The following is a 111,080-nucleotide window of genomic DNA, read 5'->3' on the forward strand; positions in this document are numbered from 1 at the left end:
AGTCCCCCCCCTCGCACCAATTATCTTATCTCCCTTCTGTAATACCTCTTATTTTCCCTGTTATTTCAAACTCATCATTATCACCAGAATTGCGCTGACTAATGCGACGCATGATGGCAGTAACACATAATGGCGTAGGTGCTTATGCCAGATCATGCCTGACGTCATCAGCAGCCCTGACACAATGATGGCCTTCCAGCTTTCGATGGAGAGATCGGCAAACATCAAACCGCCAAGGATTACGCCCGGCAGCAATACTCCCCATGCACTTCCCAGCGCCCTGTTCAACATACATCGCCCTTTCATAACGATAATGATAAACAATATCATATGATAAAAATTATCATTTGTCAGCGCGGTGAAGCAAAAAAAATCGCCCTTTCCCCTTATGTAGAATGACAGAAATTTCCTAAGGTGATAAATTGCTCACCTGTTAACTACACATAAAGTTTTTCTTATAATTACGCTTTGAGTTTTTTGCATAATTAAGTGCGAAACCACACCTATTCATCTGTTTTAATTAAGTTTTAATAAAAACGCACGACTATGACATCACAATCCTGGCGGTCTTTGGTTCAAAGAAAATATCAATTATCGTTACGTTTATTTTTATTTCTGAACGCAACGTCAGCCGTGTTCTCGGTAACAAACCCGCTCTATTCTGTACGCGTGTTTTCTGCCCCTCTGATTGCTATTTTCGCGATCAGTACTGGCCTGTTCATCTGGCACTGGAAAAAGCGCGCGCGGAAGATAAATATTCCTGCCGTTTCAGCAATCTTTGGTATTTTGTGGGCCTGGCAAATAGATTCGAAATTTTCGCTAATTACCCATGACCAGGCGATGTATTTGATAATAGCTTTACTCACGGTGCTTTTTATCGGAACGCTGGCCTTCGCCAGTAATATCAAAGCATTTACGCTGCACTCGCTCCCCGCCTTTATTGTCTGCCTGTGGTTAAGTGACCAGGATATATGGCTAAGAATGTCCTATTCTTTCGCACTTCCTGTGGTGGCTATTGCTATTCATAACATTTTGCAACGGCGCAACGATCGCTTCGCCCAGGAGCTGCTCTCTCGCCTGCTGGAAGAACGGGAAACTCTGACCGATCTCAGTATGATGGACCCGCTAACCGGGCTCTATAATCGTCGCGGCCTGCAGAGCCGTCTGGAGAACCTGCCGGCGGTAGAAAACGGCGAACATTTTGTTCTTTTGATGGATATCGACCACTTCAAAGCCTATAACGACCATTATGGCCATATGATGGGTGACCAGGCGCTGAAGCGCGTCTCTGCGGCAATTCGTGATGCCGTCAGATCGCGCGATATTGTGGCGCGTTTCGGTGGGGAAGAGTTCATGGTGCTGCTGACGAATATTTCACTTGAACACGCCCGCCATACGGCAGAGCGGATCCGTCAGAAAGTCTATGATTTGAAAATCCCCCATCTATTCAACGAAAGCGTCGCCACCAATGTCACCATCAGCATCGGTATTGCCATTTTCGAAAACGAGGACGTGGAAAGCGCTCTGGAGAGAGCGGACAGAGCCCTCTATGAAGCAAAGCATTTAGGTCGCAATAACATTCTGCTGAGTGAAGAGCTACAAACCGCTTAAGCGCGTCTTCGGTTAATCAGGACAAAAGTCTTGCCATTGGTATGAGCAATAGTTAGGATTGGCAATCATTATCATTTAGATTTCTATCTCAACTATGGCTACGCATACCGCACAAATCGTTGAACCACTCCTCTGGCGAGCGCCCCTCACCAGCGGGAATGCGTCGCTTGCGGATGCCATACGGGACAAGATTGCTAAGACGCGCGCCCACCTGCTGGACTTTATCAGGCTTGATGAAGCGCCCCCGCATCACGCCATGACGCTCGCTGAGTGGCAGCAGCCCTCTACGCTGCAGTCGCTGCTTGCAACCTATTCCGACCATATCTATCGCAATCAGCCGACCCTAACGCGGGAAAATAAACCTCTGCTTTCCCTGTGGGCACAGTGGTATATCGGGCTGATGGTTCCCCCACTCATGCTGGCGGTATTAACCCAAAAGAGCATGCTGGCGCTCTCCCCGGATCATTTTCACGTCGAGTTCCACGAAACTGGCCGAGCAGCCTGCTTCTGGATTGATCTGCACGAAGATCGCGGCGCAGAGCAGTTCTCTGCTCAGGAACGTCTGGAACAGCTTGTCATCCAGGCCCTGATCCCAGTGGTAGAGGCACTTGAAGCAACGGGCGAGATCAACGGGAAGCTTATCTGGAGTAATACCGGGTATTTAATTCACTGGTATTTAACAGAAATGAAGCCGCTGCTTGGCGATGAGAAAGTGGAGGCCCTGCGCCAGTCCTGCTTCTTTGCCAAACAGCTTTCCGATGGTCGCGATAACCCGTTATTCCGTACCGTTGTGCTCCGTGACGGGCTTCTGGTACGCCGTACCTGCTGCCAGCGCTATCGCCTGCCGGACGTTAAGCAGTGCGGGGATTGCACGCTGAAGTAGTGCAGTGAATTGCCCGGTGACGCTTCGCTTACCGGGCCTACAAAAACCTCGACTCGTAGGCCGGGTAAGGCGCATCCACCACCCGGCACAACGTCTTTAAGCCACCTGCTGATTGTCCTCTTCCCCATTACGCTGTGCTTCTTCCGCTTCCTGCTCCAGCAGCTGCTTCTCGTACACTTTGAAGAACGGGTAGTAGATGATTGCCGACACGCAGGCCAGAACCACAACCAGGATAGCCGCGCGGAAATCCCAGCCCAGAGCCCATGCTGCGCCTATCGGCGCCGGTGCCGTCCAGGGAACCACTGAAATAACACGACCAATCAGATCAAACGTCATCGCCGCCCAGGCCAGCACGGCGTTAACCATCGGGGCTAGCAGGAACGGAATAAAGAACACCGGGTTCATTACAATCGGCGTACCGAAGATAACGGGTTCGTTGATGTTGAAGAAGCTGGGCACCACGCTCAATCGGCCAATAGAGCGTAAATGCGCTGAACGGCTGTGCAGATAGCAAATCACCAGACCCATCGTTGCACCCGACCCGCCAATCACGATGAAGAACGTCCAGAAGGCTTCCATAAAAATATGTGGCAGAGGATGGCCGGCAGCCAGCGCGGTCTGGTTCGCTCCGAGGTTAGTCAGCCAGAACATCTGCAGCATCCCGGAGACAATAGCCGCCCCGTGGATCCCGGCGAACCACAGCAGGTGGCCAATCAACACCGCCAGCAGGATCGCGGGCAGTGAATCCGCCGCGGAAACCAGAGGCTTGAAGATGGACATAATTGCCTGCGGGATCAGCATGTCAAACTGAGACTGAATCACCAGGCTCAGCGGATAAAGCGTTAACACCACCACCAGCACCGGAATCAGCAGGTCAAAGGAGTTTTTGATCATCGGCGGCACCTGGTCCGGCAGGCGAATACCGATGTTATGCGCCTTCAGGAAACGCATCATTTCAACGCAGTAAATCGCCACCAGAATGGCGGTAAAAATACCCGTTCCACCCAGGCTATCGACGGGAAGCGTGCCTTTGGTTTTCGGGGCGGCAACCAGCAGAAACGCCATCAGCGACAGCATGGCGCACATGAACGGATCCAGCTGGTGCGTTTTGACATAATGTTTGCCAAGGTTATAGGCGATGGCCGCGCAGATATAAATGGACATAATGCCCATCGTCATATCAAACGGCGTCAGGATCTGGCCTTCAAACTGCTTCGCCATATCCAGCCAGGCGCGCGCGAAACCCCAGGTGGTATCAGGCGAAAACGGCGGGTAAGCAAACACTAATAAAAATGAACCCACAATCATGAACGGCATCGCGGAGATGAACCCATCACGAATAGCCATGACATGACGCTGGGACGAGATCCGCCCGGCGATCGGGCTCACGTAATTTTCAACGAAACGGAATATCAGATTAAACGCAGCATGGTTGGCAGACATGGTTGATCTCCTGTCAGACGTTTATTACAGGCGCGCTCGCGCCGCACGTTGTTCCATAAATCAGCTTCACAACCTTGCTGGCTTGCGTACCAGCGGTACTGCTCAGACGAAATGGTTTCATAATTGGCTCTTATTATTGGATACAGGGGACGTTACATACTCAGTATTAATCTACGCATCACGCTCTGCAACCGGTTACTGTAACCGGTTTCTGTGATTGTGAAGAGGATCCAGAAATCAGCCATCCTGGATATTTGTTACTTAAGAGATATTTACAGAGCATAAATTCTTATGACAGATTACGCAGGATATTTGTCAGGAGGAAACAATGAGTTTGCAGTCCGTACAGCAGTTTTTTGCCGACAACGCGCCGGAAATAGAGGTAATAGAACTTAGCCAGAGTACGGCTACCGTTGCGCTGGCTGCTGCCGCCCACCGTGTAGAGCCGGGACAAATCGCCAAAACCCTATCGTTGAAGGTTAAAAATGAGGTGATTCTGGTGGTGGCGAAGGGTGATGCGCGTCTGGATAACAAAAAACTGAAAGACACGTTTGGCGCGAAAGCACGCATGCTCAGCAGTGATGAAGTGGTTACCGTGACGGGTCATCCCGTTGGTGGCGTCTGCCCGTTTGGGCTTGAAAACCCACTTGCGGTTTACTGCGATATCTCTTTAAAACAATACGCTGAAGTGCTCCCCGCCGCTGGCGCTATCCATAGTGCCGTACGTATTTCTCCGGACAGAATGGCAGAGCTAACTTCAGCAAAGTGGGTTGATGTGTGCATCTGAATGACGCGCCAGAGCACATCTGGCGCGCAAAAGGCACAGGTTACAAAAATGTCGGTTTGCTTAGCCCCACAGTTCTCGGTTCTCTAACCGGAAGATGGGTAAGAATATCCGCTGCATCAAGCAATCCTACGTCAGAATTCACCCCTAGCTTCACCATCGCATTAAACTTATGCGCGCGAATAGTCTTGATATTGCGTTCAAGCTGCGCCGCGATTTCGGGAATGGAATATCCGCATGACATATAACGTAAAATTGCTCTTTCCGTTGGGCTTAACATCCGGTTCTGACTGCAGTACCAGTGGTTAAGCATATTGTCATTAATGCGCAGCGTTTCGCTCAACAATACCACTAACTCCTTCAGCAGGTGTTCAAGGGTCACCGATTTACTGACCACACCGTGAAGACGTGAAGGCGAAAGATGGCTAATCAACCTCGCCTCCATCTCATCCGAGACCAGGATAATGCGCTGAATATGGCTATGCGTAAACGCGAGATCCCGCAGATGCGCCAGGCAGTTACGTCGTTCTTCTCGCGCATCGGAAAGCGAATAGATCAGCGAGAAAAAATTCACGTGTTGCAGTGCTTTCTTAAAGCCATCAAAATCATTAAACAGGTGCAGTTGATATTGGCTGAGTTCAGGCTGCGTAAAAAGATGCTGCAGCCCGACCGCACTCATCGAGCAATTTTCGATGATGGCGATATGTCTTGTTGAATCGGTTTTTTCCATTCCTCGAACTCTCCATAGGCTGACATTAAACTCAGCTCTCTCATTCCCTGTGTACTATTGATCCAGGCGTACATATCGGCATTACTCCGCAATGAGAGCCTTCGCATCGCACTGTTTTTCTGCGCACTGATCGTTTTATTGCTCTTTTTAAGCAACGTAGCGATTTGGTTAATCCCCCACCCTTTGCCTAACAGGCGAAGCACCTTACGTTCTGAGTGCGTGAGCGCAATAAAGTGTTCGTCGTCATCCTCACTTTCCTCAGGTTCTGGGGTTAATAACGTCTGGCTTATCCGTTCTGCGCGTTCACTCCCTGCCCGGATAGCGTTAACGACACCTTCGATAGGTTCCATATCAGAAAGCAGCGTACTTTCCGGCCGCATAAGCAGCTCAACGGCAATAGGGTAAAACGGCCGGGAGACCAAAAAGATCCAGTGGATTTCCCGGTACTGGTTCAGTAAGCGGTAATACTCTTCGAGCGTACCCCGTGGGTTCCTGTATTCGCCTGAAACGTCGGCGATAATCACATCTGCGCGGCGCAACTGAAGCAGGGTTAACTCCTGCAGTGAGCGGCAGTAGGTCAATTCAAAATCGGGGAAATGACGTGCCATCACGTCCCCTAACCCATTCTGCATGACGGGTATCCGGCTAATGACAACGCCATGCTTACCAGGCAACGACAACATAGACCCTCCGTGTCCATTTTCCTTCGGTGCGTCATGTAAAACGCACCAAGGTATAAATATTTTCTTCCCTGAGTATAAAAAGATTAATACAAGCAGAAGATGAGATATGTTCTTAGTTTAGGAAATGCCTAAAACAGCGCTAATATCTCACAAAGCGCAAATCAATTTAATTGTGCAGACATTAAAATAACAACAAAATAAAATTAGAATTTCTAAATACAAATATTTTATTATTTCAAATTACTAATTCATCGTATTAATAAATTAATCCTGTAAGTCGTCGTGACGAGGGGGGGTAACTGTTTGCATAAACCTTGATCTGACCCACAGCAAGAGCCACTGCACTTTGTGCTAAAAGTAGGCATTACGGGCCAACCGGCAACTATTCACCTTATCTTCGGGATAATACATGCAGGCAGATCGGTCAACGCAGCGTGCTATCACGCGGCTCTGTATTCAGTGCGGTCTTTTTCTGCTCCAGCACGGCGCGGAAAGCGCGCTGGTCGAGGAGCTCTCAACCCGGCTGGGGCTGGCGCTGGGAATGGACAGCGTTGAGAGCGCTATCTCGTCCAACGCCATTGTGCTGACCACCATTAAAGACGGGCAGTGTCTTACGTCCACCCGTAAAAATCACGACCGCGGCATTAATATGCACGTTGTAACCGAGGTCCAGCACATCGTCATCCTGGCTGAGCATAAGCTTCTCGATCTCAAGGAGATTGAAAAACGTTTTAACCAAATCAAGCCATTACGTTATCCACGCTGGCTGGTCGTGCTCATGGTGGGGCTGTCATGCGCCTGTTTTTGTAAGCTCAATAAAGGTGGCTGGGACGGCGCGATCGTCACCTTTTTCGCCAGCAGCATCGCCATGTACGTGCGCCAGCTGCTGACGCACCGGCAGCTGCACCCGCAAATTAACTTCTGCATTACCGCGTTTGTTGCCACTACGGTGTCTGGCCTGCTGCTGCGCCTGCCGCAGTTTGCCGCTACCCCGACGATTGCGATGGCCGCCAGCGTGCTTCTGCTGGTGCCGGGCTTCCCGCTGATTAACGCCGTTGCCGACATGTTTAAAGGGCACATCAATACCGGGCTGGCACGCTGGGCTATCGCCAGCCTGCTGACGCTGGCGACCTGCATCGGCGTGGTGATGGCGATGACGCTGTGGGGGTTACGAGGATGGGCGTGATAGATTTTCTGCTGGCGCTGGCACAGGACATGGCCCTGGCGGCCATTCCTGCCGTCGGCTTTGCGATGGTATTTAACGTTCCGCAACGCGCTCTGCCGTGGTGTGCGCTGCTGGGCGCAATTGGCCACGGCTCGCGAATGGTGATGATGACGGCGGGCTTTAACATCGAATGGTCGACGTTTATCGCCTCTATGCTGGTCGGCAGCATCGGTATTCAGTGGTCGCGCTGGTATCTGGCGCATCCGAAAGTGTTCACCGTCGCCGCCGTTATCCCGATGTTCCCCGGCATATCTGCCTATACGGCGATGATTTCCGCGGTGAAAATCAGCCATTTTGGCTACACCGAGCCGCAGATGATCCTTCTCCTTAGCAACTTTCTTAAGGCGTCCTCCATCGTCGGTGCGCTCTCTATCGGGCTGTCGATACCCGGGCTATGGCTCTACCGCAAACGCCCGCGCGTTTGATATTTGTGTTATTTCGCTGCCGTGGAGATAATCTTTCTGGTCCGTTTGGTAAAAATAAGGAAAGGATGTGGCTAACTCTGGCAGCGAACACCCCGATCACAGTGAAGAATCGAGCCTGAAAGAGAAAATTTTTCAGAGCGCTATCGCGCTGTTTGCCGAATTTGGACTGAACGGCGCCCGCATGGAGCAGATCGCGGAGAAAGCAGGTACCACCAAACGCATGGTCGTTTACCATTTTAAAAACAAAGAAAATCTCTACCTGCTCGTCCTGGAGTACGTTTACACCCAAATTCGCGCCAGTGAAAAGGCGCTTAGCCTGGCGGATATGCCTCCCGTCGAAGCGCTGGTCCATCTGGTTGAAGCCACCTTTGACTATCATGCCGACCACCCGGATTACATCCGCATTATCTGCATGGAAAACATGCAGCGCGGCCGTTTTATGCAGCAGTCAAACTATCTGCGGCAGGTCAACCGCAGCGCGCTCGACCTGCTGGAAGGCATCCTGCGCCGGGGCAAAGAAAAACAGCTTTTCAGCCAGACGGTTGACGCCCGCGACCTTCACCGTCTGATCAGCAGCTTCAGCTTTCACTACGTTGCCAACAGCTACACCTTCACCCTGCTGTTTGAAGAGGGTGCAGACGAGCAGGCCCAGCGCCAGCACTACCGTAAAATGGCCGTTCAGGTGGCGCTGCGTTATACCTGCCCCTAAAATTGCTTGCAATTAAATCGTGCACAATCTATATTCATTTCATGAACGCAAAAACGAACGACACGACCGCTGCGCTCCTGCTGGATAACCAGCTCTGTTTTGCCCTCTATTCGGCAAATCTGGCGCTTAATAAGCTGTACCGGCAACTGCTGGCGCCGCTAAACCTGACTTACCCGCAATATCTGGTGATGCTGGTGCTATGGGAGCAGGATGACGTGACGGTGTCGGACATCGGTGAACGGCTGTTCCTTGACTCCGCAACGCTGACGCCGCTTCTGAAGCGTCTGGAAAGCGCAGGGCTAATCAACCGCCACCGCTCGCGTAAAGATGAACGTCAGGTCGCCGTCACGCTGACTGAAGCCGGACGTGAACTTCAGCAGCAGGCACTGGGTATCCCACACGCAGTGGGGTGCGCCGCACAGTGTGATACCGACACCATGCTGGCGCTCAAGCAGCAGTTGGAACTTTTGCGACAACAGATTCAACGCGCGTAAGGCTATACTTTACGCGTTTTAACTTACCCATATACATCGCACGCTATTTAATAGCACATACAAAAGTAAGATGAGGAACCTGCCATGTCTTTAGAAAAAGTTGTTTATACCGCCAAAGCAAAAGCAACCGGGGGCCGTGACGGCCGCGCGACCTCTTCCGATGGAGTTCTGGACGTTAAACTGGGCGTGCCCAAAGAGATGGGCGGTATGGGTGGAGAAGTCACGAACCCTGAGCAGCTGTTTGCTGCGGGTTACTCTGCCTGCTTCCTGGGCGCGATGAAGTTTGTGGCGGCTCGCGACAAATTTACCCTGCCAAAAGAGGCGTTTATTGAAGGCGAAGTGGGTATCGGCCCGCTGCCGACCGGTTTTGGTATCGAAGCAAAACTGAATATCCACGTTGAAGGTATGGATCCTGCGGAAGCCAAAAAGCTGGTCGATGCGGCGCATATCGTTTGCCCGTACTCTAACGCGACCCGTGGCAACATCGACGTGACCCTGAATATTATCGCGTGATAACTGCCTGATGGCGCTGCGCTTTTCAGGCCTACGACTGTAGCCCCGGTAAGCGCAGCGCCACCGGGGAAATCCCCTCCATCCCCTCCCCTCTCTGTGCTACCATAAGCCCATATCACGCCCGTAGTAATCAGTTGAGTAAGCGTTATGTCCTCCAGAATTCTGACCACCAGCATTGCTGGCATTGATGCCTTTATGCGCGACCCACGCGGTGTGTTGACCCACGCCGAAGGCGGCACGGTTGCGGTTTTTGCCGACAACGCGCCGGCGTTTTACGCAATCACGCCGGAACGTCTGGCGCAGCTTCTGGAGATCGAAGCGCAGATGTCACGTCCGGCAAGCGACGTCACGCTGGATAACCAGTTTTTTGAAGAACCGGTTAATACCCCGCTAACCATTCCGATGGGCAAATTTGTCCTGTACGCGGGCTGGCAGCCTGACGCAGATTTTCAGCGGCAGGCAGCATTGTGGGGCATTGCGTTAACCCAGCCAGCCACCGCGGAAGAGCTCGCCGCGTTTATCGCCTGGTGGCAGGCGGAAGGCAAAGTGTTCACCCACATTCAGTGGCAGCAAAAGCTCGCGCGTCATCTTCAAATTACCCGCGCCAGTAACAATGGCCAGCCTAAGCGCGATATCAACACTTTTTCAGAACCGGATAAACAGATCCCAAGTGGATTCCGAGGTGCGAAATGAAGAACGTCGGCGACCTGATGAAACGTCTGCAAAAGATGATGCCAGCCAACGTGAAGCCCGCCTTCACCACGGGTGAAGAGCTGCTGGCGTGGCAAAAGGAGCAAGGTAAAATTCGTGCCGCCGCGCTCGCCCGCGAAAACCGGGCAATGAAAATGCAGCGCACCTTTAACCGCTCCGGTATTCGTCCCCTGCATCAGAACTGCTCGTTTGATAACTATAAAATTGAGACCAGCGGGCAGATGAACGCGCTCGCCGCCGCGCGTCAGTACGTGGATGAATTTGACGGCAATATCGCCAGCTTCATTTTTAGCGGCAAGCCGGGCACAGGTAAAAACCACCTCGCGGCCGCCATCTGCAACGAACTGCTTCTGCGCGGTAAATCGGTCCTCATTATCACCGTGGCCGATATCATGTCCGCCATGAAAGACACCTTCAGCAACCGTGAAACCAGCGAAGAGCAGCTTCTTAACGATCTGAGCAATGTCGATCTACTGGTCATCGACGAGATTGGCGTTCAGACCGAATCCCGTTATGAAAAAGTCATCATTAACCAGATAGTCGATCGCCGCTCTTCGTCCAAACGTCCCACCGGGATGCTGACGAACCACAACATTGACGAGATGACCCGCTTACTGGGCGAACGCGTCATGGACCGCATGAAGCTGGGCAACAGTCTGTATGTCATCTTCGACTGGGACAGTTACCGAAGCCGCGTCACCGGCAAAGAGTATTAAGACAGTTCCAGGAATCGCCAGCAGGGCGCAGGTATATACTGGAACCCCTTCCGGCCCAAAACGGACCTTTTTGAGAAAGCCATGATGAAAAAACAGATTCTTATTAGCACCTTTTTAGGCGCGCTGCTGGTTACCGGCGCAGCACAAGCGGCTTCGTGGCAGGAGTCCCTGTCAAGCGCAGCGAATGAGCTGACCAAAGAGAGCAGCAGCGCCCAGGGCGGGCTCTCGGCCTCTTCTCTCACCAGCCTGCTGAGCAATAGTTCCCAGAGCCTGAGCGCGGGCACGATGAACAACGCGGCGGGGATTCTGGAATATTGCGCTAAGCAAAAGCTGGCCTCGGTGACCGACGCGCAAAACGTGAAAAACCAGGTGCTGGGTAAACTGGGTCTCGACACGCAGGAGCAAAAAGCGGATACCAGCTATATGGACGGCATTCAGGGCCTGCTTAACGCGCAAAACGGCCAACAGCTTAACCTAAGCACCCTTGGCAACTCCGCCCTGGCAAAACAGGTGAAAACCAAAGCCTGCGATCTGGTGCTGAAACAAGGCGTTAATTTCATCTCCTGATCCGCCCCATTTTCTGCCACAACACGCCGCGTTTAATGCGATAGGCTTGCATCGCGGCGTTAAACGAGCGTTTTTCCTACCTGCCACCGTCTCAGCGTCCGTTTGTCAGGATGCGACCATCCTCATAAAAACGATTTTATAAACCAAATCCTAACAACAGCACACTTTCGTGACACTAAAATTGCAGCTAAACGACATCGCCATTACATTGTCTTACCAAAAATAAACAGTTAGCCAGCGAAGCACCTGGCGTCATGAGGATATGCTGTTGTCAGAATTCATCTCTCTTATCCTTTTTCTGGCTTCCGTCGGCGTTTATGCCTGGAAAGCCGGCCGTAACACCTGGTGGTTTATCGCCACGCTGGTGGTGCTCGGCATTTTTATCGTTTTAAACATTACCTTATACGCCAGCGATTACTTCACCGGCGACGGCATTAACGATGCTGTGCTCTACACCCTGACGAACAGCCTGACGGGCGCGGGGGTAGGTAAATACATCCTTCCGGGGCTGGGACTGATCGTGGCGCTGGTGACGATTTTCGGCGCGCTCGCCTGGGTGCTGCGCCGCCGTCGCCATCTTCCTCACCATCATGGCTACAGCCTGCTGGCGCTTTTCCTGGCGCTGGCCTCCGTCGACGCCAGCCCCGCGTTTCATCAGATCACCGAGCTTGTAAAATCCCAGTCGCGCGACGGCGATCCGGACTTCGTGGCCTACTATAAAGAGCCGTCGAAAACGATCGCCAACCCGAAGCTCAATCTGGTCTACATCTACGGTGAAAGCCTGGAGCGCACCTACTTTGATAACGATGCGTTTCCGAACCTCACGCCGGAACTGGGCGCGCTGAAAAACGAAGGTCTCGATTTCAGCCACACCATGCAGTTACCCGGCACGGATTACACTATCGCCGGGATGGTGGCCTCTCAGTGCGGTATCCCGCTGTTCGCACCTTTTGAAGGCAACGCCTCCGCCTCGATGTCGACGTTCTTCCCGCAGAATATTTGCCTGGGCGATATCCTGAAAAACTCCGGCTATGAAAACTACTTTATGCAGGGAGCAAACCTGCGCTTTGCCGGAAAAGATGTGTTCCTGAAATCCCACGGTTTTGACCACCTGTATGGCTCAGAAGAGTTAAAAACGACGGTTGCCGATCCCACCTACCGCAACGACTGGGGCTTCTATGACGATACGGTGCTGGACGAAACCTGGAAGAAATTCGAGGAACTTTCCCGCGCCGGGAAGCGGTTTTCTCTCTTTGCGCTGACAGTAGATACGCACCATCCGGACGGGTTCGTCTCGCGCACCTGTAAGCGAAAAAGCTATGACGTGGACGGCAAAAACAACAAGTCTTTCAGCGCAGTGACCTGTAGCCAGGAGCACATCGCCGCGCTGGTCGAGAAAATCAAAGCCTCGCCCTGGTTTAAAAACACCGTCATCGTCGTATCGTCTGACCATCTGGCAATGAAAAACAGCGCGTGGGACCAGCTCAGCAAGCAGGATCGCAGCAACCTGTTCTTCGTGCTGCGCGGCGACCAGCCGCAGCAGGAGTTAATCGCCACCAAACGCAACTCCATGGATAACGGCGCAACCGTGCTGGACATTCTGGGGGGCGACAACTTTATTGGCCTCGGGCGCAGCACGCTCTCGGGGCAATCCCTGTCGGAAGTGTTCCTCAACATGAAGGAGAAAATCCTCGCCTGGAAGCCCGACATCATCCGCCTGTGGAATTTCCCGAAAGAGATGAAAGACTTCACCGTCGATCGGGATAAAAACACCGTTGCCTTCTCCGGCAGCAATTTCCGCCTGCCGCTGCTGGTGCGCGTGTCGGATAGTCGCGTCGAACCGCTGCCGGAAAGCGAGTATTCCGCGCCGCTGCGCTTCCAGCTGGCCGATTTCGCCCCTCGCGATAACTTCGTCTGGATTGACCGGTGTTACAAAATGGGTCAGCTCTGGTCGCAGCCGCTGGCACTCTCTACGGACTGGTGCGTCTCTCAGGGCCAGCTTGGCGGGGAGCAAACCGTGCAGCATGTCGACAAAGCCCAGTGGAAAGGCAAAACCGCCTTTAAAGATACGGTGATTGATACGGCTCGCTATCAGCACAACATCGACATGCTGAAAATCGTCGACAACGACATCCGCTATAAAGCGGACAGCTTTATCTTTAACGTGGCCGGCGCGCCCGAAGAGGTGAAGCAGTTTAGCGGCATCTCCCGTCCGGAGTCGTGGGGACGCTGGTCAAACGCGCAGCTGGGCAACGAGGTGAAAATTGAGTACACCCATCCGCTGCCGGAACAATTTGATCTGGTGATCACGGCCAGGGCGTACGGGCCTAACGCGAATAAACCTGTACCGGTGCGCGTGGGCGATCAAGAGCAGACGCTGACGCTTGGAAATGACGTAAGCACTCACACCCTGCATTTTGAGAATCCATCGCGCAGCAGTACCCTGGTGATTGTGCCGCCAGACCCGCAGTCCACCAATGAAGGAAATATTCTCGGCCATTCACCGCGCCAGCTCGGGATCGGCATGGTTGAAATTAAAATCGTGAGTCGCGCAGGCTAATGGTCGCCCTTAACCTCACCGTTCGGCCCACACATTCCGACGACGTTGCCGCCCTGCCCGCCATTGAGCGCGCGGCGGGCGAGCGTTTTCGTGACTACCCCAGCCTCGCCTGGCTTGCCGATGGCGAGGTCATTTCCGCTGAACAGCATCTCGACTATGCCGAACGGGGGCTAAGCTGGCTGGCGCTGGCGAACGACCGTCCCGTGGGGTTTATTCTCACTGAAGCGCACCCTTCGTCGCTGTTTATTGTGGAGCTCTCGGTCGATCTGGCCTGGCAGGGAAAAGGGATCGGTCGGCAGCTCATCGCCTGTGCAGCTGACCATGCCCGCCAAAAGGGGCTGAGATCGCTGACGTTGACGACGTTCCGGGACGTGCCGTGGAATGCGCCCTTCTATGCGCGGCTGGGGTTTGAAATGATGACGAGGCTGACGCCTGAATTGCGTGAAAAACGCGAAGAAGAGACGGCGCACGGTTTAGCGTATGACTCCCGCTGCGCCATGCGCCTGCCGCTTTGATATCGCCCGGTGGCGCTTCGCTTACCGGGCCTACAACAAGCTTCCGTTGGCCGGGTAAGGCGTAGCCGCCACCCGGCACAACGCGCTGGATCAGAACGTTTCCCAGTTATCGCCCGCGTCCGCCGTCGCGACTTTACGCGACATCACCGGCGCGACAACGCTTTTCGCGGCAGCGAACTCGCGCGCCTTCATCTGCTCCTGCTGAATGCGGAACACTGCCACGGCCTGCGTCAGACGGCTCGCCTGCTCTTCCAGCGCCGCCGCCGCTGCGGCTGACTCTTCTACCAGCGAGGCGTTCTGCTGGGTCACGCGGTCCATCTCTGCCACCGCCAGGCCCACCTGGTCGATACCGCGGCTCTGCTCGTCGGACGCAGAGGCAATCTCGCCCATGATATCGGTCACGCGGGTCACCGCGTTCACGATCTCACCCATGGTTTCACCGGCGCTTTCCACCAGCGTTGAACCCACTTCCACGCGTCCCACGGAGTCTTCAATCAGGCTCTTGATCTCACGTGCTGCCTGAGCGCTGCGCTGGGCCAGGTTACGCACTTCCCCTGCCACCACCGCAAATCCACGCCCCTGTTCGCCCGCACGCGCCGCTTCTACCGCCGCGTTCAGCGCCAGAATGTTGGTCTGGAAGGCAATGCCGTCGATCACGCTGATGATATCGGCAATTTTCTGCGAACTGCCCGCGATGTCACGCATGGTTTGCACCACGTTGTCCACCACCTTGCCGCCCTTCTGCGCGGTTTCAGACGCGCTTAGCGCCAGGTGGCTCGCCTGACGGGCGTTCTCGGCGTTCTGCTTAACGGTCGCCGTCAGCTGCTCCATGCTGGCAGCGGTCTCTTCCAGTGAAGCGGCCTGCTGTTCAGTACGGGAAGAGAGGTCGTTATTGCCCATCGCGATTTCGCTCGCGCCGCTATAGATAGCGTTCGCGCCGTTACGCACGTCGCCCACGGTACGCACCAGCTCGCCCTGCATATGACGCAGCGAGTCGGCCAGTTCGCCCATCTCGTTAGAGCCTTCCACGTCGATGCGCTTCACCAGGTCGCCGCTGGCGATGTGGCGGATATTGTCAATGAGACGCGTCAGCGGAGAGATCAGCGCCTGCTTGATACCCAGCCAGACGGCCACGATCACCACCAGCACGGCAACCAGCACGCTGATCAGCACCCAGATAGCCTGAGTGTAAGAGCTGTTGCTGTCTTCAACCGCCATCTGGTACAGCTTGTCGTTCTGCTGCAGGTAGCTCACGTACTGCTTCTCGAATCCATCCTGGTAGCTCTGGGTCGGCTGGTCGAAGAAGGCGTTGATTTTGCCCGCCCCCAGCAGCTGAATTAGCTCAGCCAGCGCACCGTGGTAGATATCGTAGTTACGTTTTATTTCCAGCGCAGCGGCGTCGCTCTGACGCGGGTCGCGCGGCAGGGCTTCATAGTCAGCCCAGTTTTTTTCCGCCTGTTTCAGCGAGGCAGACGCAATCTGCATCAGATCGTTAACGGTCGCGCCGCTGCCGATATTGTTCTGATCCATCATGTAGCGGATGCCCGCGCGGTTCAGGGTATTACGGGTTTGCAGCAGCGCAACCCAGCTCCCGTTAAGGGTGGATTGTTGCTGACGAATGGTTTGCAGGACGGTGAAATTCTCTTTGTCATTCTTCAGAGCATTAAAGAAAAGACCACCGGATGTGAGTTGTAAAAGGCCAAATATCGCTAAAACCAGCATTAAGCTGGTGACAATCTTGATACGGTTTAACATGTTTTCTCTTTCCATCAGACAGATAACAGAATTTTCGGCCTGATAAGGGAAAACTTTACAAAAAACGCACTCTTTTCGTGCAAAAAAGTCGCGCAATCGCGTTTCACACCCGCACAGTGAAGCCAATCACATTTCTTCTCCCCATTTTGCGACGCTGCGGGCCCCGCTTTTTCCTAACATATTGAAATATCTACCCTTCCGCCGACATCAATATAAAAACAATATCAATAACCCCGCCAATCATATTGGAACCCCAATCAACGGCACCCGAAAATGTAAGGAGATAACCCGTTAAGGAGTAGTTATGTCCCGTTCCGTCTTTACTGATTCCCCGTTTGAAGCCGCTGAAATCCTGCGCGCAGCTAAACCCGGTTTTACGCCCCGCATCGCGATGATCCTCGGCTCGGGTCTCGGCGCGTTAGCCGACAGGCTGGAAAATAAAACCGTTGTCTCATACGAAAAGCTGCCCGGTTTTCCGGTCAGTACGGTCATTGGCCATGCGGGCGAAGTGGTGATGGGGAGCCTGCACGGCGTCAACCTTATCTGCATGAAGGGCCGTGGGCATTTTTACGAAGGCGTCGGGATGGGCATCATGACCCACGCGGTACGCACCTTTAAGCTGCTGGGATGTGATTTCATGCTCTGCACCAACGCCGCCGGCTCCCTGAACACCGACATTCCAGCGGGTTCGCTGGTGGCGCTGAACGACCACATCAATACCATGCCGTCCACGCCAACGGTGGGTCCCAACGACGAACGCTTTGGCCCACGCTTTTTCAGCCTGGCGAATGCCTACGACAAGACGCTTCGCGAACGCCTGCACGCCACGGCAAAAACTCTCGGCCTGACGCTGCATGAAGGGGTGTTTGTCTCCTACCCTGGCCCCAACTTCGAAACGGCAGCAGAGATCCGCATGATGCAAAGAATAGGCGGTGACGTCGTCGGTATGTCAGTGGTGCCGGAAGTGATCGTTGCCCGCCACTGCGGCCTGCGCGTGCTGGCCGTCTCCGCGATTACCAACATGGCGGAAGGTCTGAGCGACGTTGAACTTTCCCATGAGCAGACCCTGAAATGCGCTGCCATGGTCACAGATGATTTTATTCGTCTCATCAGCGAGTTTGTGAAGCACTACCGCTGATCGTTATCCACAGACGGGCATCCGTGCCCGTCAGGAGAATACACATGTCTGATAACAACTATTCTCGCGGCAGTTTGAACGCCGTATCCTACCTCAGCTACTACTTTGTCGGCGCGCTGGTATCGACGCTCGGGATTGTCCTCGGCCCGCTGTGCGCGGCCTTCAACAAAGATCCGAGCTTTATCGGCCAGGTATTTACCCTGATGAACATCGGCATGTTTGTGCCCATTATGCTCGGCGGCCTGCTGATGAAAAAATGGGGGCTGCAAAAACCGCTGACCATCGCCGCCGCGCTCACCCTCGTCGTGAGCATCGTGCTGTTTACGCACCCGACCCTGACCCTGTTCAGCGTGGCGGTCGCCCTGATGGGGGCCTGCGGCGGGATCTTCATGACTATCGGCAGCTATCTGGTGGTGCGCATTAATCCCGATGAAAAAAGCCGTTCTGCCAGCCTGATTTTCACCGATTTCTTCTTTAGCCTTGCCGGGGCAACGCTCTCCTTCCTGTTGGCGTGGCTTTTTAAGCTTGGCGCAAGCTGGATGGCGATGTATGCCATCATGGGGGCGCTGGGTGCGCTGATGCTGGTTCTGGTGCTGCGCGCTCGCTTTCCGACGACAGAAGCGGCAACACCCGTTGAAGCGTCTTCGCCGGTGGCTGAACCCTGGGGAATGTCGGTATGGCTGATTTGCCTTTCGCTGTTTCTGTTCCTGCTGGCCGAGCCCATCTTCACCATGTGGACGCCGGGCTATCTGCAATGGCGCTTCGTCATGCAGCCTGAGCAGGCAGCGCTGTTTACAACCGTTTACTGGGTCACCAAAGCAACCGGGCTGTTCATCAACCAGTTCACCGTCAAGCTTATGAAGCTGCGTACCTTCCTGCTGATCTGCACGGTTGTCGGGATGATCTCCATTGCGCTTATCGCCAACAGTGGCAGCACTACGGCGATCCTGATTGCCTGCGGCTGCTTTGGCTTCTTTAACTCTGGCCTGTTCTCAGGGCTCATGAGCTACGGTTCGCTGCAGGTGAGCCGCAGCTCGCCAACGCTGATCTCCGCTCTGCTGACCTGCGGCACCGTCGGCACGCTGCTGTTCGCCACCGTATCGTCGCTGGTGAACAGCCGCTTTGGCCTGCACGGTGCGGTGAATGCCGCGACCGTCGCCTACGCTGCCCTGCTTCTGGTGCTGCTGTGCGCGGTTATGCGCAGCCGGGCCGAGCGTTTGCATCACTCAACCGCCAGCGCGGTTTGACAGACCAGGGAGAGGATGGCAACAATGGCGGCAACCTCTCCCTTACCAGCCATCCTCATGAACGATTCTGCTCTCCTCAGCCGCGTGCGCATGCGCATGCTACGCTACTTCCAGGTTCTGGCCGATGAACTGCACTTTGGCCGCGCAGCGGCCAGGCTGAATATCTCCCAGCCGCCGCTAAGCATGCAGATTAAAGAGCTTGAAACCCTGCTCGAGGTTGAGCTTTTCGAGCGGACGAGCCGTAAGGTCGTGTTAACCCACGCGGGAAAAATATTGAAGGCCGAGGTCGACCGGCTGCTGAGCGCTGCCGAACAGTCCCTCAACTACGTTCAGCAGATTGGCCGCAGTGAAAAACAGCATATCAACATCGGCATTATTGGCAGCGCCATCTGGGGAACGCTGCTTACCCGGCTTAAGACGCTGCACGAGCAGTACCCCAACGTCCACTGGACGCTGACAGAGCTCTCTCAGCAGCAGCAAATAGAGGCGTTGCGCGCCCGCACGATTGATATCGCCATCAACCGCAACGTCATCCCCAACGCCGAGGTCAACATCCGCTGCCAGCTCATTTCGCGGGAAACCATGCGCCTGGCGGTGCATGAAAACGACCCGCTGGCGAAACGCAGCCGCGTATCGCTGGCGGAGCTGGCGCAGCGCCCCTTTATCTCACTCTCCTTTAACCGGGGCGACTTCGCGCGTCAGGTATACGACGCCTGCGCGGAACATGGCTTTCAGCCGCTGATTGCCCAGCAGGTCTTTGAGCCGCAAACGGTGCTGGCGCTGGTCAGCGCGGCCACGGGAGTGGCGCTGCTGCCGGAAACCTGCGCGCTGATCCACTGGCCCGGCGTCACCTTTGTCACGCTTGAAGAACAGATTCCCGCCGACCTGTACGCCCTGTGGTACGACGCCCCTCTCCCCGAGCTGTTCAGCAACGTCCTCGCGGCATTACGCGGATGAGCTACTCCTCATCCCCGCGCGCGGCAATGTGACGATTGCCGAGGGTAATGAACTCTTCCAGTAGCGCCGTCAGCTGCTTCATCTTCTCCGGCGTGTATTCCGCCTCAATCTGCTGATACGCCTCTTCCACCTGCGCCTGGGCGTGCTCGTACAGCGCATTTCCCTCTTTGGTCAGCGACACGTACAGCTTGCGCTGGTCGTTCACCGGCTTTAAGCGCAGCACCAGGCCGTCGCGCTCCATGCGCGTCAGAATGCCGGTCAGGCTCGGGCGCAGAATACAGGTGCGAAACGCCAGATCGTGAAAATCCATCGACGGATGTTCAGCCAGCACGCGCACGATGCGCCACTGCTGCTCGGTGAGGTTATGCCGCTTCACAATCGGACGGAAGTACGACATCGCCGCTTCCCGCGCCTGCAAAAGCGCGATGGTTAATGAATCATGCATAGCCTCTCCCCTTCACATCATTAACAAGTAAACGATTCATAAAAGATGTTTTTATAAACAACACGTTTCCTGCCAGAAAGTCTAACAGAAACCGTTCGTTTTTATTAATCAACTGATTTACATAGGATTAAAATCCATAATGTAAATTTATTGTTATTCATATCACAAATTCTTCACTTCTGATTGCGAAATAAACAGCAAAAGCATAAAAACAGATCATTAACATATTAATGAAATCATAACCCGGACCGTCGGGATGAGGAGTTGGTGAATGAAAGGTACCGTATTTGCCGTCGCGCTGAACCACCAGAGTCAGCAAGAAGCCTGGGCTGAGGCGTTTGAAAAAGCCCCTTACAACACGCCGCCAAAAACGCCGGTGTGGTTTATCAAACCGCACAACACGGTGATTCGCGCAGGCGAGCCCATTCCTTTCCCGCAGGGGGAAACGGTGTTAAGCGGCGCGACGGTGGCGCTGGTTGTGGGTAAAACCGCCAGCAGGGTGCGCGTAGAGGACGCCGCGGCCTACATCGCGGGGTACGCGCTGGCCAACGAGGTGAGCCTGCCGGAAGAGAGCTTCTACCGTCCGGCCATTAAGGCCAAATGCCGGGACGGCTTTTGCCCGCTTGGCGAGCTGGCCGCCGTTGATAACGTCGACAACCTGACCATCATCACCGAGATCAACGGCCGCGAAGCGGACCACTGGAACACCGCCGATCTGCAGCGCAGCGCCGCCGAACTGCTGAGCGCCCTGAGCGAATTCGCCACCCTCAATCCCGGCGATGCGATCCTGCTCGGCACACCGCAAAGCCGCGTGGAGATCCGCCCGTGCGATCGCGTGCGGATTCTGGCGGAAGGTTTCCCACCGCTGGAAAACCCGGTGGTGAACGAGCGCGACGTCGCCCTTGCCCACCGCACGCCTGAACACGCCACGCTGTTCGCCCTCGGTCTTAACTACGCCGATCATGCCAGCGAGCTGGACTTCAAGCCGCCCACCGAGCCGCTGGTGTTTATCAAAGCGCCGAACACCTTCAATGGCGACAACCAGACCTCGGTGCGCCCGAACAATATCGAATACATGCACTACGAGGCGGAGCTGGTGGTGGTCATCGGTAAAACCGCGCGTAAGGTGAGCGAAGCCGAGGCGATGGAGTATGTCGCGGGCTACACGGTCTGCAACGACTACGCCATCCGCGACTACCTGGAAAATTACTACCGCCCGAACCTGCGGGTCAAAAGCCGCGACGGATTAACCCCCATCAGCCCGAACATCGTGCCGAAAGAAGCCATTCCTGATCCGCATAACTTAACCCTGCGCACCTTCGTCAACGGCGAACTGCGTCAGGAAGGCACCACCGCCGATCTCATTTTCAGCATTCCTTACCTGATTGCGTATCTGAGCGATTTTATGACCCTACAGCCGGGCGACATGATCGCCACCGGCACGCCGAAGGGGCTGTCCGACGTGGTGCCGGGCGATGAAGTGGTGGTGGAAGTGGAAGGCGTGGGCCGCCTGGTCAACCGGATTGTCAGCGAGGAGACTGCAAAATGAAAAAGATTAACCACTGGATCAACGGTAAAAACGTCGCCGGAAGCGAGTACTTCCATACCACTAACCCGGCCTCCGGCGAGGTATTAGCGGAAGTCGCCTCCGGCGGTGAAGCGGAAATTCATCAGGCCGTTGCCGCCGCTAAAGAGGCGTTCCCGAAATGGGCCAACCTGCCGATGAAGGAGCGCGCGCGCCTGATGCGTCGCCTGGGGGATCTGATCGACCAGAACGTGCCCGAGATCGCCGCCATGGAAACCGCCGACACCGGCCTGCCGATCCACCAGACCAAAAATGTGCTCATCCCGCGCGCCTCGCACAACTTCGAGTTCTTCGCCGAGGTGTGCCAGCAGATGAACGGCAAAACCTACCCGGTCGACGACAAAATGCTCAACTACACGCTGGTGCAGCCGGTGGGCGTCTGCGCGCTGGTGTCTCCATGGAACGTGCCGTTTATGACCGCCACCTGGAAGGTCGCGCCGTGCCTGGCGTTGGGCAACACCGCGGTGCTGAAGATGTCTGAACTCTCGCCGCTGACCGCCGACCGACTGGGCGAGCTGGCGCTGGAGGCGGGCATTCCGGCGGGCGTGCTGAACGTGGTGCAGGGCTACGGGGCGACGGCAGGCGACGCGCTGGTGCGCCACCACGACGTGCGCGCCGTCTCCTTCACCGGCGGCACCGCCACCGGGCGCAACATCATGAAAAACGCCGGGCTGAAGAAATATTCCATGGAGCTGGGCGGCAAATCCCCGGTGCTGATTTTTGAAGATGCGGACATCGAGCGCGCGCTGGACGCCGCGCTGTTCACCATCTTCTCCATCAACGGCGAGCGCTGCACCGCGGGCTCGCGCATCTTCATCCAGCAGAGCATTTACCCGGAGTTCGTCAAGCGCTTCGCCGAACGTGCCAATCGCCTGCGCGTGGGCGATCCGACCGATCCGAACACCCAGATTGGCGCGCTCATCAGCCAGCAGCACTGGGAGAAAGTCTCCGGCTATATCCGCCTCGGCATCGAGGAAGGCGCCACCCTGCTGGCGGGCGGCCCGGACAAACCGACCGATCTGCCTGCACACCTGAAAGGCGGCAACTTCCTGCGCCCGACGGTGCTGGCGGACGTCGACAACCGCATGCGCGTGGCGCAGGAGGAGATCTTCGGGCCGGTGGCCTGCCTGCTGCCGTTTAAGGACGAAGCGGAAGGGCTGCGTCTGGCGAACGACGTGGAGTACGGCCTGGCGTCATACATCTGGACCCAGGACGTCAGCAAGGTGCTCCGTCTGGCGCGCAGCATTGAAGCGGGCATGGTGTTCGTGAACACCCAGAACGTGCGCGACCTGCGCCAGCCGTTTGGCGGCGTGAAGGCCTCCGGCACCGGGCGCGAAGGCGGCGAATACAGCTTTGAAGTGTTCGCGGAGATGAAGAACGTCTGCATCTCCATGGGCGACCATCCGATTCCAAAATGGGGGATCTGACAATGGGCAAGCTAGCGTTAGCGGCAAAAATCACCCACGTGCCGTCGATGTACCTTTCCGAGCTGCCGGGGAAAAACCACGGCTGCCGCCAGTCCGCCATCGACGGGCATAAAGAGATCAGCAAGCGCTGCCGTGAACTGGGCGTGGACACCATCATCGTGTTCGACACCCACTGGCTGGTGAACAGCGCGTACCACATCAACTGTGCGGATCATTTTTCAGGCGTCTACACCAGCAACGAGCTGCCGCATTTTATCCGCGACATGACCTACGACTACGACGGCAACCCGGAGCTCGGGCAGCTGATCGCCGACGAAGCGGTGAAGCTCGGCGTGCGTGCCAAGGCGCACAACATCCCGAGCCTCAAGCTGGAGTACGGCACCCTGGTGCCGATGCGCTACATGAACGCGGATAAGCACTTCAAAGTGATCTCCATCTCGGCGTTCTGCACGGTTCACGATTTCGCCGACAGCCGCAGGCTGGGCGAGGCCATCGTCAGCGCCATCGAAAAGTACGACGGCACCGTGGCGGTGCTCGCCAGCGGCTCGCTGTCGCACCGCTTTATCGACGACCAGCGTGCGGAAGAAGGGATGAACAGCTACACCCGCGAGTTCGACCGTCAGATGGACGAGCGGGTGGTGAAGCTGTGGCGGGAGGGCCAGTTTAAAGAGTTTTGCAGCATGCTGCCGGAGTACGCCGACTACTGCTACGGCGAGGGCAACATGCACGACACGGTGATGCTGCTGGGGATGCTGGGCTGGGATAAATACGACGGCAAGGTGGAGTTCCTCACCGAGCTGTTCGCCAGCTCCGGCACCGGCCAGGTCAACGCCGTTTTCCCGCTGCCCGCATAAGGAGTCGTTATGCCGCACTTTATTGCTGAATGTACCGACAACATCCGCGCGCAGGCCGACCTGCCGGGGCTGTTCGCCAAAGTGAACGAGGCGCTGGCCGCCACGGAGATCTTCCCGCTCGGCGGCATCCGCAGCCGCGCCCACTGGCTGGACACCTGGCAGATGGCGGACGGTAAGCATGATTACGCCTTTGTGCATATGACGCTGAAGATCGGCGCCGGGCGAAGCCTGGAGAGCCGGGAAGCCGTGGGGGAGATGCTGTTTGGGCTGATCAAAACGCATTTCGCGGAGCTGATGGCAAGCCGATATCTGGCGCTGTCGTTGGAGATAGACGAACTGCATCCGACGCTCAATTACAAACAAAACAACGTGCACGCGCTCTTTCGCTGAGGTCTTTTATGCTGGACAAACACACCCATACCCTGATCGCCCACCGCCTGCATCAGGCGGAACAGTCCCGGGAGCAGATCCGCGCGATCTCGCTGGAGTACCCGGAGATCACCATCGAAGACGCCTACGCCGTACAGCGCGAATGGGTGAGCCTGAAAATTGCCGAAGGCCGCGTGCTGAAAGGCCATAAGATTGGCCTCACCTCGAAGGCGATGCAGGCCAGCTCGCAGATTAGCGAGCCGGACTACGGCGCGCTGCTGGACGACATGTTCTTCCACGACGGCAGCGACATCCCCGTCGATCGCTTTATCGTCCCGCGCATTGAAGTGGAGCTGGCCTTCGTGCTGGCAAAACCGCTGCGCGGCCCGAACTGCACGATCTTCGACGTCTACAACGCCACGGATTACGTCATTCCCGCCCTGGAGCTGATCGACGCCCGCTGCCACAACGTTGACCCGGAGACCCAGCGCCCGCGCAAGGTGTTCGACACCATCTCCGATAACGCCGCCAACGCCGGGGTGATCCTCGGCGGTCGTCCGATTAAGCCCGACGCGCTGGATCTGCGCTGGATCTCCGCCCTGCTCTACCGCAACGGCGTGATCGAAGAGACCGGCGTCGCCGCTGGCGTGCTTAACCACCCGGCGAACGGCGTGGCGTGGCTGGCGAACAAGCTCGCGCCGTACGACGTGCAGCTTGAGCCCGGACAAATCATCCTCGGCGGCTCGTTTACCCGTCCGGTTGCCGCCAGCAGAGGCGACACCTTCCATGTTGACTACGGCAACATGGGCTCCATCAGCTGTCGCTTTGTATAAGGAGGCGACCATGCAAAACGCATTCAAAGCGGCGCTGAAGGCGGGCCGCCCGCAAATCGGTTTATGGCTGGGGCTGACCAGCAGCTATAGCGCAGAGCTGCTGGCCGGGGCCGGTTTTGACTGGCTGCTGATCGACGGCGAGCACGCGCCGAACAGCGTGCAGACCGTCCTGACTCAGCTCCAGGCCATCGCCCCTTATCCCAGCCAGCCGGTAGTGCGCCCGTCGTGGAACGATCCGGTGCAGATCAAGCAGCTGCTGGACATAGGCGCGCAAACTCTGCTGGTGCCGATGGTGCAAAACGCTGACGAGGCGCGGCTGGCGGTAAGCGCCACCCGCTACCCGCCTGCGGGCATTCGCGGCGTCGGCAGCGCCCTGGCACGCGCGTCGCGCTGGAACCGCATCCCGGACTATCTGCATCAGGCTAACGACGCCATGTGCGTGCTGGTGCAAATCGAAACCCGCGAGGCGCTGAAAAACCTGCCGCAGATCCTGGACGTGGAAGGCGTCGACGGCGTGTTTATCGGCCCGGCGGATCTGAGCGCCGATATGGGCTTTGCCGGCAACCCACAGCACCCGGAGGTGCAGGCCGCCATTGAGCAGGCGATCGCGCAGATCCTCAGCGCGGGCAAAGCGCCCGGCATCCTGATGGCGAATGAACAGCTGGCGAAACGCTATCTCGGCCTCGGCGCATTGTTTGTGGCGGTCGGTGTGGATACCACCCTGCTCGCCCGCAGCGCCGAAGCGCTGGCGGCCCGCTTTACCGACGTCATCACAGCAGTTGATAACAATAAATCCGTCTACTAAACGTACGATGTGGAGCGCAACATGACGACCTCAACCCTGCATAATAAAGATGTAGAACATCGCGCAATAAATAAGCTGTTCCGTCGTTTGATCGTGTTTCTCTTTATCCTGTTTGTTTTCTCGTTTCTCGATCGCATCAACATCGGCTTTGCCGGGCTGACGATGGGCAAAGATCTGGGCCTCACGTCGACCATGTTTGGCCTGGCCGCGACGCTGTTTTACGTCACCTACGTGCTGTGCGGGATCCCCAGCAACATCATGCTGGCGAAGGTCGGCGCACGCCGCTGGATCGCCGGGATCATGGTGGTGTGGGGCATTGCCTCCACCTGCACCATGTTCGCTACCAGCCCCGAAACGCTTTACGTCCTGCGCATGCTGGTGGGCATTGCGGAAGCCGGTTTCCTGCCGGGGATTTTGGTCTATCTCACCTGGTGGTTCCCGGCCTATCACCGCGCCCGCGCCAACGCGCTGTTTATGATCGCCATGCCGGTGACCATGATGCTTGGCTCGATCCTCTCCGGGTATATTCTGGCGATGGACGGGCTGTGGAACCTGAAGGGCTGGCAGTGGCTGTTTCTGCTGGAGGGGCTGCCGTCGGTGGTGCTCGGCGTGGTGACCTGGTTTTACCTCAACGACACGCCGGATCAGGCCACCTGGCTGGATGAAGACGAAAAGCAGGCGCTGAAAACGATGATCGCGCGCGAGCAGGAGGTCGCCATCGCCCAATCCGTCACGCCGCGCTCGACGCTGCGCGAGGTGCTTACGCCCGCCGTGCTGCTCTACACGCTGGCCTACTTCTGTCTGACCAATACGCTGAGCGCGATCAACATCTGGACGCCGCAGATTCTGCAAAGCTTCAACACCGGCAGCAGTAATATCGTGATTGGCCTGCTGGCGGCGATCCCGCAGTTTTGTACCATCCTCGGGATGATCTGGTGGAGTCGCCGCTCCGACAGGCTGAAAGAGCGAAAAAAGCACACCATCCTGCCGTACCTGTTTGCAGCGGCGGGATGGATGCTGGCCTCAGCGACCGATCACAGCCTGATCCAGCTGCTTGGCATCATCATGGCCTCAACCGGATCGTTTACCGCCATGGCGATATTCTGGACCACGCCGGACCAGGTTATTAGCCTGCAGTCACGCGCGGTGGCGCTGGCGGTGATCAACGCCATCGGTAACGTCGGATCCGCCGTCAGCCCGCTGCTGATTGGGATCCTGCGCGACGCGACCGGCAGCTTCAGCTCCGGGCTATGGTTCGTGGCGGGTCTGCTGGTGGTCGGCGCGCTGGTGCTGACGCGCATCCCGATGACGCAGCGGGTTCAACAGAGGAACGATCATGTGCCAGAGCCCTATCGCCAACATTGATATCAGCAAGGAGTACGACGAAAGCCTGGGCACCGACGACGTGCACTATCAGTCGTTCGCCCGCATGGCGGCCTTTTTTGGCCGCGACATGCAGGCGCACCGTCACGACCAGTATTTTCAGATGCACTTTCTCGACACCGGGCAGATTGAGCTCCAGCTCGACGACCACCGCTATTCGGTGCAGGCGCCGCTGTTCGTGCTGACGCCGCCGTCGGTGCCGCACGCGTTTATCACCGAATCCGACAGCGACGGGCACGTGCTGACGGTGCGCGAGGATCTCATCTGGCCGCTGCTGGAGGTGCTCTACCCCGGCACGCGGGAAGCGTTCGGCCTGCCGGGGATCTGTCTGTCGCTTGCCGACAAACCTGACGAACTGGCGGCGCTGAAGCACTACTGGCAGCTCATCGCCCGGGAATCCACGGCGCAGCTGCCGGGCCGTGAGCATACGCTGGTCCTGCTGGCGCAGGCGGTATTTACCCTGCTGCTGCGCAACGCGAAGCTCGACGACCACGCGGCCAGCGGGATGCGCGGCGAGCTGAAGCTGTTCCAGCGCTTTACCCAGCTGATCGACACCCATTACCACCAGCACTGGACGGTGCCGGAATACGCCAGCGAGCTGCACCTGACCGAATCCCGCCTGACCGATATCTGTCGCCGCTTCGCCAACCGCCCGCCAAAACGCCTGATTTTCGACCGCCAGCTGCGGGAGGCCCGACGCCTGCTGCTCTTCTCCGACAGCGCGGTCAGCGAGATTGCCTGGCAGTTGGGATTTAAAGATCCGGCCTATTTCGCCCGGTTTTTCAATCGCCTGACGGGCTGCTCGCCCAGCGCGTATCGGGCGCAGAAAGTACCGGTTTCCTGAGCGCATCGCGGTATGTAGGGCGGGTAAGCGCAGCACCACCCGCCAAAAACCCGCACAGATCACAAATCCCTTCTACGCCCGAAAAGTACCCGCCGTTGTCCCAAACGTCCCTTCACGTTCCGCCCCTCTCACGCTTCAATTAAACAACAAAAACAAAACATAAATTTAACAACCTTCTTCCGATACGAGGTCCCTATGAAGCCTGAAGAATTCCGCGCTGATGCCAAACGTCCGTTAACCGGCGAAGAGTATTTAAAAAGCCTGCAGGATGGACGCGAGATTTATATCTACGGCGAGCGCGTTAAGGACGTCACTACCCACCCGGCATTTCGCAATGCGGCGGCGTCTATCGCCCAGATGTACGACGCCCTGCACAAGCCGGACATGCAGGATACGCTGTGCTGGGGCACCGACACTGGCAGCGGCGGCTACACCCACAAATTCTTCCGCGTGGCGAAAAGCGCCGACGACCTGCGCCAGCAGCTCGATGCCATCGCCGAGTGGTCGCGCCTGAGCTACGGCTGGATGGGCCGCACGCCGGACTACAAAGCGGCGTTCGGCTGCGCCCTCGGCGCGAACCCAGCCTTTTACGGCCAGTTCGAGCAGAACGCCCGCAGCTGGTACACCCGCATTCAGGAAACCGGCCTGTACTTTAACCACGCCATCGTCAACCCGCCGATCGACCGCCACAAGCCGGCGGACGAGGTGAAGGACGTCTACATCAAGCTGGAGAAAGAGACCGATGCCGGGATTATCGTCAGCGGTGCGAAAGTCGTCGCAACCAACTCGGCGTTGACCCACTACAACATGATCGGTTTTGGCTCCGCGCAGGTGATGGGCGAAAACCCGGACTTCGCGCTGATGTTCGTCGCGCCGATGGATGCCGAAGGCGTGAAGCTGATCTCCCGCGCCTCGTACGAGATGGTGGCAGGCGCAACCGGCTCCCCGTACGACTACCCGCTCTCCAGCCGCTTCGACGAGAACGACGCGATCCTGGTGATGGATAACGTGCTGATCCCGTGGGAAAACGTGCTGATCTACCGCGATTTCGACCGCTGCCGTCGCTGGACGATGGAGGGCGGCTTCGCCCGCATGTACCCGCTTCAGGCCTGCGTGCGTCTGGCGGTGAAGCTCGACTTCATCACCGCCCTGCTGAAGAAATCCCTGGAGTGCACCGGTACCCTTGAGTTCCGCGGCGTGCAGGCGGATCTCGGTGAAGTAGTGGCCTGGCGCAATATGTTCTGGGCGCTGAGCGACTCCATGTGCTCCGAAGCGACGCCGTGGATGAACGGCGCGTACCTGCCGGACCACGCGGCGCTGCAAACCTACCGCGTGATGGCCCCGATGGCCTACGCGAAGATCAAGAACATCATCGAACGTAACGTGACCTCCGGGCTGATTTATCTGCCGTCCAGCGCGCGGGACCTTAACAACCCGCAGATCGACCAGTATCTGGCGAAGTACGTACGCGGCTCCAACGGAATGGATCACGTCGAACGCATCAAGATTTTGAAACTGATGTGGGACGCCATCGGCAGCGAGTTTGGGGGTCGTCACGAGTTGTACGAAATCAACTACTCCGGCAGCCAGGATGAGATCCGCCTGCAGTGTCTGCGTCAGGCGCAAAGCTCCGGGAATATGGACAAGATGATGGCAATGGTCGACCGCTGCATGTCCGAGTACGACCAGCACGGCTGGACCGTGCCGCACCTGCACAACAACAGCGATATCAACATGCTCGACAAGCTGCTGAAATAGCGCAGCGGGAGGTTACAATGCATTCAGATGAACAACGCCTGCGTTTTCGCGACGCAATGAGCAGCCTGTCGGCGGCGGTCAATGTGGTCACCACCGAGGGCGACGCCGGACGCTGCGGCATTACCGCCACCGCCGTCTGCTCGGTGACGGATACCCCGCCGTCGGTCATGGTCTGCATTAACGCCAACAGCGCCATGAACCCGGTCTTTCAGGGCAACGGCAGGCTGTGCGTCAACGTGCTGAACCACGAGCAGGAGATCATGGCCCGCCACTTCGCCGGGATGACGGGGATGGCAATGGAGGAGCGCTTTGCCCTCTCCTGCTGGCAGAAAGGCCCGCTGGGGCTGCCGGTGCTGAAAGGCGCGCTGGCGAGCCTGGAAGGCGAGATTACCCAGGTGCAAACCATCGGCACGCATCTGGTTTATCTTGTCGAAGTGAAAAACATCATCCTGAGTGACGCGGGACACGGCCTGATCTACTTTAAGCGCCGTTTCCACCCGGTGATGATGGAGATGGAAGCCGTCGTGTGATCCCCCTCGCGCTGGCCTTTTTTCGGGCCAGCGCCGCTTTCTACAAAAATTCCTAAGGTTTCCGCTAAATCACGCCGTTATATATCCATAAGAAAAATTTTCTGTGCCTGAATACTGACATCTCCGGTCAGTGCTTTTGCATTGTTCAGCGCATACCCAATATACAGGAAGACCTTATGGCTAAAACGACGCGGAGCCGCTCGGCTGAACGTCTGGTCGATATTCTCCTTGAGCTACATTTACACGGGGTGGTAAACCGCAGTGCGCTAATGGAGAAATTTAAAATTACCGAGCGTACCGTCTACCGGGATTTAAATGCGCTCTCGCCCATTGTTGAACATACCGGTAACGGGCTATATCGACTGATCCACTCCGCCCAATCTCCCGGCGGGCAGGGATTACATCATGCTCTGGCTAACTTCCTGAATGCCGATAACTTTTTCCCTGAGAGAAATACGGACTTCTGGCAAAAGCTGGAGGCGCGCGTCGACGAAAACCATATTCTTATCCTCGGTAATGACGCAGAGCACACGGTGCAGCGTGATATCCGCCGCCATTTAGCGAAAATCGAGAAATCGATTAAGAACCATAATGTCTGTCAGATCGTTTATAAGGGTAAAACCCGTCTGATTAATCCCTATAAACTCATTAACAAAAAAAATATATGGTATTTACAAGCTACCGAAAATAGCCGGTTGAAATCCTTTTCATTAAGCCAGATTAGCTGGTTTGATGTTCAAAAAACCTTTTTTACCCCTGATGAAAATGTCCGGGAACTGCTGGAAAAAAGCCTCGACCCGTGGGTGTCCGAAACTACTTTCACCGTGAAAATATTCATTAAGGATAATATTTCACATTACTTCCTGCGCCGCGATCTCCTGCCGGAACAGGAGCTGCTGGAGGAGCGGCGCGGCGGCGTCACGCTGCGCTGCCAGGCGGCACACGAAAACCAGATCCTGCCGCTGCTGTTCTACTGGCTGCCGAATATTCAGATCCTGGAGCCAAGCTGGCTGAAGGAGAAGCTCATCAAGACGCTGGAAAGCTACCTGTCGATGGAGCGCAGCCCGGAAAACCACGTGATCTCAATCACATAATTTCCCCGACCAGCGGCGAGCCTGAACCACTCGCCGCGTCCTTTGACCGCTCACCCATCACTTTCAACCACTCACTCATTTACCGTCCTTTACGCGCGCGCGGATCTGGCACGATCGCTCCAGCATTAATCAATACCTCCTCACAACGAACCCTGACCCTTTTTTCTTTACATAAAAAACCAGGTCTTACTATGGATACTAAAAAACTACTTAAGCACGTGCCCTGGGCCTTACTCGGGATCCTCGGCGCTTTTTGTCTGGCGGTTGTCGCATTACGCCGGGGCGAACACGTCAGCGCCCTGTGGATCGTGGTCGCGTCGGTCTCCGTCTACCTTGTGGCCTATCGCTACTACAGCTTGTACATCGCGCAGAAGGTCATGAAGCTCGACCCGACGCGCGCCACCCCGGCGGTCATTAACAACGACGGCCTGAACTACGTGCCAACCAACCGCTACGTGCTGTTTGGTCACCACTTTGCCGCCATTGCAGGCGCTGGCCCGCTGGTCGGCCCGGTGCTGGCCGCGCAAATGGGCTACCTGCCGGGTACGCTCTGGCTGCTGGCGGGCGTGGTGCTGGCGGGGGCGGTGCAGGACTTTATGGTGCTGTTTATCTCCTCGCGCCGTAACGGCTCGTCGCTGGGTGAGATGATCAAAGAAGAGATGGGCCGCGTGCCGGGCACTATCGCCCTCTTCGGCTGCTTCCTGATCATGATCATCATCCTCGCGGTGCTGGCGCTGATCGTGGTGAAAGCGCTGGCCGAAAGTCCGTGGGGCGTCTTCACCGTCTGTTCTACCGTACCGATTGCGCTGTTCATGGGCATCTATATGCGCTTCCTGCGCCCTGGCCGCGTGGGTGAAGTGTCGGTCATTGGTATCGTGCTGCTGGTCGCCTCCATCTACTTCGGCGGCGTGATTGCGCACGACCCGTACTGGGGCCCGGCGCTGACCTTTAAAGACACCACCATCACCTTCGCGCTGATCGGTTACGCGTTCGTTTCCGCCCTGCTGCCGGTGTGGCTGATTCTGGCTCCGCGCGACTACCTGGCGACCTTCCTGAAAATCGGTGTCATCGTCGGGCTGGCGATCGGGATTGTGATCATCAACCCTGAGCTGAAAATGCCGGCGGTGACCCAGTACATTGACGGCACCGGTCCGCTGTGGAAAGGCGCCCTGTTCCCGTTCCTGTTTATCACCATCGCCTGCGGCGCCGTGTCTGGCTTCCACGCGCTGATCGCTTCCGGCACCACGCCGAAGCTGATGGCTAACGAAACCGACGCGCGCTTTATCGGTTACGGCGCGATGCTGATGGAGTCCTTCGTGGCGATTATGGCGCTGGTTGCAGCCTCGATTATCGAGCCAGGCCTGTACTTCGCGATGAACACTCCACCGGCGGGTCTGGGCATCACCATGCCAAACCTGCATGAGATGGGCGGGGAAAATACCGCGCTGATCATGGCGCAGCTGAAAGAGGCCAGCGCACACGCGGCGGCGACCGTCAGCTCCTGGGGCTTCGTGATCTCGCCTGAGCAGATCATGCAGACCGCGAAGGACATTGGCGAACCGTCCGTGCTGAACCGCGCAGGTGGCGCGCCGACGCTGGCCGTGGGTATCGCACACGTGTTCCACAAAGTGCTGCCGTGGGCGGACATGGGCTTCTGGTATCACTTCGGTATTCTGTTCGAAGCGCTGTTCATCCTCACCGCGCTGGATGCCGGTACCCGTGCGGGCCGCTTCATGCTGCAGGATCTGCTGGGCAACTTCGTGCCGTTCCTGAAGAAAACCGACTCTCTGGTAGCGGGTGTTCTGGGTACTGCCGGGTGCGTAGGGCTGTGGGGCTACCTGCTGTATCAGGGCGTTGTCGACCCGCTCGGCGGCGTGAAGAGCCTGTGGCCTCTGTTCGGTATCTCTAACCAGATGCTGGCAGCCGTTGCCCTGGTGCTCGGTACCGTCGTCCTCGTGAAGATGAAACGCACCAAATACATCTGGGTGACCGTGGTTCCTGCGCTGTGGCTGCTGCTCTGCACCACCTGGGCGCTGGGCCTGAAGCTGTTCAGCACCAACCCGCAGCTGGAAGGCTTCTTCTTCATGGCTAACCAGTACAAAGAGAAGATTGCCGCAGGCGGCGCGGATCTGACCGCGCAGCAGATTGCTAACATGAACCATATCGTGGTGAACAACTACACCAACGCGGGTCTGAGCATTCTGTTCCTGGTGGTGGTGTACAGCATTATCTTCTACGGCATCAAAACCTGGATGAAAGTGCGCAACACCGATGGCCGTACGGATAAAGAGACCCCGTACGTGCCGGTGCCGGAAGGCGGCGTGAAGACCTCTTCACACCATTAATCTGGTTGTATTCAGCCCCGCTCCGGCGGGGCTTTGTTCTTATCAGGATGGACTATGTTTGGTAACTTAGGCGAAGCAAAAAAATACCTCGGTCAGGCGGCGAAGATGCTGATTGGCATTCCGGACTATGACAACTACGTTGAGCATATGAAGACCAACCATCCGGATAAGCCGTATATGACCTACACCGAATTCTTCCGCGAGCGTCAGGAAGCGCGCTACGGCGGAAGTGGAGAAGGCGGCGTCCGCTGCTGCTAAAGGAGAGACCATGACCCCGATTGCCGTTACCCTGCTGACCGGTTTCCTCGGCGCCGGTAAAACCACCCTGCTGCGCCACATCCTGAATGAACAGCACGGCTTCAAAATCGCCGTCATCGAAAACGAATTTGGTGAAGTCTCCGTTGACGATCAATTAATCGGAGACCGCGCCACGCAAATCAAAACCCTGACCAACGGCTGCATCTGCTGCACCCGCTCTAACGAGCTGGAAGACGCCCTGCTGGACCTGCTCGACAGCCGCGATCGCGGTGACATCGACTTTGACCGTCTGGTGATCGAGTGCACCGGCATGGCCGACCCCGGCCCGATTATTCAGACCTTTTTCTCGCACGATATTCTTTGCCAGCGCTACCTGCTGGACGGGGTGATTGCCCTGGTAGACGCGGTCCACGCCGACGAGCAGATGAACCAGTTCACCATTGCCCAGTCTCAGGTGGGCTACGCCGACCGCATTCTGCTGACTAAAACCGACGTGGCAGGCGACAGCGAAAAACTCCGCGAGCGCCTGACGCGCATCAACTCGCGCGCGCCGATTTATACGGTGACGCATGGCGATATCGATCTATCCCAGCTGTTTAACACCAACGGCTTTATGCTGGAGGAGAACGTCACCACGAAACCGCGCTTCCACTTTATGGGAGACAAGCAAAACGACGTGGCGTCGATTGTGGTGGAGCTGGACTACCCGGTGGACATCAGCGAGGTCTCCCGCGTGATGGAGAACCTGCTGCTTTCGTTTGCCGACAAGCTGCTGCGCTACAAAGGCATGCTGTGGATCGACGGCGAGCCGAACCGCCTGCTGTTTCAGGGCGTACAGCGCCTGTACAGCGCCGACTGGGACCGCCCGTGGGGCGATGAAGCGCCGCACAGCGTGATGGTGTTTATTGGTATCCAGCTGCCGGAAGAAGAAATCCGAGCAGCGTTTGCAGGTCTGAAGAAATAACCGCCTTGCTTCCCCTCTCCCCTTTGGGGAGAGGGTTAGGATGAGGGATATAATTATTTCAACGCCTCCGGCAGCGTCACAATCCACAGCTCGCTCTCTGACTCCGGCTTCTTCAGCGGCTTCACGCTGAGCGTGGTTTCCACCGGTTTATCATCCAGCGTCAGCTTGCCTTCCTCGTTAACCCGATAGTCCTTGAGCTTTTTGCCCTCGACCGGATGCTGCATCGCCACCTTCACGCCAAAGTCGTTATCGTTCGCCACCGCAAGCCGTTTGCCGTCGATCAGCGCCAGCCCTTCGGCCTTCTCCTGCTTCCAGCCCAGCGCGCGCAGATCGACGACCTGCGTTTTTGCAGCAAGGGTGATGCCGCGCTGTGCCAGGGTTTTCTCATCATCAAACTCCGGGTACTCGCCCGGCTTGTCGAAAGCGGTCAGGTCGCTCGCCTTGCTGAGATCCACCTTGTAGATAAGGTTACGCATCGCGTCATTTTTATCCTCACCCTGTTCAATTAGCAGGATGTGCTGGTCGTCCAGCGCCACGATGTCGCCGATTTTGGCGTCGCTGTTTTTGCTGTAGGCCGCGCTGTCGATGGGGTAGCCGTACATCGCCGTTTTCCCGGTCGCCGGGTCGAAGCTGACCAGACGCGTAAACAGCGCCTGCTTTTTGCTCTTACCGTCGATATCCAGCGTGCTTTGCACGGCGGCGATAATCCGTCCGTCCGGCATCCGGGTCAGGCCTTCAAAGCCCCGGTTCGGCTGGCGCCATTTGATAACATTTGGCAGACCGCCCGCGATGGATTTTTCCCCTTCCGCCGCCTGCGGCCCGTGGATCGCCAGAATTTTCCCTTTGCTGTCGACGTTAATCAGGAACGGGCCATACTCGTCGCACAGCCAGAAGCCGCCCTTGCCGTCCGGGGTGATGCCTTCCGTGTCCAGCCCGCGGTTGTCACCCTTCAGAATTTTAAGGGTATCGCTGAACGCCACCTCATTGGTAGATCCGATCACGCCGCTTTGCAGCGGCAGGCCGTTAATCTCGCCTTTATCATCATGCAGCGGGCGGGCATCCGTTGCCTCCGCTTTGCCGTTCTGAACGCGAATTGTCATCAGCAGCGGCGCGAAATCCGGCGTGACAAAAATTTTGGCTTCGTTTTTACCCATTTTGGGCGCATCGGCGTTAGGACCGCGATCGGTCACGGTCGCGAAGGTCAGAGCATCGCCCTGCTTGCCCGTAAACAGCAGGCCGGAGCCAATCCCTACCGGGAGTCCATTCGGAAACGCACCGGCAAACGCGCCGCTGTATTTCACGTGTGAGCCGTCAGGGAAGCTGACAACATAGCGCTCAGCCGTGGGCTGCGCCGCCAGGCCAGAGAAAGAGAGCGTACAGCCGATAAGCACAGGAATGATTTTTCTTTTCATATTGTTAGCATCCGGAAAGTGAAGCCCACAACGTAATGAACAAACGTGTCAGAAAAATGACATGGAAAGGAAACGTGGCCGGACATCTGAACGAATAATGACCATAAAAATGTAAAAATTTGTTTTTTTATGTGATTTTAGAAATGGAATTGGAAATTATTAGAAGCGCAATTAATGCATATCAAATCACTATCCCTGCCTCGTTCAGATTTCGTTTAGTCAAAAAATTAAACTGTTCCTCAACACCTGAAATTTGCGCGTTGACACGCCGACAACCCAACTTAAGCGTTACAAATAAAGATAAAAGAATTAACAATTACAGCATGAAAAGTCGATTTGCATCACATTTGCAGTCATAAACATCGCTTGTTAAGGTGCCCCCAGATTAATTTGATGATGAGGCACGAAACATGAAAAAACTGAACATTCTTCTTCTTTCTGCACTGACCGCCATCTCGGGTTCCGCACTGGCAATGGGCGGCAGCATTGAGCAGGGTAAAAACTTTACCAACCTCAACCTGGAAATGGGCAAATCCTCATCCGGTGTTTATCTCGAAAGTAACTGGCTGAAAAACACCGACGACGGTACCCAGACCGGTGGCGTGGGCGCAGGCTACAACCTGGAAGTGGGCCCGGTGATGCTGAATGCAGGCGCAAAAGCCATCTACATCGGCCCGAAAAAAGGCGATAACGGCGTGGCCTTCCCGATTGGCGGCGGCGTAAACGTTGCGCTGACCGACAGCATCCACGTCTATGGCGAAGGCTACGCGGCACCAGAAGGCCTGAACAACAGCGTGAAAAACTACGTTGAAGCTAACGGCGGCGTAAGCTGGACCCCAATCAAACCGGTTACGCTGAAAGTGGGCTACCGCCACGTGAGCGTTGACGGTAAAGATGGTCGTCCAAACCACACCCTGATTGATGGCGCATATGTCGGCGGTGGAGTTAGCTTCTGATGAAACACCGCATTACCGCGCTTTGCGTTCTGAGCCTCACGCTGATGCTCACCGGCTGCGTCCAGTACAAATGGGTAAAACCGGGCGTGAGCGACGCTGAGATGAATAAAAAGCTTACGGAATGCGAAGCGCAGGCCCTGATCGATCTGCCTCCGGATAACGTGGTGACCGGTTCGAGCTCGGAAAAAACGGACAAAAAGAACAAGAAAAAGGATATTTCCACGAGCTACACGGTTGAAGACGCGAATGAATATCGCCGGGATACGTTAGTCGACAGCTGCATGTTCAAAAGCGGCTGGGACAAGATCGAAGTACAGTAATCAACTGAAAAAACCTGCCAACCGGCAGGTTTTTTTATTACCTCTTACTTACGCACCACCACCAGCTTCTGGTTCACAAACTCTTTGATCCCCAGATCCGACAGCTCGCGTCCGTAGCCGGAACGCTTCACGCCGCCGAACGGCAGCTCTGCTGCGGTATCGGTGAGCCAGTTGATGTACACCATCCCGGTCTCGATCCGCGACGCCATTTTCTTCGCGCGCTCGATGTCCTGGCTGAACACCGCCCCGCCCAGGCCGTAGTGGGAGTCGTTCGCCAGCGCGACCGCTTCGTCGTCGTTTTTCACCACGTACATCTGCGCCACCGGGCCGAAAAACTCTTCGAAGTACGCCGGGTTATCGCGGGAGATATTCGTCAGGATCGTCGGTTCGAAGAAGCTTCCGTCGCGCTGCACCGGCTTGCCGCCAAAGTGCAGCGTTGCACCGTTTTTCACCGCCTCGTTAACCTGTTTGGTCAGCGTTTCCAGCGCATCTTTGGAAGAGAGCGGCCCCAGCGTGGTGCTCTCGTCCAGCGGATCGCCAATCTTCACCTGCTTAAACGCCTCGGTAAATTTGCTGAGGAACGCGTCGGCAATTTTCTCGTGCAGGATAAAGCGCTTCGCCGCGGTACAAACCTGCCCTGCGTTGTTGAGCCGCGCATTCACGCCAATCTTAACCGCTTTATCCAGGTCCGCGTCGTCCAGCACCACGAAGACGTCGTTACCGCCCAGTTCGAGGGTCGATTTCTTAATGTGCTTCGCCGCTTGCGCGGCCACCACGCTGCCCGCCTTTTCGGAGCCGGTTAGCGCTGCGCCCTGCACGCGATCGTCTGCGATGATATTCGCCACCTGTTCGGACGAGATAAACAGGTTCGTCCACGCCCCTTCCGGCGCACCCGCCTCGCGCACCAGATGCGCAAAGGTCTCGGCGCAGTGCGGCACGATGCTGGCATGCTTGGCGATAACGGGGTTACCCGCCGCCAGGTTTGGTGCCAGGACACGCATCAGCTGGTAGTACGGGAAGTTCCACGGCTCGACGGCCATCAGCACGCCGATGGGGTGATGCTCCACCCACGCTTCCCCAAGTTCAGAGTCGTACTTCACCGGGGCGAGGAACTGCTTCGCGTTGTCGGCGTAGTAGCGGGCGATCTGCGCGCAAAGCTTCACCTCGCCGCGGCTCTGTTCGATGAGCTTACCCATCTCCTGGCTGGCGATTTTGGCCAGATCCTCCACGCGCTCGTCGATCAGGTCGGCAAGCTTATGCAGCACCGGCAGGCGCTGGCTGATGTCGCCTTTCGCCCATTCCGAATGGTAAAGCGCATCGGCCGCCTTCAGCGCCGCTTCGATATCCGCGTCGGTATGTGAGGGGTATTCTTTGATGAGCTGGTTAGTGGCAGGATTTACTGTCTGATAAGCCATATCGAATCTCCATGTTTTACCGCTTAGGGTATTAAGGGTAGTCAACATGACTGGCTGTGGACGTAAAGTTGGGTATATCCGGAAGGTTCTTAATGAAGCGCAGAACGTCATCACGTAAGCAGACGGTTCAGCGCTGCTTAATCCGAAGAATGCGCTGTTCTGTCTGGCACAGGGGTCGCGGATGGGGTTTGGCGGATGGGTGCTGTGGCGACTATGAGTTAATGCTATTTAACCCAACTCCATCATTTATTTTGAAAAACACATTCATGATATCCATGTTTTAATCCAACCCATAATCATAACATACTGATTTAGATCAGTTTTTAGTGATCAGTACTTTTAACCATGATAAAAAGAGGGTTTTAATCATCATTAAAAATGCCTGAAATATGGGCAAGGATGCTTTTATGACTTCCCTGAACTTTTCCCAAACGGCAGCCTTTATCTGGTCTGTCGCCGATCTCCTGCGCGGTGATTTTAAGCAATCTCAATATGGCCGCATTATTCTTCCGTTTACCCTGCTGCGCCGCCTGGAATGCGTGCTTGAAGAGACGAAAGAGGCCGTCGTTATTGAGGCTCAAAAAGTCCGCACGTCTCCCCTACCGGAAGAAGCAAAAGAAAAGTTAATTCTGCGCGCCACCAGCGGGCTGACGTTCTTTAACGCCTCGCCGCTGGACCTGAGCAAAATGGGGCAAAACGACATCAAGGCCAACCTGGAAAACTACATCCAGTATTTTTCCAGAGACGCGCGGGAGATTTTCGAGCACTTCAAATTCAGCGAATTCATCGGGTTACTGGATGATGCTAATCTCCTCTACAAAGTGGTGCAGAAATTTGCCACCACCGATCTCAGCCCGCAGGCCATCTCCAACCACGACATGGGGCTGGTCTTCGAGGAGCTGATCCGTCGTTTCGCCGAAAGCTCGAATGAAACCGCCGGTGAACACTTCACGCCGCGCGATATCGTGCGCCTCACCACTTCGCTGGTGTTTATGGAGGATGACGAAGCGCTCACCAGAGAGGGCGTTATTCGAACTCTTTACGACCCAACGGCGGGTACGGGAGGCTTTCTCTCGGCCGGGATGGAGTATGTTCACGAGCTGAATCCAAAAGCGGTAATGCGCGCGTTTGGGCAGGAGCTGAACCCGGAATCCTACGCCATCTGCAAGGCCGACATGCTGATAAAGGGTCAGGACGTCAGCCGCATCAAGCTGGGTAACACCCTTTCTAACGATCAGCTTCCTGCCGACCGCTTTGATTACATGCTGTCGAACCCGCCGTTTGGCGTGGACTGGAAGAAGATCGAAGCCGACGTTAACAACGAGCATCGCAAAGGATTTGATGGCCGTTTCGGGCCTGGCCTGCCGCGCGTTTCCGATGGCTCACTGCTGTTCCTGCTGCATTTAATCAGCAAAATGCGCGATGCCGATACCGGCGGGCGCATCGGGATCATCCTCAACGGTTCGCCACTGTTCACGGGCGGCGCGGGCAGCGGCGAAAGCGAGATCCGCCGCTACATCCTTGAAGCCGATCTACTGGAAGGGATCGTCGCCCTGCCCACCGACATGTTCTACAACACCGGGATCGCCACCTACGTGTGGATCCTGTCGAACAAAAAGGCGGCGGAGCGTAAGGGCAAGATCCAGCTGATCGACGCCAGCAAGCTGTGCAGCAAAATGCGTAAGTCACTGGGCGCGAAGCGCAACATGATGAGCGAGGAGGATATTCGGCTCATCACCCGCACCTTTGGCGAATTCGAGGTCGTAGATCTTAAAGAAGCCGATGACAAACGCACATTCGCCTGCAAAATATTCAACAGCACCGACTTTGGCTTCCGCCGCCTGACCATTGAGCGCCCGCTGCGTTTAACGGCACAGGTCACGGATGAATCCATCGCCGTACTGCGCTTTGCCCCAAAACCGCTCAACGCGCCGATGGCGTGCCTGTACGACGCGTTCGGTGCCTTCTGGCAGGACGAGAACTACGGTAGTTTTGCCGAGTTCGAGGTGGAAGCACGCGCCGTTATCAAGGCCGAATTCCCCGAGCTTAAAGAGAAGCAGATTAAAGATCTGCTCGACGCCACGCTGTGGCAACAACAGCGTGCGCTGATGTTAAAAGCGCAAAAAATCCAGACGGCACTGGACGGTAAAGCGGGTGGTCGCGCTGAGCCGAGCGATGATTTCAATCAGTTCCAGCTGACGCTCAAAGAGGTGTTCAAAGCCGCCGCCGTTAAGCTGGATGCTAAAGAACATAAGCAGTTTATCGAGGCCATTACCCGCAAAAACCCGGACGCGGAGCCGGTCGTTAAAAAGGTGCTCAAGGAGGATGCGCAGCCGCTGTACGGCGCGTTTGCGTACCGCGGTCAGGTGGTGGAGTTTGAGCAGGACGCCGACCTGCGCGACAATGAGAACGTAGCGCTCGATCCGTCTGTTTCGACCAGCGATTTGATTGAAGGCTATGTGAAGGCGGAAGTGCTGCCGCACGTGCCGGACGCCTGGATTAATGCCGATAAGCGCGACGCCCGCGACGGCGAGGTTGGCGTTGTCGGGTATGAGATTCCGTTTAACCGGCATTTTTATGTCTATAAGCCACCGCGCCCGCTGGAAGAGATTGATGCGGAACTGGATGCGCTGAGCGCGGAGATTATGAAGCTGCTGCAGGAGGTACACTCCTGATGGCTAAGTATAAGGCGTATCCAGAATATAAGGATTCCGGGGTTGAATGGTTGGGGGAGATACCCATCCATTGGAATCGTACAGCGTTAAAACGTTTGTGTTCACTCACTACAGGCTTAACACCACCTACTCATAGAGAAGATTACTATGCAGAAGAAGGACATCCTTGGATTAGGCCTGAAGATCTAAATGAACATGGACTTTATACATATGCAACTAAATATGTTAGCGATACTGGTTGGAATCTACTAAGACATATTAAGCCTAATTCGACATTAGTTTGTTGTATAGGAACGATTGGTAAATGTGGTTATGTAGAACAAACCGTATCAACTAATCAGCAAGTTACAGCTGCCACTTTTCATAATTCAGGAAGATATTATTTTTATGTTTTTAAGGCTTCAAGAACACAGCTTGAGGAGTTAGCTACTGGTAATGTTTTAAAAATATTGAACTGTGAAAGACTTGGATCATTGAGCGTTGTCAAAGTAGATCATAAAGAAGCAGATTCAATTGCAAAATTCCTAGATTACGAAACTATAAAAATTGATAATCTGATCGAAAAACAACTACAGCTCAACGAACTACTAAAAGAAAAACGTCAGGCAATGATTAGCCATGCCGTAACCAAAGGGCTAGACCCTGATGTACCGATGAAAGATTCTGGGGTTGAGTGGTTGGGGCAAGTTCCCACGCATTGGTCAATAAGCAAAGTTCGATATTGCTTCTTATTTGACAAAGGCCTTACTATTACTAAAGAGAATCTTCAGGATGAGGGTATACCTTGTATCAACTATGGAGAAATACACTCCAAGCACGGTTTTGAGATCAATCCAAACATCCATAAGTTGAAGTATGTTAATGAAACACATTTAAAAAATGACAAAAACTCATTACTTATAAAAGGTGACATTATTTTCGCTGATACATCAGAAGATGTTGATGGGTCAGGAAATTTCTCACAACTCACTACTGACTCTAGTATCTTCGCTGGTTACCATACAATTATCGCTCGCCCTATAGATCGGCAAAACTATCGATTCCTTGCTTATCTATTCGATTGCCAAGAATTAAGATCGCAAATAAAACATGCTGTTAAGGGCGTAAAAGTATTTAGCATCACTCAAGCTATCTTACGCGGATTATCTATTTGGCTTCCACCGACGAATGAGCAAGAGTCTATTTCAAAACTACTTGATTATCAGACCGCAAAAATCGACACCCTAATCCAAAAACAACGCCAACAAATCGACCTCCTAAAAGAACGTCGCACCGCCCTGATCGCCGCCGCCGTTACCGGCAAAATCGATCTCCGCGACTGGACGCCTCCTGCCAGCAGCACCGAAGCATCCTTCACAACAGAGGAGGCCACCGCATGATCGCCGACGTCACCAAAGAAGCCAATCTACAGGCCGATATCATCAACCAGATGTGTCAGAACGGCTGGGTTCCCGGCACTGGCAGCAAGTACGATCGCGAACGCGCGCTCTATCCGCAGGATGCGCTGACGTTTGTCCAGATCACCCAGCCGCAAGAGTGGGAAAAATTCACCCGCATCTACCCCAACGACACCGAGCGTCATTTTCTCGATGCGCTGGTCGCGCAGCTTAAAAAAGCCGATGCCAACGCCACCGATCTCCAGTCCCGGACCTACGGTACTCTGGGGGTGCTGCGCCACGGCATCAAAAGCCATAATGCGCGCTTCTCATTATGCCAGTTCAAGCCGGATCACAACCTCAACCCGGACACCCTTGCGCGCTATCGGCAGAACATCTGTCGAATCGTCCCGGAACTGGTTTATAGCCCCCACGCGAGCGGCACCGACACAGAGGCGAAAGCCAAACGCTGGCGCATCGATCTGGTGCTGTTTATCAACGGCCTTCCCGTTGCCACTCTCGAATTGAAATCCGAGTTCAAGCAGACGGTCAACAGCGCCATCAATCAGTACAAAAAAACGCGCCTGCCGAAAGATCCGGCGACCAACAAGCCTGAGCCGCTGCTGACCTTCAAGCGCGGTGCGCTGGTGCATTTCGCCGTCAGCCAGTATGAGGTCTACATGACCACCCGGCTTGCTGGCGATGACACGTTCTTTCTGCCATTCAACAAAGGCACTAAAGAGGGAGGTACGGGTAACGATATCCCGGAGGATAACCATGAATACGCCACCAGCTATCTCTGGAATGAAGTATTACTCCCTGACAACCTGCTAAAAATTCTTGCCTGCTTTGTCCATCTGCAAATCGAGGAGAAAGAGGACTGGGACGGTAAAAAGGTCAAAAAAGAGAGCCTGATCTTCCCGCGTTATCATCAGTGGGACGTGGTGAACAAGCTTATTGCCGCCGCAGACGAAGAAGGCACCGGCAACAAATACCTTATCCAGCACAGCGCCGGATCCGGGAAATCGAACTCCATCGCCTGGACGGCGCATCAGCTCTCCTGCCTGCATAACGAAAAGGGTGAAAAACGCTTCCACTCGGTGATCGTTGTGACTGACCGCACCGTGCTGGATGACCAGCTGCAGGACACCATCTATCAGTTTGAACATGCGGACGGCGTGGTCGGACGAATCAACAACCGCGAGGGCGAAGGGTCGAAATCGGAGAAGCTCGCCAGCGCGCTGGAGCACTCACAGCCCATCATCATCGTTACTATCCAGACCTTCCCGTTCGTACTTAAAGCAATTGAAAACAGCACCAGCCTAAAAGAGCGAACCTACGCGATCATCGCAGATGAAGCGCATTCTTCCCAGAGCGGCTCCACGGCGCGCCAGCTGAAAGAAGTGCTGATGAGCGAAGGGGCCGACGACGATGTGGTCCTGACCTCTGAAGATATCCTCGACGCCACTCTTGCCGCGCGCAGCGGGAGCAGTAACCTTAATTTCTACGCCTTCACCGCGACGCCGAAGGCGAAGACCCTGGAGCTTTTTGGCCGCAGACCCAACCCGCACGAACCCGCGTCCAGAACCAACAAACCTGCGGCGTTCCATGTTTACTCCATGCGCCAGGCCATCGAGGAGGGCTTTATCCTCGACGTGCTGAAGAACTACACCAATTACAAAGTCGCCTATAAGTTGCTGCAAAAAATGGGTGATAAAGACCAGGAAGTGGACAGCAATCGGGCGAAGATCAGGCTCAACCAGTGGGTGACGTTGCATGAACACAATGTCGCGCAAAAGGTAAAAGTCATCGTTGAGCACTACCGTCAGCATGTGATGCATCTGCTCGGCGGGCAGGCGAAGGCGATGGTGGTGACCAGCTCGCGCAAGGCTGCAGTGCGCTACAAGCTGGCTTTCGATAAATACATCGCTGAAATGGGCTACGGAAAAATCGCCGCAATGGTGGCATTCTCAGGCGAAGTCGAATTCCAGGAAAATGACATGAACGACCTCGCGCTGTTGCACCAGAAATTTACTGAAATCAGTATGAACCCGGCGCTTAAAGGCCGCGATATGCGTAAGGCGTTTGATACTGATGACTATCAGGTGATGCTGGTGGCCAACAAATTCCAGACCGGCTTCGACCAGCCGAAGCTGTGCGCCATGTACGTGGATAAAGCGCTTGGCGGCGTGGAGTGCGTACAGACGCTGTCACGGCTGAACCGAACCTACCCCGGTAAAAAGGAATCCGGCACTTTTGTACTCGATTTTTATAACGAGCCTGACGATATCCTCGCGGCCTTTCAGCCCTACTACCAGACGGCAGAATTGACCGATGTCAGCAATCCAGATCAGGTGTTCGATCTGTATGAGAAACTTCGCGCCATGGGCATATTTTTATGGCATGAAGTCGAACAACTCTGCGAGGCGTTTTACAGCAAGAAAAAATCGAATGCGAAGATCAGCAATATCTGCCTGCCCGCAGTAAACCGCTGGGCAATGCGGTATACCTCCGCGAAAGAGGCGTATATCAGCGCCAGGCAGATCTATGAGTTAACGAAAAGGGATTCCCCTAATCCCATTTTGCTCGCCAACGCGGAAAACAGTTTTAAAGTCTGCAAGCAGGAAAAAGATCGTCTGGAGATCTTCAAAAAAGATCTCGGCAGCTTTGTACGCTTTTACGAATTTATGTCTCAGATCGTCGCCTACGATGACAAGTCGCTGGAGAAGTTAAGCCTTTATTGTCGTCACCTTCACCCCTTGCTGCGCGAAGAGGCAATTGATGAAGATGATGTCGATCTTTCCAGTGTTGAAATGAGCCACTATCGGCTTTCAAAGATCCAGGAGCAGCATATTAAGCTTCAGGAGGATGCAGCAGAGTATAAGCTCAACCCGGTTAATGGCGTCGGCACCGCAAAAGCAAAAGATAAGAAAGAGGAGTTTATGTCGCAGGTGCTGGCGCAGCTCAACGAGTTGTTTATCACCGAAAACCTGACCGACAAAGATATGCTCAACTACGCCTTTGTGGTTTACGATAAGCTCGCAGAAAACAAACTTGTCATGACCCAACTCGACAACAACACCCGTGAGCAGGCCATGCTGGGCGACTTTACGAAAGCCATTGATGATGCCGTGATGGACAGCAACGAAGCGCACAAGGAGATGATGATGCAGTACTTATCGTCTCCGGAAGTTGCCAAAGGGTTTGCTCACCTGATGTATGACATCGCAAAAATGCGCAGGGAATCAATTCATGAGTGATATCCAGCTCTTCCGTTACAGTGCTAGCGGCGTAAAAGAACTTTCCGGTAAAGCAGCAACCATCGAAAAAGAGCTGCAATCCTTGATTGAATCCCGAATGGAGACTTTTCTCGGGGTTCGTTTTCTCGACAGTGAATACAGCACCGGTAAGACTCACCGTGGACGTATTGATTCACTGGGGTTGGACGAAAATAACTGTCCGGTCATTATCGAATACAAACGTCACAGCAACGAAAATGTGATCAACCAGGGGCTGTTTTATCTGGACTGGCTCCTCGATCATAAGGCTGAATTTAAGTGGCTGGTAATGGAGAAGCTCGGCAAAGAGACGGCGGAGGCTATCGACTGGTCAGGTACGCGCCTGCTTTGTATTGCCGCTGATTTCAATAAGTATGACGAACATGCCGTACAGCAGATTAACCGCAATATCAGCCTGATTCGTTACAAGCTTTTTTCTGACGACCTGCTAATGTTCGAACTGGTCAATGCCGTGGTTGAAAACGCGTTCTCGGAAGCAGCAAACGATACGCTAACCTCAACCGCAGGCAAGCGTAACACACGAACGCATAGCGAACAGCTCGCCAGCGCGTCCACAAAATTAGCCACCTTATTCGAGCAGCTAAAAAGCTACGTCCTGTCTCTTGGCGATGAAGTGCAATACAAAGAGCTGAAGCTATACGGCGCATTCCGTCGTCTGAGGAATTTTGTTTGCGCCGGCGTTTACCCCGTCACCGATCCCCATATCCGCTTATGGCTGAAACTGGATCCTGAGCATATTCAGCTGGAAGAGGGATTTAGCCGGGATGTAACGCATATTGGGCACTGGGGAACGGGCAACGTTGAGCTGGTCGTTCGCAATGAAAATGACCTGATGAAAGCGAAACTGCTCATCGAAAAGGCTTATCAGGAGAACTGATACTCATTTGTTCCAGGATCAAAAGCGTTACATTCTGTTCGTCAGAATGCGTTCATGCTCCGGGGATAATTTTCTCCCGGAGCTGGCTAATCAAGCCCCTAACCGGTAATCCCAGTCATCCGAATGAATAACGTTACCGTCACGGTAATGCCAGGTAATCTTTTCATAACGAAGCAAAACGAGCTCAAGATGCCCCTGCTTTTCATGGTAAGTCTCTTTCACGTCATGCATTAATGAAAACACCGTGACGACCTTCACCGCTTCCAGCGTTATTGTGAAATAAATTTCTTCCTGACCGGCATCATTGATTCTGTAAAGGTCGATAGTTGCTTTCCTGAGCGTACCGCCCGTGCTGAGTGCTTTATAGAGAAAAACGCTGGAGGCATCTATTTCTTTCTCAATAAGAAAGGGACGATGCTGGCGTTTACTCAACGCTCTGCCATTATGCAGGTCAGAGTTATAGCATACGTTATGATAGAGCCCTAATACCTCAATTTGGTTTTCACGGTCTTTAACTTTCACGCTCCCTTTTATGATATTACCCGCATCGTCAGTTAATGACATATATCCCGGAATGGCCATTTAAATATCCTTATCGAATGGAACAGAGTGTTCAAGGTTGGCGATCATAACGCCGAGACATCTTTTACCCTGCGGGCTTTTTATTTTGAACATCTCCCTGATTGAATCCACAAAAAGCTTGTTACTTTCTGCCTCCGTTTCGGGGAAATTCGCAAACGCGCAAATTTGTTCAACAGTGAGTAACGGTTTATCGTCATTTAAGATTGCTAAAACACCCTCAGGGTTATGCGGGATGGCTTCAGAAAGCGATGCCTTTAAATCTTCAGCCGTACTGGCGTCCACTCCGGACTCAAGGGCACTCGCCACGGCTAACCATGCCTGAGTTCCTTTACCTATCTCTGGAATGACATGATTCCACCATTCCGACTCACCGCTATCATTAGCATATAACTCTGCTACAACACTTCTTGCACCTTTATCGTTTATCATCTGGATAATCTGCGCAGAAGTGTGGTTTTTGGCAAAGAGAGCCATCGGAGCACATAAGAAGAGCAGTGCAATCATATATTTCATTATCGCACCACCAGTATTGTGTCACCTGAATCATAAATAATATGACGCTTGTCCTGGCCGTTCATAATGATGCAGCCTGCTGATGCAGAACCTGGCGGCTGACCTTTTTTATCACCATGAATTTGAAAATGATCTCTACCAAAGGTATTGGTCCCCGCTATAGGCTCAAGGATAATCGCCTCAGCACTTTTATGATTATTCCAACCGGCAATAAAATAAATACCTCTGGGAATGGGTCCTCTGTTTCGTTGACTTTCACACTCTGGCTTATCTTTCGATTCACCCGCACCGCTGTAGCAGTTAGCGACAAACACACCATTATGACTCAATATCCCTGTCGAAACTTTATACTCCCATGTCATCAATACCGTCTCCTTTCATGAATAGTCCTTTATCTTATGGCTAATAAGAGCGTTAAAATGACTACGATGGTCACAAAACATCACGTCCAAAATAAATAAGCACAAAAAATATAGAAAAATTAATAATAGATAATTTTGATGTATATAATTTTTATATAAAAGCCATGTGTTCAGGCAGAGATTGCGTCTCCTCCTTACACCAGCTTTGCACTTTTGGTTCACTTGCCTCTATCCTTAACCCATGGAAAAAATCGCTGAACTCAAACGCGCCAAGCTGCTGGCGCTGTCGCTGCTGCTGATTGCCGCCGCGGCCTTTGTCACCACCCTCTTCCTGCCGCAAACCTTCTGGGTGCGCGGCGTCAAAGCCATTGCCGAGGCGGCGATGGTCGGCGCGCTGGCGGACTGGTTTGCCGTCGTCGCGCTGTTCCGCCGGGTTCCCATTCCGTTTATTTCGCGCCATACGGCGATTATCCCGCGCAATAAGGACCGAATCGGCGACAATCTTGGCCAGTTCGTGCAGGAGAAGTTTCTTGATACTCAGTCGCTTGTGGCGCTGATCCGCCGCTATGAGCCAGCGCAGATGATTGGCGCTTGGTTCAGCAAGCCCGACAACGCCCAGCGCGTCGGGCTGCATCTGATGCAGGTGATGAGCGGTTTTCTTGAGTTAACCGACGACGGGCGCATTCAGCGCCTGCTCAAACGCGCGGTGCATAAAGCTATCGACAAGGTCGATTTCACCGAAACCAGCGCCGTCATGCTGGAGAGCATGACCAAAAACAACCGCCATCAGGTACTGCTGGACGCCATCATCAACCGCCTGATTACCCTGATTCAGCGGGAAAGCACGCGGGAGTTTATTGCCGATCAGATCGTCCACTGGCTCAAAACCGAGCATCCCCGCAAGGCGATGGTGCTCCCCACGGAGTGGCTGGGCGATCAAAGCGCGGAGATGGTGTCGAACGCGGTGAACACGCTGCTGGACGATATCAGCCACGACCGCACGCACCAGATCCGTCAGGCGTTCGACCGCGCCACGCTGAAGCTTATCGACAACCTGAAAAACGATCCGGAAATGGCGGCGAAAGCCGACAACATCAAGCACTACCTGAAGAACGATGAGGCGTTTAACCGCTATCTGGGCGAGATGTGGGCTGACCTGCGCCAGTGGCTGAAGGCGGATATGCAGAGCGAGGATTCGCGCGTGAAGCAGCGCATCGCCAACGCCGGGCTGTGGTTTGGCGAAACGCTAACAAACGACGCCAGCCTGCGCGCGTCGCTGAACGAGCATCTGGAGCAGGCCGCGCACCGCGTCGCGCCAGATTTCGCCGCGTTCCTGACCCGCCACATCAGCGACACGGTCAAAAGCTGGGACGCCAAAGATATGTCACGTCAGATCGAGCTTAACATTGGCAAAGACCTACAGTTTATCCGCGTCAACGGCACGCTGGTGGGCGGGACGATAGGCCTCATCCTGTTCTTACTCTCGCAAGTCCCAACGCTTATCCATTCAGCGTCCTGAGGATCAGCGCCTTCATGCTGGTAATAGCTGCATCGGGGGAGGCGCTCCCCTGATGCAGGGCGATACCCAGCTCTCCTGCATCTGGCAGCAGGTGGTTGTCGATCCGTAACGTCCCGGGCAGACCAATACGCGTGCGGAGCGTAATACCCAGCCCCGCGCTAACTCCCGCCCACAGCCCGCTCAGGCTATAGCTGGTATAAGCGATACGCCAGGGAATACCTGCGGCATCCAGTGCCGCGATGGCCCGGCTTCGCAGGAGGCAGGGCGCGTCAAACATCACCAGCGGCAGCGGCTCACCTCGTTGCAGAAGGACCTCAATGTCCACGCGGGACCGGCAAATCCATGCCAGCGGTTCGCTTCGCACGTAGTCGCCTTCTCGACCTTCCTGCCAGACCAGCGCCAGATCGAGTTCATTCGCCGCCACGCCGCGCAGCAGCGGCGGGTTGCGATCGACACGTGCCGTCATGCGAAGCTCAGGGTGTTGTCTGTGAAAATCGCCGAGGACCTTCGGCATCACGGACTCGCCAAAGTCCTCCTGCATACCCAGCCGTACCTCGCCCTGAAGCAACTCACCTCTGATAGCCCGGAGCGCTTCATCATTTAATACCAGCATGCGTCGGGCGTAGCTCAGCAGAATTTCACCCTCTCGGGTCAGTGCCAGCGTACGCCCCTGCTTAACGGTCAGAGCCACGCCACACTGCTGCTCCAGCTTTTTTAACTGGGCACTGACCGCAGAGGTGGACCGACACAGCCTGTCCGCTGCCTCGGCAAAACTGGCGGACTGGATCCCCTCCACAAAGCTGCGCAGCGCGTCCAGGTCTAATGCTGAAAAGCGTTTATCCATATCATCCTCATTTTCAGGACATTCAGTCCTGAACATTGCGATTTTATTTATGGTGGCAGCCTGCGAGAGTGATTTCCAGACGACAGGAGGAATAAAAATGAGCACAACACTGAATCGCGACACGCTTGCGCAGGTTTCCCCTAAGCTGGCTGAACTGAGCCAGCAGGTACTTTTTGGCGATATCTGGCAGCGTCCGCAGCTAGCCCCGCGGGATCGCAGTCTGATCACGCTTGCCGCGCTGGCAGCCCTGGGGCGCACCGCGCAGCTTCCCTGGCATATCGGCTTCGCCCGGCAAAACGGCGTGACGGACGACGAAATAGCCGAAGCGTTTACCCATCTGGCGTTTTACGCAGGCTGGCCGGCCGCCGTCAGCGCGCTGAGCAGCCTTGCAGAGGAGAAACAATAATGCCGTTTGTTCGTATCATGACGGGTGACCGCTATAGCGAGATGCAGCAAAAGCAGATCTCGGACATTCTGCACCAGGCGCTGACGGAAACCTTCGCCGTTCCCGCACAGGACAGATTCCATTTTTTTGAATGCTTCGCAGCCGGGGATCGATACATTGATCGGCACTATCTCAGCACGGGCAGAACGGAGGGGGCGATACTGTTTAATATCGTTGCTGGTAAGCCGAGGAGCACTGAACAGAAATCTGCCCTCTACCACCAGCTGGCTGCGCAACTGAATGAGAAGATGGGCATTGAAGGTGGAGACGTGATGGTCGTTATCCAGTTTACGGCCGCTGAGGACTGGAGCTTCAGCGGCGGCAAACGCTATCAGCCCTGAATGACGTAGCGCGTGGCGGCGAAACGGTTCAGGATCAAATGCACCAGAAAGACCATCGTCAGCGTCGCCACCAGCGAAAAGGTCACGGAGGTGATGCGATAGAGATCGCTGAACACCAGGTCGCTGTCCGGGTGCATGTTCTGCCCGAACATAATGCCGATGGTCGTGATGCTGGAAAACCCCACGCCCGCGCCCACTTTCTCCATCACGTGCAGCCGCGCGCCAAACGCCAGGCCGAGGCCAATCAGCGGCATCATCAGCAGCATATGGCTGCTGTGATCGTAGAGGATAAGCTGCACCACCAGAATGTAGAGGCAGCCCAGCACTACCCCGACCACGCGCCAGATGGAGCTCATCACCGCGCCGCGGTAGTGCATAGGGAACAAGATCAGAATTCCTGCCATCAGCGCCGAGAGCGAATCGCTTAAGTCGCTAATCTGAAACACCACGAAAATCATCGTCGCGACGCTGCCGGAGAGCAGCGACTCGTGGCGCACGCGGGCGTCGTCTTTCTCAATCAGCGGCGGCGGCTTGCGGGGCTCCACGTCCGGCAGCAGGTAGTTCATCAGCGCGCTCAGGCACACCGCCATCACGCTCGCTTCAATGTTGGAAAACAGCAGCGTGTGCCAGTTTGTGGTGGGGTAGCTCATAAAGTTGAGCATTACGCTCTGGCACACAACGCCCATCGAGCCGAAGAGGAACAGCGGCCCTTTGCTCATAAAGCGAAAACGCATCACGTAAAGGGCAAATACCACCAGCGTCATGATGACCGGCCATTGGGAAAGATAGCCGATGATAATCACCATTTCGACGCAGTTCAGCGATGCGCTGAAGATAAACTGCTTCGCCACGTGGCGGTTAAAAACTGGCACCAGCGAGAGGAGCATGATCGGATAGACCACGAAAAACACGCCGTAGCTGGTGTTGTAGAAGCTCGATATGCTCAAGGCAATCATCCCGGCAAAAACGATGCGCAGGGTCTGGCGAAAGTCGTTTGCCGTGTAGACGATGTTGCCGTGCGGGGTAAAGACCCGTGCCAGCGTATTAATAGACATAGTGAAGCAGGCTCACCAGGTGGATCTGCATTCCGGAGAAGAAGCGCGCAAACGGCCCTTCGCTGTTGTAGAGCTGCACGGTCGCCCGCGCGCCGGTTGGCAGCGGCTTCGGCAGCGGCTCATCCAGCGTGACGTGAATGCGCATGCGCTGAGCGTCTCGTACCCAGCGGTTAGAGGTCTCCGGCTGGGAGAGCTGGCCGTTAACCGCCTCCTGGCCTGCGAGGATCCCCGCGTCGCTGCTGGCCACGTGGGCGCGGAACACCTGCCCCGGGAAGGCGTCAAACACTACGGCGGCATCGGTGCCCTGACGGGTATGGCGCAGGCTCTTCTCGCGGAAATCGGCCACGATATCGGTCTGGTTGTTTACCAACGCCAGCGCGGCGGAGCCGGATGAGGCGTAAAAACCGGGGCTTAACTGCAGGTTACTGACCGTGCCGTCCGCCTGGGCGTAGACCTTTGTCCAGCCGAGGTTCAGCTCTGCTTCATCCAGCGCGTTGCGGTATTTTTGCAGCGTCACGTTGCGGTGTTCTTCGCGCTCGCCGCGCTGGATGCGCAGGTTCCGGATGTTGGCCTGAATCGTGCTGACGGACTGCTCGCTGCTCTGCCAGGCGGTGCGGACCTTATCCAGATCCGCCTGCGAGACGTTCTGTAACGTGCTCAGCTTCTGATAGCGTTCGAAGGTCACCTTGTCGTTACGCGCGGTCAGCACCGCGGTTTTCAGGCTGGCCTGCGCGGCGGCGATCTGCGCGTCCAGCTGTTCGTTAGAGAGACGCGCCTGCTCCAGCGCGATTTGCGCCGCTTCCACTTTATTGCGAAACGGCGTGTCGTCGAGCTCAAACAGCAGATCGCCTTTCTTCACCTGGCTGTTGTTGTGGACATGTACCGCCGCCACGTAGCCGGAGACGCGCGGAGAAACCGGCGTCACCACGCGCATGACGGTGGAGTCTGGCGTCAGCGGGATCCAGATATCCGCGACGACAAAATAGATAAACATCAGCAGGAAAGAGGCAATACTCACCCTTACCCAGCGGGCAAATTTTTGTTCAGGGGTCATTATTTTTCGGTCTTGTTGTCTTCTTCGCGGATTGTCCGCAAATTGCAGGCGATTTGATTTAACGTGGCGCTGAAAATCTCGATATGCTCCGGCGCGATGTGTTGCGACACGCGCGCCTGATAGGTCTCAATCACCTGAGTGAGCCTTTTTAAAATGGCTTTTCCCTCAGGCGTCAGCGTCAGAAGCCGGATGCGCTTGTCATAAGGCGATGTGGTGCGCAGCAGGTAACCCTGTTTTTCCAGCTGTGTCAGGGTGCGCATCAGCGGCGGCAGTTCAATACCCTGCACCTCCGCCAGCTCACTCATTGAGACGTTATCCCCGAGCTGATGAAGCTGCATCATCACCGTCCAGCTCGACTGGGTTAAGCCGGTATCGAGAATGGCATCATCGATCACCGCACGCCACTGGCGCACGATCATTGCCATCCGCATGCCCATCGGCCTGCGGCAGAACAGTTCTTCTTCACTCATGGGGAAACCTCTCGTCACACGCGGTCAAGATAATAGTTATCAGGGTAAGTATCAAGAAACGCGAGACGAAAGAGCAGGAATTGCGAAAACGATGTCTCCCACTCCCTGTGGGAGAGGGTCGGGGTGAGGGCACCAGCCCGCAGTGGAGTTTAGCGGCTAAAATGCCTCCTGACGGCACTTTTTCCCGAAGCCGTCACCACCACCTCCCGATACCCCGCCACCCGCTGGATCCACCCTTTGCTTTCCAGATGAATAAGCAGCGCCGCGCCAGCTTCGCCTCCGAGGTGAAACCGCCGCTCGCTCCAGTCCAGACAGGCGCAGCAGGCCTTGCGGCGCGGATGAGCGCTTAACGACACGCCGAGCTTCAGAAACTGCTCCCGGCCATACAGCGTGAGCGCTGAACCGTCTGCCTCAAGCCAGCCTTCCGCCTGCATGAAATCGTAGATCTTTACCGCCACCGCGCCCGCCAGATGATCGTAGCAGGTGCGCGCCTCCCGCATGGCCTTCGGCGCGGTGGTTTCCGGCGGCGCAATGCGGCTCCAGGAGAGCCCCATCATCTGTTCGACCAGCTCCGCCACGTCGTGCCCCGCCAGACGATAGTAGCGATGCCGCCCCTGAGACAGACAGGTAATCAACTTTCCCTCCACCAGCCGGGCGAGATGCCCGCTGGCGGTCGAGGGGGCGACGTCTGCCGCGGTGCTCAGTTCGGTGGCGGTCCACGCCCGCCCGTCCATCAGCGCACACAGCATCTTCACGCGCGACGGATCGGCCATTGCCGCCGCCACCGCCGCAATGGCCTGCTCCAGCGCCGCGCCGTTATCAGTCGGTAAGCTTGTCTTTAACATGTGCTGCCCAGGGTTCGGTGATCTCTGCGGCCAGCTTATCATCATCCGTCAGCAGAATAAGGTGATTCGCATGGTCGCTGTACTGGGTAAGAACAGACACGCCGCGTGCCGCCAGCGCCGCCGCAATTTCACCCAGCTCCCCGGGGCGCGCCTGCCTGAGTTTTCTGATCACCGGCTTTCGCACCGCCTGCACGGTAAACCCGGCGTCGAGCAGCACGCGTCGCGCTTTTTCACCATCTTCCACCAGGAAATGGGCCTCCGTACCGAATACGCCACCGCCTTCCAGCCCTACGCCGTTGCGCCCCAACAGCTGTCCAAAGCGCGCCAGCTCGCCGGGCCCGTCGCGGAAAATCACGTGAACGTCATACATCCGCGCGCCCTCCCGTTTCGGAACTGTACTCCCGCACCAGCTGCGCCACGCGAATACGGTAGAAAGAGAAAATCGACTCCCGCCCTTCGGCCTGCGCCGCCTGATGGAAGACGTTCTGCTTCCAGCGGCGGACGGCCTCTTCATCCCGCCACCAGGAAAGGGAAAGAATTTTGCCGTCGGTCGTCAGGCTCTGGAACCGTTCGATGTCGATAAAGCCGTCGATGTCGGCCAGCAAAGGCTTAAGCTCTGCGGCAAGTTGGAGGTAGCGCGCCTGATGGGCAGGCGCGGCTTTGGCTTCGAAAAGGACTGCGATCATGATGGTCTCTCCGCTGTGATGTTGAGGAGAGAATGCAGGATGGAAAAGCACAATGCTTCGGTAAAGAGCGAAGCTTTAGCCCAGAATCGACCTCGGCTCCATAAACGCCCGGATCCCCCACTCGCCCATCTCGCGCCCCACGCCGGAGTGCTTAAACCCGCCAAACGGCGCTTTCGGTTCATGGGCCAGAGTGTTCACCAGCACGCGACCGGAAACAATCTGCTGCGCCACGCGGCGCGCGCGGTCCGCACCGCCCAGCACCACCGCGCTCAGGCCGTAGTCCGTGTCGTTGGCAATGGCAATCGCCTCCGCCTCGTCACGATAGGGAATTACGCACAGCACCGGGCCAAAAATCTCGTCGCGGGCAATCGTCATTTGGTTGTTCACGTCGGCAAACAGCGTCGGGCGCACAAACCAGCCGTCCTGCGTGCCTTCCGGCCGCCCCTCGCCGCCCGCCAGCAGGCGCGCCCCCTCTTCGACACCTTTGCGGATATAGCCCTGCACCCGCTGCCACTGCTTTGCGCTGACCATCGGGCCGACGTCCGTTGATTTATCGCGCGGGTTGCCGGAGTTCACCGCCGCCACGGCCTGCGCCAGCGCGGTTTCGATCTCCGCCTTACGCGAGTAAGGCACCAGAATGCGCGTTCCGGCCACGCACGCCTGCCCGCTGTTCATAAACCCGGCCTGAATCACCAGCGGGATCGCCTGCGCCAGATCCACGTCATCCAGCAGGATCGTCGGCGATTTCCCGCCTAACTCCAGCGTCACACGCTTAAAGCTTTCCGCCGCGTTGCGCAGGATAGCCTTGCCGGTATGCGTCGAACCGGTAAACGAGATTTTTGCCACGTCCGGATGGCGGCTGATTGTGTCACCGACCGTCTCGCCGCGCCCGGTGACGATGTTAAACACGCCCGGCGGCAGAGCCGCATCGCGCAGCGCTTCGGTGACAATCTGCGTTTGCAGGGCGCTCATTTCGCTCGGCTTAATCACCGCCGTACAGCCCGCGGCCAGCGCGGCCGCCAGCTTGCCGCAGATAAATCCTGCGTCGCTGTTCCACGGCGTAATCAGCCCGGCCACGCCAAGCGGCGTCATCTGCACCGTGGCTGCGCCCGCGGGGGTGACGAATTCAAACGCCTCCAGCGCCTCAATCGCCTGAGCAATCACCTCCGCCGGATAGCTGGCCATCCACGCCGAGCGCGAAGCGGGCGCGCCGTACTCTTCGATGACCGCTTCCAGCAGATCGTCGTGACGAGCGGCCACGGCGGCGTGCATACGTTTTAGCGCGGCAATGCGCTCCTGCTTTGTCGTCTGCGACCACGCCGGGAACGCCGCTTTTGCCGCCGCAACGGCGCGCGCTGCGTCAACCTCATCCGCCAGGCGTACCTGCCCGATGACCTGCGCCGTCGCCGGGTTGTATAAATCAAACCGTTCGGTGCCGTGCGGGGTAACAAATTCGCCGTTAATAAAGATCTGTTCGATAGTGTGCATATAAACCTCCTCAGACTGTGTGAGCACAGTCTGGCACGGCTTCTCCGTTGCGATAATCCACGCTATGCTGCAAGGGTTGTTTCGATTTTCAGGATAATCTATGCATCGTTCAGGTCTGACAGAGCTGGAAGTGGTCATGGCGGTGGTGCGGCGCGGCAGCTTTCGCGGCGCGGCGCAGGAGCTCGGCATGTCCGCCACGGCGGTCAGTAACGCCATCGCCGGGCTGGAGAGCCGCCTGGATACTCGCCTCTTTAACCGCACTACCCGCAGCGTGGCGCTCACCGACGCCGGACAGCGCTACGTGGCGCGCGTTGGCCCGGCGCTGCAGGAAATCCGCCTCGCCAGCGAGGAGATCCACAGCGACACCGGGGAACCCGCCGGCACGCTGCGTCTGAACGTGCCGAACCATATCGGCACCCTGTTTCTGGACCAGCTGCTGATCGACTTTATGATCCGCTACCCGAAGATGCGCGTGGAAACCGTCAGCGAAGCGCGCATGATCGACATCGTTGCGGAAGGCTACGACGCGGGGATCCGCCTTGAGGAGTCCGTGCCGCAGGACATGATCGCCGTGCCGCTGACCGGGAAGATCCGCCAGCTGGTGACCGCCACGCCGGACTATTTTGCCCGTCACGGTACTCCGCAGACGCCGGACGATCTGCTTTCGCATCAGGGGATCGGCATGCGCATGGCCCACGGCGGGATCTACCGCTGGGAGCTGGCGCGTCGGGGGGAAACGTACGCCCTTGCCGTACCGCCGCGCTTTGCGACATCCGATCTTTTCGCCTCGATCCGCGCCGTAAAGGCGGGATTAGGGGTAGGATTTTTGCCGGAACTGTATATCCGGGAAGAGCTTGAGCGTGGAGAACTGGTGAGCGTTTTAAACGACTGGGCGCAGCCCTTTGCCGGGCTGCGCCTGTATTACCCCGGCCATCGCCACGTCCCGCCGGGACTGCGGGCGCTGGTGGCGATGATCCGCGAGCGCGGGATTATTCCAGGTTAGCCTTATTCAGCCCGTAAGCCGCGTCCAGCGAGCCGGGCGCCATGCGGGAGGTGATCCCCAGACGGTTCCAGGCGTTGATCGCCACGATGGCGAAGTTCAGCTCTGAAATCTCCACGTCCGAGAAGTGCTCCGCCACGCTGCGGTACAGCGCGTCGCTCACCCCGTGAACGCCAATCTGGGTCAGCGCTTCGGTGAAGGCCAGCGCCGCTTTCTCGCGGGCGCTGAACAACGGGGACTCGCGCCAGGCCGCCAGATGGTACAGGCGCAGCTCGCGTTCCCCGGCGATTTTGGCCTCTTTAGAGTGCATATCCAGACAGAACGTACAGCCGTTCAGCTGCGACACGCGAATGTCGATCAGGTGCTTCAGCGCCGGGTCGATGGAGGTTTTTGCCACCTCCATGCTCAGGGCAGACAGCGCGTTGGCGAGGGCAGGTGTAACTTTATGGTGGTTAACGCGAGTGCTCATTGTCTTTCCTCTTTTTGTGCGGCATGTGCCGTGCGATGAGGCAAATCTACGCCGTTCATGACATAGTAAAAAGATACAAAAAGCGTGAAATGAGGTAGGACATAAAGCCGGGCTATCACGACATTTATTCCCGCTATCGCGACAACATCACGCGCGGCGTGCTGAAGCCGGGCGATAAGGTGCCTGCCATCCGCGTGCTGGCGGAAGAGCTGAAGGTGGCGCGCAAAACCGTCGAAACGGCGTACGCCATTCTGACGGGTGAAGGGTATCTGGTGAGCCAGGGCGCGCGCGGCACGCGGGTCAACCCGGATTTACTGCTGCCGGATAACAATGCCCCTGCGGAACAGCCTACCGGCACGCTTCCGGCCTCGCTTATCAGTCAGCGCGAGCGGGCCGGTTTTCTGCGCCCCGGCATCCCCGCCCTCGACAGCTTCCCGTATAAAAAATGGCTGCTGCTGGCGGGCCAGGCGACGCGCGCCATGCGTCAGGAGGAGATGCTCAACCCGCCCGTCCTGGGCTGGTATCCGCTGCGCCAGGCCATCGCCAGCTATCTCAATATCTCGCGCGGCTTGTCCTGCACCGCCGAACAGGTGCTGATCACCAGCGGCTACAGCGGCAGCCTGCGGCTGATCCTCGACACCCTCGCCAGCCGCAGCGACAAGGTAGTGTTTGAAGATCCGGGCTACTTTATGGGCCAGCAGCTGCTGAAGCGGATCGTGCCGCGCCTGCACACGGTGCCGGTCGATCGCTGCGGCATTGATACGGAATACCTGCTTCGTCACCATCGTGACGCGCGTTTTGCCATCGTCACCCCCTCGCACCAGAGCCCGCTGGCGGTGACGCTCTCCCTGCCGCGCAAGCAGCAATTGCTCGACTGGGCCAGCCAGAACGAGGCGTGGATCATCGAAGACGATTACGACGGGGAGTTTCACTACACCCGCAAGGTGCTGCCGTCGCTGAAAAGCCTCGACCAGCACGACCGGGTGATCTTTATGGGCACCTTCAGTAAAACCATCATGCCGTCGCTGCGCATGGGCTACGTGGTGATGCCCGCCAGCACCGTCGGAGCCTTTACCGACTGCGCGGATATCACCACCAGCGGCCAGCCGGTGCTGATGCAGAAGATCCTCACCGCGTTTCTCAACGAAGGGCATTTTTTCCGCCATCTCAAAAAGATGCGTGCGCTGTACCAGACCCGCCGCGACTGGATGATTGCCGCCCTGCGCGAGGTGTATGGCGATCTGTTTTTCACCGAGCAAAACGACGGCGGGATGCATATCGTGGCGTTTCTCACCAAAGGGAGCTGCGACCGGGAAGTGGCCCGCTGCTGGCAAGAACAGCAGCTGCAGGTCAATGCACTCTCGGAGTGGTATCGCGGGTCGGGCAAACGCTACGGGCTGGTAATGGGCTATAACAACGTGCGCTCGTATCAGGAGGCGCTGGATTTGCTGGAAAGGCCGAAACGGCAGACGCTCGCGCTGTTGAGCTGAAAAACGCCGGGTGGCGGTTGCGCCCTACCCGGCCACGGTTTAAATATCATTGCGGGATAACCCGACGTCCTTGAGCTGCTCGTCGCTCATCTGGCTCAGGATGCGGCGGGTACGGTTGATGCGATACCAGTTGCGGATCGTTTTGCCGATCCAGACAAATACGACGAACGGACGTTTTGAACGGTTCTCGTAGAATTCCATAATGCTCTCCTCACTGTGCCAGTGGGGTTATCATCCTGGAAATCGACCTGCGCAATACAGATGCAAAAACAACTTTTATTTAACATACAGATCCGCTAAAACGGTATCTGCATGCCGTTTTTTGCGGCAATCTGTACTGGTTTAATAAACTGTATGGTGAAAATAAAGGATACAGCATGACACGCTATCAACACCTGGCCAACCTTCTGGCAGAACGCATTGAACAAGGGCTGTATCGCAGCGGCGAGCGTCTGCCGTCGGTGCGCGCCCTGAGCCAGGAGCATGGCGTGAGCATCAGCACCATACAGCAGGCCTACCAGATCCTCGAAAACCTTCAGCTGATCACCCCCCAGCCGCGCTCCGGCTATTTTGTCTCGAAACGCAAAGCCCAGCCGCCCGTCCCGGCGATGACGCGCCCGGTGCAGCGCCCGGTGGACGTCACCCAGTGGGATGAGGTGATGATGCTGCTGGACGCCCGCGCCGACAAAGAGATGATCTCCTTTGGCGGCGGTTCGCCGGACATTAACCAGCCGAGCCTGAAGCCCCTGTGGCGCGAGATGAGCCGCCTTGCGCAGCATAACCCGAGCGAGATGCTGAGCTATGACGTGCTCGACGGGCGGCTGGAGCTGCGCGAGCAGATCGCCCGCCTGATGCTGGACGGCGGCTCTACCGTCTCGGCAAGCGACATTGTGATCACCAACGGCTGCCACGGCGCGCTGTCGATCGCCCTGCTCTCGGTGTGTAAACCGGGGGACATCGTGGCGGTGGAGTCGCCATCTTTTCACGGCACCATGCAGATGCTGCGCGGGTTTGACATCAAGGCGATTGAAATTCCCACCGACTCTGAAACCGGGATCAGCATTGAGGCGTTAGAGCTGGCAATGGAGCAGTGGCCGATCAAGGCGGTGATCCTGGTGCCCAACTGCAATAACCCGCTCGGGTTTATCATGCCGGAAGCGCGGAAAAAACAGGTTTTAGCCCTCGCCCAGCGGCACGATATCGTAATTGTGGAGGATGATATCTACGGTGAGCTGGCGGCGGAGTACCCGCGCCCGCGCACCATTCACTCGATGGACATCGATGGCCGCGTGATCCTCTGCAGCTCGTTTACCAAAACCGTGGCGCCGGGCCTGCGCGTCGGCTGGATTGTGCCGGGGCGCTATTACGACCGGGTGATGCACATGAAATACGCCGCGGGCGGGTTTAACGTGCCGGGCACCCAGATGGCGGTGGCGGCGTTTATTCGCGACGGCCATTACCATCGCCACGTGCGCCGTATGCGCCAGATTTATCAGCAGAATATGGAAACCTACACCTGCTGGGTGCGGCAGTATTTTCCGGCGGAGATTTGCGTCACGCGCCCGCAGGGGAGCTTCCTGCTGTGGGTTGAGCTGCCAGAGAAGGTGGATATGGTGTGCGTCAGCAAGCAGCTGTGTCGACTGAAGATCCAGGCGGCGGCCGGATCGTTATTTTCCGCGTCAGGGAAGTACCGCAACTGCCTGCGGATCAACGTGGCGCTGCCGCCAACGGATAAACATCGCGAGGCGTTGAAGAAGATGGGCGAGGCGATTGTGATTGCGATGGAGGAGTAGTACGTTTTTTAGCGCCGGTGGCGCTACGGAATAGAGTAGGCCGGGTAAGGCGAAGCCGCCACCCGGCAAAATCAACGACTCAGAACTTCCACGAAACGCTGCCCACAATGCTGCGTTCCGCACCGAAGTAGCAGTAAGAGAGCGAGTTACACGCCGCAACGTAGCTTTTGTCCGTCAGGTTATTGACGTTCAGCTGCGCACTCACGCCCGTAAGCCCCACTTTTGACAGGTCATACCCCACGACCATGTCCACCAGCGTGTACGACGGAAGCGTATGGGTGTTCTGGCGATCGCTGGCGATCCCGTTGACATAGCGCACGCCGGAGCCGACGGTCAGGCCGTCCAGCGGGCCGGTTTTGACGTCGTAGCTCAGCCAGGCGCTGGCCATGTTACGCGGGGCATAGACGGCGCGCTTGCCCTCCTCTTCCGGGCTGCTCTTCTTATAGCGAATATCCGTGTAGGTATACGCCGCCTGCATACGCAGGCTGTCGGTCAGCTGACCAATCGCCTCCAGCTCAACGCCTTCGGATTCGATTTCACCGATGGAACGGTACGGATCGGTCGGCTCCTCTTTGGTGGCAATGTTCTTCTGGTTGATGCGGAACACCGAGGCGCTGAACTGGCTGTTCATCCCTTCTGGCTCATACTTCACGCCCGCTTCCCACTGCTTGCCCTTCATCGGATCCAGGATATTGCCCTGCTCGTCGGCAAAGCTGGTCGGCGTAAAGGCGGTGGAGTAGCTGACGTACGGCGCAACGCCGTTATCAAACAGATACAGCAGCGCCGCGCGGCTGCTGAAGTTGTTTTTATCCAGATCGCTGCGGGTGTGGTTGAAGTTGTCGACGTTCGACACGCTCACCTGGTCGTAACGCCCGCCGAGCGTCAGGCGCCAGCGGTCAACGGACATCTGATCCTGTAGGTAGTAACCGGTCTGGCGAAGCTTATGCTTTTCCCTGCTGTACTGGGTGATGTAGTCCGGCTTCGCACCGTAAACCGGGTGGAAGGCGTCAATCGGCGGGAAGCCGCCATAGTAGCCGGTCACGTTGTTGGTGCGGTCCTGATAGTCCATGCCGATCAGCACGCGGTGGTTCACCGCCCCGGTGTCGAAGCTGCCGTCGACCTGGTTATCCAGGGTGATGGCGTTCATCTTCTCGTCGGAGCCGGAATAGCCGCGGTTCAGCTCGGTGTCATTCAGCCAGCCTGCGGCATACACCTGGTTCAACTCCACTTTGGTGTGCAGGTAGCGCAGCTTCTGGCGCACGGACCAGCCGCTGTCAAACAGGTGCTCAAGGTTATAGCCGACCATGTTTTCCCGACGATCGTACTTGTCGTAATCGTCTTCGCCTTCAAAGAACGTGTTGGAGATTTTCTTCCCGCTGTGCGGCACAACGGTGCCCTCGTACGGCAGGCCGGAGTGGCTGCCGCCTTCCGGATCGCGGTGCAGGTAGGCCATCAGATCCAGACGGGTGTTATCGGTGATACGCCAGGTCAGGCTCGGCATCAGCGCGTAACGCTCTTCCTTCAGCGGATCGAACTGGGAATCGGCATAGCGGGTCATCCCGCTGAGGCGCACCGCCACGCGGTCATTATCATCAACCGGGCCGGTGACGTCGAACATCGCCCCACGCTGGCTATTATTCCCGGCGAAGAGCTTGATCTCCCCGCCCGGATCGAACGACGGCTTACGGGAGGTAAGCGCCACAATCCCGCCCGGCGATGAACGGCCATAGAGCACGGAGGCCGGACCGCGCACGACTTCGATACTGTCCAGGAACCACGGATCAACCACCAGCGAGCTGTGGGAGTTGGTGTCGCCCATCATCTTCAGGCCGTCCAGGTAGACGTTGTCCAGGCTGCCGTCAGAGAAGCCGCGCAGCACCATGTAGTCAAAGCGGTTAGACGCCCCAATCTGGTTGCTGTAGACCCCCGGCGTGTAGCTCACGGCCTGCCGCACGCTGGTTGCGCCCTGCTCTTCGAACTGCTCGCGCGTGACGATAGAGACCGACTGCGGAGTTTCAATATCCGGCGTTTCAAGCTTGGTGGCCGCAGACTGCATCTGCGAGGTCACCACCACGGTGTCAGTTTTTTGCGCATCCTGCGCCAGTAAAGGAAAAGCGACGCTACCGGTAACCCATCCCACCAGCAGTGCCAGACGCGATTTAGCAAACATAACCCTCTCCAGAGATATTTCTTATTGTTAATAAGAATTATTACCTTTTTGAGAGTGCAAACGGCTATGCGCGCCGCCAGGTTACGTATGCGTGATGCTAAACCGCACGGGATGCGTTCGCGCGATGGGCGAAATTACGTTAGCGGAGTTTGCGCACGTCGCCCGGTGAAATTCCGTAATGACGACGAAATGCGGTGGCGAAGTTGGTGGCATGCTGATACCCACACATCCAGGCCGCCTGCTGCACGCTGTGGCCTTCCAGCAGATAGCGGCGCGCCAGCGCAAGGCGACAGTCGCGAAGATAATCGAAGAGGGTGCAGCCGTAGCGCTGACGGAACTTGCTGCGCAGGCTGCTTGGGCTCATTGCAGCCAGGGCTGCCAGCTGCGCGAGAGTATGATCCCGTTCAGGAGACTGTTCCAGCATGCTCCGTACGCGTTCCAGGCGCGCATGATCAGGGCGGCTCGGGCAGGGCTGCTGGCGCTGGTTTAGGCCGTGGCCGAGCAGCTGGTACATCAGCCCCTCCAGCAACAGCTTACGCGCGAGCACGCTTCCCCTCTGCTGCTGCGCATGCTGAATGCCTGACATAACAAACTCGGGAACGTGCCAGACAAACGTGGGTGTATTCAGGTTTTGCCATTCCAGCAGCAGCGACTCAAGCAGGGCTTCACGCCCGGCTTCATGCGGGTACACGCCAAACGAGAGCGTTTTCAGCGCGCTGTCGGCGTCGTGACGCGCACTCATCACCTGTTCCTCACTCAGACGGGCGCTGAACGCCATGCCGGGACGAACGTGATAGTCGATGCCATTGAGCGCGATCGTAACGCACCCTTCCAGGACTACCAGCATATAGAGCGGGCTGCTGTGGCGAGATGTGGTTTCGTAGGGTTGTAATACATGCACATCGGAGTGAGTCAGCGAAATGCCGGACGAGAGCGTCATCTCTTCCACATTCCCCTGCAACACCGGGCTGCCGCTGATCTGCTCCCCTTTTAACAGCGGGAAACGGTAGTCGATGCCGTAGCGCTCGCCGAATACCTGAAAATCCTCAACAAAAAATATGCGTTTCGCTGATCTATTTTCACTCTGGAGCATAATTCGGGGCCTGCATCGGGAAAAGGACAGGCAAAACAGTACCATCCATTTGCCATGTCAGCAATCACCGGGCGCAGACACTATTACGCTCCGGACAAAGCCGGAGCGAAGAAATATATTTCTTTACGAGAAATATATTTATGCTTCCTGCCACTCAGCAAAAACCTCTTTATGGTTTTTGGTCAGGATAACTTTATTATCTTCGACCTTATCGACCCAGCCGAGAGGAATAAAGTGGTGCTTGCCGCCTGATTCAGGGTCACTCTTAGCAAGCTTGATACGCTCGCCGTCTAAATGGTCCACAACCCCGACGTGCGTTCCGCAGCTGGCGACAACCTGAGTGTGATCCTTAATTGCGCTTTTATCTACCATAATCTTTCTCCTGTTTCGGTTATTTGCCTGTTGCACGAAAAATAACTGTAGCGCATAAATTCAGGCTTAAAAGGCTTATTAGCATTTTGAAACATCATTGACAGAATGGAATATGATGTCTATTTAACGCCGAAATGAAAAAATAAGAATGAGATGAATTATTTCCGACTGATTATTTCCCGATCATAATTAAATTATCGCAACCAACGAGGAGGTATTTATGACGATTCGCAACAATAATCGGGCAGAAATTTCGCTGGCTCTTGGTGAAGCGGTCCTGGACATCGTGCAAAAAGGCCATGAGTTATCGCGAGAGAATCTCGCCCAGGCGATGAAAATCAAAGCGGAGAAAGAGCGCGACGACGAGCGGCTTTTGAACTACTGGAAGGCGTGTAATATGCTGGTTTGAACGTAGCGGCGTTTAGGCTGACTAAACGCCGCCTCCTGTTACTACTCGTCGAAGTACCAGTACCCCTGGTTAATCAGCCCGGTGAGTTCGTCAACAAACGCCGGGTTTTTCAGCGCATCGCCCAGCTCGGCCTGGCCGAGTTCGGTGTAGCGGCACAGCGCATCCGCGCCCTTCGCGTCTACCGTCTCCAGCTGTTCGCTGTTGATGAAGAAGCTGCCGTTAACGTTCAGCACGCGCAGGCCGCTCAGGCGCGACAGCGTTTCGCCGCCCTGCAGCGCGTCCAGCACCTCGTCTGCCGAATACGGCGGCTCGGCGGCGGCGATATCCAGCTCGTGGCGCGGCGTGGAGACGAAGCTGCCAAACCATTTCGTGAAATCGTCCGGCTTGCTAATCATGTCGATCATCATCTGATGAATGCGATCGAGCTCGTACTGCTCCACGCGGCCCGGGTGTTCGCGGCAGGTCAGATCCGGATCGCTGTAGTGCTCGCCGCCCAGATCGTTTTCCAGCGCGTAGTCGGCAAAGCTGCTGATCAGATCGCGGCCGTTCGGCCCGCGGAAGCCGACGGAGTAGTTGAGCGCGGTTTCATGGGTGAAGCCGTCGTGCGGGAATCCAGGCGGAATGTAGAGAATATCGCCCGGGGCCAGATCTTCGTCGATGATCGGCTCAAACGGATCCACGTGCAGCAGCGCCGGATGCGGGCAGAACTGACGCATCGGCAGCTTGTCGCCCACGCGCCAGCGGCGGCTGCCCATCCCCTGAATGATAAACACGTCGTACTGATCGATATGCGGACCCACGCCGCCGCCCGGCACGGAGAAGGAGATCATCAGATCGTCCAGACGCCAGTCCGGCAGGACGCGGAACGGACGCACCAGCTCCGCGGCGGGCATATGCCAGTGGTTCACCGCCTGCGCCAGCAGCGACCAGCCGGTTTCGCCCAGACCGTCAAAGTGCTCAAACGGACCATTGCTGGCCTGCCATTTGCCGTTAGCGTGGCTCACCAGACGGCTATCGACTTCCGGCTCCATCGCCAGGCCTGCCAGCTCGTCCGGGGTAATCGGGTCGACAAAATTCGGGAAGGCATTTTTCAGCACTACGGGTTGTTTTTGCCAGTATTTCTCAAGAAATTCCGGCCAGTTCAGGTTCAATTGATACGCCATGGGTAGCACCAGTGAGAGGGGAAACAGGCGCGATTATAGGCAAGAAGGCAGAGGGGGAACTTGTCATGGGTCAAACGAGCGCGCGTAGGTCGGGTAAGGCGAAGCCGCTACCCGACACGTACACGGCGGTAAAACTTAATCCAGGTTCAGCTCGTCGTAATGGGTAATCAGTTTGCCCACGATGCCGTAGTCCAGCGCTTCTGCCGGAGACATCCAGTAGTTGCGGTCGGTGTCTTTTTTCACTTTTTCCAGCGGCTGGCCGGTGGCGTCAGCGATCAGCTTGTTGACGCGATCCAGCATGCGGATGATCTCACGCGCTTCGATCTCAATATCCGTCGCCTGACCGCGCACACCGCCCAGCGGCTGGTGGATCATAAAGCGGGTATTCGGCAGCGAGTAGCGGTGCTCTTTTTTCGCTGCCAGGAAGATGGTGATCCCGGCGCTCGCCACCCAGCCGGTGCCAATAACGTGCACTTCCGGGCGGATGAACTTGATGAAGTCGTGAATGGTGTCACCCGCTTCCACGTGGCCGCCCTGGCTGTTGATGTACAGCTTGATCGGATCGTTGCTGACGCTTTGCAGCAGGATCATCTGGGTAATGACCTTCTGCGCCAGCTCCTGGTTGATCTCGCCGGAGATGACAATCGAACGGGACTCCAGCAGTTTTTGCTGCAGAGCGCCCGCGCCGCTTGACCCTTCCGCTTTGTCCTTGTCGCTTTCTTTCAGTGTGTAGTGCATTGTTGTTTCCTCAGCTTGTCGCGCTCAAAACCAGAGTGTAGCCTGTTTTATCGGTGAAAGTCCTCACAGACAAATAACGAGGGATCTTATGAATATTGCACATGTCGCACTCTGGACCCGCAGCCTTGAAGCCCAGGTTCAGTTCTGGGAAACGGTGTTTAATGGCCGCAGTAACGAACGCTACGTCAGCAAAAACCGTCCGGGGTTTGAATCCCATTTTATTATCCTGGATGACGGGCCGACCCTCGAGCTGATGACGCTGCCCGACCTGCCCGACGCCCCGTCGCACCCGGAGTTTATCGGCTGGGCGCATATCGCCATTAACGTCGGCAGCAAGGCAAAAGTGGACAGCATGGCCGAGCGGGCGCAGGCAAACGGCACGCTGCTCAGCGCCCCGCGCATGACCGGGGACGGCTTTTATGAAGCGGTAATTGCGGACCCGGACGGCAACCGCATTGAGCTTGTCGGTGCATAAAAACAGCGTTTCATTCCTTCACCGCCCCCGCCCCGGCTCGCTATACTTCATATGGTTATCATATTGTTAAATGATAATGATATTTAATGTGTTAAGATGAAAGTCAGCATAAACAGTCTCTTACGCCACCGTTGAGACTGTTTGCATCCTCGACATTTAAATCAGCACCGGGGCGGTGAATGGAACACATTGTGTATGTGGTTGATGACGATGACGCGGTCAGGCAGTCCGTAATCGGGCTGCTGGAATCGGCAGACTTAAACGCCATCGGCTTTTCATCAGCAGAAACGTTTCTTCAACACCGGTTTGAGGATCTGCCGTCGTGCGTGATCCTCGACATGCAGATGCCCGCCATCTCTGGCTTCGAGGTGGCGGACGCGCTCAAAGACAGCGGGCGCGAGATCCCGATTATTTTTCTCACCGGCCACGGCACTATCCCGATGTCAGTGCGCGCCATAAAAGGCGGCGCGTACGAATTTCTCACCAAGCCCGTTGAATCCGCCGCGCTGATCGACGCCATTGAGTCCGCGCTGCAGCTGGCGGAAAACAACGCCGTGCGCAATAAAGAGCACTACGCCCTGAAGCAGCGCCATTTGTCCCTCACGCCGCGCGAGCACGAGGTGCTTGAGCTTGCCATCACCGGCAAGCTCAACAAGCAGATTGCCGCCGAGCTGGGCGTCAGCGAGATCACGGTGAAGGTGCACCGCCGCCGCGTGATGGAGAAAATGCAGGTGCGCTCCGTGGCCGAGCTGGTCAGGGCCGTTGAGCGCCTGACCAAAAGCCAGCCCGCGGAGTAACGTTTACCCTTCCTGCGCGGCCAGCGGCAGCGCGAAGGTAAACACCGTGCCGTGCGGCTCCCGGCGGCGCGCGCTCAGCTTTCCACAGTGGCGCTCGATGATGCTGGCGCTGATGGTCAGCCCCATCCCCATCCCCTGCGGCTTGGTGGAGTAGAACGAGTCAAAAATCTGCTCCAGCCGTTCGGGCTCAATGCCGCTCCCGGTATCGGCGATCTCAACGATCACTTTCCCTTCCGCGTTGGCGGTGCTGAGGATGATGGTGCTGGCGCGATCCCTCACCTCGGCCATCGCTTCTACCGCATTCATCACCAGATTCAGCAGCACCTGCTGGATCTGCACGCTGTCCCCGGTGATAAAGCTGTCGCTGGCGTTCAACAGATAATCAACGCTAATGTGTCTCTGCTCCAGCTCGCTGCGCGAAAGCGTGATGATATGGTGGATCAGGTAGTGCATATCGATGCGCGAGAAGGTGGGATCCTGCTTGCGCGTCAGGGACTGGATGCTGCGAATGATCTCCCCCGCACGCGCGCCTTCCGCGGCAATCTCCTCCAGCCCTTCGCGCACTTTATCCAGGCGGGCGGGCTCGCGGCTGAGCCAGCGCAGGCTCGCCCCGGCATTCGAGACGATGGACATCAGCGGCTGGTTGATCTCGTGGGCGATGGAGGAGGTCAGCTGCCCGACGGTGGTGGCGCGGGAAACGCGCGCCAGATCCGCCTGCGCCACCCGCATGGCATCCTCCGCGGCGCGCTGGCTGGTGATATCGGTAATGATGCCGTAGTACTCGTTCACCTCGCTGCCCACCCCCACCGGATCGCCAATTCCGAGGATGTAGCGCGTTGAGCCGTCGGTGCGCTTTATACGAAACTCCGCGCGCATGGAGAGCCCGTCGCGCACGCTCTGGGTGACGATGGCGCTGATGCGGGCGTAATCGTCCTCGTGGACGAAGGTTAAAAACTCCGCCATGGAGATCATCTTTTGCTGGTCGGGCAGGCCGAGAATGCGGGCGTACTCTTCCGAGACAAACATCAGATCCTGCTCCAGCTCCCAGCGCCAGCTGCCGGTGTGGCTGATCTGCTCGCCCAGCATCAGCGAGGTCTGGCTGGCGCGCAGCTCTTTTTCCACCCGGCGGCGCTGAATGTTCTCCGCCAGCAGCTCGGCGTAGAGCCGCGCCGTCTCCAGGGATACCGCTGCCTGCGCGCCCAGCAGGCTGACCACGCGCGAGTGCTCGGCGGTGAAGACCTCCGGCATCAGGCGGTTTTCCAGGTAGAGCACGCCCACCAGCCGCGCCTGTTTGAACATCGGGACGCACATCACCGCCGCCCCCGAGGTCACCAGATAAGGGTCCTGGCTGAAGGGATGAAACTCCTCCGGCTTGCCGGTGCGGATCTCCTGCCCGGTGCGGATCACCGCAGCCAGCACCGACAGCGGCATGTCGGTCGCCATCGGCACGTCTTTCAGGATCCGCACCCGCACGCCGTCGGTGCTGGTCCAGGCGCTGGCCTCGATCTCAGGGATCAGGTTATCGCTCACGCGAAGCAGCAGGCCGCGCTGCGCCCCGGCGCGTTCGAGCAGGATGGTCATCAGGTTTTCAATCAGGCGCTCAAGATTGATCTCTTCCGACAGCGCGCGGGAAGCCTTGATCACGCTCTGCAGATCGCGGATCGTCTCGTTCTGGGCAAACGCCACCGTGTCGTAGGCGCTGGCCTGCCCGGAGGCCAGCAGGTGCGGGAAATCCTGCTCCAGCTGGCGCACCTTGGCCTGCGCGCCCGCGCGGCCCCAGGCGGCAATCGAGCCGCGGAAGTGCGCGTCTGATGCGGTCGGGTAGCCGCAGGCCAGCGCAAAGCGGCCCGCCAGCTCGTGGGCCAGGGCGTTAATCGGGTTAAAGCCACCCTCGCGGGAGAGCCGGACCGCCTTCTCATACTGCTCAAGCGCAATGCTGTTCATCCCGTCCAGACGGACAATTTCGGCGTAGATCAGCGCCTCTTTATCCGCGAACGTGCCGGGATTAATGCGCGCCCAGAGGGCGATTTTGTCGTAGTGAGCGTGAATGCTGCGGCGGTGATTTGCCGAAAACGTCTCCGGCGTCAGCTGACGTGAGAGCGCCAGCGCGCTGTAGAGATGGTAATCCAGCAGATGGATATGGCCCGGCGCAGACCACGCGTACCAGCCCGCCATCTCAAGATCCGCCTGCGCGTCGGTATACTCGCCGCAGGTAAAGTGCGCCATGCCACGGTAGAGCCAGTACCAGAACAGCATGGTGGAGGTCTGCTCCGGGGCCTGCTCCGGCGACGCGGGAAGCAGCGCCTCGGGCAGCGCCTGCGACGCGGTCCAGGTGCCGATCGTCGGCGTGCGCAAAAACTCCACGAAGGTGCGCTGGAGCATCAATATGGTCTCCACGTCCTGGAAGTGGGTTTTACGTACAAACGCCAGGCCGCGATCGATGCTGGTCAATACCCCGTCCAGGTGATCGCCCCGTGAGAGGAAGTTAATGACCTGATGGCAGGCCGCAAAGCAGGCCACCGTCATATCGCCGTGGGTAACGGCGGCGGTGAAGCAGGCTTTTGCGCACTCGATGGTGAATGACAGCGGCTGGGTCCAGACGCTGAGCTGGTCGAGGGGCAGCAGGGTTTTGGCTTCGAACGCGTCGTAGCCGTGGCGGTTCACCAGCTCGCGGGCCAGGGTGCCGTACTGGAACCCAAGGCGGTACTCGGCGTAGCGCTGGCCAATCAGCACGCCAAACCAGGCCATCGCCGTGGTGGAGGCGCCAGTGATGCCGTGGTCGAGGGTCAGGTGCATCATGCGGCAGAGCAGCAAAAAATGCAGGCGCGGGCAGATGAAGCTGGCGCAAATGCTGGCGCTGTAGAGCAGGTTCATCACCGCTTCGGTTTCCGGGTTATCCATCCGCGACAGCTGGGCAAAAAGGCTTTGCGGCGCGTCGGCCGTGCGGTTGCAGAAGTGTTCCCAGGCCTCGTCGCAGTCGGCATCTTCCGGGTGGCGGCCAATCTGAATACCAAAAATCCCCAGCCAGCAGAGCGCCGCCTCCAGCGCCAGACGGCTGTCCGACTGGCGAATGTACACTTCCACCAGCAGGTTGGCCGCCAGCGCCTTTTCGGTCAGCCCGCCGGGGCAGCCGAGGATGGCGTCACACAACTCGCGGGTGCGCTCCAGGTGTCCCAGAGCAAACTCGCAGCCCGCCTCTTCGATATCAAGCATAAAGTCTGACACCGTCCCGGCGTTGCCCAGCGCTCTGGCGGTCTGGATATAGCTGAGCGCCGATGGATAATCCCCCGAACGCTTTGCCCGTCGTGCGGCCAGCAGGCTCAGCTCGCGGAACATCTGGCGCTGCGGCGCGGGCTGGATGCAGTCCAGCGCGGCCGTGACGTGGTGAACGGCGCGGAACAGCAGTTCGTTCCCCGCGGCCTGACGCGCGGCGTCGGCCAGCAGGCTGGCGGTGGTCAGGTGAAGATGGCTTTTCTCATGCTGATCCAGCATCGCAAAGGCCGCCTCCTGCACCCGGTCGTGGGTGAAGGCGTACTCTTTTTCCGTCAGCACAATGAGCTGGGCCATCACCGCCGGATGCAGCGCATAGCGCATTTCCGCCATCGACATGCTGACCACCCGGCAGATCATCTCCATCTCGCCCGTGCCGCCGAGGCAGGCGAGGCTGCCCAGCAGGCGGCGCGTCTCGTCGGGCAGCTCTTCGAGCTGCTCCAGCACCAGGGTAACGACGTTTTCGGTGTAGTGCCGGGCGCGGATCGCCTGCAGATCGTAGTGCCACTTATCCTGATATTTGTTGTGCACCACCAGCCCGTCATCCACGATGCGGCGGAAAAATTCGTGCACAAAGAGCGGGTTGCCCCCGGTTTTCTCGTGGATCAGCGTGGCGAGGTCGGTCGTCGCCGCGCTGCGGGCACGAAATATCGTCGCCAGCCAGCGCGCCACCGCCTTCACGGACAGCGCCTGCGGGACAATTTCAGTCGCGTTTTGCGCCGCCTCCGGCAGGCTCGCCAGCTGCTGTTGCAGCGTTGGTTCAGACAACGAACCGATATCGCGGTGGGCGACCACCAGCAGCAGCGGGATAGCGCCGCAGGTCACCAGCAGATGTTTCAGCGTATGCAGGCTGGCCGCGTCGCTCCACTGGAGATCGTCGAGCACCAGCACCAGCGGGCAGCCCTGAGAAGCAAAGGTTTTTACCTGCGCCAGCACCATATGGCTGAAGCGCGCCCGGGCATCAATGGAAAACGTATCCGCCGAGTAGCGCGGCTTGCTCTCAAGGAGCAGCCCCAGCTCGGGCACCAGGCTGACGGCCAGCGCTTCGTATCCCTCCAGGGCGCGCGACAGGCGGATTTTCCACTTCGCTACCTCTTCCGCGGGCAGCCCCAGCAGGTGCAGCGTCAGGGTGCGGAACGCGGAGCTTAATACGCCGTAGGGTAAAGACGGCGAGAACTGATCGACTTTCCCCACCGCCAGCAATACCTGACGCTGCTGCAGCGTTTTGAGCGCCGTCGCGATGATGGACGATTTGCCAATCCCCGACGGCCCGCCGATTGTCACCAGTTCCGGCACCAGGTTCTGCCCCACCCGCTCAAACGCGGCAATGACGTCATTCGCCTGCGGATGCGTCGCGAACAGGGAGTCCGCCAGATGGATCGCGGGAGTGCGGTCCTGCTGGCCGGGCGTAAAGGCGACGATCTCGCCCTCGCAGGTCAGCGTCGCCTGGCAGCGGCGGAGGTCGGCAATCAGCCCGTCGACCGTCTGGTAGCGGTTATCGGGGTGCTTCTCCAGCAGCTTGAGGATGATGGTCGACAGCATTCCCGGCACGTCCGGGCGAATCACGTCCGGGGCCAGCGGCTCCGAGGCAATATGGTAGTGCGCCCAGTTGGTTTGATCGTCCTCCCCCAACTCAAACGGCAGGCGTCCGGTCAGGAGTTCATACAGCACCATGCCGAGGCTGTAGAGATCGCTGCGGCCGTCAACGGGACGCCGGGTGCGGGTGGTGTGCTCCGGCGACATATACGCGGGCGTACCGCCTGAAACGGCAAGCCGGGTCTGGGAGAAGGCACCGGAGAGGCTACAGGAGAGGCCAAAGCTGCCCAGACGGCAGGTGGCATCGTGATGAACAAAAATCGCGCCGGGCTTGATATCGCCGTGGATCAGGTTTTGCAGGTGCATCTGGCGCAGGGGAACGCAGATCTGGATCGCCATCTCAATAAAGCGCGAGATCCCCGAGATCGCCCTGCCCGCGCGCCGCGCCAGCAGCTCAAACGCAAACGGCGCATACACCAGCGCGAAACGTCCCCGGTACTGGGTGGAGGCAACGGCGCGGATGGCCCAGCTGTCCTGCAGCACGTCACGCAGCGCAAATTCGTTTTTCAGCAGCCGCGTGGCCCGCTCTTCCTCTTCGTCGCTCACCGCGGTGGCAATGATGAACGAACCGCCTGAATGGGGATGACGCGCGTGCATCCAGGCGATACCGCCCTCCTGCGCCAGCACGGTAAAAATCACATCCTCTTTAAGGACAAAAACCCGCCCCTGGTGAAGATTCCCCTGGGCGGGCCAGAATGCAGGCTGCTCGTGTTCGTTCATCCGCGATCCTTATCGTCGGCGGGCCAGCTCCCGCTGTATATGATCCAGCAGAATATCGATGTTAATGGGTTTACGCAAAAATGCAGCGGCGCCCAGGCTAAGAGCGTACCGCTGCATATTTTCATCAGCATGACCGGAGATAAAGATCACGGGCGGCGGGGGAACGGCCAGCAGCCGCAGCTTGTCAAACAGCTCCAGGCCGCTCATGCCCCGCAGCTTGATATCGGCGATCACCAGCGCCGCGCCGGACAGGGCGAGCGGATGGCTCAGAAATACCTCTGCCGAATCAAACGTATCGGCGGCATACCCTTCCGACTCCAGGAGATTACTCAGCCCGCTGCGGACGGAACGTTCGTCATCAATGATGGCAATGCGCCACGGCAGCGTCATGCTGTCTTTCCTCAAAAAAATCATTAAACGTCGCGATCGTCCTTCGCGGGCGCGGGGGGCGCCGTGCCGCTGATTTTCGGCACGCATTCGTGACGAAACCAGGCGAGGGTAAACGGTTCGCGACTCAGTAAACGCCGTCCCACCGGGATGAGCTGTTCACCCACCAGCATGCCAAACAGGCCAAGCAGGGCGACAACCGGCGGTGCCGGGGAATGAACGTCGAGCAGGGCGTAAATTACCCCAGCAACCACGCCGCACACCAGCGAAATTATCCATGCTCTCATGACGTCGCTCCCGTCTGCGATTTCACCTGCGGAACCGTTACCTGAGGAGGCGGCGCGCCGTCACGGGATAACAGATGGCGCGTCGCCTGTTCACCCGCCAGCATCCCCAGCAGGCCAATCAGCGCCAGCGCGGGCGGCGCGGGGGAGCGCACCTTCAGCACGGCATACATCAGGCCAATCAACACGCCTGCGGCAAGGGATATCAGCCCAGTACTCATTGTAAACTCCAGAGAAAGAGGCAGCGGCGAGCCGGATGAGGGACCAGCCCGCCAGCGGAACTTAGCGAGCCGGGACCGGCGCTAAGGTGCGGTGCTCGCTCTTCTGGCGAGACGGTGCTTTGTGCACCATGGTGTAGGCGTAATCCACGCCCATGCCGTACGCGCCGGAGTGTTCGCGCACGATATCCATCACTGCGGTGTAGGTCTCTTTACGCGCCCAGTCGCGCTGCCACTCCAGCATCACCTGCTGCCAGGTCACCGGGATCACGCCTGCCTGGATCATGCGCTGCATCGCGAAGTCGTGGGCTTCTTTGGAGGTGCCGCCGGACGCGTCCGCCACCATATAAATTTCGTAGTCGCCTTCCAGCATCGCGCACAGGGCAAAGCTGTTGTTGCACACTTCGGTCCACAGGCCGGCAACCACCACCTTCTTCTTGCCGTTAGCCTTCAGCGCGTCGCGCACCTTCTGGTCGTCCCAGGAGTTCATGGAGGTACGCTCCAGAATGTCCTGGCCCGGGAAGACGTCCAACAGCTCCGGATAGGTATTGCCGGAGAAGCTTTCTGTCTCAACGGTGGTGATGATGGTCGGGATGTTGAACACTTTGGCCGCTTTCGCCAGCGCCACGGTGTTGTTTTTCAGCACCTGGCGGTCAATAGACTGCACGCCAAACGCCATCTGTGGCTGGTGATCGATAAAGATGATCTGACAGTTCGCAGGGGTTAACACTTCGAGCTTTGAAGAGGTCATAGCATTTTCCAGTGGTTAAGGGTAGAAATCGCCGCGAGCGCCGCGACGATAAAGTCACCCTCATCCTGCGGTTTTCCGTCGCCGCGCGTAATTATCTCTTCGTATAGTTAACCTTAGGTATAGTTATACTTTGGTATACCTATCCTATTGTATAACTGGATCTTTGCCGAAACCGGTTCCCATAATCCTGACCATTCCCCCTCTCAGTCAGGAGCAGTTATGGTTACCCTCGGTAAAGCCGATCTTATTCTGGTTAACGGCCAGTTTCACACCGTCGATCGCGAGAACCCTGTCGCGGAAGCCGTTGCCGTGCGCGATGGAAAATTTCTGGAAGTGGGTACCGTCGCCGAGGTGATGCAGCACCATTGCGACGGCACTAAGGTGGTGGATTTGAAAGGCCACACCGCGATCCCCGGCCTGAACGACTCGCACCTGCACCTGATCCGCGGCGGGCTGAACTACAACCTCGAGCTGCGCTGGGAAGGCGTGCCGTCGCTGGCTGATGCCCTGCGGATGCTGAAAGAACAGGCCCTGCGCACGCCGTCGCCCCAGTGGGTGCGCGTGGTGGGCGGCTGGAGCGAGTTCCAGTTTGCCGAGCGCCGCATGCCGACGCTGGATGAGATTAACGACGCCGCGCCGGACACCCCGGTCTTCATTCTGCACCTGTACGACCGCGCCCTGCTCAACCGCGCCGCGCTGAAGGTGGTCGGCTACACCAAAGAGACGCCGAACCCGCCGGGCGGCGAGATCCAGCGCGACGCCAACGGCAACCCGACCGGGATGCTGATCGCCCGCCCGAACGCCATGATCCTGTACTCAACCCTCGCCAAAGGGCCGAAGCTGCCGCTGGAGCAGCAGGTTAACTCCACCCGTCAGTTTATGCGCGAGCTGAACCGCCTGGGGCTGACCAGCGCCATCGACGCGGGCGGCGGCTTCCAGAACTACCCGGAAGATTACGAGGTGATTGCCGAGCTGCACGAGAAAAAGCAGATGACCATCCGCATCGCCTATAACCTGTTTACCCAGCGTCCGGGCCACGAGCTGGAAGACTTTGAAAAATGGACCGACATGCTCACGCCGGGCCAGGGCAGCGACTTCTTCCGCCACAACGGCGCGGGCGAGATGCTGGTCTTCTCCGCCGCCGATTTTGAAGACTTCCTCGAGCCGCGCCCGGACCTCGCGCCGGGCATGGAGGACGAGCTGGAGCGCGTGGTACGCCATCTGGTGGAGCACCGCTGGCCGTTCCGCCTGCACGCCACCTATAACGAATCCATCAGCCGCATGCTGGACGTGTTCGAGAAGGTGAACCGCGACATTCCGTTCAACGGCCTGCACTGGTTCTTCGACCATGCGGAAACCGTTACCCAGGCCAATATCGACCGCATCAAAGCGCTCGGCGGCGGCATTGCCGTCCAGCACCGCATGGCCTTCCAGGGGGAGTACTTTGCCGAGCGCTATGGCATCGAAGCCACCCGCCACACGCCGCCGGTGGCAAAAATGCTCGAGACCGGCGTACCGGTGGGCTTAGGGACGGACGCCACCCGCGTGGCGAGCTACAACCCGTGGACCGCGCTCTACTGGCTGGTCTCCGGCCGCACCGTCGGCGGGATGCAGATGTACGATCATAGCGCCCGCCTGGACCGCGATACCGCCCTGATGCTCTGGACCCAGGGCAGCGCGTGGTTCTCCAGCGAGCAGAACCAGAAGGGGCAGATCAAGGTCGGCCAGCTCGCGGATCTGGCGGTGCTGAGCAAAGACTACTTCCGCGTGCCGGAAGAGGAGATCAAGGGCATCGAGTCCGTCCTCACCGTGGTGAACGGCGATATCGTCTATGCCGCAGGCAGCTTTGGCCCGCTCGCGCCACCGGCCATTCCGGTTCTGCCCGAGTGGTCCCCGGTGGTGAAAGTGCCGGGCCACTACCGCAGCGCGCCGCCGCAGGCTACGCGCGTCGGCTTGAGTGTGGCCCACCACTGCAGCGGCCCGTGCGGGGTTCACAGCCACCAGCATGATTTCGCCCGCACGTCAGAGATGCCGGTGTCCGACGATAACGCTTTCTGGGGGGCGCTGGGCTGCAGCTGCTTTGCATTCTGATGAAAAACACTACTACGCCGCCCCGGGTCGACCTGGGGCTGTTCTTCCTGCGCCTCACCGGCAGCCTGCTGCTGCTCTACGTGCACGGCCTGCCGAAGGTGCTGCACTTCAGCGCAGAGCTGACGCGCATTGAAGATCCGTTCGGCTTCGGGCCTTACGCGAGCCTGATCCCGGCGATCGTCGCCGAGGTCATCTGCCCGCTGTTGATCATTGCGGGCGTCTACACCCGCCTGGCGTGCCTGCCGATTATCGCCGTGCTGCTGGTGGCGATGCTGGCGGTCCACCCGGACTGGTCGATTGCCGAAGGGCAGTTTGGCTGGCTGCTGCTGATTATCTTCACCACTCTCGCCCTCACCGGGCCGGGCCAGTGGCGGCTGCAGCGCAAGGCAACGGAGAGGTTCGCATGACCCAGGTTAACGACGTTCGCGACGCACACGTTGAGACGACGCCCGCGCGGGCGGTTTCGCCCTGGCAGCCGCTGAGCCAGCCGGTGTTCCGCATGCTGTGGATCGCCACGGTGGTCTCTAACGTCGGCTCATGGATGAGCGACGTCGGCATCAACTGGAGCATGCTGACCCTGAGTGCCGATCCGCTGGATATCGCGCTGGTGCAGGCCGCCAGCAGCCTGCCGATGTTCCTCTTCGCCCTGCCGTCCGGGGTGATGGCGGACATCGTTGACCGGCGTAAATACCTGCTCTTCTCCCAGCTGTGGGTGTTCATCGCCGCCGCCGGGCTGACGGTGCTCTCCTTCACCGGACACGTCACCCCTACCGTTCTGCTGGTGGCGACGTTCCTGCTGAGCGTGGGCGCGGCGATGAGCTCGCCGCCGTTCCAGGCCGTGGTGCCCGATCTGGTGAGCAAGCCGGAGCTGGGTGCCGCCGTGGCGCTGAACTCGCTCGGGGTGAATATCAGCCGGGCGATTGGCCCCGCGCTGGGCGGTTTTCTGCTTTCGCTCGCCGGGCCGTGGATGGTGTTTGCCCTGAACGCGCTGTCCGTGGTGGGCGTGGCGTGGGTGCTGTGGCGCTGGCGTCCGGCGCCGTCCGTGCAGCGCCTGCCGCCGGAGCACTTCTTCTCCGCGGTGCGCTCCGGCATTCGCTACGTGCACGCCGCGCCGGTGCTGCGCAACGTGCTGATGCGCACCGTGGCCTTCTTCGTTTTCGGCAGCGCGGGCTGGGCGCTGCTGCCGCTGGTGGCGCGCCGCGAGCTGGGCTTAGGCCCGGCGGGCTACGGCGTGATGCTGGCGTGCATTGGCCTGGGGGCGATTGCCGGGGCGATCCTGCTGCCGCGCCTACGCCAGCGGCTGAACGCCGATCGGCTGATGGTGGCCGCGAGCCTGGTTTTTGCCCTCACCATGCTGGCGCTGGCGTTCGTGCGCCACGTCTGGCTGCTGAACCTGTTTGAGTTCTTCACCGGCTTCGCGTGGATTGCGGTGCTCTCGACGCTGAACCTCGGCGCGCAGCGCAGCGCCGCCCGCTGGGTGAAGGCCCGCGCGCTGGCGGTCTACCTGACGGTGTTCTTCGGTTCGATGACCACGGGCAGCGCCATCTGGGGGCAGATCGCCTCGCAGTTTGGCACCCCGACCTCGCTGGTTGTCGCCACGCTGGGGATGGTGCTGGCAAGCGCAACGGTGTTCCGCTGGAAGCTGGAGAAAGATCCTGATTTGAACCTCGACCTGAGCGGCCAGCCGCTGGACGGCGTGGAGATTGAGCTGCCGAACGAGCGCGGCCCGGTGCTGGTGTCGCACGAGTACATCATAGACCCGCAGAACGCGAAAGCCTTCCTGGAGGCGGTACACGAGCTGCGCCGGGTGCGCCGCCGCGCCGGGGCGATGAGCTGGGCGGTGTACGAGGATATTGAGCGCCCCGGCCTGTTTATTGAGACCTTCCTGATGGGCTCGTGGATTGAGCATCTGCGCCAGCAGGAGCGCCACACCATGAATGACCTCCTGCTGCAGAGCCGAGTTCTGGCTTTTCATCAGGGCACAACATCACCGGCAATTCGCTATCTGGTCGCGCCGGTATAACCATAACCATCACCTGTACAGGAACACACTATGGCAACCTTTAAGGCAAAAGACGGCACGCAGATTTACTACAAAGACTGCGGCGCGGGTAAACCGGTTCTCTTCAGCCACGGCTGGCCGCTGGACGGCGACATGTGGGACAGCCAGCTGAACTACCTGGCCGAACGCGGCTTCCGCGCCATCGCCTTTGACCGTCGCGGCTTTGGCCGCTCGGATCAGCCGTGGAACGGCTACGACTACGATACCTTTGCGTCCGACATTAACGACCTGATCACCACCCTGGACCTTCAGGACGTGACGCTGGTGGGCTTCTCCATGGGCGGCGGCGACGTGACCCGCTACATCAACAACTACGGCAGCGCGCGCGTGGCCGGTCTGGCGCTGCTGGGCGCGGTCACGCCGATCTTCGGTAAATCCGACTCCTTCCCGCAGGGTGTGGATCAGAGCGTGTTCGACGGCATTCGCGACGGACTGCGTAAAGATCGCGCCCAGTTCATCAGCGACTTCGCGACGCCGTTCTACGGCATCAACGCCGGGCAGACCGTCTCTGCCGGTGCCCTGACGCAGACGCTGAACATCGCTCTGCTGGCGTCACTGAAGGGCACCATCGACTGCGTGACCGCGTTCGGCGAAACCGACTTCCGCCCGGATATGGCGAAAATAGACGTGCCAACGCTGGTGATCCACGGCAGCAATGACCAGATCGTACCGTTTGAAACCACCGGCAAGCTGGCGGCGGAGATGATCAAAAACGCCACGCTGAAGGTGTACGACAACGCGCCGCACGGCTTCGCGCTGACCCACCAGGATCAGCTCAACGAAGATCTGCTGGCGTTTGTGAAGTCGCTGTAACGTCGTGCAGGGGCATGTTGATCCGGCATGCCCTTATAGATCACTGTTTTAGGTAGTTATTCACTCAGGCTTGCAATCCCGTAAAATTCATTCGCCAGGTTACTGAAGCCTGTAATTTTACTGGAGAGCATATGGACGCAGTTGAGCAAGACGTCAGATTCGAATGGGCAGACTTTTATCAGGCTTTTGCCTCTCAGCTACTGACCTGGCGAAATCGAAGAGAGGAGTTGGTGGCGGGTATTCACCGCATTGCTGCTGAGATTGGTAGTATGTCACACCTACAGGACAAGCCCGCTAATGGCGTCCCCCATCCTTTGAAAGACATTTGTCCTTTCACCACTATGGGGTTGTTTAATCGCTCGCTTACCGTTACCAACCGAAGAAATATCGCAGCCAGCCTGGCAAAACTGATAGGCGTACGCGAAAAGGTTCCTGAATCGTTCGACGGTATTCCGCTACTTAACAATCAGAAATCATGGTTCTTTGGCTATGAGAAATCACGTAAGCCTGAAGACATCGATACGCTGTGGGAAATGTTTTCTCAGGCAATCTCCTTCGCCGACACCCCAAACGCCGATCCCGCTGACTTCCTCTTTTCTTATGACGCCGCATCTAACGTGCGCAATGTGGGCTGGAACCTGACAATGGGATTGTACTGGCTACGCCCCTGGTTCTACCCTACGCTGGATAGCCAGTCTCAGTACTACATCCAGAAAGTCCTGAACATTAAAATCATTAAAAAAGGTGCCAAAGGGCGCTGTAGCGGACACAACTATCAGACCGTAGCCCTGGCGCTCAAAAAGGCTTTTACCCAGCCAAACTATCCGGTTCACTCCTTCCCTGAACTCTCTCTGGCGGCATGGAATATCGATTTGCAACAATCAAATGATGAAGTCGAGCGGCTGACATGGAAAGCGTATTTGCTCAATAAGATCAAGGTGCTGTGCCTACGAAAAGACAGCCCATTTTTCTCTTTGAGGGAGTTAAAAGAGGCCTATCTGGATGAGATTAAGGCGGATTATCCCAATAACAATACTATTGAATCATCCATTTCATATTATCTGCAAAAACTACGTGATGATGATGAACTGGAGTTTCAGACCCCCGGCAATTATGAATACCTCAACTTCGATAAAGGTGAATTGCAGAGCATCACCGAGGAAACGGTTGAAGAGAACGTGCCCGCAGAAATCCCCCACAAGCCTTACGCGATAAGCAATTTGATCGATGAGGGCTGCTTTTTAGAAGAGGAAAAAATCCAATTCATCCTTCAGCGGTTACAGGCCAAAAAAAACCTGATCCTTCAGGGCCCGCCGGGAACCGGTAAAACCTGGCTTGCGCGCCGTCTGGCGTATTGTCTGATGGGCGAGGAAACCTCTAAGCGCATCAGCGCGGTGCAGTTCCACCCTACCCTCTCCTACGAAGACTTTATTCGCGGCTGGCGTCCTAACAATGAAGGACGTTTAGCACTGGTAGACGGGCCTTTTCTCCATGCAATCGACAAAGCAGTAAACGATCCGACAACTAAGTACGTGGTCATTATTGAGGAGATTAACCGGGGCAATCCTGCGCAAATTTTTGGCGAAACGCTGACGCTGATGGAGGCGGATAAACGTACGCCGAATGAGGCGCTTGAGCTCTCATATCGATCTGATATGGATGAAAAAACCTACATTCCTGAAAACCTGTATATCATCGGGACGATGAATATCGCTGACCGCTCGCTTGCCCTGCTAGACCTGGCATTACGGCGCCGCTTTGCGTTTATTGATCTAAAGCCCGAGTTTAACGACGCGTGGAAAAAATGGGTTAACCAACGGTTTAATGTGAGCCTGGACACATTAGCCCTTATCGAATCCAAATTAACCGCTTTAAATGAAAAATTGTCCAGGGATGCGGCCCTGGGACCTCAATTTTGTATCGGGCATAGCTATGTAACCCCACCTGCGGGGTTGAAAATTGACGACGGGATGACCTGGTACGAGCAGATTGTCGAAACCGAAATCTGCCCTTTACTTGCCGAATACTGGTTTGATACGCCGGAGAAAGTCCAGGATTCCAGAAAGGAGCTTCTCAGCGTATGACCGATCTTGCTGAACGTGACGATACGCAGGCTCGGGCAGCTGTATCGCGTATTCCTTTGCGGAATATCTGGCTATTGATGCTGTACGCCTCCAGTCTGTTTCGCCACCACGGGCGCAGCATGGTTGCCGCTGAAAACAACCCGGAGGAGATCCCGGCGCTGGTGGCCAGGATCCTGCTTCACGAAGTGGAGCAGCGGCTGTTAAGGCATTTAAGTATGGGATACCAAACTCGCCGCGCCACGCTTAACAGGGTAAGGGGACGCATTGATGTTCTGCGCACAACTAGTCGACAATTGCTTGAGCGGGCACAGGTAACCTGCCAGTTTCAGGAAATGACGCTGGACACACCACGAAATCGCTATGTTCGCTCTGCGTTAGAGCACCTTGTTCCGCTGCTCAGCAACGGCACGCTGGCTGCACAATGTCGCACAATGGCAATCAATTTGCGTCGTCGTGGTATTGAGGGGAGTATGCCCGGCAAAGGTGAACTGCCGTCAATCACACGTTTTGGCCGCCATGATGCGGCGGATAAAGCCATGGTCGATGCCGCGAAGCTGGCATTTGAATTATGGCTACCAACCCAAACTGCGGGGCAAAAACTGTTGCCAACGCCTTCTGATGACCCTTATTGGATGCGCAAGCTCTTCGAGAAAAGTATGGCGGGTTTCTATCACTTCCATCTTCCCAAAAAAGACTGGACAGTCGCTGCCGGAAAAGAGTTGAAATGGGGATTAACGTCTCAAAGTGCAGGGAGCGAAAGTATTTTCCCAACCATGAACTCGGACATTATTCTTGAGCACAAGCAACCTCCACAGCGCGTCATCATCGACACCAAATTCAATAACATTCTGACTAAAGGCTGGTATCGAGATAAGAGCTTGCGCAGCGGTTATATCTACCAGATTTATACCTATCTGCGAACGCAGGAGAACCGAACAGACCCATTATCTCTCCGTTCAGCTGGATTATTACTTCATCCAGCCGTCGATGTAATGCTCTACGAATTCGTTGAGGTACAGGGGCATAAAATCCACTTTGCCACCTTAGATTTAGCAGCAGATGCCGCCACAATGACTCAGCAATTATTGAAATTAGCGCGTGATTGCTGTGGGATAACTGACGTGAATTAAGTTCTGAAGTGGACGCCTGCATGACAGGCGCCCATTTCTCTTAGTTCGCCGGGGCCGGACGCTCCAGCCGCTCATTCTCCGCACGGCTATTTTCTACATGATGCCGACGCTCCGCCAGCAACCGACAAACCTCCGCATGCTTCTCCTCGGTAAAGGTAAAGCGCGACATAAAGCCCATGCGGATCAGCGACCCAATCGCCGGTAACAAACAAATCCCAAAGAACAGCCCCGACAGTACGCCTTCGCTCTGGATCTGCGCCTGCGGCACGTAGCCGATCATCGTCAGAAACACGCCAATAAGCCCGCCGCCCACCGCCACCGACATCTTGCCGGTAAAGGTCTGCCCGGAGAAGGTGATCGCCGCGCAGCGCTTGTTAGTGTGGTACTCCGCGTACTCGATGGTGTCGGCAATCATCGACGAGGTAAGGATGTTGGTCATCATCACGAACAGGGTGCTCAGGCCGAGGAGAATAAACAGCATCGTCACCTGCTGATAGCCGACAAACCACATCACCACGCGCACCGCCACGTCCAGCCCGCAGAGGATCATAAACAGCTTCCGCTTCTGCATCCGGCGCGTCAGCATCGGGGCGACCAGGCACAGCACCGCCGCCACAATGCCCATCACGCCAATCGCCATCTGCAGGCTGCCGTCGCCCAGGTTGTTGATAAAGAAGTAGATATACAGCCCGCCCGCCACGTTGTGGAACACGCAGAAAAAGAACGACAGCAGGACGATAAACAGCGGCTTGTTCTGGCGCAGGTTGTGGAAGGTGTCGCGGATGGTCACCTTTTCCGGGCTCGGCGGCACACGCTCTTTGATCTGCATAAAGCCGTTGAGCATCAGCGGCAGGCCCACCAGCATCATCACCAGCGCCGCCATAAAGTAGCCTTTATCGTTGCTGTACTGGGCGAAGAACGCCGCCAGCTTCGGGAAGAAGATATTGGCGCAGGCAATCCCGGCGTTCACCCCGAGCATCGCCGCCGTCACCGCGCGGGTGCGCTGGGCGGAGTCGTTGGTCATCACCGACGACATCGACCAGAACGGGATATCGGAGATGGCGTACAGCGTTCCCCACAGGATATACGTCACCCCGGCGTAGAGGATTTTGGTGGTCATGTCCGCTTCGATTTTATAGAACGACAGCAGCGTGACGCCGGTGATCAGCAAAGGCGCGATCAGCAAAAAGTGGCGAAACTTGCCGAACCGGCTGTTAATGGTGTCCATAATGCTGGCAAACAGCGGATCGTGAACCGCGTCCCACGCGCGGGCAATCAGGAAGATGGTGCTCGCCGCCAGCGCCGAGATCCCCAGCACGTCGGTGTAAAAATAGTTAATAAACGAACCCACTAAACCAAAGCTAAAACACTGACCTAAACCATAGCCAAAATAAGACCACAACTCGCGAGACGGTATTTTCATTGTCGTTGCCATAGTGCGTACCTGGTTGCCCGGCGACAGCGCGCCGGGTCGTTATTATTAGCCCTGCGGATTCGGGGCGATTTTGCGCAGCTTCTGCATCAGCGCAATTTCAGCGCGTGAGAACGGAATCCCGTTCTCCTCAAACACGTCGTGGAACCAGAGGCGACAGTAGTCCGTAGACTCTTTCATCACCACCGGCCACGGCAGCCACGTCTGGGTTTTGCCGCGCACCAGCCCCCACTGATACGGCGCAACCTTCGCCATGTACATCAGCGGAAGCTGCTCTTCGATGGTGCTGCCCACGTGGCGCGCCAGCCATTCGGTGCAGAACAGTGGGCGACCGAGCTTTTGCAGCTGCTGAATCATCGCCGTCATGCGCCCCGTGTGGGTGTAGGCGTGGAAGCTCACCACGTCCGAGAGCGCCAGCGCGGTCTGGTCCAGCGGGTGCTGGAAGAACGTCTCGCCCTCCTCTTCCGGCGGGACGCGCCACGCGCAGACGGTGAGCGGCTGGGTCGGGTCTTCTTCACGCACCCAGCGGAACGCCAGCTTCATCAGCGCGTGGGCGCAGGTCTCCAGCTTCGCGTCGTATTGCACCTCCTGTGTGCCGGTCGCGAAAATGCCGCGGTTGCCCGGCTCGTTATAGAGATCCCAAAGCAACACGCGCCTGTCGTCGCGGAACTGGCGCACAACGTCGCGGATATAGCGTTCAATGTCTGCCCAGCAGTCGGGATCGCACACCTTATCGCGACCGGGGCTCGCCGCCGCCTGGCTGTTGTGCTTGCCCGGCACGGGCGGCTTTTGCGGGCCGAGGTACGGCTCGTCGCCGGAGAAGCCGCAGTCGTCCATCAGGGTCAGCATGGTGCTGAACCCGTGACCGTCGGCAATCGTCAAAAAGCGGTCGATGCGCGCCATCAGCCCGTCGCGGTCATCCTCCCAGACGATAAACGGCAGATTAATGCGCAGGGTGTTATAGCCCGCGTCCGCCGCCCAGCCCAGCTCGCGGTCAATGGTTGCGGCATCGAAGGTCTCTGCCTGCCAGATATCGGTCCAGTTCACCGCCGTCGACGGCAAATAGTTAAACCCGCACAGCCAGCCTTTCTGCTCATACCACGCCTGTGCCTGCTCCCTGCTCCACTGCTCTTTCATTACGCATCCTCTTACTGATAATATTTAGCTAATAAATATTAGTTGCGGGATAAATGCGCAAATCACGGCGTTTAGAAAAGCGATGCCACTCACAAAGTTCACGCTTCGATGAATGAGAAACGTGATCGACGGCGCTAAAGCGTGCGGTTAGGGTATGATGCGAAGTCGCGAAAGGGAGAGGACGGATGAAGCGAAAAACAAAAGTGACGATGAACGATATTGCGCGGGCGGCAGGGGTGTCGCAGGCGACGGTATCGCTGGTGCTTAACCAGTCCCGCAACATCAAGCTTAGCGACGAGACCCGCCACAGGGTGATTAGCGTCGCCACCGAGCTCGGCTACGACCGCCTCCCCACCGTTCACGCCCCGCGCAACCAGGAAGAGATCGCCCTGCTGGTCAGCTCGCTGCAGAGCTTTGACCCGTTTATCGACGCCATCAGCCAGGCGCGGGAAGCCGCGTGGCGCAACGAGACCCTGCTCACCGTCTACGACTACGGCGACGACGTGGAGCTGGCGCTGAACATTATCCGCCAGCTGGACAAGCGCAACTGCATCGGGATTATTCTCGCCTCTCCGGTCACCACGCTGGTGGACATGACGGCGTTTCACGACTGCACCCGCATCCCGCTGGTGCTACTCAACCAGCGAGACCCCGGCTCGCCGCTGCTGCCGTCGTTTATCCCGGACGACTACGCCAACGCTTTCCAGGTGACTAAACACCTCATCGCCTGCGGGGCCACGCGCATCGCCCACATCACCGGCGAGAGCTGGATGGAGGCCTCCCGCCAGCGTCTGGCGGGCTACCGGGCGGCGCTACAGCAGGCCGGACTCGCGTGCGACGACGGCCTGGTGCGCCAGACCAACTGGCAGTTCAGCGAGTCCTTTACCGCCACCACCTCTTTGCTGGAACTGACCGAACGCCCGGACGCCATCTTCTGCGCCAGCGACTGGCTGGCGATTGGCTGCTATCAGGCGCTGGCGGTGAACGGCGTGCGCATCCCGCAGGACATGCTGCTGGCGGGCTACGACGACCAGAAGATCTCCGAGCAGCTCACCCCGCCGCTGACCAGTATCCAGCTGCCCTACAGCGAGCTGGGACGGCTGGCGGTGGAGTACCTGTGCAATGAGGAAGATGCCGCCACGCACGTGACGCTGGCGGGCAGGCTGAAAGTGCGCGCCTCAAGCCTCGTCTGAGGTAAACACCATGCCCGCGTAGGGCTTCTCGCGACACGCCGCCAGCCGCGCGGCGAGGCTGCCCACGTGCAGCTCCAGCTTATGCCCGTCCGGATCGAGAAAATAGAACGACGCCCCCTCGCTTTTGTTCTGCTTCCAGAGGGTGACGCCCGCCTGCTCGAGCCTTTGTGAGAACGGTTCAAAATCCGCTTCCGCCACGGTAAAGGCGTAGTGGGTATAGTCGCTCTCCTGCGGCGGCACGTACCGGCGCGCCTCGTCGTACGACAGGCAGACCCACAGATCGCCGCAGGTGAGATAGGCCCCGGTATTCCAGCGGGCGTGCAGGGTCAGCCCCAGCAGTTCGTGCCAGAAGGTGACGCTTTTTTGCAGGTCGCTGACCGCGAGGGTCAGGTGGTTGAGTGATTGCAGCATGACGTGCCCTTTTGTTTTTCGCGCCTGACGTGGTACGGTAAAAGCATGAACATAAACCACGCCATGCTCACCGTAAACCGCTGGTGGCTGCCTTCTTAAAGGCGGCACGGAGTAGTTTTTCCCATTTCAGATAGCCGCCGAAAGGCGGCTTTCACTTTTCTAAGACCCCTTTCGGTATTACAACGTTAAGGAGTCTTTATGAACGCACCCACCATCCTCACCGGCGATCGCCCAACCGGCCCGCTGCACCTCGGCCACTTCGTCGGATCGCTGCGCCAGCGCGTGGCGCTCCAGCACACGCACAACCAGTTTGTGCTGATTGCCGACCTGCAGGGGCTGACCGACAACGGCAGCAACCCGCAAAAAATTCGCGACAACATCCCCGAAGTGCTGGCCGACTACCTCGCCGCCGGCATCGACCCGAACCTGACCACGATTTGCCTCCAGTCCGCCCTGCCCGCCCTCGCCGAGCTGACGATGCTGTATATGAACATCGTCACCGTCGCCCGCGTGGAGCGTAACCCGACGGTGAAAAACGAGATTGAGCAGAAGGGCTTCGCCCGCTCACTGCCGGTCGGGTTTATGGCCTACCCCATCAGCCAGGCAGCTGACATCACCGCGTTCAAGGCCGAGTGCGTGCCGGTCGGCGACGACCAGCTGCCGATGATTGAGCAGACCAACGAGATTGTGCACAAGATGAATAGCCTGCTGCCCGCCCCGGTGCTGCGCCACTGCAAGGCGATGCTGAGCGACACCAGCCGCCTGCCCGGCATCGACGGCAGCGCCAAGATGTCGAAATCGCTGGGCAACACGCTGCACCTTTCGGCCAGCGAAGAGACCATTCACCGTGCGGTGAGCGCCATGTACACCGACCCGCACCACCTGAAGGTGAGCGACCCGGGGCAGATTGAGGGGAACGTTGTGTTTACGTATCTCGACGCGTTTCATCCGGACAAGGAGAAAGTGGCGGCGATGAAATCGCACTATCAGGCAGGCGGGCTGGGTGACCGGGCGTGCAAGAACGAGCTGGAGGGGTGTTTGCAGGAACTGATTGCACCGATGCGGGAGCGGAGGGCGATGTATATGCAGGACAAGGGGGAGCTGATGGCGATGCTGAAGCACGGGACCGAACGGGCGCAGGGGGTGACGCAGGAGACGTTGAGGGAGGTGAAGGTTGGGCTGGGGGTGCCGGTGTTTAGTTAAGTTAGGTTGAGCGGTGGGGTGCGTGGGATTAGCATGAAGCCGCTTATTATCTCATTAAAATTGAAATTGATACCTCTAACAATACTTAACTTCTTATTTAGATAATATAAATTGCTTCAGTCACATTAATATTACATTGATAAATCCTTTATTGCGCTTTTAAAGGATTATTATGGCCGATGTAGAAGATATAGCCCGGAGATTATGCAATATTATCGTTTCTCCTGATACAGTTACTGGGCTTATAAATGGAGGGCTATCTGTACCGCTAGATTATGGATATCTGGTCTATGGTATCTTTGACACGGATACGAGGTATGCCCGTGAAACTCAACGTATAAGAATGATGACTGCCATAAAAAACGACATTTTGAATTACGAGAACATTGTCAACGCTGTTAAAAGTATTTTTAAAGTATTCAATAGATATTTAACCGAGGATGAGCAGGATAAAATATACCGATCTGTAACGACTTCAATTGCAGGTAGAATATCAACCAATATTATTGCATCTACTATCGCAAAACATGTTATTGAAAGAACGTCCTTCACATTTGTTGTTTTCAAAGGAAAAAAAAACCAATCACGGCACTGAGCACACTCCTTTTGTTTGGGGGAATGGCTGAACGCTCAATCAGAACATCTGACAGACTCAAAGCCGAAGCCCCTGAGATATATCAACTTCTGAGACCCAGAGACTACGATCTACTTTATTTTCTGTTCGCTGATGCCGTCCAGCCTTTCGTAGATGCTATCCATGCAGGTTATTCAGAAGGTATGCCTGTATTTAATCAGATCATGAAGAAAGTTAATGAAAAACTAACAACACACACTACGGTAGGCGCGTATGAGTAAGTTTATCATCCCAATTATAAATCTGCTTCTTTGCTCATATTTACTTTTAGCCTATATCCTTTGCTGGATAGAATTCGAAACCTGGCATGATAAAACAATCGCCTTTTGCATTATTACCATAAGTGCTTACATTATTTCATTTGTAATAAATAAATTCCTGCCAGGAAAGATACATATTTTGGGCGGGCTCCTGGATGTGTTATCAGGTCCCTTAATGATCATCGGGGCATTTGCTTGTATAGCTGTCCTTGAACCATGGCCGCTGAAAATAATTGGCTTATTCATATGGGTCGTGGCGATGTTGCACCTACCTTCTTTTGTAAATATAGATGAGGAATAATCATGTCAAATCCAGCATATCTATGGTTAACCGATGCTAATGGCTCACCCGTCGTAGGAGGTTCCATGGTGTCCGGTCGGTTAGGTGCTATTGAATTAAAGGCAGTCACTCATCACCTCACCATTCCTGTGAGTGGAAATACAGGCCGACTAACAGGTACCCGTGTACATACACCGATTGCTGTTCAGAAAGTGTTTGATAAAACAACTCCGGTTCTTATCAGGGCACTGTGTGAAAACCAAACGCTAAAATCGGCTACGATCAAAATGTATCAAATTGATGATGCAGGAATCGAGAGAGAATATTTCAACATTATCCTGGAGAATGTAAAAATCACGGGGATTACACCAAATCTGTTCCCGGGTTCTGGAACAGGAACGCATACAGAGACAATCGAGCTAAGATATGAGGCAATCACCTGGAAACACTGTGACGGGAATATAGTTTACAGAGATGCCTGGAATCATATGGCGATAGCCTGAACCGACTTTAAAATTTCTCGGGCCGAGGTAACGTTGTGCTTGTCGGTCCGACCAAGCGGAACGACGCCGGGAAGCACTGGCGATGATTTCCACCGCATTAAAGGAGAGCATCATGATGGAACCCACACTCTCTCAAGTCATTGAGGTTGTTCGAAACTCCTCAGGTGAGCATCGTAAACCTATCGATAGCAATACGTTGATTGAGGCCGATTTGCATATTTGCGGTATGGACGGCGAAGACCTACTGGAAGACTGCGAAGAAGCGTTTGGCGCTCAGCTTGCCACGGAAGAAGATGGCTATATGAAAACGTTCTCTCTCGCAGAAAATGAGTATCTGTTTACGGGTGAAGGTATAGACTTTTTTGGCATCTGTCGGTTTATCCGCTGGGTACGTGGCATACCCGAACCTGTGATACGCGATTTAACCGTCGGCGAACTTCACGCTGTGCTGGTTAAGGCTGTGAAAGAGCAGGTACAGCACGAGTGATTTCTGAAGATTACGGGCATGGGATAACATGCCCGTATCGTTTTATTGCTCCAAGGATTACATGAGGTGGGAAGCACGGTTACTCGGACATCGCCTTCCCTGTTCCACGCTTAACAGTCGGTATATCACCGGTATCATTCAGCGCTCCCGGAAAGGTCTTCAGCCACTGTGCGACTTTCTGTTTATTGATATTCACCACGCTCATCCCTTCCAGGCATCCCCATAATTCTCTTGTATGCTGGGGCGTAATGACAATGCAGTCTTTCATGGCGCGGATTTTTACCGGCATGCCGTTAATAAAGCCAGCACGGGTTAACCACTCGCCGCCCAGAAGAAGATATTTCATGTCTATGCGTGCATAGAGTTCGCAGCAGGCGGCACTGTCCTGCGGCGTTTCCGCGCGGGGATGGACGGGCGCCGCATTAGGCGGGTTGCCGTGAAGTCGGCGGGCGCTGTTTTTGCGTACCAACTCGCGGTTTTCAATCATGCCGGTGAAAGCGTCTGATTCTGTTTTGCAAACAGTAAACTCTGGCTTAAAATTCGTCGCAGCCATTTTCAACTCCTGATTAGTTGTTTGTGGTTAGCGGTATGGGGGTGTTGCAGCACCTTCATATCGCGAATTCCTCGTTAAATATCTTTCAATATTTCCTTTGCCGTTCGGCGTAATTTCTGGAGCTCATTATACAGGACTGAATATAAATACAGCGGTTTGGGTGGGGTAAATTTGAATTTTGCGAGGGGGATTCAGGAAAAGGGTTGGGTCAGAGAAACTACGCAGCGAGGGCTATCATAATATAAGGTGAGCGCCCGCATGAACCTCAGAGCAACATTCGCCGATCTGCGGGCTGGAAATGAGTCATTTTATTATCAAGTTCGGTGACCAACTGAGCGATCACCTTTAATACGATGGCAGTAACACAGCATTACGGACAGGCTCCTTTGAGAGGATAAGCGTTAATAAAGAGGAGGCACTCAATGCCTCCGATCTATTTGTTACGCTCTTACGTTCCAATCGTCCGTATATTGGACATTACCATCAACATAACGCCAGGTGATTTTGTCATACATCAGGGAAACAGATTCCATGTGGTTGATCTGCGAGTTTCCTGTCATCTTAGCGTTTGGCATCCCTGGGTTAATGCCCGTCACTTTCACACCCTCAATGGTCATGACGAAGTAGCACTCTTCTTGTCCAGCATGGTTAATGCGATACCAGCGAATCTCCGCACTTTTCAACGTTTGACCGGTGGCAACGGCTTTGTATAGGTACGGGCTGGAGCTATCAAACTCCTTTTCAATCATCATCGGAGAATGTGAACGCTTGCCAGTAATCTTCCCGTTGGCACTGTCTACTGGAATGTTCAGCCCATGACTAAAGCCAACAATCTCTATACTCCCCTCACGATCCTGAACGTCTACAGCTCCTTTAATGTCTGCGCCGCCATCGTCCTTAAGCCACATGTAAGCCGGAATAGGCATTTTACAAACTCCTTTTAGTTGTGATTTTCTTCGTGATGAACCAGTAGCAAACAATCGTTAAGAGCAACTGAAAGCCCACAATCGCCGCTATTGTGAAATTTGAATACGTTTGATCCGGGAATAAAGACTGATAAGGCAGCAAGCGAAACAACGCCCAAAACAGGAAGGTAAACCCGAAGATTTTAGCTAACCGTCGCAATGTGGAACTGAACCACTCTTTGGGGATGCCTGCTGGACTAATTTTGTGTGTCGCGCCACTGTACGCCGTGGTAATAGCGCTCATGACAGGTACGCTGATTAATGTATTGATTAAGATGCTAAAGTAGCCGTCTAAAGATTCCCAAACTTCTGAATCAGGTTCACCTAAAATGAAGCGGGTAAACTTGTCGGCGCTTTGGAAATCGAAAAGCTCCGTAATAGAATTAACTAATCCATCATACGGAACCATTTCAGCAACGATCAGCATAACAACAGCGAACAGCACTATCTTGATGAATAAACTAAGGGCATGTTTTGCCATTGGAGATCACCTCAATCGTGCCGTATGCCTGTAACTTCCTCATGCAAGGAACATCTATTCTCTGGCTTCTCAACAGAGCATTACGCAACATGGCAAAATCAGAATCATGTGGGAGAGTGATACAACCCTCTGATAGTACGCCTGGATGCAAACGGAAATTGCCACGCTGAACGCTCTCAATCCATGTGTAATCGTCGATCCCCCAATCATCACGCCATAATGCGAACCATTCAGAATGTTTGAATGTTGCACCATTGGCGAAGTGATTATAAATGTCTCTTCCCACTGTGTTTAGCTGTGACTTGAGTCCACCCTGAGGGCGGTCAACAATCCAGTATTTACCCGCTGGTACTGGCCCCTCTTTGGGGATCATTCCACATGCCCCACGATTACGGTAAGCACCATTACCAGAGAAAGCTAAAAACGTGCCTATACCAGGAAACGATAATGGGGAGTAGTACGCATCATTAATTACGAACTTTCCATGTAGAGCCATAGATAACCCTTTTATCTATAATGATTTGTTGGCTTATCGTACTCCTACGCAATCGGACATAAGAAGGTTATCTTCCGAGAGACCTCTGATTTTCAGATAATAGCCCGTTGGTGGTAAGACAACGTGTAAGGCCGTTGCGGTAACATCAGAGGTGTATCAGGAAGCGAAGTTTATCAAGTTGACCTCTACCCTAAGGGGCGAGACCGAACCGCTGGCAGAGTGACCTGCTCCATGATGTTAGTAATGTCTTCATAAGCCACATGAGGATATCCCTATGAAGAGGCGTTTTTCTGACTGGCGTAATTACTGCTGCCATATTATACACAGCTGAATATAAATACAGCGGTTTTGCGATGGGTAAATTTGGGAAATACGAGGGAGATTCAGGAAATAGGGTTTGGTGTGATACTGGAAATCGCAGGTTTGAAAATCATTTCTATGTGCCTCATCCAGAAATCTATTCTTTCGCTAAATTGCCTTTAACGACAAATCCGTCGCATCCAGCCCTTCTTCTCAGATCCCACAAAAATTCATCAAACCTATAGATTAACGATTTACATCACCCTGATTTTGTTATGTGATCCTGTTACAGGCTTTAGTAACGCCCTGCCCAGCCAACCGTAACAGGACTTCATCGATGGAATTTTATCAGGCCGATCCGACGCTTGAGAACTACTGGCGTGGTGTGATCCTCTTTGGAAGGAACGTCGCATCTTACAAATTTGCGCTGGCGTCAGCGTTGTATGAAGTGGATAAGACGGGCAGCGATTTGATTACGCTCGACCAGCTTGCTGTGCCGTTCAGCCGCTATCTTTGCGAGCACCTGAAGCACGCGCCAAAACAGATCACCTCCCGCAGCAGCCAATTTCTGGAAACCTGTCTGAAGTTCAACAGAGGTGAAATCCCCCACGCTCAGCTCATTGAAGCGACGGTGCGCCTTGGCTTTAACAACGTGATTGATGCCTTTCACTACGTGAACCAGGGCGAGATCGATAAACGTTTTTTCCTTGATGAGCGCAAAACCAACAACGGGATCCGCCTGACGGATAACTTCTATTTACTGGGCGAACGCCTGCAGTATAAAAACCTCGCCTTTGAAACTAATGCCCGCTGGAACCTGGTAGAACAGGCCTGGTCGATGGGGATTTCACGTAACCTTGTGGGCGTGGAGTTCGACGAAGATAATCAGCTGTTGTTCACGAGGGTAAATGCGCGTCGCGTAGACATCACCAGCTGTCGCGACAGCCTGAATGGTTACCAGAAAGGACGGTGTTTTTACTGCTTCAAGCCCATCAGTCTGGTACCGGGAGACGCAGAACTGGCGGACGTCGACCACTTTATTCCCTGGGCTGCCCGCCATGAAGTGAGCAATATTAACGGCGTATGGAACTTAGTGCTGGCCTGTCGGTGCTGTAACCGTGGCGTCGAAGGCAAGTCGGCACGCATTCCCGAGCTCAGGCTCCTGCAGCGGTTGCACACCCGCAATGAGTATTTTATTCAGAGCAAACTGCCGTTACATGAGACGATTGTTCTACAGACGGGGCAACGTCCTGAAGCACGGAAAAGCTTTCTTCAGCGCAACTGGCAGGCTGCGCTGGACAAACTTATCCATACCTGGAAACCCAACGCGGAAGGCGAGGCAACGTTTTAATGACACTTCACTACTACCAGAACCACGCACAGGATTTCTTCGATGGCACGGTCAATGTTGATATGACCCCGCTTTACGCGGCCTTTACACAACATCTTCCTCACGGCGCACGGGTTCTGGATGCGGGCTGCGGTTCAGGTCGGGACGCAAAAGCATTTTATGAGATGGGTTATCAGGTGGATGCTTTTGATGCCTCTTCCGCAATGGTGGAACTGGCAAGGCAACATACCGGGTTACCCGTGAAGCTGATGACGTTTTTAGAGATCGACGGTAAAGCGCAGTACGATGGGATCTGGTGCTGTGCCTCTTTGCTGCATGTCTCCTCTTCTGAGCTGCCTGCAGTGATGAGGAAGCTTGCGGATGCGCTTAAGCCTGGCGGCGTTTGGTATGTGTCCTTTAAGTATGGCAACGGTGAACGCGTGCAGGGTGAAAGACGGTTTACGGACCTGGATGAAGAGGGGCTGCGGGAGTTGCTGAAGGCGGTTCCGGGGATGGAGATAGCTTCGCTTTGGGCGACTCAGGATAACCGCCCGGACAGGGATGAGACATGGCTGAATGGGATATTACGAAAAAGCGCCGCATGATTATCAGGCGGTACTAATCGACACGGAGTAAGTTAACTCAGTTACTCATCACTTTGGTCAGCTCAACTTCACCCGTAGCAATCCATCTCTCCTGAAATATTCTTGATAGGCCGCTATTGTAGTTAGTGTAAAAAGGGGCAAACAGCCCCTTTGCGATTAACATGCACTCATCCCATCAGGAGGCATCTTAGGGTTGGTTGCAGCTTGGTTTACTAATTTAAGGATCGCTTCCTTACCAAACTCCTTGCACAGACGAGCAATGTCCCTTTGTGCATGTGAGCGTTTATGTTGCGCATGTAGCCTTGCGCATTTCCTCATAATCTTCTCCGGATCGGACTTTAGAGAATGAAGATCTTCTTTACTGATGAAAAAAACCGCCTGATTGGTGATTCCACCAACATCAGAGCCCGTTGAAACGGAATTTGTTGAGACAGGGAGATTCTTCAGCTTCAAAGAGTGAATGACCGCAGAGGCTCGTTTAACGCTAAAATCGGCATTAATTTCATACCCTGCAGTTGTGATCGTTTTTCCATCACATAAGGCTGCAAATACGCACAGGCTTGATTTTTGCAAACGCTTTATCACGTCAAGCATTATGAAATTACCTGAAAAATAAGCATTGAGCTTGTGCCGCGCAATTTCAGGTGAATACTGGTCGGTTACTTTTTCCATCAGTTACTCCATATCGGTTTTGTTGGTACCGCTACTGGAGCCAGGCTTGTCGATAACGTTGTGAATAACGTATACTCGAATTGCGATTAGCAGGGCTCAAGTGGCGGATTATTCCTCCGCAGAGGTTTTGTTTTTCTGGTGAAGGTTGTCTGCAAACAACCTTCACCATTCCTTCCAGAAGAAATACTCATACAGAACAATTGTTCTATCCAAATATTCCGCCAGAACGATACTGCTGATGATCAATTTATCAACAGGTATCAATCCTAACTCATTGCAAGAAGTAGATCAACATGTGATAATGAACAGTATACTTAATGTATCATCTATCGGAGTGTTACGATGGCAGAGTTTCATGACGTTCATCTAGAACTGCTGGTTGAAGCCTATTCGCTTCCTCAGGCAGAGCGACTGGCGTATATCGATTTGTGTATACGCTATCTCGGCAGCATATCCAGGGCCGAAATTATGGCTGAGTTCAAAGTTGCACAGGCTGCAGCCTCAAAAGATCTTGCTTTATACAGAGAACTCAAGCCAGGTAACTGTAGTATTGATACAGCAACCAAAAGGACGGTTATTTCTCAAGGTACCTATACTCCATTGGTGCAGATTAGTGTTCATACAGCGCTGAATCTGATCCAGTATGGTTTCTCTCGTTCGGAGCTGATGCAAAAACGTCCGATGCTGCCGATTGATGAGATAGACCCTCTTTATCTACCCGAGCGTTTGAAAGAAGAACAGGTCTATGTTGTTACCAGGGCAATAAAAGGTCGCTATGCAATCAAATGCTCATATGGATCAGAAAGTGGTGAACATGGCAAACGGATACTATTTCCATCAGCATTATTTGTAGATCGGAAAAACTGGTACTTCAGAGCTTATGATCGAAACGATTCTGATCCAAAACTGAGTGGGTTTAAAAACTTTAAGTTATCGAGAATTTTTGACGTTGAGCAAGAGGAATCGATACTGCCAACGGTTGCAGAGTTGACGGACAGAGAATGGAATGAGGAGGTTACCTTTATCATTGCATTCAAAAAGGATCTTCGACCTGAGATTGTCGATAAAATCTCTCGCGAGTTTTCGATCAGCGGTAATGTGCATTCTGTTACATGCCGCGCTGCTTTGGCTTGGTACGTAAAGACCAACTGGAAAATAGATCTGACAGGAAATAACAATAATGGTTGGTTGTATTTTGATGTACTGAATAAAGAAGCTTTACAAGAAGTTAAATGCCTGGAAAAGTTGTTTGAAGAGTAATATTTTCAGACGCTGCTCTTCCAAACTGGAGTTTGGTTGCAGATGGGCATCTTCTTGCGTCAACATTCGCTACCGACTGTCTTACACAAGGTGTGGCTCGGGAGACGCCACATGTTGATGATGCATAGTGGAAGATTGAATTTCGATTATCAGCGAGGTATTACGAATGGTGGCGAAGATTGGTAGCGATTCAGCTTACCCGCCAGTGGGTGGTTGTACCGCCTAAACGCCCTGAATTACTGAACCCCTACAACCCTCATTCGCAGCTTGAGCAACCTTCGTGGATGGTTTCACCAAACTTGAGGTTCGTGCCATACAGAGCTCTAGTCTGTGCCAACTGCAACTTCTCCTGTTATCTGAGCGAATTGTGCAGAAGCAGAACCGGCTACCGTTCTTCTGACTTATCCACGTATTCTGGCCTGACATGAAAGTTGACTCCTGACGAACAGCCGATCGACGTTCCAAGCGAAAACATGATCGTTCAGTGCGGGATACGCAACTATGCAGCCATTCATGATTTTCACGAAAAATTTCAGAGTCTGGTACGACGGATATCATTTCGAGTAAAGCGCGACAAATATACTCGGGTAGTTAAAAGAGAACGTGTAACATAGATACAAATTGAACAGACATTGTTGCCAGCCGTTCTTGGGTTGTGAAGTACCGCATGGCCTGAGACGTGAAAAACACCAAAAACAGGGAACACAATGAAATTCACTGAAGATACCCGAGTAAAAATCCCCGTTATCTTACACCTAATACGGTTGGGCTATTGCTACCTGTCTCTGAAGGAACAGCGTTGGGACAAAGAAACCAACATATTCCCTGACCTCTTCACCACTGCGGTTGGCAGAATAAACCCCGGAATAGCACCAGACGACATTGGTCGTCAGCTCAAAGACCTCTCACTTCTCCTTGACTACGACGACCTGGGCCGCGCCTTCTTCGAGAAACTTAGCGACCGTTCCGGCATCAAACTGATAGACTTCGACAACTTCAACAACAACAGCTTCCATGTTGTCACCGAACTGACCTGCGAGAACGGCGATGAAGAGTTCCGCCCGGACATCACGCTACTGATCAATGGCATGCCACTGATTTTTATCGAAGTGAAAAAACCCAACAACCGCGAAGGCATCGTCGCAGAACGCAATCGCATCAACGAACGCTTTAAGAACCCCAAATTCAAGCGCTTCGCCAATATCACTCAGTTCATGATCTTCTCCAACAACATGGAGTATGACGACAGCGACCCGGAGCCGATTCAGGGAGCTTTCTACGCTAGCAGCTCTTACAGCAATCCGGTATTCAACTACTTTCGCGAAGAAGAACTCTTCAACCTGACCGCGTTACTGAAACCTCTGTCAGAAGAAACCGAAATCGCCATCCTGAAAGACAACAACCTTGAAGTAATCCGCACCAACCCGGAATTTCAGACCAATAAAGATCACAACCGCCCAACCAACCGCCTCTGCACCGCGCTTTTAAGCCGCGATCGGCTGGCATTTATCCTGCGCTATGCACTGGTATACGTCGCCGAGTCGGGCGGCATCCAGAAACACATCATGCGCTACCCGCAGCTCTTCGCTACCAAAGCGATCGAACGTAAACTCAACGCTGGCGTAAAAAAAGGCATCATCTGGCACACCCAGGGCAGCGGAAAAACCGCGCTGGCTTACTACAACGTGCGCTTCCTGACGGATTACTTCCAGAATCAGCAGGTGATCCCGAAATTCTACTTTATTGTTGATCGCCTGGATCTGCTCCAGCAGGCACAGCGTGAGTTCACCGCCCGTGGCTTAATCGTTCACCTTATCGACTCACGCGAAGCCTTCACCCGCGACATCAAAGCGACACAGGCGTTGCATAACCACCACGGCAAAGCGGAAATCACCGTCGTCAACATCCAGAAATTCCGCGATGACCCGGACGTCGTCACCACCAAAGACTACGACATCAACATCCAGCGCGTGTACTTCCTCGATGAAGTCCACCGCAGCTACAACCCCAAAGGGAGCTTCCTGGCGAACTTAAGCCAGTCGGACACCAACGCCATCAAAATTGGCCTGACCGGCACGCCGCTGCTGGGAACGGACTACAACTCCCGTGATATCTTCGGCGACTACATCCACAAATACTACTACAACGCCTCCATTGCCGATGGCTACACGCTGCGCCTGATCCGCGAAGAGATCGCCACCAACTACCGGATGATCCTGCAACAGGCGCTAAAAGAGGTGGAAGTCAGAATGGGCGATGTGGATCGCAAATTTATCTATGCCCATCCCAGCTTCGTCAAACCGATGCTGAACTACATCGTCACCGACTTTGCCAAAAGCCGGGGCGCGCTGAATGATGACACCATCGGCGGCATGGTGATTTGCGACAGCTCTGAACAGGCCAAACAGATGTTTGAGTTATTCAACACTGACTACGCCGAATCACCCACCGTCGCCGATGACGTCACCGACGAAATGCTGGTATTACAGGCCGCAGAACCCGCCGCCGTTTACCAGATCCACGCCAAAGAAACGCGGAAAATAAAACGCGCCGCCCTGATCCTGCACGACATCGGCAGCAAGCAGGAACGCAAAGAGTGGGTGGAGCAATTCAAGGCGGGCGAGATTGACCTGCTGTTCGTCTACAACATGCTGCTCACCGGCTTTGATGCCAAACGGCTGAAAAAACTCTACCTCGGACGGGTGATCAGAAAACACAACCTGCTCCAGGCGCTGACCCGCGTCAACCGTACGTACAACCACTTCCGCTACGGCTACGTGGTGGACTTTGCCGACATCCGCCAGGAATTTGACGCCACCAACAAAGCCTACTTTGAAGAGCTACAGGCCGAACTGGGCGACGAAATGGAGCACTACTCCCGCCTGTTCAAATCGGCGGAAGAGATCCGCGAAGAAATCGAACACATCAAAGACGTTCTGTTTACCTTCGACACGGAAAACGCGGAAATCTTCACTGACCAGATAAACCAGATCCAGGACCGGGAAACCGCGCTGGCGCTGAAAAACGCGCTCGCCGACGCCCGCAGCCTGTACAACCTCATCCGCCTCCAGGGCAACACTGAATTTCTTCAGGCGCTGGACTTCAACAAACTCAACATCCTTTACCGCGAAGCCAGCCGCCGCCTCGACTTACTCAACCTGAAAGCGGATCTGGAACAGGGCGTTGACCTCTCCGGCCTGCTGAACCGGGCGCTGGAAGAGGTGATCTTTGAATTCCATAAAGTGGGTGAAGAAGAGTTGGTACTGGCCGACGAACTGAAAGAAACGCTGCGCCGTACCCGCGAGGCGCTGGCCGCCAACTTCGACCAGCAGGACCCGCAGTTCGTCAGCCTGAAAGACGAACTGGAGCGACTGTTTAAGAAAAAGAAACTCAGCGAAGTCACCCAAGAAGAAATGGTTGCGAATATTGGCACACTCAATAAAATTCATGACCGTATTAAAGAGCTGAACCGTCAGAACAACCTGCTGCGCCAGAAATACCGAGGCGATGTGAAATACGCGCGTACCCACAAACGCCTGCGCGAGCACGGCGGCCTTAGCGAGCCAGAGCGTAAAATCTTCGAAGCACTGCTCGGTGTCAAGCTGGATGCGGATGGAAAAGTGTTGAACAATAGCCAAATACTGAACAATGAAAGCTACTTTGAACGCCAGATCGTGTCATGCGTGCTGGAACACTTTGAAAAACAACAGAAGATCACTCTCAGTGCGAAAGCGGCTGGCGATATCAACCGCCTGATTGTGGCGGAATACCTGAACGAATTTAATACCGGAGCACGTACGTGGTAGAACTGGAATTTAGAGACAAAACTAAAACCCTGATCGATAGCCTGAAAAGCATTTGTGCTAACTACGGTCTGGGCAACGACGGTAACGAATTCAAAATCATCACTCAGGCATTTCTATACAAATTCCTGAACGACAAATTCGCCTTTGAAGCCAAAAAGGTGGATACAAGCATCGCCAGCGCCGAAAAATGGGAAGTTGCGCTCAATCAGATGAGTGAAGAACAGCGGGATAAGCTGCAACTGAAAATGAGCGCCGACACAGCGCGTCTGAAGCCACATCACTTCATTCAGTATTTATACAACCGTCAAAATGAGGCCAATTTCGCCACCACCTTTGACGACACCCTGATGGACATCGCCGCTACCAACAACGATGTCTTCGCGGTCAAAACCGACGGCGGTGCAAAAGTGGTGCTGTTTGAACGTTTGAGCCAGTACATCGCCGACGAATCAAAGCGCGACGACTTCTGCCGTGCCATTATCAACAAACTGGCCGATTTCAGCTTCGAGCGCATCTTTACGCAGAAATTCGACTTCTATGCCACCATCTTTGAATACCTGATCAAAGACTACAACAGCAACTCCGGCGGTAAATACGCTGAATACTACACGCCCCATGCCGTAGCACGCATCATGGCGGAAATTCTGGTACCGAAAGCGCAACAGGGCGTCGTGCGCAACGTAAGTTGTTACGATCCATCCGCAGGTTCCGGCACACTGTTGATGAACGTGGCACACGCCATCGGGGAAGATCGTTGCAGCATCTTTGCGCAGGACATCTCGCAGAAATCCTCCAGCCTGCTGCGTCTGAACCTGATCCTCAATAATCTGGTGCATTCGATCCCCAACGTTATCCAAGGCAATACCATTCTGCATCCGTTCCACAAGGACGGCAGCGCACTGAAACGCTTTGACTACATCGTCTCTAACCCACCGTTTAAGATGGATTTCAGCGACTTCCGCGATGCGCTGGACAGTAAGGAAAACCAGCAACGTTTCTTTGCCGGGATACCGAAAGTACCCAAAGCCGCCAAAGACAAAATGGCGATTTACCAATTGTTCCTGCAACACATCATTTTCTCGCTGAAGCCGGGTGGTAAAGCGGCGGTCGTAGTGCCGACCGGCTTTATCACGGCTCAGTCGGGTATTGATAAAGGCATTCGTGAACATCTGGTGAAAAATAAGATGCTGGCGGGAGTGGTCTCCATGCCGTCGAATATCTTTGCCACCACCGGCACCAATGTGTCGATCTTGTTTATTGACGCCAGCAACAAAGAGAAAGTGGTACTGATCGATGCTTCTAACTTAGGGGAAAAAGTCAAAGACGGTAAAAACCAGAAAACGGTGCTGACAGAAGAAGAAGAGCAGCGCATCTGCGAAGTGTTCAATAATAAATGGAGCGAAGAAGATTTCTCGGTGGTGGTCAGCTATGACGATATCGTCGGGAAAAATTACTCGTTCAGCGCTGGCCAGTATTTTGATGTCAAAATTGAATACACCGATATGACGCCGGAACAGTTTGCCGCAAAGATGACAGGGTTTTCGGAGAGTTTAAATAATCTTTTTGAACAGTCGCGCGAGTTAGAAGTAAAAATAAGAATGCAGATGGCAGATATCAACTATGAAATTTAACTATCTGAAAATAAGAGATGTATGTGATTTTGTCGGAGGAAGTCAGCCTCCAAAATCGCAATTTATTTATGAACCTAAACCTGGGTATGTCAGGTTGATTCAGACGCGTGATTACAAAACAGATGCTTTTCCTACTTATATACCAAAATCATCGACGAAGAAATTTTGTAACGAATACGATATTATGATTGGGAGATATGGCCCCCCAATTTTCCAAATATGTCGCGGATTGAAAGGTGCATATAACGTTGCCTTGCTGAAAGTTATACCTAAAGAGGGTGTAAGTCGTGATTTTTTATACTATTTTCTTAAGCAAGACTCTGTTTTTCAATATGTCGATAAATTATCGGCCAGAACCGGAGGACAAACTGGGATTGATCTGGTATCTTTAAAAAATTATCCAGTCAGAATACCAGAAAAAATAGAACATCAAGAAAAATTGGTGGCTATTCTGATTACCATTGATAAAAAAATCGCCCTTAACAACCGCATCAACGCTGAACTGGAAGCGATGACGAAAACGTTGTATGACTACTGGTTTGTTCAGTTTGATTTTCCTGATGTCAACGGGAAACCATATAAAACCTCCGGTGGAAAAATGTTGTATGATACTACTCTGAAACGCGAAATTCCGGCGGGTTGGAAATCTGGAACATTAGACGACTTAGGCCAAATTGTAGGTGGTAGTACTCCCACTACCAGTAAACCAGAGAATTTTACAGCAAATGGTACTCCATGGATCACACCAAACGATCTGTCTGACAATCAGAGTAATAAATTTATCTCTTGTGGTGCCCAAGACGTTTCTGTTGAAGGGATTAAAAGTGCATCACTAAAGATTTACCCTGCCGGAACGGTGTTATTAAGTTCACGGGCTCCTATTGGTTATATGGCGATTGCCCGAAATGAACTGACTACAAATCAGGGTTTTAAATCCTTCATTCCTTCAAAAAATTACTCAACGGAATATGTGTACTATGCGGTGAAAAATAACTTGCCAGTTATTGTCAAAAATGCCTCGGGCTCGACATTTAAAGAAGTTTCCAGTTCTGTTTTGAAGAGTATTAACGTTATGCTTCCAGCATTTTCTGTTACTGATAGTTTTACAAAAACTGTGACTGGAATATTTTCCCGCCAGGAAAAACTAGAACTTGAAAATCAGCAACTTATCGCACTCCGAGACTGGCTCCTCCCTCTACTTATGAACGGACAGATCACAGTTAAATAATCCCGACGTGTTTTGCGGGGCGCAGTCAGGATCAGTACTGTGCTCCGCTCACTGTATCCAAATACCATGCCATCTCTTAATGGATGTGGTATATCTCACATTTACTGGTATTAATTATTACTACACCTAATCAACCTATAACTGTCATAAAAGATCTGAATTTTCACTATGATTAGACAGTCAATCCAGTTCAGTAAATCGCCGGGATATGCATTATTATAAATATCCCGGTGATTTATAGTATATTTTTCCCCTTGCTAGAATTCTCTTATTTAAAACGAATATTGATGAAGTAGTTCGTTCCAACTTATCTCAATGGGTTGTTAGTTTTGGCATAGTCAAAGGGAGAGATAACTTCTTGCATATTCGCATCCAGCTAATCCGCCCACTACTGCAGCATCAACCTCCTCTCCCCCAGATGCTCCGCCTTATGAATATAAGCCGCCCGCACAGAGCTGCGTTCCTGATGGCTCATCTGCCGCTCTACCGCATCTCTCGACCATAGCCCCGACTCAATCAACGAACTACACGCCATCGTTCTGAAACCATGTCCGCATACTTCCGTTTTGGTGTCATAGCCCATCACTCGCAGAGCTTTGTTCACCGTGTTTTCACTCATAGGTTTACGCAGATCGTGATCGCCCACAAAGATCAGCTCACGGTTTCCACTCATGCTTTTGATCTTTTCCAAAATAGCGAGAGCTTGCCGCGACAAGGGAACAAGATGAGGCGTGCGCATCTTCGAACCACGCTGAGAATGCTTGACACCTTCTAAGGGTTCACGCTCGCCCGGAATCGTCCACATAGCCGTTTCAAAATCTACTTCAGACCAGCGAGCAAAACGCAGTTCGCTCGAACGGATAAAGACTAACAAGGTAAGTTCGACTGCAAGTCGGGTTAATGGTCTTCCGGAATAATGATCAATGCGATGAAGTAATTCAGGTATACGTTTAAGCTCCAAAGCCGCACGATGCTGTCTTTTCGCCGTAGCAACCGCACCGGCAATTTCTTGTGCAGGGTTGTAGTCGATTAAACCGCTCTGCACAGCAAAGCGCATAATCGCGGTAGTGCGCTGTTGTAAACGAGCGGCAACTTCAAGACGACCTGATGACTCGACGGCTTTAATGGGTACAAGCAGATCCCGCGTTTTTAGTTCCGCAATGTTCCGCTTACCAATAGCAGCAAAGAGATTATCTTCCAGACTTTTTAATACACGAGCACTAAGGGACTCAGACCACTTTTGATTGCTGGCGTGCCAGTCTCTGGCAACCACTTCAAAAGTTATCGCCTCTTGCTCCTGCTCTACCTTAACAGCTTTCTTGTTCTCACTGGGATCGACACCATTCGCTAACAGCTTACGGGCTTCATCCCGGCGTGCCCGGGCATCCGCCAGCGAGACTTCGGGGTATTTCCCCAACGCCAGCATCTTTTCTTTGCCGCCGAAGCGATAACGAAGCCGCCAGTATTTTGAGCCGTTAGGGTGAACCAGCAACAGCATGCCTTCACCGTCAGTAAGTTTATAGGCTTTTGCTTCAGGCTTAGCCGAACGAACCTTCACATCACTCAGAGCCATGATGAGTATCCTTTCAAGGATTCTGTGTGGGTACAAAAATTATCGAACCGGGATATACCCGCAGTTGTACCCGCATCAGTAAGTTGATGTAGATTGAATCAGGTTGACTTAGGTAGAGTGAAAAAGCGAGGAAAGCCTTGCGGATACTGGATTTTAGGCACAAAAAAAGACGTCCGTTGACGTCTATTGATGTTCCGATGGTGCCGAAGGCCGGACTCGAACCGGCACGTATTTCTACGGTTGATTTTGAATCAACTGCGTCTACCGATTTCGCCACTTCGGCACTGAAGGGGATGCGGAAACGTTGTGGATTATACCTGTCGCGCGCCGCCATGCAAGCGACGACGCGCTAAACCCGCGCTAAGTGCCCAAAAAACCAGCGCTACCGTCAGTCCAGCTCAGACACCGCCAGCCGAATCACCCTCGCAGCCTTCTGCTCCGGCAGCGCCAGCACCTTAGCCCACATCTCCTGCACCATATCGCAGGAGAGCTTCTCTTTGCCCGCCGCCTTCTCCGGCATCTGCAGCAGCTGGATGTCCTCGCCGTACTTATCGGCAAGTTGCTTCATAATCGGCCGCACATCCTCGACGGCCGCCTCGCGCTCGGCTTGGGTCACGGTGTGGCGGTTTTTGCCGTAGGCCGCGCGCATCATGTCGGCGTCGGCCTGCATGCGCCGCGCCATCAGGTCTTTATCCAGCATGCGCATCGGGTTGATGCCGCCCTTCACCATCGGGTAGAGGAAGCGGAAACAGGCGTCGTCGCTTACCTTCTGGATGGCGGCGGTCTGCTCCATGTTGATGGTCATGTAGTTCACCACGTTGGCATCCGGGGCGTTCTGCAGGCGCGACATCTGCAGATGCAGGATCTGCGGCTGGATGGTGTCGATAATCTGCTGCTCCGGCTCGCCCGCTTTTTGCAGGGCGGCCATCTGGTCGAGGATGCGCTGATGCAGCGCGGGCTCCTGCTCCTTAATCACCTGCCAGGCGGGCATCGCGTTGAGGGCGTTATCCATCTGCCGTTCCGGGGCGCGCTGCCTGTCGAAAAACACCCAGAACGCCACGGCGGCAGCCGCAATGACGACAATCACAATACGGGTCCACGTTTTATTCATCTCGCATCCTTATCCTTGAGTTATGCCGGTTTACACCGGCACGCCGCTGTGGAAGCGAAACTCGTTGTCCGGTGTCGAGATAAGTGTGGCTTCAATTTCGCCAAAAAGCTTTATGCGCGGTGAGATATCGTCGTCACTCACCTGCTGGGCCAGCGTCAGGTAATCCTGATAGTGGCGCGCTTCCGAGCGCAGCAGCGAGAGATAGAATTTCTGCAGGTCGTCGTCGAGGAACGGAGCCAGCGCGGCGAAGCGTTCGCAGGAGCGGGCTTCGATGTAGGCACCGCAGATGAGCTTGTCGATCAGCGTCAGCGGTTCGTGGGTGCGCACTTCCTTCAGCATCCCTTTGGCGTAGCGGCTGGCGGTGATTTTGACGTACGGAATGTCGCGGGCCAGCATCGCCTCGCGCACCTGCCAGAAGTGGTGCAGCTCCTCTTTAATCAGCAGCACCATGCTGTCGATGAGCGCCTGGCCCCACGGGTCGTCGGTTTTGGGCATCACGCTTTTGCCAATCTGCCTGTGCAGGGCGATGAAGTCCGGCTCCGGGCCGTCGCGGAAGGTGAACTGTTCGTAGGGTTTGAGCCAGTCGAGCAGCGCGTCGGCACCGCTTTCGTCGGCGACGTATTTACGTACCAGCAGCAGCGCGGTCTGGGCGGCCTTGAGCTCGCACACCATGTGGTCGGTGAGCAGCATCGGCAGGTTTGCCGGGTCGCGGGCTTTATCAATCCATGCTTGCGGGGTCGGGCACTGGAGGAAGTTGAGTACGGGGGCGAGTATCTGCGGGTAATCCATGGTTCTGCCTTGAAAAAGCGGTGGCGCGCGCCACCGCCTGAATCACTTAGTGACGCACGCCGTCGTCGTCTTCGTCGACGTAATCTTCGTTGTCGCCTTCTTCGCCGTCTTCACCGTTCGGATCTTCGAAGTAGGTTCCCCAGCCGTCGTACTCCACTTCAAACTTCTCGGCCAGGTTCATCAGCTGTTCTACCTGCGCGTCGATCAGCTCCGCCTTCAGCGCGCCTTCGCTCAGGATGTCGCAGCAGATGACGGTGTCGCCCTCTTCCACTTCCAGCTCTTCCGGCTCGGTCACTTCGTAACCCAGCTTGAAGGCTTCCACGGCCATTTTTTCCAGCGCGTCGAAATCATCCGCAGAGAAATGGTGCTCGATGGTGTACAGCGCGTCCGGATCGCTACCGTCTTCCAGCAGCTCTTCAATAATCAGACGCGTCTCTTCGCGTTGCTCTTCCAGTAATTCCGGGTTTGCCATGGCTCAATCCTCTTTAAAGTGCGGCAGATACTTCTATTTTCACACACGGACGGGTTTGCCTCCACCTTTGTTGGAAAGATTTGTGAAACGGGGTTGCAAATGAATAATTACACATATAAAGTGAATTTTAATTCAATAAGTGGCGTTCGCCATGTGAGGATAAAATGTCTGATCTGTACAAGAAACACTTTCTGAAATTGCTCGACTTTACCCCTGCACAGTTCACTTCTCTGCTGACCCTTGCCGCACAGCTCAAAGCCGATAAGAAAAAGGGCAAGGAAGTACAGAAGCTTACCGGTAAAAACATCGCGCTCATCTTCGAAAAAGACTCGACTCGTACACGTTGCTCTTTCGAAGTTGCCGCATTTGACCAGGGCGCACGCGTCACCTATTTAGGGCCGAGCGGCAGCCAGATTGGGCATAAAGAATCAATTAAGGACACCGCGCGCGTTCTCGGGCGGATGTACGACGGCATTCAGTATCGCGGTCACGGCCAGGAAGTCGTCGAAACGCTGGCGCAGTATGCGGGCGTGCCGGTGTGGAACGGGCTGACCAACGAGTTCCACCCGACCCAGCTGCTGGCGGACCTGCTAACCATGCAGGAGCACCTGCCGGGCAAGGCGTTTAACGAGATGACGCTGGTCTACGCGGGCGACGCGCGCAACAACATGGGCAACTCGATGCTGGAAGCGGCGGCGCTGACCGGGTTGGATCTGCGCCTGGTGGCCCCGAAAGCCTGCTGGCCGGAAGAGAGCCTGGTGGCGGAGTGCAGCGCGCTGGCGGAGAAGCACGGCGGCAAAATCACCCTGACGGAAGACGTGGCGGCGGGCGTGAAGGGCGCGGACTTTATCTATACCGACGTCTGGGTGTCGATGGGCGAAGCCAAAGAGAAGTGGGCGGAGCGGATTGCGCTGCTGCGAGGGTATCAGGTGAACGCGCAAATGATGGCGCTGACCGGCAATCCGAACGTGAAGTTCCTGCACTGTCTGCCCGCGTTCCATGACGACCAGACCACGCTCGGCAAGCAGATGGCGAAGGAGTTCGACCTGCACGGCGGGATGGAGGTGACGGACGAGGTGTTTGAGTCGGCGGCGAGCATCGTGTTCGATCAGGCTGAAAACCGGATGCATACGATTAAGGCGGTGATGGTGGCGACGCTTGGGGAGTGATTGGGTCCTCTGCGGTCTGGTGCCCTCACC

The 111,080-nt window shown here is 55.6% G+C and carries 105 protein-coding genes, 1 tRNA gene and 3 pseudogenes; 65 read left to right on the plus strand and 44 right to left on the minus strand.

Annotated elements, in window-relative coordinates:
- Positions 1-60: 60 nt before the first annotated feature.
- Positions 61-330: a DUF1435 domain-containing protein gene (locus tag IM265_RS06255; RefSeq protein WP_032644970.1), complete on the minus strand. Its 270-nt coding sequence runs from the start codon at positions 328-330 to the stop codon at positions 61-63.
- A 216-nt stretch (positions 331-546) separates the two neighbouring features.
- Between IM265_RS06255 and IM265_RS06260 the strand changes: the two genes are divergently transcribed.
- Together IM265_RS06260 and fhuF are read left to right on the plus strand one after the other, a co-directional pair.
- Complete coding sequence (locus tag IM265_RS06260; RefSeq protein WP_048999318.1) at positions 547-1,611, plus strand: GGDEF domain-containing protein; 1,065 nt, start codon at positions 547-549, stop codon at positions 1,609-1,611.
- 94 nt (positions 1,612-1,705) lie between these two features.
- Positions 1,706-2,494: a siderophore-iron reductase FhuF gene (gene fhuF / locus IM265_RS06265; protein WP_193030200.1), complete on the plus strand. Its 789-nt coding sequence runs from the start codon at positions 1,706-1,708 to the stop codon at positions 2,492-2,494.
- A gap of 96 nt (positions 2,495-2,590) precedes the next feature.
- Here fhuF and IM265_RS06270 read toward each other — a convergent pair whose 3' ends face one another.
- A complete protein-coding gene (locus IM265_RS06270) occupies positions 2,591-3,937 on the minus strand; it encodes a PTS sugar transporter subunit IIC (protein WP_193030198.1) in 1,347 nt (448 codons plus the stop codon).
- Positions 3,938-4,265: 328 nt separating this feature from the next.
- On the opposite strand from IM265_RS06270, the gene IM265_RS06275 reads away from it, so the two are divergent.
- A complete protein-coding gene (locus IM265_RS06275) occupies positions 4,266-4,724 on the plus strand; it encodes a YbaK/EbsC family protein (RefSeq protein WP_023331967.1) in 459 nt (152 codons plus the stop codon).
- A gap of 40 nt (positions 4,725-4,764) precedes the next feature.
- Here the strand turns inward: IM265_RS06275 and bglJ are convergent, their stop codons facing one another.
- Together bglJ and IM265_RS06285 are read right to left on the minus strand one after the other, a co-directional pair.
- Positions 4,765-5,400 carry a DNA-binding transcriptional activator BglJ gene (gene bglJ, locus IM265_RS06280; RefSeq protein WP_041911299.1) on the minus strand — a complete coding sequence of 212 codons (636 nt, stop codon included), beginning with the start codon at positions 5,398-5,400 and terminating at the stop codon, positions 4,765-4,767.
- On the minus strand, positions 5,397-6,134 hold the full coding sequence (locus tag IM265_RS06285; RefSeq protein WP_041911300.1) for a LuxR C-terminal-related transcriptional regulator: 738 nt from the start codon (positions 6,132-6,134) through the stop codon (positions 5,397-5,399). The genes bglJ and IM265_RS06285 overlap by 4 nt, the downstream gene beginning before the upstream one ends.
- Before the next feature lie 409 nt (positions 6,135-6,543).
- Here IM265_RS06285 and IM265_RS06290 point away from each other — a divergent pair, with 409 nt between their 5' ends.
- The 10 genes from IM265_RS06290 (at position 6,544) to IM265_RS06335 (ending at position 14,569) form a co-directional block, all read left to right on the plus strand.
- Positions 6,544-7,320: a threonine/serine exporter ThrE family protein gene (locus IM265_RS06290; protein ID WP_028015422.1), complete on the plus strand. Its 777-nt coding sequence runs from the start codon at positions 6,544-6,546 to the stop codon at positions 7,318-7,320.
- Positions 7,311-7,784, plus strand: a complete 474-nt coding sequence (locus IM265_RS06295; protein ID WP_041911301.1) for a threonine/serine exporter — start codon at positions 7,311-7,313, stop codon at positions 7,782-7,784. The genes IM265_RS06290 and IM265_RS06295 overlap by 10 nt, the downstream gene beginning before the upstream one ends.
- A 67-nt stretch (positions 7,785-7,851) precedes the next feature.
- A complete protein-coding gene (locus IM265_RS06300; protein ID WP_028015420.1) occupies positions 7,852-8,493 on the plus strand; it encodes a TetR family transcriptional regulator in 642 nt (213 codons plus the stop codon).
- Between the two features lie 41 nt (positions 8,494-8,534).
- Positions 8,535-8,987, plus strand: a complete 453-nt coding sequence (locus IM265_RS06305; RefSeq protein ID WP_028015419.1) for a MarR family winged helix-turn-helix transcriptional regulator — start codon at positions 8,535-8,537, stop codon at positions 8,985-8,987.
- An 84-nt stretch (positions 8,988-9,071) separates the two neighbouring features.
- Positions 9,072-9,500, plus strand: coding sequence for an organic hydroperoxide resistance protein (locus tag IM265_RS06310; RefSeq protein ID WP_013095463.1), 429 nt, complete (start codon positions 9,072-9,074; stop codon positions 9,498-9,500).
- A gap of 147 nt (positions 9,501-9,647) precedes the next feature.
- Complete coding sequence (gene dnaT / locus IM265_RS06315; RefSeq protein WP_049138674.1) at positions 9,648-10,193, plus strand: primosomal protein DnaT; 546 nt, start codon at positions 9,648-9,650, stop codon at positions 10,191-10,193.
- Positions 10,190-10,927 (plus strand): DNA replication protein DnaC, encoded by a 738-nt coding sequence (dnaC, locus tag IM265_RS06320; RefSeq protein ID WP_028015417.1) that lies wholly within the window; start codon positions 10,190-10,192, stop codon positions 10,925-10,927. The genes dnaT and dnaC overlap by 4 nt, the downstream gene beginning before the upstream one ends.
- Positions 10,928-11,011: 84 nt before the next feature.
- Complete coding sequence (locus IM265_RS06325) at positions 11,012-11,494, plus strand: DUF2501 domain-containing protein (protein WP_048959799.1); 483 nt, start codon at positions 11,012-11,014, stop codon at positions 11,492-11,494.
- Between the two features lie 268 nt (positions 11,495-11,762).
- Positions 11,763-14,054 carry a phosphatidylglycerol--membrane-oligosaccharide glycerophosphotransferase gene (gene opgB, locus IM265_RS06330; protein WP_048959805.1) on the plus strand — a complete coding sequence of 764 codons (2,292 nt, stop codon included), beginning with the start codon at positions 11,763-11,765 and terminating at the stop codon, positions 14,052-14,054.
- Positions 14,054-14,569, plus strand: coding sequence for a GNAT family N-acetyltransferase (locus IM265_RS06335; protein ID WP_193030197.1), 516 nt, complete (start codon positions 14,054-14,056; stop codon positions 14,567-14,569). Before opgB ends, IM265_RS06335 begins: the two co-directional genes overlap by 1 nt.
- Before the next feature lie 90 nt (positions 14,570-14,659).
- On the opposite strand, the gene tsr is transcribed toward IM265_RS06335, so the two are convergent.
- Positions 14,660-16,324: a methyl-accepting chemotaxis protein gene (tsr, locus tag IM265_RS06340; protein WP_048959804.1), complete on the minus strand. Its 1,665-nt coding sequence runs from the start codon at positions 16,322-16,324 to the stop codon at positions 14,660-14,662.
- A gap of 304 nt (positions 16,325-16,628) precedes the next feature.
- Here tsr and xapA point away from each other — a divergent pair, with 304 nt between their 5' ends.
- Genes xapA through IM265_RS06355 form a run of 3 tightly spaced genes read left to right on the plus strand, consistent with a single transcriptional unit; the run spans position 16,629 to position 19,666 of the window.
- Positions 16,629-17,462, plus strand: a complete 834-nt coding sequence (gene xapA / locus IM265_RS06345) for a xanthosine phosphorylase (RefSeq protein ID WP_059354699.1) — start codon at positions 16,629-16,631, stop codon at positions 17,460-17,462.
- Positions 17,463-17,506: 44 nt separating this feature from the next.
- Complete coding sequence (tsgA, locus tag IM265_RS06350) at positions 17,507-18,709, plus strand: MFS transporter TsgA (protein ID WP_193030194.1); 1,203 nt, start codon at positions 17,507-17,509, stop codon at positions 18,707-18,709.
- Positions 18,710-18,733: 24 nt separating this feature from the next.
- Positions 18,734-19,666 (plus strand): LysR family transcriptional regulator, encoded by a 933-nt coding sequence (locus IM265_RS06355; protein WP_226839344.1) that lies wholly within the window; start codon positions 18,734-18,736, stop codon positions 19,664-19,666.
- Between the two features lies 1 nt (position 19,667).
- Here IM265_RS06355 and hpaR read toward each other — a convergent pair whose 3' ends face one another.
- A complete protein-coding gene (hpaR, locus tag IM265_RS06360) occupies positions 19,668-20,111 on the minus strand; it encodes a homoprotocatechuate degradation operon regulator HpaR (RefSeq protein ID WP_063942918.1) in 444 nt (147 codons plus the stop codon).
- 271 nt (positions 20,112-20,382) lie between these two features.
- Between hpaR and hpaG the strand changes: the two genes are divergently transcribed.
- From hpaG to yjiA, 14 genes are all read left to right on the plus strand, one after another.
- Positions 20,383-21,660 (plus strand): 4-hydroxyphenylacetate degradation bifunctional isomerase/decarboxylase, encoded by a 1,278-nt coding sequence (gene hpaG / locus IM265_RS06365; protein WP_193030192.1) that lies wholly within the window; start codon positions 20,383-20,385, stop codon positions 21,658-21,660.
- The gene (gene hpaE / locus IM265_RS06370) at positions 21,657-23,123 is read left to right on the plus strand and encodes a 5-carboxymethyl-2-hydroxymuconate semialdehyde dehydrogenase (RefSeq protein ID WP_047367279.1); all 1,467 of its coding nucleotides are present in this window, start codon (positions 21,657-21,659) and stop codon (positions 23,121-23,123) included. The genes hpaG and hpaE overlap by 4 nt, the downstream gene beginning before the upstream one ends.
- 2 nt (positions 23,124-23,125) lie before the next feature.
- Positions 23,126-23,977 carry a 3,4-dihydroxyphenylacetate 2,3-dioxygenase gene (gene hpaD / locus IM265_RS06375; protein WP_041911312.1) on the plus strand — a complete coding sequence of 284 codons (852 nt, stop codon included), beginning with the start codon at positions 23,126-23,128 and terminating at the stop codon, positions 23,975-23,977.
- Positions 23,978-23,986: 9 nt separating this feature from the next.
- Positions 23,987-24,367, plus strand: coding sequence for a 5-carboxymethyl-2-hydroxymuconate Delta-isomerase (locus tag IM265_RS06380; RefSeq protein WP_193030190.1), 381 nt, complete (start codon positions 23,987-23,989; stop codon positions 24,365-24,367).
- Between the two features lie 8 nt (positions 24,368-24,375).
- Positions 24,376-25,179: a 2-oxo-hept-4-ene-1,7-dioate hydratase gene (gene hpaH, locus IM265_RS06385; RefSeq protein ID WP_045259529.1), complete on the plus strand. Its 804-nt coding sequence runs from the start codon at positions 24,376-24,378 to the stop codon at positions 25,177-25,179.
- Positions 25,180-25,189: 10 nt separating this feature from the next.
- A complete protein-coding gene (hpaI, locus tag IM265_RS06390; RefSeq protein WP_047363635.1) occupies positions 25,190-25,984 on the plus strand; it encodes a 4-hydroxy-2-oxoheptanedioate aldolase in 795 nt (264 codons plus the stop codon).
- Between the two features lie 21 nt (positions 25,985-26,005).
- Positions 26,006-27,349, plus strand: coding sequence for a 4-hydroxyphenylacetate permease (gene hpaX, locus IM265_RS06395; RefSeq protein ID WP_045631051.1), 1,344 nt, complete (start codon positions 26,006-26,008; stop codon positions 27,347-27,349).
- Complete coding sequence (gene hpaA / locus IM265_RS06400) at positions 27,321-28,211, plus strand: 4-hydroxyphenylacetate catabolism regulatory protein HpaA (protein ID WP_193030188.1); 891 nt, start codon at positions 27,321-27,323, stop codon at positions 28,209-28,211. Before hpaX ends, hpaA begins: the two co-directional genes overlap by 29 nt.
- Before the next feature lie 195 nt (positions 28,212-28,406).
- Positions 28,407-29,969, plus strand: coding sequence for a 4-hydroxyphenylacetate 3-monooxygenase, oxygenase component (gene hpaB / locus IM265_RS06405; RefSeq protein WP_193030186.1), 1,563 nt, complete (start codon positions 28,407-28,409; stop codon positions 29,967-29,969).
- Positions 29,970-29,986: 17 nt separating this feature from the next.
- Positions 29,987-30,499, plus strand: coding sequence for a 4-hydroxyphenylacetate 3-monooxygenase reductase subunit (locus tag IM265_RS06410; RefSeq protein WP_028015396.1), 513 nt, complete (start codon positions 29,987-29,989; stop codon positions 30,497-30,499).
- Positions 30,500-30,675: 176 nt separating this feature from the next.
- Positions 30,676-31,593 carry a YafY family protein gene (locus tag IM265_RS06415; protein WP_048957191.1) on the plus strand — a complete coding sequence of 306 codons (918 nt, stop codon included), beginning with the start codon at positions 30,676-30,678 and terminating at the stop codon, positions 31,591-31,593.
- Between the two features lie 191 nt (positions 31,594-31,784).
- Positions 31,785-33,938 carry a carbon starvation CstA family protein gene (locus IM265_RS06420; RefSeq protein ID WP_088204609.1) on the plus strand — a complete coding sequence of 718 codons (2,154 nt, stop codon included), beginning with the start codon at positions 31,785-31,787 and terminating at the stop codon, positions 33,936-33,938.
- 54 nt (positions 33,939-33,992) lie between these two features.
- Positions 33,993-34,196: a YbdD/YjiX family protein gene (locus IM265_RS06425; RefSeq protein ID WP_003856610.1), complete on the plus strand. Its 204-nt coding sequence runs from the start codon at positions 33,993-33,995 to the stop codon at positions 34,194-34,196.
- A gap of 10 nt (positions 34,197-34,206) precedes the next feature.
- A complete protein-coding gene (gene yjiA, locus IM265_RS06430; RefSeq protein WP_063154856.1) occupies positions 34,207-35,160 on the plus strand; it encodes a GTPase in 954 nt (317 codons plus the stop codon).
- 53 nt (positions 35,161-35,213) lie between these two features.
- On the opposite strand, the gene IM265_RS06435 is transcribed toward yjiA, so the two are convergent.
- Positions 35,214-36,572 carry an esterase-like activity of phytase family protein gene (locus IM265_RS06435; RefSeq protein ID WP_047367271.1) on the minus strand — a complete coding sequence of 453 codons (1,359 nt, stop codon included), beginning with the start codon at positions 36,570-36,572 and terminating at the stop codon, positions 35,214-35,216.
- A 410-nt stretch (positions 36,573-36,982) separates the two neighbouring features.
- On the opposite strand from IM265_RS06435, the gene IM265_RS06440 reads away from it, so the two are divergent.
- Together IM265_RS06440 and IM265_RS06445 are read left to right on the plus strand one after the other, a co-directional pair.
- Positions 36,983-37,528: a YfaZ family outer membrane protein gene (locus tag IM265_RS06440; RefSeq protein WP_028015391.1), complete on the plus strand. Its 546-nt coding sequence runs from the start codon at positions 36,983-36,985 to the stop codon at positions 37,526-37,528.
- On the plus strand, positions 37,528-37,848 hold the full coding sequence (locus tag IM265_RS06445) for a hypothetical protein (RefSeq protein ID WP_028015390.1): 321 nt from the start codon (positions 37,528-37,530) through the stop codon (positions 37,846-37,848). The genes IM265_RS06440 and IM265_RS06445 overlap by 1 nt, the downstream gene beginning before the upstream one ends.
- A 44-nt stretch (positions 37,849-37,892) precedes the next feature.
- Here IM265_RS06445 and IM265_RS06450 read toward each other — a convergent pair whose 3' ends face one another.
- Entirely contained in the window at positions 37,893-39,263 is a 1,371-nt protein-coding gene (locus IM265_RS06450) for an NAD-dependent succinate-semialdehyde dehydrogenase (RefSeq protein WP_047363849.1), read from the minus strand.
- Positions 39,264-39,670: 407 nt separating this feature from the next.
- On the opposite strand from IM265_RS06450, the gene IM265_RS06455 reads away from it, so the two are divergent.
- The 4 genes from IM265_RS06455 to IM265_RS06470 are packed head-to-tail and all read left to right on the plus strand — an operon-like array spanning position 39,671 to position 47,490.
- The gene (locus tag IM265_RS06455; RefSeq protein WP_193030184.1) at positions 39,671-41,938 is read left to right on the plus strand and encodes a class I SAM-dependent DNA methyltransferase; all 2,268 of its coding nucleotides are present in this window, start codon (positions 39,671-39,673) and stop codon (positions 41,936-41,938) included.
- A complete protein-coding gene (locus IM265_RS06460) occupies positions 41,938-43,317 on the plus strand; it encodes a restriction endonuclease subunit S (protein WP_193030182.1) in 1,380 nt (459 codons plus the stop codon). The genes IM265_RS06455 and IM265_RS06460 overlap by 1 nt, the downstream gene beginning before the upstream one ends.
- Positions 43,314-46,574, plus strand: a complete 3,261-nt coding sequence (locus IM265_RS06465; RefSeq protein WP_193030180.1) for a type I restriction endonuclease subunit R — start codon at positions 43,314-43,316, stop codon at positions 46,572-46,574. The genes IM265_RS06460 and IM265_RS06465 overlap by 4 nt, the downstream gene beginning before the upstream one ends.
- Positions 46,567-47,490, plus strand: coding sequence for a DUF5655 domain-containing protein (locus IM265_RS06470; protein ID WP_193030178.1), 924 nt, complete (start codon positions 46,567-46,569; stop codon positions 47,488-47,490). The genes IM265_RS06465 and IM265_RS06470 overlap by 8 nt, the downstream gene beginning before the upstream one ends.
- A 90-nt stretch (positions 47,491-47,580) precedes the next feature.
- Here IM265_RS06470 and tssD read toward each other — a convergent pair whose 3' ends face one another.
- From tssD to IM265_RS06485, 3 genes are read right to left on the minus strand one after another with little or no spacing between them, the layout of a single operon-like run.
- Entirely contained in the window at positions 47,581-48,072 is a 492-nt protein-coding gene (tssD, locus tag IM265_RS06475) for a type VI secretion system tube protein TssD (RefSeq protein ID WP_193030176.1), read from the minus strand.
- Positions 48,073-48,585, minus strand: coding sequence for a hypothetical protein (locus IM265_RS06480; RefSeq protein WP_193030174.1), 513 nt, complete (start codon positions 48,583-48,585; stop codon positions 48,073-48,075).
- Positions 48,585-48,947: a tlde1 domain-containing protein gene (locus IM265_RS06485; RefSeq protein WP_047363831.1), complete on the minus strand. Its 363-nt coding sequence runs from the start codon at positions 48,945-48,947 to the stop codon at positions 48,585-48,587. The genes IM265_RS06480 and IM265_RS06485 overlap by 1 nt, the downstream gene beginning before the upstream one ends.
- 241 nt (positions 48,948-49,188) lie before the next feature.
- On the opposite strand from IM265_RS06485, the gene IM265_RS06490 reads away from it, so the two are divergent.
- A complete protein-coding gene (locus IM265_RS06490) occupies positions 49,189-50,466 on the plus strand; it encodes a DUF445 domain-containing protein (protein WP_028015387.1) in 1,278 nt (425 codons plus the stop codon).
- On the opposite strand, the gene IM265_RS06495 is transcribed toward IM265_RS06490, so the two are convergent.
- The gene (locus IM265_RS06495; RefSeq protein ID WP_193030172.1) at positions 50,447-51,310 is read right to left on the minus strand and encodes a LysR substrate-binding domain-containing protein; all 864 of its coding nucleotides are present in this window, start codon (positions 51,308-51,310) and stop codon (positions 50,447-50,449) included. The two genes, IM265_RS06490 and IM265_RS06495, sit on opposite strands and share 20 nt — an antisense overlap.
- A 97-nt stretch (positions 51,311-51,407) precedes the next feature.
- Here IM265_RS06495 and IM265_RS06500 point away from each other — a divergent pair, with 97 nt between their 5' ends.
- Both IM265_RS06500 and IM265_RS06505 read left to right on the plus strand, forming a co-directional pair.
- On the plus strand, positions 51,408-51,716 hold the full coding sequence (locus tag IM265_RS06500; protein WP_028015385.1) for a carboxymuconolactone decarboxylase family protein: 309 nt from the start codon (positions 51,408-51,410) through the stop codon (positions 51,714-51,716).
- Positions 51,716-52,096: a tautomerase family protein gene (locus IM265_RS06505; RefSeq protein ID WP_069733133.1), complete on the plus strand. Its 381-nt coding sequence runs from the start codon at positions 51,716-51,718 to the stop codon at positions 52,094-52,096. Before IM265_RS06500 ends, IM265_RS06505 begins: the two co-directional genes overlap by 1 nt.
- On the opposite strand, the gene IM265_RS06510 is transcribed toward IM265_RS06505, so the two are convergent.
- The 7 genes from IM265_RS06510 to IM265_RS06540 all read right to left on the minus strand — a co-directional run bounded on the left by IM265_RS06510 (position 52,087) and on the right by IM265_RS06540 (position 57,694).
- A complete protein-coding gene (locus tag IM265_RS06510; protein WP_045259544.1) occupies positions 52,087-53,151 on the minus strand; it encodes a DUF2955 domain-containing protein in 1,065 nt (354 codons plus the stop codon). The two genes, IM265_RS06505 and IM265_RS06510, sit on opposite strands and share 10 nt — an antisense overlap.
- Entirely contained in the window at positions 53,141-54,208 is a 1,068-nt protein-coding gene (locus IM265_RS06515; protein WP_028015382.1) for an HlyD family secretion protein, read from the minus strand. The genes IM265_RS06510 and IM265_RS06515 overlap by 11 nt, the downstream gene beginning before the upstream one ends.
- Positions 54,205-54,675, minus strand: a complete 471-nt coding sequence (locus IM265_RS06520) for a MarR family winged helix-turn-helix transcriptional regulator (RefSeq protein WP_047367261.1) — start codon at positions 54,673-54,675, stop codon at positions 54,205-54,207. The genes IM265_RS06515 and IM265_RS06520 overlap by 4 nt, the downstream gene beginning before the upstream one ends.
- Positions 54,676-54,824: 149 nt before the next feature.
- Positions 54,825-55,520, minus strand: a complete 696-nt coding sequence (locus IM265_RS06525; RefSeq protein ID WP_193030170.1) for a helix-turn-helix transcriptional regulator — start codon at positions 55,518-55,520, stop codon at positions 54,825-54,827.
- Positions 55,495-55,890 carry an amino acid-binding protein gene (locus IM265_RS06530; protein ID WP_047367260.1) on the minus strand — a complete coding sequence of 132 codons (396 nt, stop codon included), beginning with the start codon at positions 55,888-55,890 and terminating at the stop codon, positions 55,495-55,497. The genes IM265_RS06525 and IM265_RS06530 overlap by 26 nt, the downstream gene beginning before the upstream one ends.
- Entirely contained in the window at positions 55,883-56,206 is a 324-nt protein-coding gene (locus IM265_RS06535) for an antibiotic biosynthesis monooxygenase (RefSeq protein WP_028015378.1), read from the minus strand. The genes IM265_RS06530 and IM265_RS06535 overlap by 8 nt, the downstream gene beginning before the upstream one ends.
- Before the next feature lie 75 nt (positions 56,207-56,281).
- Complete coding sequence (locus tag IM265_RS06540) at positions 56,282-57,694, minus strand: aldehyde dehydrogenase family protein (protein WP_193030168.1); 1,413 nt, start codon at positions 57,692-57,694, stop codon at positions 56,282-56,284.
- A 100-nt stretch (positions 57,695-57,794) separates the two neighbouring features.
- On the opposite strand from IM265_RS06540, the gene IM265_RS06545 reads away from it, so the two are divergent.
- Positions 57,795-58,697 carry a LysR family transcriptional regulator gene (locus tag IM265_RS06545; RefSeq protein WP_193030166.1) on the plus strand — a complete coding sequence of 301 codons (903 nt, stop codon included), beginning with the start codon at positions 57,795-57,797 and terminating at the stop codon, positions 58,695-58,697.
- On the opposite strand, the gene IM265_RS06550 is transcribed toward IM265_RS06545, so the two are convergent.
- On the minus strand, positions 58,684-59,163 hold the full coding sequence (locus IM265_RS06550) for a carboxymuconolactone decarboxylase family protein (protein ID WP_014882392.1): 480 nt from the start codon (positions 59,161-59,163) through the stop codon (positions 58,684-58,686). The two genes, IM265_RS06545 and IM265_RS06550, sit on opposite strands and share 14 nt — an antisense overlap.
- Positions 59,164-59,264: 101 nt before the next feature.
- Here IM265_RS06550 and IM265_RS06555 point away from each other — a divergent pair, with 101 nt between their 5' ends.
- Complete coding sequence (locus IM265_RS06555; RefSeq protein WP_193030296.1) at positions 59,265-60,653, plus strand: PLP-dependent aminotransferase family protein; 1,389 nt, start codon at positions 59,265-59,267, stop codon at positions 60,651-60,653.
- A gap of 39 nt (positions 60,654-60,692) precedes the next feature.
- Here the strand turns inward: IM265_RS06555 and IM265_RS06560 are convergent, their stop codons facing one another.
- Positions 60,693-60,854, minus strand: a complete 162-nt coding sequence (locus tag IM265_RS06560; protein WP_032644967.1) for a DUF1127 domain-containing protein — start codon at positions 60,852-60,854, stop codon at positions 60,693-60,695.
- 176 nt (positions 60,855-61,030) lie between these two features.
- Between IM265_RS06560 and IM265_RS06565 the strand changes: the two genes are divergently transcribed.
- Complete coding sequence (locus tag IM265_RS06565) at positions 61,031-62,446, plus strand: PLP-dependent aminotransferase family protein (protein ID WP_041911335.1); 1,416 nt, start codon at positions 61,031-61,033, stop codon at positions 62,444-62,446.
- A gap of 79 nt (positions 62,447-62,525) precedes the next feature.
- On the opposite strand, the gene foxA is transcribed toward IM265_RS06565, so the two are convergent.
- From foxA to IM265_RS06580, 3 genes are all read right to left on the minus strand, one after another.
- Complete coding sequence (gene foxA / locus IM265_RS06570) at positions 62,526-64,634, minus strand: ferrioxamine B receptor FoxA (RefSeq protein WP_112792168.1); 2,109 nt, start codon at positions 64,632-64,634, stop codon at positions 62,526-62,528.
- Between the two features lie 121 nt (positions 64,635-64,755).
- Positions 64,756-65,709: an AraC family transcriptional regulator gene (locus IM265_RS06575; RefSeq protein WP_193030164.1), complete on the minus strand. Its 954-nt coding sequence runs from the start codon at positions 65,707-65,709 to the stop codon at positions 64,756-64,758.
- 138 nt (positions 65,710-65,847) lie between these two features.
- Entirely contained in the window at positions 65,848-66,081 is a 234-nt protein-coding gene (locus IM265_RS06580) for a DUF2171 domain-containing protein (protein ID WP_028015371.1), read from the minus strand.
- 220 nt (positions 66,082-66,301) lie between these two features.
- Between IM265_RS06580 and IM265_RS06585 the strand changes: the two genes are divergently transcribed.
- Positions 66,302-66,490 carry a hypothetical protein gene (locus IM265_RS06585; RefSeq protein ID WP_028015370.1) on the plus strand — a complete coding sequence of 63 codons (189 nt, stop codon included), beginning with the start codon at positions 66,302-66,304 and terminating at the stop codon, positions 66,488-66,490.
- A gap of 41 nt (positions 66,491-66,531) precedes the next feature.
- Here IM265_RS06585 and IM265_RS06590 read toward each other — a convergent pair whose 3' ends face one another.
- Positions 66,532-67,653: a cupin domain-containing protein gene (locus tag IM265_RS06590; protein ID WP_126817920.1), complete on the minus strand. Its 1,122-nt coding sequence runs from the start codon at positions 67,651-67,653 to the stop codon at positions 66,532-66,534.
- Positions 67,654-67,788: 135 nt separating this feature from the next.
- A pseudogene (locus IM265_RS06595) lies at positions 67,789-68,394 on the minus strand (ATP-dependent Clp protease proteolytic subunit); the annotation flags it as partial.
- Between the two features lie 85 nt (positions 68,395-68,479).
- Here IM265_RS06595 and IM265_RS06600 point away from each other — a divergent pair.
- Positions 68,480-68,866, plus strand: coding sequence for a VOC family protein (locus IM265_RS06600; protein WP_193030162.1), 387 nt, complete (start codon positions 68,480-68,482; stop codon positions 68,864-68,866).
- Between the two features lie 179 nt (positions 68,867-69,045).
- Positions 69,046-69,663 carry a response regulator transcription factor gene (locus IM265_RS06605; protein WP_045259555.1) on the plus strand — a complete coding sequence of 206 codons (618 nt, stop codon included), beginning with the start codon at positions 69,046-69,048 and terminating at the stop codon, positions 69,661-69,663.
- Positions 69,664-69,666: 3 nt separating this feature from the next.
- Here the strand turns inward: IM265_RS06605 and IM265_RS06610 are convergent, their stop codons facing one another.
- The 5 genes from IM265_RS06610 to IM265_RS06630 form a co-directional block, all read right to left on the minus strand.
- Positions 69,667-75,249 (minus strand): ATP-binding sensor histidine kinase, encoded by a 5,583-nt coding sequence (locus tag IM265_RS06610; RefSeq protein ID WP_193030160.1) that lies wholly within the window; start codon positions 75,247-75,249, stop codon positions 69,667-69,669.
- Between the two features lie 9 nt (positions 75,250-75,258).
- On the minus strand, positions 75,259-75,639 hold the full coding sequence (locus IM265_RS06615) for a response regulator transcription factor (RefSeq protein ID WP_028015364.1): 381 nt from the start codon (positions 75,637-75,639) through the stop codon (positions 75,259-75,261).
- 23 nt (positions 75,640-75,662) lie between these two features.
- Positions 75,663-75,923 carry a XapX domain-containing protein gene (locus IM265_RS06620; RefSeq protein WP_028015363.1) on the minus strand — a complete coding sequence of 87 codons (261 nt, stop codon included), beginning with the start codon at positions 75,921-75,923 and terminating at the stop codon, positions 75,663-75,665.
- Positions 75,920-76,141 (minus strand): DUF1427 family protein, encoded by a 222-nt coding sequence (locus IM265_RS06625; RefSeq protein WP_028015362.1) that lies wholly within the window; start codon positions 76,139-76,141, stop codon positions 75,920-75,922. The genes IM265_RS06620 and IM265_RS06625 overlap by 4 nt, the downstream gene beginning before the upstream one ends.
- A 61-nt stretch (positions 76,142-76,202) precedes the next feature.
- Positions 76,203-76,889 carry a hydrolase gene (locus IM265_RS06630; RefSeq protein WP_023331928.1) on the minus strand — a complete coding sequence of 229 codons (687 nt, stop codon included), beginning with the start codon at positions 76,887-76,889 and terminating at the stop codon, positions 76,203-76,205.
- A gap of 219 nt (positions 76,890-77,108) precedes the next feature.
- On the opposite strand from IM265_RS06630, the gene IM265_RS06635 reads away from it, so the two are divergent.
- From IM265_RS06635 to mcrC, 6 genes are all read left to right on the plus strand, one after another.
- Entirely contained in the window at positions 77,109-78,980 is a 1,872-nt protein-coding gene (locus tag IM265_RS06635; protein ID WP_193030158.1) for an amidohydrolase, read from the plus strand.
- Positions 78,980-79,387, plus strand: coding sequence for a DoxX family protein (locus IM265_RS06640; RefSeq protein WP_193030156.1), 408 nt, complete (start codon positions 78,980-78,982; stop codon positions 79,385-79,387). The genes IM265_RS06635 and IM265_RS06640 overlap by 1 nt, the downstream gene beginning before the upstream one ends.
- A complete protein-coding gene (locus tag IM265_RS06645; protein ID WP_193030154.1) occupies positions 79,384-81,003 on the plus strand; it encodes an MFS transporter in 1,620 nt (539 codons plus the stop codon). The genes IM265_RS06640 and IM265_RS06645 overlap by 4 nt, the downstream gene beginning before the upstream one ends.
- A gap of 30 nt (positions 81,004-81,033) precedes the next feature.
- The gene (locus tag IM265_RS06650) at positions 81,034-81,855 is read left to right on the plus strand and encodes an alpha/beta fold hydrolase (RefSeq protein WP_047367250.1); all 822 of its coding nucleotides are present in this window, start codon (positions 81,034-81,036) and stop codon (positions 81,853-81,855) included.
- 131 nt (positions 81,856-81,986) lie between these two features.
- Positions 81,987-83,939: an AAA family ATPase gene (locus IM265_RS06655; RefSeq protein WP_193030151.1), complete on the plus strand. Its 1,953-nt coding sequence runs from the start codon at positions 81,987-81,989 to the stop codon at positions 83,937-83,939.
- Entirely contained in the window at positions 83,936-85,069 is a 1,134-nt protein-coding gene (gene mcrC, locus IM265_RS06660; RefSeq protein WP_193030149.1) for a 5-methylcytosine-specific restriction endonuclease system specificity protein McrC, read from the plus strand. Before IM265_RS06655 ends, mcrC begins: the two co-directional genes overlap by 4 nt.
- 40 nt (positions 85,070-85,109) lie before the next feature.
- Here the strand turns inward: mcrC and IM265_RS06665 are convergent, their stop codons facing one another.
- On the minus strand, positions 85,110-86,504 hold the full coding sequence (locus IM265_RS06665) for an MFS transporter (protein ID WP_047367247.1): 1,395 nt from the start codon (positions 86,502-86,504) through the stop codon (positions 85,110-85,112).
- Between the two features lie 45 nt (positions 86,505-86,549).
- Positions 86,550-87,638 (minus strand): cellulase family glycosylhydrolase, encoded by a 1,089-nt coding sequence (locus IM265_RS06670; protein WP_193030147.1) that lies wholly within the window; start codon positions 87,636-87,638, stop codon positions 86,550-86,552.
- A gap of 185 nt (positions 87,639-87,823) precedes the next feature.
- On the opposite strand from IM265_RS06670, the gene IM265_RS06675 reads away from it, so the two are divergent.
- Positions 87,824-88,831, plus strand: coding sequence for a LacI family DNA-binding transcriptional regulator (locus tag IM265_RS06675; RefSeq protein ID WP_193030145.1), 1,008 nt, complete (start codon positions 87,824-87,826; stop codon positions 88,829-88,831).
- Here IM265_RS06675 and fosA read toward each other — a convergent pair.
- Entirely contained in the window at positions 88,817-89,242 is a 426-nt protein-coding gene (fosA, locus tag IM265_RS06680; RefSeq protein ID WP_193030143.1) for a FosA/FosA2 family fosfomycin resistance glutathione transferase, read from the minus strand. The two genes, IM265_RS06675 and fosA, sit on opposite strands and share 15 nt — an antisense overlap.
- A gap of 198 nt (positions 89,243-89,440) precedes the next feature.
- Between fosA and trpS the strand changes: the two genes are divergently transcribed.
- The 5 genes and pseudogenes from trpS to IM265_RS06705 all read left to right on the plus strand — a co-directional run bounded on the left by trpS (position 89,441) and on the right by IM265_RS06705 (position 92,609).
- Entirely contained in the window at positions 89,441-90,445 is a 1,005-nt protein-coding gene (trpS, locus tag IM265_RS06685) for a tryptophan--tRNA ligase (RefSeq protein WP_193030141.1), read from the plus strand.
- Positions 90,446-90,617: 172 nt separating this feature from the next.
- Positions 90,618-91,300 (plus strand): annotated as a pseudogene (locus IM265_RS06690) (hypothetical protein).
- A complete protein-coding gene (locus IM265_RS06695) occupies positions 91,293-91,640 on the plus strand; it encodes a hypothetical protein (RefSeq protein WP_193030139.1) in 348 nt (115 codons plus the stop codon). The pseudogene IM265_RS06690 and the gene IM265_RS06695 overlap by 8 nt, the downstream one beginning before the upstream one ends.
- 2 nt (positions 91,641-91,642) lie before the next feature.
- Entirely contained in the window at positions 91,643-92,122 is a 480-nt protein-coding gene (locus IM265_RS06700) for a type VI secretion system tube protein TssD (RefSeq protein WP_048999276.1), read from the plus strand.
- Positions 92,123-92,237: 115 nt separating this feature from the next.
- Complete coding sequence (locus IM265_RS06705; protein ID WP_193030294.1) at positions 92,238-92,609, plus strand: hypothetical protein; 372 nt, start codon at positions 92,238-92,240, stop codon at positions 92,607-92,609.
- A 79-nt stretch (positions 92,610-92,688) separates the two neighbouring features.
- Here the strand turns inward: IM265_RS06705 and IM265_RS06710 are convergent, their stop codons facing one another.
- The 4 genes from IM265_RS06710 to IM265_RS06725 all read right to left on the minus strand — a co-directional run bounded on the left by IM265_RS06710 (position 92,689) and on the right by IM265_RS06725 (position 95,104).
- Positions 92,689-93,162, minus strand: a complete 474-nt coding sequence (locus IM265_RS06710; RefSeq protein WP_193030292.1) for a SymE family type I addiction module toxin — start codon at positions 93,160-93,162, stop codon at positions 92,689-92,691.
- A gap of 440 nt (positions 93,163-93,602) precedes the next feature.
- On the minus strand, positions 93,603-94,088 hold the full coding sequence (locus IM265_RS06715) for an Hcp family type VI secretion system effector (protein WP_041911356.1): 486 nt from the start codon (positions 94,086-94,088) through the stop codon (positions 93,603-93,605).
- Position 94,089: 1 nt separating this feature from the next.
- Positions 94,090-94,608, minus strand: coding sequence for a hypothetical protein (locus tag IM265_RS06720; protein WP_193030137.1), 519 nt, complete (start codon positions 94,606-94,608; stop codon positions 94,090-94,092).
- Positions 94,589-95,104 (minus strand): DUF2778 domain-containing protein, encoded by a 516-nt coding sequence (locus tag IM265_RS06725; protein WP_040020222.1) that lies wholly within the window; start codon positions 95,102-95,104, stop codon positions 94,589-94,591. The genes IM265_RS06720 and IM265_RS06725 overlap by 20 nt, the downstream gene beginning before the upstream one ends.
- Positions 95,105-95,741: 637 nt before the next feature.
- Here IM265_RS06725 and IM265_RS06730 point away from each other — a divergent pair.
- Positions 95,742-96,755 carry an HNH endonuclease domain-containing protein gene (locus IM265_RS06730; RefSeq protein ID WP_126817940.1) on the plus strand — a complete coding sequence of 338 codons (1,014 nt, stop codon included), beginning with the start codon at positions 95,742-95,744 and terminating at the stop codon, positions 96,753-96,755.
- Positions 96,755-97,339 carry a bifunctional 2-polyprenyl-6-hydroxyphenol methylase/3-demethylubiquinol 3-O-methyltransferase UbiG gene (locus IM265_RS06735; protein WP_193030135.1) on the plus strand — a complete coding sequence of 195 codons (585 nt, stop codon included), beginning with the start codon at positions 96,755-96,757 and terminating at the stop codon, positions 97,337-97,339. The genes IM265_RS06730 and IM265_RS06735 overlap by 1 nt, the downstream gene beginning before the upstream one ends.
- 156 nt (positions 97,340-97,495) lie before the next feature.
- On the opposite strand, the gene IM265_RS06740 is transcribed toward IM265_RS06735, so the two are convergent.
- Positions 97,496-98,011, minus strand: a complete 516-nt coding sequence (locus IM265_RS06740) for a hypothetical protein (protein WP_044863979.1) — start codon at positions 98,009-98,011, stop codon at positions 97,496-97,498.
- 342 nt (positions 98,012-98,353) lie between these two features.
- Between IM265_RS06740 and IM265_RS06745 the strand changes: the two genes are divergently transcribed.
- The 4 genes from IM265_RS06745 (at position 98,354) to IM265_RS06760 (ending at position 105,936) form a co-directional block, all read left to right on the plus strand.
- Positions 98,354-99,271: a WYL domain-containing protein gene (locus IM265_RS06745; RefSeq protein WP_112792943.1), complete on the plus strand. Its 918-nt coding sequence runs from the start codon at positions 98,354-98,356 to the stop codon at positions 99,269-99,271.
- A gap of 707 nt (positions 99,272-99,978) precedes the next feature.
- Positions 99,979-103,077 (plus strand): type I restriction endonuclease subunit R, encoded by a 3,099-nt coding sequence (locus tag IM265_RS06750; protein ID WP_193030133.1) that lies wholly within the window; start codon positions 99,979-99,981, stop codon positions 103,075-103,077.
- Positions 103,071-104,708 carry a class I SAM-dependent DNA methyltransferase gene (locus IM265_RS06755; RefSeq protein ID WP_193030131.1) on the plus strand — a complete coding sequence of 546 codons (1,638 nt, stop codon included), beginning with the start codon at positions 103,071-103,073 and terminating at the stop codon, positions 104,706-104,708. The genes IM265_RS06750 and IM265_RS06755 overlap by 7 nt, the downstream gene beginning before the upstream one ends.
- Complete coding sequence (locus IM265_RS06760) at positions 104,698-105,936, plus strand: restriction endonuclease subunit S (RefSeq protein ID WP_193030129.1); 1,239 nt, start codon at positions 104,698-104,700, stop codon at positions 105,934-105,936. The genes IM265_RS06755 and IM265_RS06760 overlap by 11 nt, the downstream gene beginning before the upstream one ends.
- Before the next feature lie 307 nt (positions 105,937-106,243).
- Here IM265_RS06760 and IM265_RS06765 read toward each other — a convergent pair.
- The 5 genes and pseudogenes from IM265_RS06765 to rraB all read right to left on the minus strand — a co-directional run bounded on the left by IM265_RS06765 (position 106,244) and on the right by rraB (position 109,881).
- Positions 106,244-107,509, minus strand: a pseudogene (locus IM265_RS06765) (tyrosine-type recombinase/integrase).
- Positions 107,510-107,707: 198 nt separating this feature from the next.
- Positions 107,708-107,792 (minus strand) — tRNA-Leu (locus IM265_RS06770).
- Positions 107,793-107,897: 105 nt separating this feature from the next.
- Positions 107,898-108,620: a topoisomerase II gene (locus IM265_RS06775; RefSeq protein ID WP_193030127.1), complete on the minus strand. Its 723-nt coding sequence runs from the start codon at positions 108,618-108,620 to the stop codon at positions 107,898-107,900.
- Between the two features lie 30 nt (positions 108,621-108,650).
- Positions 108,651-109,409, minus strand: a complete 759-nt coding sequence (gene miaE, locus IM265_RS06780) for a tRNA isopentenyl-2-thiomethyl-A-37 hydroxylase MiaE (protein WP_047364026.1) — start codon at positions 109,407-109,409, stop codon at positions 108,651-108,653.
- Between the two features lie 46 nt (positions 109,410-109,455).
- A complete protein-coding gene (gene rraB / locus IM265_RS06785) occupies positions 109,456-109,881 on the minus strand; it encodes a ribonuclease E inhibitor RraB (protein WP_193030125.1) in 426 nt (141 codons plus the stop codon).
- Positions 109,882-109,980: 99 nt separating this feature from the next.
- Here rraB and IM265_RS22005 point away from each other — a divergent pair, with 99 nt between their 5' ends.
- Both IM265_RS22005 and argF read left to right on the plus strand, forming a co-directional pair.
- A complete protein-coding gene (locus IM265_RS22005) occupies positions 109,981-110,076 on the plus strand; it encodes a hypothetical protein (RefSeq protein WP_213014347.1) in 96 nt (31 codons plus the stop codon).
- A complete protein-coding gene (gene argF / locus IM265_RS06790; RefSeq protein WP_045339574.1) occupies positions 110,046-111,050 on the plus strand; it encodes an ornithine carbamoyltransferase in 1,005 nt (334 codons plus the stop codon). Before IM265_RS22005 ends, argF begins: the two co-directional genes overlap by 31 nt.
- Positions 111,051-111,080 lie beyond the last annotated feature (30 nt).

It is taken from the genome of Enterobacter cloacae complex sp. P17RS, from assembly GCF_014895885.1.
In the GTDB taxonomy this organism is placed as follows: Bacteria; Pseudomonadota; Gammaproteobacteria; order Enterobacterales; family Enterobacteriaceae; genus Enterobacter; species Enterobacter bugandensis.

What these genes read in the sequence shown, in the direction of transcription:
- IM265_RS06490 (WP_028015387.1), top strand. Translation starts at nt 49,189, where the DNA reads ATGGAAAAAATCGCTGAACTCAAACGCGCCAAGCTGCTGGCGCTGTCG.
- IM265_RS06605 (WP_045259555.1), top strand. Translation starts at nt 69,046, where the DNA reads ATGGAACACATTGTGTATGTGGTTGATGACGATGACGCGGTCAGGCAG.
- IM265_RS22005 (WP_213014347.1), top strand. Translation starts at nt 109,981, where the DNA reads ATGAATAATTACACATATAAAGTGAATTTTAATTCAATAAGTGGCGTT.
- hpaE (WP_047367279.1), top strand. Translation starts at nt 21,657, where the DNA reads ATGAAAAAGATTAACCACTGGATCAACGGTAAAAACGTCGCCGGAAGC.
- trpS (WP_193030141.1), top strand. Translation starts at nt 89,441, where the DNA reads ATGAACGCACCCACCATCCTCACCGGCGATCGCCCAACCGGCCCGCTG.
- IM265_RS06735 (WP_193030135.1), top strand. Translation starts at nt 96,755, where the DNA reads ATGACACTTCACTACTACCAGAACCACGCACAGGATTTCTTCGATGGC.
- IM265_RS06295 (WP_041911301.1), top strand. Translation starts at nt 7,311, where the DNA reads ATGGGCGTGATAGATTTTCTGCTGGCGCTGGCACAGGACATGGCCCTG.
- IM265_RS06505 (WP_069733133.1), top strand. Translation starts at nt 51,716, where the DNA reads ATGCCGTTTGTTCGTATCATGACGGGTGACCGCTATAGCGAGATGCAG.
- IM265_RS06355 (WP_226839344.1), top strand. Translation starts at nt 18,734, where the DNA reads ATGGCGGCAACCTCTCCCTTACCAGCCATCCTCATGAACGATTCTGCT.
- IM265_RS06435 (WP_047367271.1), bottom strand. Translation starts at nt 36,572, where the DNA reads ATGAAAAGAAAAATCATTCCTGTGCTTATCGGCTGTACGCTCTCTTTC.
- IM265_RS06420 (WP_088204609.1), top strand. Translation starts at nt 31,785, where the DNA reads ATGGATACTAAAAAACTACTTAAGCACGTGCCCTGGGCCTTACTCGGG.
- IM265_RS06380 (WP_193030190.1), top strand. Translation starts at nt 23,987, where the DNA reads ATGCCGCACTTTATTGCTGAATGTACCGACAACATCCGCGCGCAGGCC.
- IM265_RS06650 (WP_047367250.1), top strand. Translation starts at nt 81,034, where the DNA reads ATGGCAACCTTTAAGGCAAAAGACGGCACGCAGATTTACTACAAAGAC.
- IM265_RS06550 (WP_014882392.1), bottom strand. Translation starts at nt 59,163, where the DNA reads ATGAGCACTCGCGTTAACCACCATAAAGTTACACCTGCCCTCGCCAAC.
- IM265_RS06255 (WP_032644970.1), bottom strand. Translation starts at nt 330, where the DNA reads ATGATATTGTTTATCATTATCGTTATGAAAGGGCGATGTATGTTGAAC.
- IM265_RS06715 (WP_041911356.1), bottom strand. Translation starts at nt 94,088, where the DNA reads ATGCCTATTCCGGCTTACATGTGGCTTAAGGACGATGGCGGCGCAGAC.
- IM265_RS06620 (WP_028015363.1), bottom strand. Translation starts at nt 75,923, where the DNA reads ATGAGAGCATGGATAATTTCGCTGGTGTGCGGCGTGGTTGCTGGGGTA.
- IM265_RS06425 (WP_003856610.1), top strand. Translation starts at nt 33,993, where the DNA reads ATGTTTGGTAACTTAGGCGAAGCAAAAAAATACCTCGGTCAGGCGGCG.
- IM265_RS06675 (WP_193030145.1), top strand. Translation starts at nt 87,824, where the DNA reads ATGAAGCGAAAAACAAAAGTGACGATGAACGATATTGCGCGGGCGGCA.
- hpaB (WP_193030186.1), top strand. Translation starts at nt 28,407, where the DNA reads ATGAAGCCTGAAGAATTCCGCGCTGATGCCAAACGTCCGTTAACCGGC.
- IM265_RS06655 (WP_193030151.1), top strand. Translation starts at nt 81,987, where the DNA reads ATGGACGCAGTTGAGCAAGACGTCAGATTCGAATGGGCAGACTTTTAT.
- hpaD (WP_041911312.1), top strand. Translation starts at nt 23,126, where the DNA reads ATGGGCAAGCTAGCGTTAGCGGCAAAAATCACCCACGTGCCGTCGATG.
- hpaH (WP_045259529.1), top strand. Translation starts at nt 24,376, where the DNA reads ATGCTGGACAAACACACCCATACCCTGATCGCCCACCGCCTGCATCAG.
- IM265_RS06740 (WP_044863979.1), bottom strand. Translation starts at nt 98,011, where the DNA reads ATGGAAAAAGTAACCGACCAGTATTCACCTGAAATTGCGCGGCACAAG.
- IM265_RS06495 (WP_193030172.1), bottom strand. Translation starts at nt 51,310, where the DNA reads ATGGATAAACGCTTTTCAGCATTAGACCTGGACGCGCTGCGCAGCTTT.
- xapA (WP_059354699.1), top strand. Translation starts at nt 16,629, where the DNA reads ATGTCCCGTTCCGTCTTTACTGATTCCCCGTTTGAAGCCGCTGAAATC.
- IM265_RS06460 (WP_193030182.1), top strand. Translation starts at nt 41,938, where the DNA reads ATGGCTAAGTATAAGGCGTATCCAGAATATAAGGATTCCGGGGTTGAA.
- IM265_RS06720 (WP_193030137.1), bottom strand. Translation starts at nt 94,608, where the DNA reads ATGGCAAAACATGCCCTTAGTTTATTCATCAAGATAGTGCTGTTCGCT.
- IM265_RS06415 (WP_048957191.1), top strand. Translation starts at nt 30,676, where the DNA reads ATGGCTAAAACGACGCGGAGCCGCTCGGCTGAACGTCTGGTCGATATT.
- IM265_RS06630 (WP_023331928.1), bottom strand. Translation starts at nt 76,889, where the DNA reads ATGACCTCTTCAAAGCTCGAAGTGTTAACCCCTGCGAACTGTCAGATC.
- IM265_RS06305 (WP_028015419.1), top strand. Translation starts at nt 8,535, where the DNA reads ATGAACGCAAAAACGAACGACACGACCGCTGCGCTCCTGCTGGATAAC.
- IM265_RS06525 (WP_193030170.1), bottom strand. Translation starts at nt 55,520, where the DNA reads ATGTTAAAGACAAGCTTACCGACTGATAACGGCGCGGCGCTGGAGCAG.
- IM265_RS06500 (WP_028015385.1), top strand. Translation starts at nt 51,408, where the DNA reads ATGAGCACAACACTGAATCGCGACACGCTTGCGCAGGTTTCCCCTAAG.
- IM265_RS06590 (WP_126817920.1), bottom strand. Translation starts at nt 67,653, where the DNA reads ATGGCGTATCAATTGAACCTGAACTGGCCGGAATTTCTTGAGAAATAC.
- mcrC (WP_193030149.1), top strand. Translation starts at nt 83,936, where the DNA reads ATGACCGATCTTGCTGAACGTGACGATACGCAGGCTCGGGCAGCTGTA.
- IM265_RS06535 (WP_028015378.1), bottom strand. Translation starts at nt 56,206, where the DNA reads ATGATCGCAGTCCTTTTCGAAGCCAAAGCCGCGCCTGCCCATCAGGCG.
- IM265_RS06450 (WP_047363849.1), bottom strand. Translation starts at nt 39,263, where the DNA reads ATGGCTTATCAGACAGTAAATCCTGCCACTAACCAGCTCATCAAAGAA.
- IM265_RS06270 (WP_193030198.1), bottom strand. Translation starts at nt 3,937, where the DNA reads ATGTCTGCCAACCATGCTGCGTTTAATCTGATATTCCGTTTCGTTGAA.
- hpaA (WP_193030188.1), top strand. Translation starts at nt 27,321, where the DNA reads ATGTGCCAGAGCCCTATCGCCAACATTGATATCAGCAAGGAGTACGAC.
- IM265_RS06700 (WP_048999276.1), top strand. Translation starts at nt 91,643, where the DNA reads ATGTCAAATCCAGCATATCTATGGTTAACCGATGCTAATGGCTCACCC.
- hpaI (WP_047363635.1), top strand. Translation starts at nt 25,190, where the DNA reads ATGCAAAACGCATTCAAAGCGGCGCTGAAGGCGGGCCGCCCGCAAATC.
- hpaX (WP_045631051.1), top strand. Translation starts at nt 26,006, where the DNA reads ATGACGACCTCAACCCTGCATAATAAAGATGTAGAACATCGCGCAATA.
- IM265_RS06695 (WP_193030139.1), top strand. Translation starts at nt 91,293, where the DNA reads ATGAGTAAGTTTATCATCCCAATTATAAATCTGCTTCTTTGCTCATAT.
- dnaT (WP_049138674.1), top strand. Translation starts at nt 9,648, where the DNA reads ATGTCCTCCAGAATTCTGACCACCAGCATTGCTGGCATTGATGCCTTT.
- IM265_RS06260 (WP_048999318.1), top strand. Translation starts at nt 547, where the DNA reads ATGACATCACAATCCTGGCGGTCTTTGGTTCAAAGAAAATATCAATTA.
- hpaR (WP_063942918.1), bottom strand. Translation starts at nt 20,111, where the DNA reads ATGCATGATTCATTAACCATCGCGCTTTTGCAGGCGCGGGAAGCGGCG.
- IM265_RS06440 (WP_028015391.1), top strand. Translation starts at nt 36,983, where the DNA reads ATGAAAAAACTGAACATTCTTCTTCTTTCTGCACTGACCGCCATCTCG.
- IM265_RS06705 (WP_193030294.1), top strand. Translation starts at nt 92,238, where the DNA reads ATGGAACCCACACTCTCTCAAGTCATTGAGGTTGTTCGAAACTCCTCA.
- IM265_RS06640 (WP_193030156.1), top strand. Translation starts at nt 78,980, where the DNA reads ATGAAAAACACTACTACGCCGCCCCGGGTCGACCTGGGGCTGTTCTTC.
- IM265_RS06610 (WP_193030160.1), bottom strand. Translation starts at nt 75,249, where the DNA reads ATGAACGAACACGAGCAGCCTGCATTCTGGCCCGCCCAGGGGAATCTT.
- IM265_RS06465 (WP_193030180.1), top strand. Translation starts at nt 43,314, where the DNA reads ATGATCGCCGACGTCACCAAAGAAGCCAATCTACAGGCCGATATCATC.
- IM265_RS06565 (WP_041911335.1), top strand. Translation starts at nt 61,031, where the DNA reads ATGACACGCTATCAACACCTGGCCAACCTTCTGGCAGAACGCATTGAA.
- tsgA (WP_193030194.1), top strand. Translation starts at nt 17,507, where the DNA reads ATGTCTGATAACAACTATTCTCGCGGCAGTTTGAACGCCGTATCCTAC.
- IM265_RS06645 (WP_193030154.1), top strand. Translation starts at nt 79,384, where the DNA reads ATGACCCAGGTTAACGACGTTCGCGACGCACACGTTGAGACGACGCCC.
- IM265_RS06760 (WP_193030129.1), top strand. Translation starts at nt 104,698, where the DNA reads ATGAAATTTAACTATCTGAAAATAAGAGATGTATGTGATTTTGTCGGA.
- IM265_RS06580 (WP_028015371.1), bottom strand. Translation starts at nt 66,081, where the DNA reads ATGGTAGATAAAAGCGCAATTAAGGATCACACTCAGGTTGTCGCCAGC.
- IM265_RS06725 (WP_040020222.1), bottom strand. Translation starts at nt 95,104, where the DNA reads ATGGCTCTACATGGAAAGTTCGTAATTAATGATGCGTACTACTCCCCA.
- IM265_RS06730 (WP_126817940.1), top strand. Translation starts at nt 95,742, where the DNA reads ATGGAATTTTATCAGGCCGATCCGACGCTTGAGAACTACTGGCGTGGT.
- IM265_RS06775 (WP_193030127.1), bottom strand. Translation starts at nt 108,620, where the DNA reads ATGAATAAAACGTGGACCCGTATTGTGATTGTCGTCATTGCGGCTGCC.
- hpaG (WP_193030192.1), top strand. Translation starts at nt 20,383, where the DNA reads ATGAAAGGTACCGTATTTGCCGTCGCGCTGAACCACCAGAGTCAGCAA.
- yjiA (WP_063154856.1), top strand. Translation starts at nt 34,207, where the DNA reads ATGACCCCGATTGCCGTTACCCTGCTGACCGGTTTCCTCGGCGCCGGT.
- tssD (WP_193030176.1), bottom strand. Translation starts at nt 48,072, where the DNA reads ATGGCCATTCCGGGATATATGTCATTAACTGACGATGCGGGTAATATC.
- IM265_RS06325 (WP_048959799.1), top strand. Translation starts at nt 11,012, where the DNA reads ATGAAAAAACAGATTCTTATTAGCACCTTTTTAGGCGCGCTGCTGGTT.
- IM265_RS06575 (WP_193030164.1), bottom strand. Translation starts at nt 65,709, where the DNA reads ATGCTCCAGAGTGAAAATAGATCAGCGAAACGCATATTTTTTGTTGAG.
- IM265_RS06615 (WP_028015364.1), bottom strand. Translation starts at nt 75,639, where the DNA reads ATGACGCTGCCGTGGCGCATTGCCATCATTGATGACGAACGTTCCGTC.
- IM265_RS06445 (WP_028015390.1), top strand. Translation starts at nt 37,528, where the DNA reads ATGAAACACCGCATTACCGCGCTTTGCGTTCTGAGCCTCACGCTGATG.
- IM265_RS06480 (WP_193030174.1), bottom strand. Translation starts at nt 48,585, where the DNA reads ATGAAATATATGATTGCACTGCTCTTCTTATGTGCTCCGATGGCTCTC.
- fosA (WP_193030143.1), bottom strand. Translation starts at nt 89,242, where the DNA reads ATGCTGCAATCACTCAACCACCTGACCCTCGCGGTCAGCGACCTGCAA.
- IM265_RS06665 (WP_047367247.1), bottom strand. Translation starts at nt 86,504, where the DNA reads ATGGCAACGACAATGAAAATACCGTCTCGCGAGTTGTGGTCTTATTTT.
- IM265_RS06635 (WP_193030158.1), top strand. Translation starts at nt 77,109, where the DNA reads ATGGTTACCCTCGGTAAAGCCGATCTTATTCTGGTTAACGGCCAGTTT.
- argF (WP_045339574.1), top strand. Translation starts at nt 110,046, where the DNA reads ATGTCTGATCTGTACAAGAAACACTTTCTGAAATTGCTCGACTTTACC.
- IM265_RS06585 (WP_028015370.1), top strand. Translation starts at nt 66,302, where the DNA reads ATGACGATTCGCAACAATAATCGGGCAGAAATTTCGCTGGCTCTTGGT.
- IM265_RS06625 (WP_028015362.1), bottom strand. Translation starts at nt 76,141, where the DNA reads ATGAGTACTGGGCTGATATCCCTTGCCGCAGGCGTGTTGATTGGCCTG.
- miaE (WP_047364026.1), bottom strand. Translation starts at nt 109,409, where the DNA reads ATGGATTACCCGCAGATACTCGCCCCCGTACTCAACTTCCTCCAGTGC.
- bglJ (WP_041911299.1), bottom strand. Translation starts at nt 5,400, where the DNA reads ATGAGTGCGGTCGGGCTGCAGCATCTTTTTACGCAGCCTGAACTCAGC.
- IM265_RS06670 (WP_193030147.1), bottom strand. Translation starts at nt 87,638, where the DNA reads ATGAAAGAGCAGTGGAGCAGGGAGCAGGCACAGGCGTGGTATGAGCAG.
- IM265_RS06600 (WP_193030162.1), top strand. Translation starts at nt 68,480, where the DNA reads ATGAATATTGCACATGTCGCACTCTGGACCCGCAGCCTTGAAGCCCAG.
- dnaC (WP_028015417.1), top strand. Translation starts at nt 10,190, where the DNA reads ATGAAGAACGTCGGCGACCTGATGAAACGTCTGCAAAAGATGATGCCA.
- IM265_RS06540 (WP_193030168.1), bottom strand. Translation starts at nt 57,694, where the DNA reads ATGCACACTATCGAACAGATCTTTATTAACGGCGAATTTGTTACCCCG.
- IM265_RS06530 (WP_047367260.1), bottom strand. Translation starts at nt 55,890, where the DNA reads ATGTATGACGTTCACGTGATTTTCCGCGACGGGCCCGGCGAGCTGGCG.
- IM265_RS06455 (WP_193030184.1), top strand. Translation starts at nt 39,671, where the DNA reads ATGACTTCCCTGAACTTTTCCCAAACGGCAGCCTTTATCTGGTCTGTC.
- IM265_RS06545 (WP_193030166.1), top strand. Translation starts at nt 57,795, where the DNA reads ATGCATCGTTCAGGTCTGACAGAGCTGGAAGTGGTCATGGCGGTGGTG.
- IM265_RS06520 (WP_047367261.1), bottom strand. Translation starts at nt 54,675, where the DNA reads ATGAGTGAAGAAGAACTGTTCTGCCGCAGGCCGATGGGCATGCGGATG.
- IM265_RS06410 (WP_028015396.1), top strand. Translation starts at nt 29,987, where the DNA reads ATGCATTCAGATGAACAACGCCTGCGTTTTCGCGACGCAATGAGCAGC.
- IM265_RS06335 (WP_193030197.1), top strand. Translation starts at nt 14,054, where the DNA reads ATGGTCGCCCTTAACCTCACCGTTCGGCCCACACATTCCGACGACGTT.
- IM265_RS06470 (WP_193030178.1), top strand. Translation starts at nt 46,567, where the DNA reads ATGAGTGATATCCAGCTCTTCCGTTACAGTGCTAGCGGCGTAAAAGAA.
- tsr (WP_048959804.1), bottom strand. Translation starts at nt 16,324, where the DNA reads ATGTTAAACCGTATCAAGATTGTCACCAGCTTAATGCTGGTTTTAGCG.
- IM265_RS06745 (WP_112792943.1), top strand. Translation starts at nt 98,354, where the DNA reads ATGGCAGAGTTTCATGACGTTCATCTAGAACTGCTGGTTGAAGCCTAT.
- fhuF (WP_193030200.1), top strand. Translation starts at nt 1,706, where the DNA reads ATGGCTACGCATACCGCACAAATCGTTGAACCACTCCTCTGGCGAGCG.
- IM265_RS06290 (WP_028015422.1), top strand. Translation starts at nt 6,544, where the DNA reads ATGCAGGCAGATCGGTCAACGCAGCGTGCTATCACGCGGCTCTGTATT.
- IM265_RS06485 (WP_047363831.1), bottom strand. Translation starts at nt 48,947, where the DNA reads ATGACATGGGAGTATAAAGTTTCGACAGGGATATTGAGTCATAATGGT.
- IM265_RS06310 (WP_013095463.1), top strand. Translation starts at nt 9,072, where the DNA reads ATGTCTTTAGAAAAAGTTGTTTATACCGCCAAAGCAAAAGCAACCGGG.
- IM265_RS06275 (WP_023331967.1), top strand. Translation starts at nt 4,266, where the DNA reads ATGAGTTTGCAGTCCGTACAGCAGTTTTTTGCCGACAACGCGCCGGAA.
- IM265_RS06710 (WP_193030292.1), bottom strand. Translation starts at nt 93,162, where the DNA reads ATGGCTGCGACGAATTTTAAGCCAGAGTTTACTGTTTGCAAAACAGAA.
- rraB (WP_193030125.1), bottom strand. Translation starts at nt 109,881, where the DNA reads ATGGCAAACCCGGAATTACTGGAAGAGCAACGCGAAGAGACGCGTCTG.
- IM265_RS06560 (WP_032644967.1), bottom strand. Translation starts at nt 60,854, where the DNA reads ATGGAATTCTACGAGAACCGTTCAAAACGTCCGTTCGTCGTATTTGTC.
- IM265_RS06750 (WP_193030133.1), top strand. Translation starts at nt 99,979, where the DNA reads ATGAAATTCACTGAAGATACCCGAGTAAAAATCCCCGTTATCTTACAC.
- IM265_RS06285 (WP_041911300.1), bottom strand. Translation starts at nt 6,134, where the DNA reads ATGTTGTCGTTGCCTGGTAAGCATGGCGTTGTCATTAGCCGGATACCC.
- IM265_RS06510 (WP_045259544.1), bottom strand. Translation starts at nt 53,151, where the DNA reads ATGTCTATTAATACGCTGGCACGGGTCTTTACCCCGCACGGCAACATC.